This window comes from Pseudomonas sp. NBRC 111131 (genome assembly GCF_001320525.1).
GTDB classification, from domain to species: Bacteria; Pseudomonadota; Gammaproteobacteria; order Pseudomonadales; family Pseudomonadaceae; genus Aquipseudomonas; species Aquipseudomonas ceruminis.
In genome coordinates this window covers 1-108,671 of record NZ_BCBH01000019.1, presented here as the reverse complement: position 1 = coordinate 108,671, position 108,671 = coordinate 1, and the positions used below count along the sequence as shown (strand labels likewise).

General features: G+C 57.2%; 127 protein-coding genes and 3 pseudogenes. 98 read left to right on the top strand and 32 right to left on the bottom strand.

The features are described from left to right. Nucleotides 1-34: 34 nt before the first annotated feature. From APH34_RS18020 to APH34_RS18010, 3 genes are read right to left on the bottom strand one after another with little or no spacing between them, the layout of a single operon-like run. Nucleotides 35-559, bottom strand: coding sequence for an RDD family protein (locus APH34_RS18020; RefSeq protein WP_023662207.1), 525 nt, complete (start codon nt 557-559; stop codon nt 35-37). Nucleotides 560-582: 23 nt separating this feature from the next. Then, the gene (locus tag APH34_RS18015) at nt 583-1,284 is read right to left on the bottom strand and encodes a hypothetical protein (protein WP_023662206.1); all 702 of its coding nucleotides are present in this window, start codon (nt 1,282-1,284) and stop codon (nt 583-585) included. Continuing rightward, a complete protein-coding gene (locus APH34_RS18010; RefSeq protein WP_039614031.1) occupies nt 1,277-2,314 on the bottom strand; it encodes a ParM/StbA family protein in 1,038 nt (345 codons plus the stop codon). Before APH34_RS18010 ends, APH34_RS18015 begins: the two co-directional genes overlap by 8 nt. 223 nt (nt 2,315-2,537) lie before the next feature. On the opposite strand from APH34_RS18010, the gene APH34_RS18005 reads away from it, so the two are divergent. From APH34_RS18005 to APH34_RS17975, 7 genes are all read left to right on the top strand, one after another. Beyond that, entirely contained in the window at nt 2,538-3,065 is a 528-nt protein-coding gene (locus APH34_RS18005; protein ID WP_004577623.1) for a hypothetical protein, read from the top strand. 1,646 nt (nt 3,066-4,711) lie between these two features. Then, the gene (locus APH34_RS18000) at nt 4,712-4,996 is read left to right on the top strand and encodes a hypothetical protein (protein WP_023662205.1); all 285 of its coding nucleotides are present in this window, start codon (nt 4,712-4,714) and stop codon (nt 4,994-4,996) included. A 30-nt stretch (nt 4,997-5,026) separates the two neighbouring features. Beyond that, nucleotides 5,027-6,898, top strand: coding sequence for a UvrD-helicase domain-containing protein (locus APH34_RS17995; protein WP_039614032.1), 1,872 nt, complete (start codon nt 5,027-5,029; stop codon nt 6,896-6,898). 33 nt (nt 6,899-6,931) lie between these two features. Continuing rightward, the gene (locus APH34_RS17990; RefSeq protein ID WP_004577620.1) at nt 6,932-7,333 is read left to right on the top strand and encodes a hypothetical protein; all 402 of its coding nucleotides are present in this window, start codon (nt 6,932-6,934) and stop codon (nt 7,331-7,333) included. Nucleotides 7,334-7,689: 356 nt separating this feature from the next. Beyond that, nucleotides 7,690-8,175 carry a DUF2726 domain-containing protein gene (locus tag APH34_RS17985; protein ID WP_054902304.1) on the top strand — a complete coding sequence of 162 codons (486 nt, stop codon included), beginning with the start codon at nt 7,690-7,692 and terminating at the stop codon, nt 8,173-8,175. A gap of 50 nt (nt 8,176-8,225) precedes the next feature. Continuing rightward, on the top strand, nt 8,226-8,831 hold the full coding sequence (locus APH34_RS17980) for a hypothetical protein (RefSeq protein WP_054902303.1): 606 nt from the start codon (nt 8,226-8,228) through the stop codon (nt 8,829-8,831). 26 nt (nt 8,832-8,857) lie between these two features. Next, the gene (locus APH34_RS17975; protein WP_054902302.1) at nt 8,858-9,220 is read left to right on the top strand and encodes a hypothetical protein; all 363 of its coding nucleotides are present in this window, start codon (nt 8,858-8,860) and stop codon (nt 9,218-9,220) included. A gap of 68 nt (nt 9,221-9,288) precedes the next feature. Here the strand turns inward: APH34_RS17975 and APH34_RS30375 are convergent, their stop codons facing one another. After that, nucleotides 9,289-9,729, bottom strand: a complete 441-nt coding sequence (locus APH34_RS30375) for a DUF5623 domain-containing protein (RefSeq protein ID WP_269803179.1) — start codon at nt 9,727-9,729, stop codon at nt 9,289-9,291. A gap of 1,262 nt (nt 9,730-10,991) precedes the next feature. Here APH34_RS30375 and APH34_RS17965 point away from each other — a divergent pair. From APH34_RS17965 to APH34_RS17910, 11 genes are all read left to right on the top strand, one after another. After that, nucleotides 10,992-11,882 carry a hypothetical protein gene (locus tag APH34_RS17965; RefSeq protein WP_169739407.1) on the top strand — a complete coding sequence of 297 codons (891 nt, stop codon included), beginning with the start codon at nt 10,992-10,994 and terminating at the stop codon, nt 11,880-11,882. Nucleotides 11,883-12,135: 253 nt separating this feature from the next. Beyond that, nucleotides 12,136-12,354: a hypothetical protein gene (locus APH34_RS17960; RefSeq protein WP_016486995.1), complete on the top strand. Its 219-nt coding sequence runs from the start codon at nt 12,136-12,138 to the stop codon at nt 12,352-12,354. Nucleotides 12,355-12,556: 202 nt separating this feature from the next. Further along, nucleotides 12,557-12,874 carry a hypothetical protein gene (locus APH34_RS17955; protein ID WP_004577611.1) on the top strand — a complete coding sequence of 106 codons (318 nt, stop codon included), beginning with the start codon at nt 12,557-12,559 and terminating at the stop codon, nt 12,872-12,874. Nucleotides 12,875-13,127: 253 nt separating this feature from the next. Next, complete coding sequence (locus APH34_RS17950) at nt 13,128-14,690, top strand: DNA cytosine methyltransferase (RefSeq protein ID WP_023662195.1); 1,563 nt, start codon at nt 13,128-13,130, stop codon at nt 14,688-14,690. A 174-nt stretch (nt 14,691-14,864) separates the two neighbouring features. Beyond that, a complete protein-coding gene (locus tag APH34_RS17945) occupies nt 14,865-15,206 on the top strand; it encodes a hypothetical protein (protein ID WP_039614039.1) in 342 nt (113 codons plus the stop codon). A 199-nt stretch (nt 15,207-15,405) separates the two neighbouring features. After that, on the top strand, nt 15,406-15,747 hold the full coding sequence (locus APH34_RS17940; RefSeq protein WP_004577609.1) for a hypothetical protein: 342 nt from the start codon (nt 15,406-15,408) through the stop codon (nt 15,745-15,747). Nucleotides 15,748-15,758: 11 nt separating this feature from the next. Next, on the top strand, nt 15,759-15,944 hold the full coding sequence (locus APH34_RS17935; RefSeq protein WP_039614040.1) for a hypothetical protein: 186 nt from the start codon (nt 15,759-15,761) through the stop codon (nt 15,942-15,944). A 106-nt stretch (nt 15,945-16,050) separates the two neighbouring features. Then, nucleotides 16,051-16,695, top strand: a complete 645-nt coding sequence (locus tag APH34_RS17930) for a hypothetical protein (RefSeq protein WP_039614041.1) — start codon at nt 16,051-16,053, stop codon at nt 16,693-16,695. A 95-nt stretch (nt 16,696-16,790) separates the two neighbouring features. Beyond that, nucleotides 16,791-17,024, top strand: a complete 234-nt coding sequence (locus tag APH34_RS17925; RefSeq protein WP_004577606.1) for a hypothetical protein — start codon at nt 16,791-16,793, stop codon at nt 17,022-17,024. A gap of 322 nt (nt 17,025-17,346) precedes the next feature. Further along, complete coding sequence (locus tag APH34_RS17920; protein WP_223817441.1) at nt 17,347-18,006, top strand: hypothetical protein; 660 nt, start codon at nt 17,347-17,349, stop codon at nt 18,004-18,006. 479 nt (nt 18,007-18,485) lie between these two features. Continuing rightward, on the top strand, nt 18,486-19,334 hold the full coding sequence (locus APH34_RS17910) for a hypothetical protein (protein ID WP_054902301.1): 849 nt from the start codon (nt 18,486-18,488) through the stop codon (nt 19,332-19,334). Nucleotides 19,335-19,510: 176 nt separating this feature from the next. On the opposite strand, the gene APH34_RS17905 is transcribed toward APH34_RS17910, so the two are convergent. From APH34_RS17905 to APH34_RS17895, 3 genes are read right to left on the bottom strand one after another with little or no spacing between them, the layout of a single operon-like run. Further along, the gene (locus APH34_RS17905) at nt 19,511-20,182 is read right to left on the bottom strand and encodes a PP2C family serine/threonine-protein phosphatase (protein ID WP_039614045.1); all 672 of its coding nucleotides are present in this window, start codon (nt 20,180-20,182) and stop codon (nt 19,511-19,513) included. Beyond that, nucleotides 20,179-20,880, bottom strand: a complete 702-nt coding sequence (locus APH34_RS17900) for a hypothetical protein (protein WP_004577602.1) — start codon at nt 20,878-20,880, stop codon at nt 20,179-20,181. Before APH34_RS17900 ends, APH34_RS17905 begins: the two co-directional genes overlap by 4 nt. A gap of 1 nt (nt 20,881) precedes the next feature. Further along, nucleotides 20,882-21,676, bottom strand: coding sequence for a MarR family transcriptional regulator (locus APH34_RS17895; RefSeq protein WP_172688323.1), 795 nt, complete (start codon nt 21,674-21,676; stop codon nt 20,882-20,884). A gap of 1,102 nt (nt 21,677-22,778) precedes the next feature. On the opposite strand from APH34_RS17895, the gene APH34_RS29965 reads away from it, so the two are divergent. The 6 genes from APH34_RS29965 to APH34_RS17865 are packed head-to-tail and all read left to right on the top strand — an operon-like array spanning nt 22,779 to nt 25,501. Continuing rightward, on the top strand, nt 22,779-23,492 hold the full coding sequence (locus tag APH34_RS29965) for a hypothetical protein (RefSeq protein WP_231115681.1): 714 nt from the start codon (nt 22,779-22,781) through the stop codon (nt 23,490-23,492). Between the two features lie 11 nt (nt 23,493-23,503). Then, the gene (locus APH34_RS17885; protein WP_023662185.1) at nt 23,504-23,746 is read left to right on the top strand and encodes a hypothetical protein; all 243 of its coding nucleotides are present in this window, start codon (nt 23,504-23,506) and stop codon (nt 23,744-23,746) included. A 12-nt stretch (nt 23,747-23,758) separates the two neighbouring features. Continuing rightward, nucleotides 23,759-24,274, top strand: coding sequence for a hypothetical protein (locus APH34_RS17880; RefSeq protein ID WP_039614374.1), 516 nt, complete (start codon nt 23,759-23,761; stop codon nt 24,272-24,274). An 18-nt stretch (nt 24,275-24,292) separates the two neighbouring features. Then, entirely contained in the window at nt 24,293-24,745 is a 453-nt protein-coding gene (locus APH34_RS17875) for a hypothetical protein (protein WP_023662183.1), read from the top strand. Nucleotides 24,746-24,751: 6 nt separating this feature from the next. Continuing rightward, the gene (locus tag APH34_RS17870) at nt 24,752-25,009 is read left to right on the top strand and encodes a hypothetical protein (RefSeq protein WP_128637241.1); all 258 of its coding nucleotides are present in this window, start codon (nt 24,752-24,754) and stop codon (nt 25,007-25,009) included. Between the two features lie 9 nt (nt 25,010-25,018). Beyond that, nucleotides 25,019-25,501: a hypothetical protein gene (locus APH34_RS17865; protein WP_223817442.1), complete on the top strand. Its 483-nt coding sequence runs from the start codon at nt 25,019-25,021 to the stop codon at nt 25,499-25,501. 84 nt (nt 25,502-25,585) lie between these two features. On the opposite strand, the gene APH34_RS29565 is transcribed toward APH34_RS17865, so the two are convergent. Both APH34_RS29565 and APH34_RS17855 read right to left on the bottom strand, forming a co-directional pair. Then, entirely contained in the window at nt 25,586-26,362 is a 777-nt protein-coding gene (locus APH34_RS29565) for a hypothetical protein (RefSeq protein ID WP_039614372.1), read from the bottom strand. Continuing rightward, nucleotides 26,350-27,369 (bottom strand): hypothetical protein, encoded by a 1,020-nt coding sequence (locus APH34_RS17855; RefSeq protein WP_054902298.1) that lies wholly within the window; start codon nt 27,367-27,369, stop codon nt 26,350-26,352. The genes APH34_RS29565 and APH34_RS17855 overlap by 13 nt, the downstream gene beginning before the upstream one ends. A gap of 301 nt (nt 27,370-27,670) precedes the next feature. On the opposite strand from APH34_RS17855, the gene APH34_RS17850 reads away from it, so the two are divergent. Continuing rightward, on the top strand, nt 27,671-27,913 hold the full coding sequence (locus tag APH34_RS17850) for a hypothetical protein (protein WP_039614371.1): 243 nt from the start codon (nt 27,671-27,673) through the stop codon (nt 27,911-27,913). A gap of 56 nt (nt 27,914-27,969) precedes the next feature. Here the strand turns inward: APH34_RS17850 and APH34_RS17845 are convergent, their stop codons facing one another. Continuing rightward, nucleotides 27,970-29,229: a hypothetical protein gene (locus APH34_RS17845; RefSeq protein ID WP_054902297.1), complete on the bottom strand. Its 1,260-nt coding sequence runs from the start codon at nt 29,227-29,229 to the stop codon at nt 27,970-27,972. 299 nt (nt 29,230-29,528) lie between these two features. Continuing rightward, nucleotides 29,529-30,881: a hypothetical protein gene (locus APH34_RS17840; protein WP_039614369.1), complete on the bottom strand. Its 1,353-nt coding sequence runs from the start codon at nt 30,879-30,881 to the stop codon at nt 29,529-29,531. Between the two features lie 365 nt (nt 30,882-31,246). On the opposite strand from APH34_RS17840, the gene APH34_RS17835 reads away from it, so the two are divergent. Then, entirely contained in the window at nt 31,247-32,014 is a 768-nt protein-coding gene (locus APH34_RS17835) for a hypothetical protein (protein ID WP_054902296.1), read from the top strand. A gap of 148 nt (nt 32,015-32,162) precedes the next feature. Here the strand turns inward: APH34_RS17835 and APH34_RS17830 are convergent, their stop codons facing one another. Then, nucleotides 32,163-32,513 (bottom strand): hypothetical protein, encoded by a 351-nt coding sequence (locus APH34_RS17830; protein ID WP_177337035.1) that lies wholly within the window; start codon nt 32,511-32,513, stop codon nt 32,163-32,165. A gap of 196 nt (nt 32,514-32,709) precedes the next feature. Here APH34_RS17830 and APH34_RS17825 point away from each other — a divergent pair, with 196 nt between their 5' ends. The 16 genes from APH34_RS17825 to APH34_RS28755 all read left to right on the top strand — a co-directional run bounded on the left by APH34_RS17825 (nt 32,710) and on the right by APH34_RS28755 (nt 43,801). Further along, the gene (locus APH34_RS17825; protein ID WP_177328672.1) at nt 32,710-33,009 is read left to right on the top strand and encodes a hypothetical protein; all 300 of its coding nucleotides are present in this window, start codon (nt 32,710-32,712) and stop codon (nt 33,007-33,009) included. A gap of 1,230 nt (nt 33,010-34,239) precedes the next feature. Beyond that, nucleotides 34,240-34,770, top strand: coding sequence for a hypothetical protein (locus APH34_RS17810; protein WP_039614366.1), 531 nt, complete (start codon nt 34,240-34,242; stop codon nt 34,768-34,770). 227 nt (nt 34,771-34,997) lie between these two features. Further along, entirely contained in the window at nt 34,998-35,252 is a 255-nt protein-coding gene (locus APH34_RS17805; RefSeq protein WP_039614365.1) for a hypothetical protein, read from the top strand. 163 nt (nt 35,253-35,415) lie between these two features. Further along, nucleotides 35,416-36,945, top strand: coding sequence for a replicative DNA helicase (dnaB, locus tag APH34_RS17800; RefSeq protein WP_039614364.1), 1,530 nt, complete (start codon nt 35,416-35,418; stop codon nt 36,943-36,945). Nucleotides 36,946-37,003: 58 nt separating this feature from the next. Further along, nucleotides 37,004-38,401: a replicative DNA helicase gene (gene dnaB, locus APH34_RS17795; protein WP_004575970.1), complete on the top strand. Its 1,398-nt coding sequence runs from the start codon at nt 37,004-37,006 to the stop codon at nt 38,399-38,401. Nucleotides 38,402-38,516: 115 nt separating this feature from the next. Further along, nucleotides 38,517-38,771 carry a hypothetical protein gene (locus APH34_RS17790; protein ID WP_023662165.1) on the top strand — a complete coding sequence of 85 codons (255 nt, stop codon included), beginning with the start codon at nt 38,517-38,519 and terminating at the stop codon, nt 38,769-38,771. 366 nt (nt 38,772-39,137) lie between these two features. Beyond that, a complete protein-coding gene (locus APH34_RS29285) occupies nt 39,138-39,281 on the top strand; it encodes a hypothetical protein (RefSeq protein ID WP_023662164.1) in 144 nt (47 codons plus the stop codon). 286 nt (nt 39,282-39,567) lie between these two features. After that, a complete protein-coding gene (locus APH34_RS29280; RefSeq protein ID WP_152619909.1) occupies nt 39,568-39,765 on the top strand; it encodes a hypothetical protein in 198 nt (65 codons plus the stop codon). Nucleotides 39,766-40,075: 310 nt separating this feature from the next. Continuing rightward, on the top strand, nt 40,076-40,417 hold the full coding sequence (locus tag APH34_RS17775) for a hypothetical protein (RefSeq protein WP_054902295.1): 342 nt from the start codon (nt 40,076-40,078) through the stop codon (nt 40,415-40,417). 22 nt (nt 40,418-40,439) lie between these two features. Beyond that, nucleotides 40,440-40,670, top strand: coding sequence for a hypothetical protein (locus APH34_RS17770; protein ID WP_054902294.1), 231 nt, complete (start codon nt 40,440-40,442; stop codon nt 40,668-40,670). 141 nt (nt 40,671-40,811) lie between these two features. Further along, nucleotides 40,812-41,030 carry a hypothetical protein gene (locus tag APH34_RS17765; RefSeq protein ID WP_023662161.1) on the top strand — a complete coding sequence of 73 codons (219 nt, stop codon included), beginning with the start codon at nt 40,812-40,814 and terminating at the stop codon, nt 41,028-41,030. A gap of 379 nt (nt 41,031-41,409) precedes the next feature. Then, nucleotides 41,410-41,607 carry a hypothetical protein gene (locus APH34_RS29275; protein WP_063977588.1) on the top strand — a complete coding sequence of 66 codons (198 nt, stop codon included), beginning with the start codon at nt 41,410-41,412 and terminating at the stop codon, nt 41,605-41,607. A 19-nt stretch (nt 41,608-41,626) separates the two neighbouring features. Next, nucleotides 41,627-41,818 carry a hypothetical protein gene (locus tag APH34_RS17755; RefSeq protein ID WP_128637239.1) on the top strand — a complete coding sequence of 64 codons (192 nt, stop codon included), beginning with the start codon at nt 41,627-41,629 and terminating at the stop codon, nt 41,816-41,818. Nucleotides 41,819-41,837: 19 nt separating this feature from the next. Continuing rightward, nucleotides 41,838-42,104: a hypothetical protein gene (locus APH34_RS17750; protein WP_023662157.1), complete on the top strand. Its 267-nt coding sequence runs from the start codon at nt 41,838-41,840 to the stop codon at nt 42,102-42,104. Nucleotides 42,105-42,116: 12 nt separating this feature from the next. Next, the gene (locus tag APH34_RS17745; RefSeq protein WP_023662156.1) at nt 42,117-42,368 is read left to right on the top strand and encodes a hypothetical protein; all 252 of its coding nucleotides are present in this window, start codon (nt 42,117-42,119) and stop codon (nt 42,366-42,368) included. 179 nt (nt 42,369-42,547) lie between these two features. Further along, nucleotides 42,548-43,801 carry a site-specific integrase gene (locus tag APH34_RS28755; RefSeq protein ID WP_050593414.1) on the top strand — a complete coding sequence of 418 codons (1,254 nt, stop codon included), beginning with the start codon at nt 42,548-42,550 and terminating at the stop codon, nt 43,799-43,801. A gap of 221 nt (nt 43,802-44,022) precedes the next feature. On the opposite strand, the gene APH34_RS17740 is transcribed toward APH34_RS28755, so the two are convergent. Beyond that, a complete protein-coding gene (locus tag APH34_RS17740) occupies nt 44,023-45,003 on the bottom strand; it encodes an IS5-like element ISPa41 family transposase (RefSeq protein WP_004576175.1) in 981 nt (326 codons plus the stop codon). Nucleotides 45,004-45,079: 76 nt separating this feature from the next. On the opposite strand from APH34_RS17740, the pseudogene APH34_RS17735 reads away from it, so the two are divergent. From APH34_RS17735 to APH34_RS28750, 3 genes and pseudogenes are all read left to right on the top strand, one after another. Beyond that, nucleotides 45,080-46,507: pseudogene (locus tag APH34_RS17735) on the top strand (site-specific integrase); the annotation flags it as partial. Beyond that, nucleotides 46,497-48,590: a hypothetical protein gene (locus APH34_RS17730; protein ID WP_050593416.1), complete on the top strand. Its 2,094-nt coding sequence runs from the start codon at nt 46,497-46,499 to the stop codon at nt 48,588-48,590. The pseudogene APH34_RS17735 and the gene APH34_RS17730, both read left to right, overlap by 11 nt. Next, nucleotides 48,590-49,003 (top strand): hypothetical protein, encoded by a 414-nt coding sequence (locus APH34_RS28750; RefSeq protein WP_082422834.1) that lies wholly within the window; start codon nt 48,590-48,592, stop codon nt 49,001-49,003. Before APH34_RS17730 ends, APH34_RS28750 begins: the two co-directional genes overlap by 1 nt. 203 nt (nt 49,004-49,206) lie before the next feature. On the opposite strand, the gene APH34_RS17720 is transcribed toward APH34_RS28750, so the two are convergent. The 8 genes from APH34_RS17720 to APH34_RS17685 all read right to left on the bottom strand — a co-directional run bounded on the left by APH34_RS17720 (nt 49,207) and on the right by APH34_RS17685 (nt 61,686). Then, complete coding sequence (locus APH34_RS17720; RefSeq protein WP_032861799.1) at nt 49,207-51,330, bottom strand: TonB-dependent siderophore receptor; 2,124 nt, start codon at nt 51,328-51,330, stop codon at nt 49,207-49,209. Nucleotides 51,331-51,659: 329 nt separating this feature from the next. Continuing rightward, nucleotides 51,660-52,844: a type III PLP-dependent enzyme gene (locus APH34_RS17715; RefSeq protein WP_032861800.1), complete on the bottom strand. Its 1,185-nt coding sequence runs from the start codon at nt 52,842-52,844 to the stop codon at nt 51,660-51,662. Next, nucleotides 52,841-54,616, bottom strand: coding sequence for an IucA/IucC family siderophore biosynthesis protein (locus tag APH34_RS17710; protein WP_050593417.1), 1,776 nt, complete (start codon nt 54,614-54,616; stop codon nt 52,841-52,843). Before APH34_RS17710 ends, APH34_RS17715 begins: the two co-directional genes overlap by 4 nt. Next, nucleotides 54,613-55,755, bottom strand: a complete 1,143-nt coding sequence (locus APH34_RS17705; RefSeq protein WP_032861801.1) for an MFS transporter — start codon at nt 55,753-55,755, stop codon at nt 54,613-54,615. The genes APH34_RS17710 and APH34_RS17705 overlap by 4 nt, the downstream gene beginning before the upstream one ends. Beyond that, nucleotides 55,740-57,521 (bottom strand): IucA/IucC family protein, encoded by a 1,782-nt coding sequence (locus APH34_RS17700; RefSeq protein ID WP_032861967.1) that lies wholly within the window; start codon nt 57,519-57,521, stop codon nt 55,740-55,742. Before APH34_RS17700 ends, APH34_RS17705 begins: the two co-directional genes overlap by 16 nt. Beyond that, a complete protein-coding gene (locus APH34_RS17695) occupies nt 57,518-58,717 on the bottom strand; it encodes an acetyl-CoA carboxylase biotin carboxylase subunit family protein (RefSeq protein WP_032861802.1) in 1,200 nt (399 codons plus the stop codon). Before APH34_RS17695 ends, APH34_RS17700 begins: the two co-directional genes overlap by 4 nt. A 74-nt stretch (nt 58,718-58,791) precedes the next feature. Beyond that, the gene (locus APH34_RS17690; RefSeq protein ID WP_032861803.1) at nt 58,792-60,900 is read right to left on the bottom strand and encodes a TonB-dependent siderophore receptor; all 2,109 of its coding nucleotides are present in this window, start codon (nt 60,898-60,900) and stop codon (nt 58,792-58,794) included. A gap of 21 nt (nt 60,901-60,921) precedes the next feature. Further along, a complete protein-coding gene (locus APH34_RS17685; RefSeq protein ID WP_032861804.1) occupies nt 60,922-61,686 on the bottom strand; it encodes an HpcH/HpaI aldolase/citrate lyase family protein in 765 nt (254 codons plus the stop codon). Between the two features lie 369 nt (nt 61,687-62,055). Between APH34_RS17685 and APH34_RS17680 the strand changes: the two genes are divergently transcribed. From APH34_RS17680 to APH34_RS17635, 10 genes are all read left to right on the top strand, one after another. Further along, nucleotides 62,056-62,319, top strand: a complete 264-nt coding sequence (locus tag APH34_RS17680; RefSeq protein ID WP_172688331.1) for a hypothetical protein — start codon at nt 62,056-62,058, stop codon at nt 62,317-62,319. Between the two features lie 309 nt (nt 62,320-62,628). Then, the gene (locus APH34_RS17670; protein WP_039614361.1) at nt 62,629-62,865 is read left to right on the top strand and encodes a hypothetical protein; all 237 of its coding nucleotides are present in this window, start codon (nt 62,629-62,631) and stop codon (nt 62,863-62,865) included. 93 nt (nt 62,866-62,958) lie between these two features. Continuing rightward, nucleotides 62,959-63,468: a hypothetical protein gene (locus APH34_RS17665; protein ID WP_039614360.1), complete on the top strand. Its 510-nt coding sequence runs from the start codon at nt 62,959-62,961 to the stop codon at nt 63,466-63,468. Nucleotides 63,469-63,839: 371 nt separating this feature from the next. Then, entirely contained in the window at nt 63,840-64,157 is a 318-nt protein-coding gene (locus tag APH34_RS17660) for a hypothetical protein (RefSeq protein WP_023662032.1), read from the top strand. Between the two features lie 57 nt (nt 64,158-64,214). After that, nucleotides 64,215-64,436, top strand: a complete 222-nt coding sequence (locus tag APH34_RS17655) for a hypothetical protein (protein WP_023383640.1) — start codon at nt 64,215-64,217, stop codon at nt 64,434-64,436. 156 nt (nt 64,437-64,592) lie between these two features. Further along, on the top strand, nt 64,593-64,928 hold the full coding sequence (locus APH34_RS29270; protein WP_128637215.1) for a hypothetical protein: 336 nt from the start codon (nt 64,593-64,595) through the stop codon (nt 64,926-64,928). Nucleotides 64,929-64,960: 32 nt separating this feature from the next. Continuing rightward, nucleotides 64,961-65,197 carry a phage protein NinX family protein gene (locus tag APH34_RS17650; protein ID WP_054902292.1) on the top strand — a complete coding sequence of 79 codons (237 nt, stop codon included), beginning with the start codon at nt 64,961-64,963 and terminating at the stop codon, nt 65,195-65,197. Between the two features lie 264 nt (nt 65,198-65,461). Continuing rightward, nucleotides 65,462-66,019 (top strand): CpaF/VirB11 family protein, encoded by a 558-nt coding sequence (locus APH34_RS17645; RefSeq protein ID WP_232860025.1) that lies wholly within the window; start codon nt 65,462-65,464, stop codon nt 66,017-66,019. Further along, nucleotides 66,003-66,908: a lytic transglycosylase domain-containing protein gene (locus APH34_RS17640; RefSeq protein WP_054902291.1), complete on the top strand. Its 906-nt coding sequence runs from the start codon at nt 66,003-66,005 to the stop codon at nt 66,906-66,908. Before APH34_RS17645 ends, APH34_RS17640 begins: the two co-directional genes overlap by 17 nt. 29 nt (nt 66,909-66,937) lie before the next feature. Then, nucleotides 66,938-67,267, top strand: a complete 330-nt coding sequence (locus APH34_RS17635) for a TrbM/KikA/MpfK family conjugal transfer protein (RefSeq protein WP_054902290.1) — start codon at nt 66,938-66,940, stop codon at nt 67,265-67,267. A gap of 35 nt (nt 67,268-67,302) precedes the next feature. On the opposite strand, the pseudogene APH34_RS17630 reads toward APH34_RS17635, so the two are convergent. Beyond that, nucleotides 67,303-67,758, bottom strand: a pseudogene (locus tag APH34_RS17630) (Tn3 family transposase); the annotation flags it as partial. A gap of 292 nt (nt 67,759-68,050) precedes the next feature. On the opposite strand from APH34_RS17630, the gene APH34_RS17625 reads away from it, so the two are divergent. Next, nucleotides 68,051-69,136 (top strand): hypothetical protein, encoded by a 1,086-nt coding sequence (locus APH34_RS17625; protein ID WP_020302085.1) that lies wholly within the window; start codon nt 68,051-68,053, stop codon nt 69,134-69,136. A 60-nt stretch (nt 69,137-69,196) separates the two neighbouring features. Here the strand turns inward: APH34_RS17625 and APH34_RS17620 are convergent, their stop codons facing one another. Beyond that, nucleotides 69,197-70,483, bottom strand: coding sequence for an OmpP1/FadL family transporter (locus tag APH34_RS17620; protein WP_054902288.1), 1,287 nt, complete (start codon nt 70,481-70,483; stop codon nt 69,197-69,199). A 74-nt stretch (nt 70,484-70,557) separates the two neighbouring features. Continuing rightward, nucleotides 70,558-71,520: an IS30-like element ISPpu17 family transposase gene (locus APH34_RS17615; protein ID WP_004577240.1), complete on the bottom strand. Its 963-nt coding sequence runs from the start codon at nt 71,518-71,520 to the stop codon at nt 70,558-70,560. A 111-nt stretch (nt 71,521-71,631) separates the two neighbouring features. Here APH34_RS17615 and APH34_RS17610 point away from each other — a divergent pair. The 22 genes and pseudogenes from APH34_RS17610 to APH34_RS17505 form a co-directional block, all read left to right on the top strand. Beyond that, a pseudogene (locus APH34_RS17610) lies at nt 71,632-72,093 on the top strand (IS66 family transposase zinc-finger binding domain-containing protein); the annotation flags it as partial. A 245-nt stretch (nt 72,094-72,338) separates the two neighbouring features. Further along, nucleotides 72,339-73,067 carry a DNA cytosine methyltransferase gene (locus APH34_RS17605; RefSeq protein ID WP_232860100.1) on the top strand — a complete coding sequence of 243 codons (729 nt, stop codon included), beginning with the start codon at nt 72,339-72,341 and terminating at the stop codon, nt 73,065-73,067. Between the two features lie 10 nt (nt 73,068-73,077). Then, complete coding sequence (locus APH34_RS29960) at nt 73,078-73,482, top strand: hypothetical protein (RefSeq protein WP_223271153.1); 405 nt, start codon at nt 73,078-73,080, stop codon at nt 73,480-73,482. Nucleotides 73,483-73,649: 167 nt separating this feature from the next. Then, the gene (locus APH34_RS17595; RefSeq protein ID WP_054902287.1) at nt 73,650-73,991 is read left to right on the top strand and encodes a hypothetical protein; all 342 of its coding nucleotides are present in this window, start codon (nt 73,650-73,652) and stop codon (nt 73,989-73,991) included. Between the two features lie 14 nt (nt 73,992-74,005). Next, nucleotides 74,006-74,620: a recombinase family protein gene (locus tag APH34_RS17590; protein ID WP_054902286.1), complete on the top strand. Its 615-nt coding sequence runs from the start codon at nt 74,006-74,008 to the stop codon at nt 74,618-74,620. After that, entirely contained in the window at nt 74,610-75,746 is a 1,137-nt protein-coding gene (locus tag APH34_RS17585) for a replication initiator protein A (RefSeq protein WP_054902285.1), read from the top strand. The genes APH34_RS17590 and APH34_RS17585 overlap by 11 nt, the downstream gene beginning before the upstream one ends. Nucleotides 75,747-76,288: 542 nt before the next feature. Further along, on the top strand, nt 76,289-76,939 hold the full coding sequence (locus APH34_RS17580) for a DNA-binding protein (protein ID WP_015272395.1): 651 nt from the start codon (nt 76,289-76,291) through the stop codon (nt 76,937-76,939). Nucleotides 76,940-76,966: 27 nt separating this feature from the next. Next, a complete protein-coding gene (locus APH34_RS17575) occupies nt 76,967-77,281 on the top strand; it encodes a hypothetical protein (RefSeq protein WP_177337034.1) in 315 nt (104 codons plus the stop codon). A gap of 323 nt (nt 77,282-77,604) precedes the next feature. Further along, nucleotides 77,605-78,030, top strand: a complete 426-nt coding sequence (locus APH34_RS17570; protein WP_054902284.1) for a DUF192 domain-containing protein — start codon at nt 77,605-77,607, stop codon at nt 78,028-78,030. Between the two features lie 9 nt (nt 78,031-78,039). Continuing rightward, complete coding sequence (vapB, locus tag APH34_RS17565) at nt 78,040-78,276, top strand: type II toxin-antitoxin system VapB family antitoxin (protein WP_054902283.1); 237 nt, start codon at nt 78,040-78,042, stop codon at nt 78,274-78,276. Beyond that, a complete protein-coding gene (locus APH34_RS17560; RefSeq protein ID WP_054902282.1) occupies nt 78,273-78,710 on the top strand; it encodes a type II toxin-antitoxin system VapC family toxin in 438 nt (145 codons plus the stop codon). Before vapB ends, APH34_RS17560 begins: the two co-directional genes overlap by 4 nt. Nucleotides 78,711-78,716: 6 nt before the next feature. Further along, nucleotides 78,717-79,253 carry a hypothetical protein gene (locus APH34_RS29265; protein WP_054902281.1) on the top strand — a complete coding sequence of 179 codons (537 nt, stop codon included), beginning with the start codon at nt 78,717-78,719 and terminating at the stop codon, nt 79,251-79,253. Between the two features lie 15 nt (nt 79,254-79,268). Then, nucleotides 79,269-80,081, top strand: a complete 813-nt coding sequence (locus APH34_RS17550) for a 3'-5' exonuclease (RefSeq protein ID WP_054902280.1) — start codon at nt 79,269-79,271, stop codon at nt 80,079-80,081. Next, nucleotides 80,071-80,379, top strand: a complete 309-nt coding sequence (locus APH34_RS17545; protein WP_054882062.1) for a hypothetical protein — start codon at nt 80,071-80,073, stop codon at nt 80,377-80,379. Before APH34_RS17550 ends, APH34_RS17545 begins: the two co-directional genes overlap by 11 nt. An 11-nt stretch (nt 80,380-80,390) precedes the next feature. Further along, nucleotides 80,391-80,651: a hypothetical protein gene (locus APH34_RS17540; RefSeq protein ID WP_054902279.1), complete on the top strand. Its 261-nt coding sequence runs from the start codon at nt 80,391-80,393 to the stop codon at nt 80,649-80,651. A 680-nt stretch (nt 80,652-81,331) separates the two neighbouring features. Continuing rightward, the gene (locus APH34_RS17535; RefSeq protein WP_015272400.1) at nt 81,332-82,168 is read left to right on the top strand and encodes a DUF932 domain-containing protein; all 837 of its coding nucleotides are present in this window, start codon (nt 81,332-81,334) and stop codon (nt 82,166-82,168) included. A gap of 55 nt (nt 82,169-82,223) precedes the next feature. Then, the gene (locus APH34_RS17530) at nt 82,224-82,652 is read left to right on the top strand and encodes a hypothetical protein (protein WP_054902278.1); all 429 of its coding nucleotides are present in this window, start codon (nt 82,224-82,226) and stop codon (nt 82,650-82,652) included. A gap of 16 nt (nt 82,653-82,668) precedes the next feature. Then, on the top strand, nt 82,669-83,181 hold the full coding sequence (locus APH34_RS17525; RefSeq protein WP_054902277.1) for a hypothetical protein: 513 nt from the start codon (nt 82,669-82,671) through the stop codon (nt 83,179-83,181). A gap of 51 nt (nt 83,182-83,232) precedes the next feature. Next, nucleotides 83,233-83,583: a TrfB-related DNA-binding protein gene (locus tag APH34_RS17520; protein ID WP_046094857.1), complete on the top strand. Its 351-nt coding sequence runs from the start codon at nt 83,233-83,235 to the stop codon at nt 83,581-83,583. A gap of 47 nt (nt 83,584-83,630) precedes the next feature. After that, nucleotides 83,631-83,843, top strand: coding sequence for a hypothetical protein (locus APH34_RS17515; protein WP_172671999.1), 213 nt, complete (start codon nt 83,631-83,633; stop codon nt 83,841-83,843). Between the two features lie 655 nt (nt 83,844-84,498). Beyond that, nucleotides 84,499-84,813, top strand: a complete 315-nt coding sequence (locus tag APH34_RS17510; protein WP_054882042.1) for a hypothetical protein — start codon at nt 84,499-84,501, stop codon at nt 84,811-84,813. Between the two features lie 51 nt (nt 84,814-84,864). After that, nucleotides 84,865-85,416 (top strand): single-stranded DNA-binding protein, encoded by a 552-nt coding sequence (locus tag APH34_RS17505; protein ID WP_012477636.1) that lies wholly within the window; start codon nt 84,865-84,867, stop codon nt 85,414-85,416. A 598-nt stretch (nt 85,417-86,014) separates the two neighbouring features. Here APH34_RS17505 and APH34_RS17500 read toward each other — a convergent pair. After that, nucleotides 86,015-86,653, bottom strand: coding sequence for a TetR/AcrR family transcriptional regulator (locus APH34_RS17500; RefSeq protein ID WP_082422833.1), 639 nt, complete (start codon nt 86,651-86,653; stop codon nt 86,015-86,017). A 67-nt stretch (nt 86,654-86,720) separates the two neighbouring features. Between APH34_RS17500 and APH34_RS17495 the strand changes: the two genes are divergently transcribed. The 11 genes from APH34_RS17495 (at nt 86,721) to APH34_RS17460 (ending at nt 98,900) form a co-directional block, all read left to right on the top strand. Beyond that, nucleotides 86,721-88,370 carry a GMC family oxidoreductase gene (locus APH34_RS17495; protein WP_054902275.1) on the top strand — a complete coding sequence of 550 codons (1,650 nt, stop codon included), beginning with the start codon at nt 86,721-86,723 and terminating at the stop codon, nt 88,368-88,370. Continuing rightward, on the top strand, nt 88,367-90,748 hold the full coding sequence (locus APH34_RS28740; RefSeq protein WP_082422831.1) for an aldehyde dehydrogenase family protein: 2,382 nt from the start codon (nt 88,367-88,369) through the stop codon (nt 90,746-90,748). The genes APH34_RS17495 and APH34_RS28740 overlap by 4 nt, the downstream gene beginning before the upstream one ends. A 231-nt stretch (nt 90,749-90,979) precedes the next feature. Beyond that, on the top strand, nt 90,980-91,537 hold the full coding sequence (locus tag APH34_RS17485; RefSeq protein ID WP_054902274.1) for a recombinase family protein: 558 nt from the start codon (nt 90,980-90,982) through the stop codon (nt 91,535-91,537). Between the two features lie 2 nt (nt 91,538-91,539). Further along, the gene (locus tag APH34_RS17480; protein WP_054902273.1) at nt 91,540-94,506 is read left to right on the top strand and encodes a Tn3 family transposase; all 2,967 of its coding nucleotides are present in this window, start codon (nt 91,540-91,542) and stop codon (nt 94,504-94,506) included. Nucleotides 94,507-95,114: 608 nt separating this feature from the next. Further along, nucleotides 95,115-95,510 carry a hypothetical protein gene (locus APH34_RS29955; protein ID WP_231115677.1) on the top strand — a complete coding sequence of 132 codons (396 nt, stop codon included), beginning with the start codon at nt 95,115-95,117 and terminating at the stop codon, nt 95,508-95,510. Further along, the gene (locus tag APH34_RS29760) at nt 95,507-96,574 is read left to right on the top strand and encodes a hypothetical protein (protein ID WP_023662036.1); all 1,068 of its coding nucleotides are present in this window, start codon (nt 95,507-95,509) and stop codon (nt 96,572-96,574) included. Before APH34_RS29955 ends, APH34_RS29760 begins: the two co-directional genes overlap by 4 nt. Before the next feature lie 38 nt (nt 96,575-96,612). Further along, a complete protein-coding gene (locus APH34_RS29260; RefSeq protein WP_155738441.1) occupies nt 96,613-97,155 on the top strand; it encodes a hypothetical protein in 543 nt (180 codons plus the stop codon). 2 nt (nt 97,156-97,157) lie between these two features. Further along, nucleotides 97,158-97,385 (top strand): hypothetical protein, encoded by a 228-nt coding sequence (locus tag APH34_RS29255; RefSeq protein ID WP_128637219.1) that lies wholly within the window; start codon nt 97,158-97,160, stop codon nt 97,383-97,385. Next, the gene (locus tag APH34_RS28730; RefSeq protein WP_039614351.1) at nt 97,382-97,579 is read left to right on the top strand and encodes a hypothetical protein; all 198 of its coding nucleotides are present in this window, start codon (nt 97,382-97,384) and stop codon (nt 97,577-97,579) included. The genes APH34_RS29255 and APH34_RS28730 overlap by 4 nt, the downstream gene beginning before the upstream one ends. A gap of 8 nt (nt 97,580-97,587) precedes the next feature. Continuing rightward, the gene (locus tag APH34_RS17465) at nt 97,588-97,974 is read left to right on the top strand and encodes a hypothetical protein (protein WP_023662039.1); all 387 of its coding nucleotides are present in this window, start codon (nt 97,588-97,590) and stop codon (nt 97,972-97,974) included. Between the two features lie 407 nt (nt 97,975-98,381). Beyond that, the gene (locus APH34_RS17460) at nt 98,382-98,900 is read left to right on the top strand and encodes a hypothetical protein (RefSeq protein WP_039614350.1); all 519 of its coding nucleotides are present in this window, start codon (nt 98,382-98,384) and stop codon (nt 98,898-98,900) included. Nucleotides 98,901-98,974: 74 nt separating this feature from the next. On the opposite strand, the gene APH34_RS17455 is transcribed toward APH34_RS17460, so the two are convergent. Then, a complete protein-coding gene (locus APH34_RS17455) occupies nt 98,975-99,535 on the bottom strand; it encodes a hypothetical protein (protein WP_031324879.1) in 561 nt (186 codons plus the stop codon). A gap of 278 nt (nt 99,536-99,813) precedes the next feature. Here APH34_RS17455 and APH34_RS17450 point away from each other — a divergent pair, with 278 nt between their 5' ends. From APH34_RS17450 to APH34_RS29950, 3 genes are all read left to right on the top strand, one after another. Then, nucleotides 99,814-100,557, top strand: coding sequence for a hypothetical protein (locus tag APH34_RS17450; RefSeq protein ID WP_023662042.1), 744 nt, complete (start codon nt 99,814-99,816; stop codon nt 100,555-100,557). Nucleotides 100,558-100,878: 321 nt separating this feature from the next. Further along, nucleotides 100,879-101,253: a hypothetical protein gene (locus APH34_RS17445; protein ID WP_023662043.1), complete on the top strand. Its 375-nt coding sequence runs from the start codon at nt 100,879-100,881 to the stop codon at nt 101,251-101,253. 536 nt (nt 101,254-101,789) lie between these two features. Next, nucleotides 101,790-102,386, top strand: a complete 597-nt coding sequence (locus tag APH34_RS29950) for an HNH endonuclease signature motif containing protein (RefSeq protein ID WP_231115678.1) — start codon at nt 101,790-101,792, stop codon at nt 102,384-102,386. A 342-nt stretch (nt 102,387-102,728) separates the two neighbouring features. Here APH34_RS29950 and APH34_RS17435 read toward each other — a convergent pair whose 3' ends face one another. Together APH34_RS17435 and APH34_RS17430 are read right to left on the bottom strand one after the other, a co-directional pair. Continuing rightward, the gene (locus tag APH34_RS17435; RefSeq protein ID WP_039614349.1) at nt 102,729-103,154 is read right to left on the bottom strand and encodes a hypothetical protein; all 426 of its coding nucleotides are present in this window, start codon (nt 103,152-103,154) and stop codon (nt 102,729-102,731) included. A gap of 227 nt (nt 103,155-103,381) precedes the next feature. Continuing rightward, nucleotides 103,382-103,711 (bottom strand): DUF6388 family protein, encoded by a 330-nt coding sequence (locus APH34_RS17430; RefSeq protein WP_023662045.1) that lies wholly within the window; start codon nt 103,709-103,711, stop codon nt 103,382-103,384. A 278-nt stretch (nt 103,712-103,989) separates the two neighbouring features. Here APH34_RS17430 and APH34_RS17425 point away from each other — a divergent pair, with 278 nt between their 5' ends. The 3 genes from APH34_RS17425 (at nt 103,990) to APH34_RS17415 (ending at nt 105,211) form a co-directional block, all read left to right on the top strand. After that, nucleotides 103,990-104,220: a hypothetical protein gene (locus tag APH34_RS17425; RefSeq protein ID WP_023662046.1), complete on the top strand. Its 231-nt coding sequence runs from the start codon at nt 103,990-103,992 to the stop codon at nt 104,218-104,220. 90 nt (nt 104,221-104,310) lie between these two features. After that, a complete protein-coding gene (locus tag APH34_RS17420; protein WP_023662047.1) occupies nt 104,311-104,781 on the top strand; it encodes a hypothetical protein in 471 nt (156 codons plus the stop codon). Between the two features lie 178 nt (nt 104,782-104,959). Continuing rightward, a complete protein-coding gene (locus APH34_RS17415; protein ID WP_023662048.1) occupies nt 104,960-105,211 on the top strand; it encodes a hypothetical protein in 252 nt (83 codons plus the stop codon). A 135-nt stretch (nt 105,212-105,346) separates the two neighbouring features. Here APH34_RS17415 and APH34_RS17410 read toward each other — a convergent pair whose 3' ends face one another. After that, entirely contained in the window at nt 105,347-105,628 is a 282-nt protein-coding gene (locus tag APH34_RS17410; RefSeq protein ID WP_023662049.1) for a hypothetical protein, read from the bottom strand. Nucleotides 105,629-106,002: 374 nt separating this feature from the next. Here APH34_RS17410 and APH34_RS17405 point away from each other — a divergent pair, with 374 nt between their 5' ends. Beyond that, nucleotides 106,003-106,287 (top strand): hypothetical protein, encoded by a 285-nt coding sequence (locus APH34_RS17405; RefSeq protein WP_004577594.1) that lies wholly within the window; start codon nt 106,003-106,005, stop codon nt 106,285-106,287. Nucleotides 106,288-106,481: 194 nt separating this feature from the next. Here the strand turns inward: APH34_RS17405 and APH34_RS17400 are convergent, their stop codons facing one another. The 3 genes from APH34_RS17400 to APH34_RS17390 form a co-directional block, all read right to left on the bottom strand. Continuing rightward, on the bottom strand, nt 106,482-106,664 hold the full coding sequence (locus tag APH34_RS17400) for a hypothetical protein (protein ID WP_004577593.1): 183 nt from the start codon (nt 106,662-106,664) through the stop codon (nt 106,482-106,484). Between the two features lie 38 nt (nt 106,665-106,702). Next, a complete protein-coding gene (locus tag APH34_RS17395) occupies nt 106,703-106,888 on the bottom strand; it encodes a hypothetical protein (RefSeq protein WP_023662050.1) in 186 nt (61 codons plus the stop codon). A 128-nt stretch (nt 106,889-107,016) separates the two neighbouring features. Beyond that, nucleotides 107,017-107,661, bottom strand: coding sequence for a hypothetical protein (locus APH34_RS17390; RefSeq protein WP_039614347.1), 645 nt, complete (start codon nt 107,659-107,661; stop codon nt 107,017-107,019). A 139-nt stretch (nt 107,662-107,800) separates the two neighbouring features. Here APH34_RS17390 and APH34_RS17385 point away from each other — a divergent pair, with 139 nt between their 5' ends. Both APH34_RS17385 and APH34_RS17380 read left to right on the top strand, forming a co-directional pair. Further along, nucleotides 107,801-108,073 carry a hypothetical protein gene (locus tag APH34_RS17385; RefSeq protein ID WP_023662056.1) on the top strand — a complete coding sequence of 91 codons (273 nt, stop codon included), beginning with the start codon at nt 107,801-107,803 and terminating at the stop codon, nt 108,071-108,073. Between the two features lie 262 nt (nt 108,074-108,335). Beyond that, complete coding sequence (locus APH34_RS17380; protein ID WP_023662057.1) at nt 108,336-108,635, top strand: hypothetical protein; 300 nt, start codon at nt 108,336-108,338, stop codon at nt 108,633-108,635. Nucleotides 108,636-108,671 lie beyond the last annotated feature (36 nt).

Here is a 108,671-nt window from a genome sequence, read left to right as displayed (position 1 = left end):
CCGGCCCTTAGGCCGGTCATACAATCTGGGGAGCTCACGTTCCTCGTTTTGCTACGGTTGTGGATGCCAGGAGGTCGAAAATGAACTGGGTTTTCACAGTGAAAACTGGAACAGCGACGTAGACAGCCAGCACCCCGGCCAGTGCGAGCGGGTGACCGATGCTCAGCAAAAGCAAGACGGACATGATCTTCAAGGTGGTGCGCAGTATGCACTGCCAAGTGGACAGATCACCTGTGAGAGAGAGGGTCCTGACGCGGAACAACAGTTTGCCGGCCGTTGTGCCTTTGCAGGTCCTGGTCAGAGTTGCTTCATAGATCAACCACACGAAAGGCAACAGAACAAGGAAGTACGGGGCGAGGCTCAGCGCAGCCCCTTCAGTCCAGCTCAGGCCCGGAGTAGCAGCATCGAATGGGCCCGACATATCGACATGGGCGTTGTGCGCCATGATGGATGCCAGAAGCGCTAGTGATCCTCCTAGCACCAGCGACACCAGAGCAAAGTCAGTCGTGGTTGCCGCTATGCGCTGAGCCACGGTCAGCAGTTTGGAACCAATTTTCATCTTTCAACTGATATCCTGTGGGATTAGAACATATCGCCCATCGCGTCCAATGCTGCCAACTGCACGAGTGTTGGCTCAGTCGGCGTTGCGTCTTGGGCGGCAGGTAGTGAGTGGACCTCATCCGGGGTATCTGCGGTTGGGAGCTGCTGAGCCTGCAGTTCGATGTTCGCTTCCTGAACATCCGTACTATGGATGGGGTTGGATAGGGGAGTGATTGGCTGTGTCTGTACGCGTTCTGCCTGGACCTCATCCGCCCCACTGAGCAATGGATCACCAACCGGAGCGGCTACCGGCTCGGGTTGCCGGGGAGAGTGGACCTCCTCGGCAACGTGTGGCGGGATAGCCGGAGCCGCTGGAGCTTGAGGTTCTGGGTGACCCAAAATCTCAGAGGCCTTGACCGTTCCAGGTCTGGCTGTGACCTCCCGCTGCTTTGGTACCCGCTTTTTGCGAGCTGGCGGTTCTGCGCTTTCACGCCTGGATTGGCGGCCGGTCGGAATCATGCCCCCTGGCCCAGCAAGTGCGGCATTGAGAGCTTGGTCTAAGGTGCCGGCCGCATTGTTGCTCAGAAACCATTGGTAAAAGACACCCCTGATTAGAGGTGTGTCTTTTCCGTATGGCAGTTCGGACATGAACTCCAGCAAACCTGGGCAAACATCTTCTGGGATGTTCAGATTGATTTTTCGCTCAGTTTCATTAGGGTCATATACACGAATTAACTTAGCCATTTACAGCGGACATCCTTTTGGCATTCGCATTTACGATGCTACGGATGATTTGGCCAAGGGCATATCGAGCAAAGCCATCAGCAACAGCCCAGCGAGGGTTTTTCACCAGAATGCTGTGTTTCCATACCTCTTTAGCACGCCCATAGATCGCCTCGGCACTTCCACCAGCAACCAGAATGCCATTAAGCGAGCGAGCATCATCGGAGAACAACGAGTTACCCTTAGAGATAACCTCTTGAACCACATGCTGTTGAGCTTCGGCCACTTGGGCTTCAATGTTAATTTGCTCGCCGAACTGGAAAAGGAATTTAGTGCTGAACGACTCCTCGCACTCGACAAGGCTGGCTTGTATTTCGTGCTTACCGAGGATACGACGCAACTGCTCAGCAGCAGCACTCATTCCAGCACAAGAGTCAGCACCCCGCTCAATGTATTGACCTTCCCGCATCAGAAGGAAATCAGTCGAATAATGGCCGCCCTCAATGACGCCATAGGACTTTGGCCTTCCGTTCGCGCCATTGATCAATTCCTCTACTGGGATCCCTGACTGATCCAAAATGTAGTCGCAGTAAGCACCCATTGGCTGAGGGAGCGCTTTCAACTCGACAGTATCAGGTAGTGCTTTCTTGGTGCGCTCAACCAGACTGTCTTTGCGAGAGCCGAACAACTTGGACGGAGTACCGATGATGACAAATGCTTCATCAATCCCTTGAACGCCCTTGGCACGGAGCCGGGTAAAAGCAGACTGAATAAGAGCCAGATATTCCGGGGTGTCCGTCCAATTGTCGTTCAAGCCAATAGAGGAGGTGAGGTTGCCCTGGAGGCGAGCGGTATCGCCGGTGAAGTATGCCTTCCCGTCGACAATCTCGGTCTCGGCTTTGGCGCGAGCGGCAGTCGTTGGGTCGGTGAGTTCGACGGCAGGAACCGCCAGGGTGGGGTACATGACCTGAGTGCGCTTACCTTCGTGATACGCGACCACCTTAATGGCGCTACGACCCGCATCCAAACCGATTGCTACGCGACCTTTCATGGAATTAAACCTATATAAACCAGAGACTTAGAGGGGTTAATGATGCGCACTGCACAGTGTGCAGTACCTACAGATCAGTACGCAGTAGCTACTGCCCTGTATGCATTGAGTCGAGTCTAAGATACATAACACGTATTGACAATACTGGATAAGCACAAAGAAAATTCGCCAGAACGCGCCCCTCGGCGCGGCTATACACAACCCCCCGGCGAACGCTTAAACAATGGCTATACACAACCCCCCCTCCATCGACGATTTCGAAGAGCTGCGGCGCAAAGGCAAAGAGTCGGTCGACACCGCCGTAGACTACCTGATCCGCATCGATCAGCTCCTGGTGCGCATGGGCGAATTGCTCTACGTCATGCAGCCGTTTCAGACGGGGCGCATAGGGATCGATTTCAACCAGCACCGAGGTCAGTCCAGGCCATTCGTACGGGTGTACCGCAAGCTCAAGGCCGGCAAGGGAAAATGGATGTCCACGAACGTGAGTCATAAAGGGCTGACGAAGAGAGTGAAGCGTGCACGGGAGTTCGAGCCGAACCACAAGCTGGTACTGATCCTGTGCGAGAGGGTTTCCAAGCTCTTTGACCTTAGAGCGGAAATGCACGAACGAGTACGAAATATGAGTCATGGCGTAAAGCTAACGCTCAAAGCACGCGAGGATGATTTGTCTTCTCTTGAGACATTGGTGGGCAGCATGCTGGACCAGATCGAAACCAAGTTTGAAGGAGAGCTCGACGTGGACGAGTAAACCTTAATCTGATTCGCGAAGGCCTTGTCGATTAACGTCGGCAGGGCCTTTTTTGTGGCTGAGCGGAACCGGAAACATTGCGGTGTCAGGCCAAGTAGGAACCGGGCTATGGGCAAAGCGGACTAGAAGCAAACCGGTGTTATGCGCAGTGAGACCCGCGGCTATGGTTAAGCGGGCCAGAAGCCTACCGGTGGTTTGGCCAAGTAGAACCCGGGCTTGCTGGGCGCAGTGTGATCTGGTTGCGGAGAATTGCATTCGCATTCGGTGGTGGGCCGAGTTTTACCTGGGCCGGGCGGTGTTGGATCCGAGCCGCCTCGCGCCCATCCCCTTAATCTAATTTTATTTACTTCATTCATCTTCTCTTATTCTGGTCGCACCATAGATCTCGTTCTGGCGCCGGCACTTGTGTCAGAATCTCTTTTGCGGCTGCCCGTTGTGTCACGCCCCATTGTGCAAGTTTGGTTTGGGTGTCCGCCCGTGCTGCTGGCTGTTGTTTGCCTGCCAGTTCTGTCTGTGCCGCTTGTGACTCTGCGCCGACCGGCTCCTTCTCCCTGCGAGGCGTTGAGCTCATTCTGCCGCTGTAGATTCTCTTTTCTCTCTTCTCTTCTTCAGCTCCATTATTCCACTGCGACTTCTACATCTTCTCATGCGCGTGCGGATTTGCGTGGTACCGCCCAGTTGTTCTCGCACCAGTTCTATTTGGTGAATTGTGCCATCGCTAGTTTGGGTTCTTCTTGTTGCGCTGTCGCATTGGCATTTCATTATTCCGATGTCTGTGCTGCCGGTGCGCGCTTGACGCTTTTGCTTCCTCCGACAGCATAACCATTTGTGCCTCTCTGTCTCAGATGACCGGTCCCTGCCAGGAGACCTTTCGGTTGCGCCTAGCAATACAGCCCACCAGCTGCCGGTGGCGACCCCAAGAAGGATCTGACGGGGGAGGAGAGCGACGGGCTGAGAAGGATGCGACGGGGGCGGCGGCGGCGGCCGTGCAGAAGCTCGGTGCTGATCCTGCAGCTGGCCTCTGATGATCGCTAGCAGTCGGTGGTAGGTGCCGTGGGATCTGTGCGGCGGTTCGCGACCATTGGCTTGCCCGGTGCTGCTGTTTGACCAGGTTGGCAGAGTGCGATGGGTGGCGCCCGGTGGCGGGTGGTGTTGGATCTGAGCAGGCTGTGTGCGATCCGGCTCGCGGCGTGTGACGCTTGGCTGTCGGTGGTGGCGATGCAGGACCTGTCTGCTCATCTGGTGCGGTGTGTGACCCGGTCAGGTCCGTCTCAGCTCGGGTTGCTTGGAGCTGCTTTTCTCTGATCTGTGTCTCGCGGGGGAGGGTGCTTCATTGTCTTCATGTCTCTCTGCTCTCTACATGCAGTACTCTGCCTGCAGGCTTCCTTCCCATCCCTGGTCGGAGTGTGGGTGCCGCCGGGGCCGGCTTTTATGGGCTGGTATGGGTATAAATGGTTATGCACCTGCGCCACGCTTTTCCTACCCCCTGGTCATAAATGGTTGTGCTCGCACCCGGAGCTTTGCCTTGCCAGTATCCATAAATGCTTATGCCTGCATTCGTAACACGTAACTATAATTTGTCTTGCATCCATGCAAATCTATAGGTATCGTTGAGTCATAAATGGTTGTGCTTAGGAGCCGCCGCAATGAGCAAGTACGGTGTGATGAAACAGGTTGGAAAGGGCGTTGGAGCGATTGCTCTGGCTGTAGCGGCTTGTCTGTTTGCTGCATACGCCCGCCACGCTTTTGGTGGCTGGGTGTTCGCGGGCTCATTGCTCCTGGTGGTCGCAGCCAGCATCCCAATGGTCGTGTTCTTCAACCTGTTTGCTGATCCAAACGCGAAGCGCAGCAAGAAGGTCCCGCTCATGGATCAGGAGGAGGGGCATAACCCCTTCAACGACTGCTTCAACAATTTCAACCGAGACGACTGATCTACCACTCGCACCTCAAGGAGGCCGGCAATGGCCGCGAAAGCTTTCACCCCAAACACAGACCAGGCTGTTGCTCTGGGCAGCACCGCCAAGCGATTGCTGATCCGCGCCAAGGCGGGGGCCGGCAAGACCTCGCTGCTCATCGCGCACGCCCTGCGTTTCCCTGACCAGCGCCTGCTGTATGTCACCTTTGGCAAGGCCAACAAGGAGGACGCAGCTGCTCGCTTCCCTTCCAACGTCACCACCAGGACCAGCCATGGGCTTGCTTGGGAGGTCGGTGGCCAGTTCAAGAAGACTGGCAAGCAGGATGATCTCCATCCGTCCCAACTGGCCAAGCAGTACAAGATCCCCATGGCCTTTGCTCGCCACCTGTACGTCACTCTGCACAACTTCATGGTCTCGGCAGATCGGGAGATCCTGGCTGCGCACGTGCCCACAAAGATCGTTGGCGATGACCGTCAGAAGGCTGCGGAATGGGCGAAGCATGTGTGGGCGGATCTGCAGCGCTTGCGTCAGTGGTCTCGTGGGTGCGGCGAAAGCCAAGCCGAGCGAGCAGAGTTTCTGGAATCCACCCCCCTGCGTATGCCGCACGACGGCTACCTGAAACTGTGGAGCTTGGGTGACCCGGACCTGAGCCACCGCTACGACCAGATCCTGCTGGACGAGTACCAGGACACCAATCCGGTCTTTGCAGCGGTGATCCTGCGCCAGAGCTGCCCACTGCGCTTGGCCGGTGATGACTTCCAAGCCATCTTCGGCTTCCGAGGTGCTTACAACACCTTCGAGCCGTCGCAGTTCGATCAAGTCGTAACGCTGAGCGAGAGCCACCGTTATGGCGCCGGCATTGCCGAGCTCGCCACCATGCTGTTGCGTCAGTTCGCCGGCGAGCAGGACCCAGTGCGCAGTTCGCGCCATGAGCTGACTACCCGATTCGCCGTCGACCGCACCAAGCCTTACGCGATCATCGGGCGCACCAATGCGAAGCTGTTCGCCAGTGCGGTCCAGTTGCTGGAAGGCCAGCGTCTTCACTTCGTGGGTGGCGTCAACGAGTACCCGTTCGACAAGCTGGTTGAAGTGCACCACCTGCGCGCCAACACGGGTGTCCGTCTACGCGATCCTTTGCTCAGTGCGTTCCGCTCGCTCCAGGATCTGGAGGCTTATGCCAACGACACCGATGACAAAGAGATCCACGCCCTCATCAGTGTTGCCAAGCAGTACGGCGATCAAATCCCGAGCCTGGTACAGCGCATCAAGGATGCCTGCGTCAGCGACATCAAGGATGCGACCGTCACTCTGTGCACTGCCCACCGTTCGAAAGGGTTGGAGTTCCCGCAGGTCGTACTGCTGAGCGACTTCCTCAACCTGATCACCGATGCCGGCCTGCCGCTGGTGCTGGATACCCCGGAGTTACGCCAAGAACTCCACCTGCTGTACGTGGCACTGACCCGTGCGATGGAATCCATTGAGGTGAATGAGCAGATCCAGGCAGTGCTGCGTTACTGCGAGGCCGCTGGGGTTGTGGGTGAAGCGGTACGACCTGTGGCGAAGCACACCGAACAAGCAGGGGGGCTCGTGCTGGTTGTGAGCCCTGAACAAGAGGCCGATTCCTTCGCTGCTACCACCGGCGCGGGGGCGCACTCCAAAGTGGTCGAGCTTGTCGGCGCCGATGCCGCTCTGTTGTTCGAAGGCGATGTGGTTGAGTCGCGCATCGAGCTGGCCATCCTGCGCCATGCCGCACTGACCGCGGTGGCGATCGCTGGCGTTGTCGGTGTCTCCGTATCCGAGGCGGCCGACACCGTGGCTTCAATGGTTCGCCAGGGCCGCCTGCATGGTGGCTTGTTCATCGGTTGCCCAGATATCACCTGGCGCCTGGTCAGTGACCTTCACCTGGATGTGGCCTGATGGACTACCTACTGATAGGTGCTGGGGGCTGGCATGGCTGACGATTTCATCCGGATCTTCTACCGCCGTGAAGCGGGAGGCGTGTCCAGGAAGTCATCCGTATCCATTGACCCGCTGATGTTCGAGATCTTCGTCAAGATCAAGGGGAGCATCGGCGAGGCCCGGGACGTCCTGAGGGAATGGGCAAAGGCTGCGGATGCCGAGCGTACCGATGCGAACAACCGCATGGGGAACTCTCGCATTGTGCAGCAGCGGATGTCTCAGGAAATTCTGGACATGGTCAATGAGGGCATGGCAGCCCGGGCGGTGAAAGAGGCGGCGGCCGCGGGCGAGGTGAAAGGCCGGGGTTCTCGACGGGGCAAGCGGGCGGTGGGTGTCGAACCCTCGCATCAGCTGCCGGCGGTCACCGGGCACCTCTCGGAGGATCACATCTAGCGGCGTTGCTGGCGCTCATGATCGCGCCAGGCGGGCAGGCTTCGAATAGTTCGTTTGTGGGATTGGTCAAGTCGGCGCGCATGATTGCAGGACGGTGACTTGCTTTGGCTACGGGAGGTTTGGAGAGAGGTGTTGCACGACACGAGCGTGTCGCTAGGAGGGGGTAACTCACCCTAACGGTTCCACGCCCAACGAGCAATACCCTGGGCAGGTTTGTTGACGGAGCGGGGCGGCGGTGCTCCTCCCGAGCTGGAAGCTTAACCACATTTACTTGACCAACATCACAGGCGGATTACTCGCCGTTTTTTAACCATCAAGCGTATTGGTACGCGTAAAGAATTAAACAAGGAGGAAGGATGTCAATTTTCAATGGCCTGGACGGGTTGGGTGTCCCGCTCTTGGTGGCCTGCGCCATCGGGTACGTCGCCCTCAAGATGCTGAAGGGTCGCAAAGGCTACTCAACCAAGCACTACCAGTGCATCCCCCTGCTCACCGAGCGCGAGCAGGACTTCTTCTGGCGCCTCAGGGAGGCAGTTCGCGACGACCTGGTCATCGCGCCCCAGGTGGTGTTCGGTGCCTTCATCAAGGTGAAGGCCGCCGCTCTCACGGACAAGAACCATGCAAGGCATATGGTCGCCCACAACCGCTGCGACTTCCTGCTCTGCGACAAGAAGCTCAAGCCGGTGGCGCTGGTCGAGGTCGACGACTCCACGCACAACAACTCGAAGGCCAAGGCAAAGGACCGGCGCCGCGACGAGTTGATGAAGGCTGTAGGGGTTTCGGTGCACCGGTACCGCGGAATGCCGTCGGCCCGAGAGATCCGCAGGGATCTGAAACTGTAGACCCGAATCCTTCCCCAATCCCTGATTAACGAATCCAGCAGGTGAACATCATGAGTGACCACGATTCTTCCAATGACTACTTCGATCACACGCCGGGTAAGGCAGGCGAGGGATCACTGATCTTCGCGAGCGTCTTCCTGGCAGCGTTGGTGTTGTACGTCGTGTTTGCTGCCATCAGCACCGCCGTCCTGAACTTCAAGGTTCCTGTGAGCCCCGATGATCTGAAACATGCCTCTTGGTTAGTAAATCCCCCAGCCATCTCGTTCATTGCGTCCGGTGTCAGCTTGTTCGCATTCCTGGTAGGGGCATTTCGCGCATTTGCGGGCAGTGCCTTCGGCCTGGTACTGATCATGGCTGGGGTTGTGAGTGGTACCACCATCTTCCCGAGCGTCTCTTTCCGGAGCGCTGTTTTGGCAGGTGAGGCGAAGGTGGGGTGTTACGACTACACCAGCCGGGCCTGTACCGAGATGCTGGGGCTGCCAGGCAGCGCGAGCTCCGGTCAGTCGAGCAAGGTCGATCGCCAGTCCTCGGCGCCGATCGAGGTGCTGGCCTTCGTACGAGCTCCCTTCGATGTGTTCAAAGCGGATCAGCTCAATCAGATGCTCGATGCGCAACGTCTTGAGATGAAGAAGCAACTGGACGCCTACGCCGAGTAAGCACTGAACAGAAGGGAAAACCGGCAATGCAAAAATTTGAGTTGAAATCAGTGACTGCCGTAAACCGCAACGCGGTGTACCGGGCCCTGGGCCTCCTCTCCCTCGCGGTGGGCGTCTTCCTCTCCGGTCCAGTGCTTGTGGGTCGGGAGATGGTGAGTTGGGTGCTCCACATAACGCCAGAGCGCTTCTCACTGCTGATACTGGCTTGCGTGGCGGTGATCTTAATCAGAGGAATAGCAGCCTTGCTGGTGACCTCGCTGGGGCTCTTGGTATCAGGCGCTGCATGTGAGCAGTACTTCGCGCTGGATGCTGCAGCAACGATGGGAGGAATAGGTATTCTCCTCCTCATGGTCGGTATCGGTGTGCTCATCTTCAACCCTGCTCACTGAGCCTCACATGGCTCGCAAAGCCCGCCTTGGCGGGCTTTGTTGTTGGAAGCCGGCTGTGAAGCAGGAGGCTACGGGTTTCTACGGGAAGCGGACCGCTGGACTTTCCGTTCGCACCTACCAATGCGGTCCAGGAGATCTCTCTTGGGTTTGCAGTCTTGGTACCCTTCTACAACGATCTGTCTGACCACCGCGAGCTCTGCCAGGGCATCTGCAGTTCCTTTGATGGCGGTAGGGGCAGGTGAGTAGTAGTCCTGTCGCATCTGCTTGTCGGGAAGGTCTGCATCCTTGTACTCCTCCTCAAACCATTTGTTCAGGGTCAGGCGGATACGGGTTAGTCCAGACTCCAAGCCCAAGCCCGTTGATAACGTGAGTCTCTCCAGGATTGGGCCAATCTGTAAGTGCTTGTCTAGGTCCATGCGCCGAGCAGGTCGCCAATGTGAGCGATAACCTGCCTCACCGGGGCCACATGGCACAGCGCCGGCCCGCTCCACACCTTCAGGGGCTGGCATCATCCTTGGTAGCTTCCGCTTTCCGCTGAGAGTTCTAGCCGGGCTGATGAATGAGCTTTCGTATGGCTGGGTCTCGTGTGTCCATTCCTCAACCTTTAACCTGGTCTCCAAGGCTTTGAGCTTCTTGGCCAAGCGTGAGATCAGAGTTCTCGATACCGAATGTAGGCGTGGTGTGTTGCTGGCGGAATAGACGCCCCTCCAACGTACACCTACCGTATGAAACCCGTGCTCTTCTGCCCAGTCGATTTCATCTTGGAGCAAGTGTGGGTACGGCTCATCCAGAATGACAATGCACTTCGACTCATCGTCGTACCAGTGAGAGCGGTGGTCTGCATACTCGGAGAGATCCAGGCTTGGTCCTGCCATCTCGTTAGCAGAAGGGGCTCGTAGCCCTGTCACAGCCATGAAATTAAGTGCGCGTGCGGCCCGTTGTGCCATCTTCAGGCCCTCGTACCAGTCCGCTGAATCCATTCTAAGTTCGAGATGGTCGTCCGCCTCCAGCCGAAAACTGGACAAGTAGATTGTCCTTTCTATTGACCGTCGGGGCAGGAGTTCCCTCAACGGGGAGGGCAGCCGGAATGAAAGGGTGGTCCGCCCTGATCGCAGGACAGGGCCATCCTGAAAGGGCTCTGGACTTTCGCCGTGCTCTTTCCAGTAGAAAGTGACAAAAGCTTGGTGTAGCTGGGCGGGTCTGCCTAGAACTGACTGGGCATGTCGCAGGTTGTGAAATCCAGCTTTATGCGCCGCTTCATCAAGAGCAGCATGATGCGGGATGCTCTCCTTTTGCTTGATGAGTTTGGCTACGCGCTTGATACCCGCAAGGGTGGTAGGTCGAGTGTTTTCGGTGGCCACGAGTTCTCTCCGGCCCTACTTGTTGCAGCGTCACCCGTCCACCGCTATGCACCAGGGCCAAAGTCATGGTCCGAAGTTTGATTAGCTGGCAGTGCTGCTCGTGCAGCTTCGCGAGGACGGGTAGCGGGCGTCTGCTGGGCGCCGCAGCAGATTCTAAGCTGCGTTTTGAGTCTTTGACTAGACCAAGCACATGAACGGATCAGATGGGCTAGTGAGTCACTTGCAGATCGTCACCGCGATCCGCCCCTCCACACGCGGATCTGACAATCTCTGATGAGCTTGATTTGCATCTGTTAGCATATAGGTACGTGTGAAGAATCATTTTTGCCGTTATGATTCATTTTCAGGCGGCGGCCCTCGGTATCCCGGGGCAGCATGTAGCGATCCTCAGCGGATCCAGGGGAGGGGGCATGGCCAAACAAGATGAGATGACGAATCGATCCATCGCGATCCTGATCAACCTGTCGGCCGGCTTGGACGAAGCCGGGATTGAGTGCGGTGATGAGCGTGTACCGATCACTGCAAACTTACGCCTGGCCGCAGCTGCGGGAGCCGCAGCGTTGTCGCAGCGAGCCAAGCGGTCGACGCCATTCTCGAACCAGACGAATAGTCCACATGTGAAGTTGGTCAAGACCGCTGCTAACTGGCTCGACCAGCTGAAGGTGGTCAAAGGGTTTCATGGCGATGTCTCGGCTGCAGAGTTTCTCGGTGTCAGCCAGACCCAGTTCTCCCGCTGGCGCACCGGCAAGGATCTCTTGGACAACTATCACGCGTGGCAGATCGCTGCAGCGCTGAACGTGAACCCCATGGTGGTGATCGGCAGCGTTGGCTTCCACCACTCACGGGACACCGATCGCACCAGGTGGTTGGCCATGCTGTCGACGGTACTTGATTCAGAACTTCCTGCCGCTCCAGTGCAGCTGGCGCAGGCGCCAGCACGGGAAGCCGAGCCTGTGCAGCAGCCGGCAAAAGCAAGCCGCACTGCCAGTGGGAGCACCGAGTCGACGGCCCAGGGCAGCAAGTGGACCGATGACGAAGACCAGCGGCTCATTGCGGGATACCGGAATGGCGAAGCGATCGACACGCTTGCCACCGCACACAAGCGCACCCCGAAGGCCATCTTGCTGCGGCTCAGCAAGATGCACCGGTTGATACCGGCCGAGCAGCTCGCGAGCTTGTGTGAGCTCTACGGCGTGAACTTGAGCAGCTCTGGGAACGGGCGCAAGACCGAACAGAATAAGAGCTCCCCGCGGCCAAGAAGGGGGAAGGCCAAGGCGCATGCTCCCACTGTCTTCCTTTGAACGATCGGGCGGCTGAAGGATCAGCTGCTGGCGCTAGGAGTACAAATGTACTCTAGTCGTGCACGTGGCAGTTTGGCGGGCCCTTCTGCTACTGACTTGACCAAATGTGCCATACGAACCACCAGAAACTAACGATGGCACATTTCGAATGGCGCCAGCCCAGCGTTTCCGCGGGAGGGATACGGGGCTGGCAACTGACACTAGCGATGGCACATTTCGGCGTCATCGGGACAACGGCTTACTGAGGTGGACTATGAGCAATACCCCACTCGCAGAAGCGCCTACCCGGCGCACACTGCTGCAGCGGCTATTCGGGGCCGGCCTGGGGCAGAACTTGATCTCGGTCTGGGTGACCGAGGTCGGTAACTACGCCTTTGGCCAGGTGGTAACCGAGACGAAGGTGAAGCTCGGGCGGTACACGCTGCTGCAGTGGAAAACGTACAGAACGCCTGAGCTCGACCGGGAGGAATAGGGAACTGCAGAGGCCCAACGGCCAAGGATCGGAGCTTGCGATAGGTGCCGACCCCCTTCTTGTTCAGTGTGCACTGTGGCGCCAGGTTTCGTTATCGGCTGGTGTTGCCCATTTCGAGTTGACCAGTGAATGCGATGGGGCTGTCGACATCGCACCGATACAAGGCTGCTTTTGGCAGATATTTGCCAATGGAGATCATGGCATGCGCACACCCAACGAACAGGCGGCACCCAAACTGATGGCCAGCTCAATAGAGCTGATCAGCGATCGAGATGAGAAGTTCTCTGCTGTCGTAACCATCATGGGCAGTTACGGCAACGAGTCTTTCCGGAAGGCCTTCAAAGCACAGTACCCCGAGGACTGGGCAACGATCGAGCGAAGCTACGACTTGCCCGGTCTCAATTATGGGGAGGTAGGCCGGTGTATCGATGGTAAATGGACCTTGATTGCGATCGAGCCTTCACCAGCGGCTCTGCTGGACGCGCAATACTGCGACTATCTTAGGAACCCGCCCTTTTAGCCTGCGCTTCGTTGCACCGCGCAGAGCTCACGAACGCTACACCCAATCCGGCCATTACTGGCCGGATTTTTTTTGGCCTCCAGGGGAGAGCGTAACCCACGGAGATCGTTTTGGACGAAGATAAAAGTTGCCATATAGTTTAATAAATATTGATAAAGGTTGCCCTATAGTTTAATTTTTTGGTCCGGTCCGTAGGTAAACCAGGGGAGCCAGTCCACCTGGCGGGCGCCACTCAACTCTCGTAGGACATTGCATGCTGATCAAAAAAATCCTCACCCATTTCCACTTCTGCTGCGGCTTGGGGGGTGGCGCCAAGGGCTTCAACCGGGCAAAGCCCATCGTCGGTAACGTGCAAGCTGAATGGGAGTGCTTGGGAGGCGTTGACGTTGACCCGGCCGGCCTCGCCGATTTCAAGCGATTGTCCGGTGTTGAAGGCACGCTGTTGGATCTCTTCACACGTGATCAGTACATCCGCTTCCACGGAAAGGAGCCGCCAGCCGGATGGCGGGAGGCACTCCCAGAGGACATCCGCCGTGCGGCCCAGAACCGCCGGCCCGACACCGTTTTCATCAGCTCCCCATGCAAGGGCGCCAGCGGGTTGTTGTCGGAGAAGATGAGCCTGACCCCGAAGTACCAGGCCTTGAACGAGCTGACTCTGCGCTGTATCTGGCTGATGGCGGAGGCGTGGCGGGATGACCCTGTACCAATGCTGGTATTCGAGAATGTCCCACGCCTGGCCAATCGTGGCCGCCATCTGCTGGACCAGATCGGCGCTCTGCTAAGCCACTATGGATATGCCGTCGCCGAAACCACCCATGACTGTGGGGTCATCGGCGGATTGGCTCAAAGCCGCAAGCGATTCCTGCTGGTGGCTCGCCACGTCGAGAAGGTGCCGTCGTTCCTGTATGAGCCAGAGAAGAAGAGCCTTCGTGCTGTAGGTGACATCCTCGGTCGCATGCCTCTGGCCGGCGATATCGAGCAGGCTGGCCCTATGCACCGGGTGCCGGCTCTGCAATGGAAAACTTGGGTCCGCCTGGCCTTGGTCGAAGCCGGAAAAGACTGGCGCAGCCTGAATGATCTCGCGATCCAGGATGGTTACCTGCGCGACTTGATCATTGTTCCAGGGTACCGATCGGGATACATGGGAGTACATGGCTGGAATGACAGCATGGGCACGGTGGCTGGCCGATCGAACCCAACAAACGGAGCGTTCTCGGTTGCAGATCCGCGAGCCAAAGCTGGCGCCCTGCAGTACCAGCAGTATGGTGTTCGCCGATGGCAGGACACCAGCGGTGCCGTCATTGGAGTTAAAAGCCCAGGACAAGGCACATTCAGCGTCGCCGATCCCCGACCGGCCATGAAACGCACAAAGGGCGACGCTTACCTGACTGGCGGGCATTACGGCGTGGTGCCGTGGCAGGGCTCAGCGGGAGCCGTCTCTGCAAGCGCCAAGCATGACAACGGCCGTTGGAGCGTAGCCGATCCCCGGCTCCCAGAGGCCAACGACAGGCTCACTTGCATTATCGAGTCGCTCGACGGGACCTGGCACCGCCCCTTCACGACTCTGGAACTGGCAGCGCTGCAAAGCCTTGTCGAGCCCGAGGAGCAGTTGGAGTTGGACGGTTTGAGCGATCAGGCCTGGCGCGAGCGGATTGGCAACGCCGTTCCGCCGGCGGCGGCGGAGGCGATCGGGCATGTCATGGGCACGACATTGCTGCTGGCAGCCCAAGGGGAAACCTTCATGCTCAGCAGCATGCCCATCTGGGTACGGCCCGTCGCGGTAGGCCTGAGCGTGTCGCAGCTGGCGACAGAATGAGGCTGATCGACCTAGGCCTACGGCTTGGGCGCCAGATCAGCCGGTGCCCCATGCTGAAGACCCTTTAGAGACCGCCGATACAGAGCTGCCGCTGATCGGCGAAACCGATGCCGGGTGCGCCTGGCATCATCACCACGACGTGACGATCACGTCATCACGATGAGAAGCATACGAATGGATGACAGAAACAACGGCCTCTTGATTGAAAGCCTGGTGCAGCGCTCCTACGACCGCATGTTCGGCCCCGGTAAGGTGGAGGCTCGCCACCACCCGCTCACCAGCTGGGCCCAGGCAACCGTCTCTGGCAGTGAAAGCAACTTCCAGGACACCCACCGCGATCTGCTGCGGACCTTCGAAGCTGTGCAGAGCACGCTCTACAAGGAGGGTGGCAACGACGAGCTGCTTACCGACCTGTCCGCAGTCGAGGACCGCCTGACGGGCGCTACGACCGTCGATGAGCTGGGTACCGCGATCATCGAGTCAAGGCCTGTGCTTGACCGTGTGTTTGGCCGGTAAGGCAGCCGTTTGAGGCCCTGGACTGCGTTCAGGGCTTTTCACTGTGAAATATTGAGCTTTTCTCACGGACTGATGTGAAACCGGCGATTTGAGCAAGGCTTCGCATGGAAGAGAAAAGGTTGCCATATAGTTTAATCTGTATTGCTATTTGTTGCCCTATAGTTTAACTTTTTGGCTCAGTCACTCATCAGGGCACGCCATGAGCCGCTTCAAATTTCTCGGGATCAACGACGACAAATCGCACTGCGAATGTTGCGGCAAGCAAGGCCTCAAGCGTGTGGTTTGGATCGAGGACTGCGAAACCAACGAGATACGTCACTTCGGCACAACCTGCGCCATGGCGCCAGCGAAGGGCTTCACGCTCGACCTGGAGATTAAGGCGGAGATACGCCGGCTAGATCAGGTGCAGAAGTCTCGCGTTGCCCGGGCTTACCAAACGTACCGGCAGAAGGGTGGGCGTTGCGTGGCCAATCCGGACAAGCCCGGTTACTTCATGTACGCGGACCCACAACTTTGGAACGACTGCCTGGCGGCGGCGTAGGAGGACGAATCATGACCAACACTGAGCGCCTGATTGAAGAGTTCAAGCACTGCAAGGCACATGGGGTCACTCTGCGCTTTGCAACTGGCCGCTACACCGGCAACGGCCCTTCGGTTGTCGAGGCGCTGCGCCGCCGCGGTTATACCGTGAACCGGCTACGCAGCTCGTACTACGAAGTGCCACGCGGCCCAGCCTAATCACATCGGCCCGGTTCGCCGGTCCGGTACCCGCGATAAGACAGCTTCACCACTGACCCGCTGGCGCAGTTGCTGCCAGATGTCGAACGCCTGCAGGAGGCACAGCATGAGCATCACTAAGATTACCGAATGCCGCGAGTGCGGAAGCAAGGCCCTGAGCTGGCAGACACACAACCAGAACATCAGTGATGCGCAGCACGGGCGACTGCGCACCAGCGACATTCGCTGCCAGCTGGTTCTGGGCTGTGATAATTGCTCGGAAACCTTGGCTGTTATGAGCGCCGACCACGTAGCGGCATGGCTCACCGAGCAAGGGGCGTCGCAGTCCGCTCAGAGCCAGCCTGGTGATGACACTCAAACGGCGGCCTGTGCTGGCGATGTTGAAGAGGCGCTGCTGTGGCTTGACGACTTTGTGGCGCGGTGCAATGGCGATGACCGCGGGTCCTGCTCCGCCGTCGAGACTCTGCGTACTGCCCTGTCTGGCAACTCTCAGGCCCAGAAGGTCAGTGCCGTCGCCCTGCGTGAGGCGATGGAAAACCTCGCTGTGAAGGCCTCTGTTGCTGACATTCCCCCGGTAATCCTGCCAGCGTCTGTACGCCAGGTGCCATTGGTAATACTGGGCGGCGTTTGTGTGCGGGTGTCCTACGCGGGTCTCAAGTGGTACCACGACCAGCTGATCGATGATCGCTGGGTGCCGCTGGCGGTGGACGAGTTCGATGCGCTTCTGGTCGAGGCGCTCGCGAAGGCATGAGCTGCACTTGCCCGCCTCAGTACGGCCCGCGCCGGCCTTGTCCGGTACATCCACCCAGGGCCTGACCGGCTCACACCACGATCGAGGACATCCTCATGGCTGTCGCCAAGCGCAAGCCTCGCAACAAACCGACTCAGCTGCAGGTCGGTATTCTCCTCGCCGCCGCGGACCTGTCGCGCTACATCTATGACAGAGGTGATGCAGCTGATCTGCTGCGCCGGCAGGGCCTAGCCGACGCAAACTGCTCGGCCCTAGACGAAATGGACAAGGAGCAGCTGCGAATCTTGCGCGATGACTATGGACTTAGCAGCCTACGGGGGCTGGATTGATCATCCACCTTGTTCTGTAGCAGGCCAGGTCCGCATCACGAACGATCAAACTGCGGTGCACATCTAGATCTCCCTGAACCACGCATCCCCAGCCAGCGAGCTGGGTCGATGCCGTGTAAGCGCCGCGGGGTTCGTGTGCGCAGCAGGGGGAATCAAGATCATGCCATTGACCTGGAGCGTTGCCTTTCATTCTGGAATGTCCAGTTCTCAGGACCTGCGAGCTGCGGTTGATGAGGGCGTCCCCGTAGGGGTAGTTGCAACGTTGCTGGATAGCCTGAAAATCTTTGGCACGCTTCCCCGGCACCTGAATGCAGGAGGTTCCGTGTTCATCGACTCCGGAGCCTTTTCAGCCTTCCAGAAGGGCGAGCTCGTGAGCTGGGAGAAAGTGTTTTTCACGTACGAATGCGTGCTGGCGCGGACAGACTTCCCAGGGGCTCTTAGCATCGTGGCGCCGGACATCATCGGTGACCAATCGGCAACCCTCGACTTGTGGGCTGTGCATGCAGAGCGAGTGCGCACGTGGATCATGGCCGGCGCTCGTGTGATTATTCCATTGCAGTGTGGGGAGCTCTCAGCGGGTGTGATGCTGGCGCATGCCAAGCGTATCTTTCAAACAGATCAGTTCTGCGCGGGGATCCCATCCAATCTAGCGGCCATGAGTGCTGAGGATTGTGCAACGCTGCACCATCACGACTTTCACCTGCTGGGGCGAGTGGTGATCAACGCCGAATTAGGCGATAAACTGCGCGCCCTGTTGGCCAACAATCCCGATGCCATTTACACGGCAGATGCCAACTGGCTGCGATCCCGCATCAGGCAAATCAGCCTGGCTGCAAAGGACTTGCGGCAAGCGCCACCGGACAACCCGTTTGAGTCCTCGCGAACACGTGCAGTACGGGCGGTCCTGCGCCAAGATGCATATCACCAGAAGCAGGGCGGGCCTTCGGGCGCCCGTCACTCGGAAATGATTTATGGCACATAACACTGGAACTGCTCAGTGCTCGTACTGTGGGGCTGAGTATCGACTGGTCTCCGATTTCAAGCGCGACATGCAGAGGCTCTGCAAGGCCTGGCTCAGCCGCCACGAGCGTGCGTGTGCATGCAGAACGCCGGATCAGCGCCGGTCCTGGGCACAGAAGTATGTGGGAAAGGATTTCGCTGAGAGCAGCTTGACGGTCGACCTGGAGCATCCCGGGTTCAAAGACATCCAGCCCAGCCATGCAGGTAATGGGGCGCTCCAGCTGCCCTGAGGCCATCCGCCGGCCTGCACCGACAGGTACTCGGCTAGCGCAGGCCGGGCAAATTCGTTCTCCCTTCCATTGAAGGTGCGAGTTGGCAACCGGTCTGGCACAGTGCTGATGGGCGAAAGCTCATTCTGCCACTGGTGAAAGCAGCGCTCGAATCAGTTATCACCGCCATTGTTCCAGTGAATCCATGAGCCATCTCCAAAGGAGCTGTGAAGTGAAGCCCGTCGATCTTATGAGCAAGGCTTGGGTAGACACCTACGAAGAGATTGCTGCTAAAGCCCAGCAAGTCAGGGCCGTGCTGGTGCAGCGCAACATCAGGCTTCGGTCCGGGAGCGCGCTTTGTCAGTTGCTCAGTCAGGCCGACAAGCTGAGCCGGGCATGGGCTGACCAGGTGAAGCCGGATGACCGGGTGGTGTGGGAAGCGGCGTACGTGAATCGTCTCGCTGATGCAGTCACCAATTTGCCAGATGAACCAGGGATTCAAGAGGCGCTCAAGCGCATGGCCGGCGGAGTAATGCAGCCTCACGATCGGAGCAACTCTCACCAAGGGAAAGACGCTCTGTGGGAGCTGGTGCTGCTTTCCGACTTGAAGAACCGTGGGCTTACGGCCAAAGCTGCAGAGCCAGATATCCTGGTTGACTTCGGCATGGGCGATTACCCGATCGCATGCAAGAAGATCTGGTCAACGCTCGGGGTTGAGAAGCGTGTCAGCCATGCTGCTAGGCAGCTGGCACCGTTCAACAATGGCGGAATCATTGCCCTCAATTTGGACGATTTGGTCCCTGTCGGGAAAGTCGTGAGTGGTCCTAACAAAGCTGATGCGAGAGGCGTACTGAGCGCGTTCAATTCAGAGTTTATTGAGAGTCACAGAAACGTGCTGCAGAACGCTGTCATGGACGGCAAATGCGATGGATTTCTCATCTCGACGACTGCCTTTGCCGTGCTATGGGAAGAGGAGACTTCGGCCTATCTAGCGTCAGAAGGCACGCTGTGGCACCTGGGTGATTCGTCGCAGGAAGCCTGCGAGCGATTCCGTGCTTTTCGTAACTCGCAAGGCATTTAACCAGGGGCTTGAAGCAAAGGGCAGGGGAGGCACGCCTGTAGAGCCACGAAAATGGTGACTCTGCAGGCTCAGCAAAAGCTGCCTCAAGGTCATTCTTTGGCGATAGCCCCCATCAGTTTTCAAAGATCAGATGAGAAAGGCCTATCTGATCCACCCAATAGTTGGCTCGGCAGGACTCACATTCTCACGTCAATCCAAGTGACATCATCACTCACGACAGCAATGTCCCCAGCTGGCTCATTGATCGCAGCAGCTTGCTGCGATTCAGTGAGCTCGGCCCAGAACCCATCTGTGGCGAAGACAAAACGAGTTCCCGCCGGTGCCGGCTGGCGTAAAAAATCAGGACTCGGAGCGCGTGTTGCTCTGAGGCTGCGGGTAACCAGATTGCGTGCAGGATCCAACGCCAATTCGCGGTGCGATCTGTCGCGCTTCCAGTTTGCTTGGCAGTGTGGAGGAGTAAACCATTCGATATTGCCGTCGTTTCCAGCCATCCCACAGGCGCAATCACCCTCATAAGCAACGGTGAGTAGGCCCTGGGATGCGACACCGATCAGATAGCTGGTGGTGCCAGTCTGGTTTGTGAATAGCTGACGGTGCATATCCACCAAGATACCGTTGAGCAATTGTTGAACTTGTTCTGGGCTGGAGTCATCTGCGCCCTGAGCTACATTGCTCAGATAGGCTCTAATCACGCCTTGTGCCAAGCCTTGCGCAAGCTGACCGCTGCCTGGTTTCGAGGTGCCATCCATAATGACAAAAAGGCCTCGTGCCCCATGGATCTCGGCGGCTGCAAAGTCGTGGTTCGCTGCTCGGTCATGCCCTTTTACGGACCTAGTTTGATATCTCATGCGAGCGCGCTCAGGTCTTTCATGCGTTGATGAATGAGCTTGGCACGCCCAGGGTTGGCTCGAACAGAGCCTGAGCTCTCAACTGCATAATCGATGCCGTTAAGTTTTGCCAGAGCGCCAATACACTCGGCAACGTATTGCCTGAGCTCTTCGCCGGCTTCACGGACCTCTGCCAATAGCTCTGGGCGTCCGTCTAGGAGGATGATGATATCCTCGACGTCCTTATGGTACGGATCGCCGTTACCCCGACCACTGAAGGCTTCGAGCTTAGTTGCCAAGAAGAATGCTGGCTTGAAGATTCGAATTGCCCGACCGCTAGGTAGCTCAAATGGTACCGCTTGAGCCAGTCCCTCTACATACCAGCGGTTAGCGTAGCCGAGAATAGACGCGTCGCTTGGCATCACATCGACGATGACATCATTGAACCTGAACCGGCAGTTCACATCATCTTCCCCAGTGATCTTGAAGCCTTTCGCTGCAAGACGCACTGTAAGCTTTTCCCAGGCAGAAATGCCTGCTAGCTCGATCACCAGGTCGACATCGTCGGTGAATCGGATGTCGTCCAGCACTGCGCTATCGGTGACCAACATAGCGGTTGTGCATCCACCGACAAAGGCACACTCAGCCAAAAACTCGTCGCCCAAACCATCAGCCACAAACGAGATAAGCTCGTAGTTGTGGTCCGCATTCGATGCCATATTACTTCACCCCCATCCCTGCCTTCAGTATGTTGACAGCCACGCCACACTCCCTTGGGCCGCCAACGCGGATCGCGTCTACAAGCGCGAGGTAATGATAAAGGGTCCTATCTATTTTTACCGCTTCGGGCACCGTCTTGTAGAGGGGCTCGATTGACTGGCCTCGCTCGCTGCCCAGTGGGTCGGGCCAGACAGGTATCAGTCCGCCAGCACTTTTTAGGCTTTTCGAAAGGGCTGGCGCAGCAAAGCCGGTAGGGATGCCACGGACGATTGCACCTGGCTTTACTGGAAAAAAGTACTTCAGAGCGTGCTCGGCAACCTTCAGCAGCTCACGTCGATTCACCTTTGGAAGACCGGTGTCGAAATCGCTGGTAAGAAGGCCGGCATTGCGACAACGCGCCATGGCGTTGGAGACTTCACTTTTACTGAGGCCAAGCGACGCAGAGAGCGCCCGCAAGGAATAGTTTTCGCTCCAGCTCGTTACTGGGGTCGACGGCACCACATCCGACCAGCCCTCCCATCGGTCAGAATCGCCCATCGGTGAATCGAGTTCTTGTGGCCGAAATACCGTGTCTTCGTCATTCGGCAGCAACTGAGACAGCACCTCACCTACCTGGCCGCTAACTGACGCCAACCAACGGGGCTCTGGGTTGAGAATGTTTCTCACATGCTCAGAGGTAGATTCCAATTCCATGCGGCCAAACAGGTTTTCCTCTTGAGCGTGCAGGCTAGTCATTTTGAAAAGCAACAAAATGTCTTGACTCTTCATAACTGGCTTTTCTCCGCGTGTCCACATTCCATGAATCGTGGACAACATTCTCTTGGTACTAATTAAATAGTCAAGAAAATTCTTCGTTGCCAGGCTAGAGGCCGGCATCCGCGGAAGGGTTCAATGCATTCTGGTTGAGAAATTTCCTCCGTCGATCAGAAATGGTCAAAAAATATTGACGTTCCGGAATAAAAGAAATGTCATTCGTCCACATTCCATGAATCGTGGACGTTTGTTTTTTATAAGATTTCGTCTTGTCAACTATACCCTGTCGCTTGGTGCTGCTGTTGGGGTCAGCGACAAAGGGGCCTGGGGCCCATGCGTGAGCCCTGCAGAGGCCGCCTATCGGTGGCGCTAGGTTGAGTGCATGAGCGAAGAATGAGGTGCGCAGGAGCGCATCACCGCCCCCATCCTCCACGCCTCTCCATTGGCGGCCCTTTCCTACTTAGCGGAGGAGGGCGCTTCTGCAGGAGTTCCAGTCAAAAAAGCCCGCGGAAGCGGGCTTGATGGTGACCGCTGGGACCTAGTTTGGAGCCCGGCCGGTCAACTATTTGTGAAGCCAGCTTTTCTGTGAAGCTACAACGCCTGCACTGCCGGCCTGAAATGATCTGTCCCCTCTTTCCTGGTCTGCCCCAGCACTCGACCTGTGGTACCATCTTATTACGCATACGTGTTATGTATCAGTTTGCTTTATGTTGCTAAGGAGGGTGTGTGATCTCTGGTATAGCTCTGGGTTGCGATTACCAAGGTCGGCATTTCGGTGCGTCCTATCCCGACGCGCAGTGTGTTGATGGGTTTCTTTGGGATGAGGACAGTTGCGACGAACCAGGTGGCGCCTTGCGCCATGGCGGTGACATCCCCTGCCCAAAATGTAATTGGGCTGCGCATGCTTCGTACTTCGCCACTGACGAAGCAGGGCTCGCGCCGGCCCTAGGTCAAAACGATCGGCAGGGGGGCACTGCGTCTGATCAGTAGTCACGTTTGTCGCTGGACTGTGAACCACTCCATTCCCTCTGATCCGATGAAGGAAATGACGCTGTGACACTACATCTTGTGTCCTCTTCAGCTGCTTTCAACACAATATCTAGTGGTACTAAGGAAATGAGCGACCATGCCATCTGAGTCCGATATGCTCGAAGTGCACCAGCCAATCAACCCCGACGCGACAAGCGTTGATGTGACCTGTCCGCACTGCCATACCACCGAAGAGTTCCATGCCTCGACCTGGCGACAGCAAGACCCACAGGGGCATTTTTCGTTGGCGCCGATTCGCGCCTACGGCGTGACCTGTGCAGGCTGCCGCACTGATTTCCGTTTCAAGCTGACTGCGGCGGTAAACCCTTGGCCAGCAGGCCGCACGCTCGACGTTGCGTGTCCGGCCTGCCAGCACACGGTCACGACCCAGATTGCTGTGGTCCGGCAGATGGATGGGCCTAGCAGGCCAGACACCTGCGACGCATGCGGTAATGATTTTGAGGTGTACGCCGATGGTCGCGTGATTGTGATCGAATACGAGCGATCCAAAGGCCGGCGCAATTTGCTGCTTGAAGCTATGAAGGCCGGGGGGCAGGTGATTTTTGATCCCCGTGGCGCCGAGACTGCGCCCTTCATCACCGATGTGGAAGTGCTGCTGGGGGGCGTACCCGTAGTGATCCATGCGGATGGCACAGAGCAGTTTTTGGATGATTCGGCGGAACCTGTCTATGCCTATTCGCCACGCCTAGCAGCCGATGAGCTGGAAGCGTTCTGCAAGGCAAATATCGCCAAGTACGAGGCATTCAGTGCTGAGCATGGCAATGACAAGCTCATGACCGAGCGCGTTCCTATGACCCCATTCTGGTAGGGATATCGACCGTGACCACCAAGCTCAGTGAGCCGATGAAAACCGTACTGATGAAGCTGGGGACCGGCTGGGGCTGGGATGACTTCGGCGTGCATGGCCCATTGTCCTACGCTGCGCGGGTGCGTACCTGCGAAGCGCTGCGAAAGCGAGGGCTGGTGTCATTCGCGCACGGTGACTACGACCTGACGGCAGCCGGCGAGGCGCTGGCCAAGCAACTTAATGACCGGGCCAAAGCCGCCCAGGTCGCGCACTAGGGAAAATGAGCCATGAACTATTTGGATCGAGCGACCGACGAAGCGGGGTATCCGGTAATGGGGTTTGAGGCCTTCTACCAGCAAGGCATTTCCTGCTTTGTATGGGGCCTGCCAAAGCCATTGGTGCGTAAGGCTTTCCAGCGCGTCTGTGCCGATCAGAAAGCACAAGGCCGCGTGGTGGCGATGTGGCAGGTGCGTGCGTTCGTATACGGCCTTTCAGGGCGCTTTGAAGGCGGGCAACGTGAACGCAAAGCGCCAGCAGGGTATCAGTGGCCAACGCCGCCTGATGCGTCTTGGGAGCTGATCGTGTGCATCTATCCAGGCGGCTCATTCGACCTCGATCTGTTGCACCCGGTCAGTTGCCGCTTCTGGTCAGAGGACAACGGATTCTTCGACGTACCAACCGAAGCCCGTTCGCTGATGAATCGCGAGTGGTTTGAGTCGATGGGCTTCGATGTGATGACCATGCAACCAGCGATGCTAGTGCAGATTGCCGACTCAAAAACGCCTCACCTGAAACCGGTGTGAGATTCAAGGAAGGTCACGATGAGAACCGTTGAGAAGATGGTACGCATGCCGGTCTGCATCGGCCAGGAACCACTGGTGGGAAACTACTACACCGTCGAGTGCAAGCTTTGCGGTTGGGTCGGTAGTTCGGAAGTGCTGACCGACGACTGCCAATGCACCCAGGATGAGGGCGACCGGCTCTGCTTGGGTGATACCGACGAAATCGGCACAGACCGCTTGCTCGAAATCGTCCAGGCCATGGACCGGCGCCATGGTGAGTCGCAAAAGGCTTACCAACAGCTTATCGAGCACACCAACGAAACCGAGCAGCACCTGGACAAGGCCGCCGAGCTGCTTAAGGAAATAGTCCAGAGTGGCCAAGCCTACCGCGAGTGCACCGACAAGGGGAGCGCGACCGGCCGGCGGGTCGCGGCCGTGCTTGGCTACGTCGCCCAGTTCCAACCAGATCCGCACCCGGTCGAGCCGGATTAAATGCCCGTGACCGAGCCCCAATGGCGCGAGTTTCGCCCCAGTAGTTGGACTCGCAGTGACTTGGCCGGTGTCGCGCAACCGCACGGCGCAGACGACCAGCCCGAGGCGGCTTATTGGCTGGCTTGGGCGCCGTACATAACAGGTGATCGAAGTGACCCAGGCCATCCCGATCAGGTGATGCGCCGGCGCTTCAAAACCAAGGAAGCGGCCATGGCTCACGTCGACAAGACCTGGCCCAAGGGCCGCTGGCAACTGAACTGTTAGCGGAATCGCATGGCCGCTGGCTTAGCACTGCTGACTTTTGACACCCATTCTCAAACTGGAAAAAGTATGTCACCACTTCGAAATCTTGCCGTGTACGGTTGTATCGCTCTGTCGCTGGCAGGGTGCAATGACAAAAAGATCAACGTGACCATCCCAATGGGCGCTGTCATCTACGCAAAACTCTATCACCTCGGTGATCCTGCGCTTGGCACTGTTCTGCCGACCGAGTACCGCGCAGGTGGGGCTGGCAAGGTGGATTATGATTTTTCTCAGGTCCTGGCCGGCGGCGACTGCGCTCTGGGCATCCCCCTCGAATGGAACAACAGCATGAAGAAGCATGTGGCTGCGACCGCCACACTGTCGTGCGACGGAGTTGAGCAGCGAGAGCTGAAAGGCTATGTGGTCGACAAAGATGGGAAGCAAGGCCTGGACGGCGTTGCGTTGGGCGGTGTGGTCTCGTTCGTGGTGACCGAATCCGTTTCCGTGAAGTAATGAGGATCACGGATTGATCGAACTAGGGGAGGGCAATGGCGCCCGACTTGAACGTCGAGCGCGAATTGTGCGGGGCGATTCGCTTTAAGCGGTCACCTGAAGGCCGAAGGACTCTGCAATACGGCCGACAATGGTCGGGAGGTCACCCTGGATCTTGAGTGCTTTGAAGTCGAGATCCTCGGTAGCCAGGCGGTCTAGGAACAGCTGCATGTCCGCGGTGATGCTTTCGGGCAGCTCGATCACTTCGCCGGTCAGCAGACTGGTCAGGGCCAGGACATCGTTCCGGTGCTTTCTGATGTCCTTACTGTCTGCCCCGCCTTCACCGTTTTCTTTGCGCTGAGACAAGTCGAGCCAGGCTTTAGCCTTGAAGGGGATAAGGCGATCGGCGCCGATATAGGTCAGCTCCTCACCCTGCTGGCGGCCGGACAGTAGGAACTGGTAATAGTCCTCGTTCAGCAAAATGGCGCTTAAGCTCGAAACCGATTCGTCTGTTGGGATGGGGGTCAGCGTCGCGTTCTCTTCGTGCTCCAGGCCTTCCGGCGCCCGCGAGAATAGTTCGATCATGACGGGGTAGGAGGGATCTGTAGGTTTTTGGAACCGATAGAAAATGGGTTCTGGACGCTCGCCGCCTCTCTGCTTGATCTCGTAACCGCCACTTTTTATGAACGCCCAGAACCTTGCAACAAAGTCGGCATTCAGTGCTTCGATTACCAAGACAACGTCCAGGTCCTTAGTGACCCTGAAATCCTCGCCCGCGTCCTCCATTGCGAGAGCTGAGGCAACGCCTCCGATCAGGACGTAGCTATCACGAAAATCATGGAAGTGTTTGCCGAAGACATCCAGGCCTATTACGCTAACCAATTGACTTGCTCCTTGAGTTCATCCAACGCAATCTGAATGCGTTCGTCAGGGTTTTCATCCAAGCTCAGATACAGCGATGCCGCATCTGCTATGTTGTGTCTTTCGGTGAGCGACGGATACGTCCAGATCTCCACCCACTCCTCGATCCCGTCCAACGAATCTATGACTTTGAACGCATCAAGCGCCAGCATGTCGTTGAACACTTTCTTGGTCATTCCCCACACGGCCTGTTTAGGCTCCGCCAGCATCGTGTATTTGGCCAGGGCAGTTTCCCCGGCGAGACACACACCGGGCGCCATGGGGAGAGTGTTGCGGGTTATGCCAACTCTCTTTCTGACGGGGGACCGTAGGTATTGCTTGGCCTTTCGGAACACCTCAGCTGGTGTCCCGTTGAAGGCGTAGGTCTTCCAGTGAAGGTCGCTCTTTGCAGGGGTGATCACCTCAAGGGAGGTCAGCTGTTCCACCGCCTTCGAGAGTGTTACCCGGCTGTAATTGAGACCGCCCAGGAGGGCGTTCGTCGTAAAATAGGCTTCGTCGGTTTTGCCGGCATACAGGCATGAGAGCAGCATGGCTTGGGCTGCCGGGAGGAGGGCGGCCACCTCGCTTTGCTCTCGACGCAGGCGGAAGCTTTCGCGCAGGTCCAGCGCCATTTCTGGTATGAACATCTGAAAGCTGGGCTGGATGAAGTTGACCTGATGCGTGATCAGGCTGCGGCGGTCTTGAACCGACAATGATCTGCAGACGTAGACGACCACCTGTTTGGTGGCCTTGTGCACGAGCTCGATGTGCTTCTGCAGCTTCACGATGCCCGGATAAGCAACCTCATCACGCGAGACCAGCAGCATCATATTGAGCGCCGAGCTTTTCCCCATCGGCATGCTCAATTCGTAGGTCTTGTAGCTATCCCGGATGGTGTAGGGGACCCGGAGTGGCACCGGCGTCAGGTGCGCTGTCACACCTAGAACGGACTCGATGTAGGCCTTAGCTTCGTCTTGTAAATTCGGCATATCCTGGCTCCGTGTTAACCACTTTTTTTCACTGTAAACCACAGAGGTTTACAAGTCAAAAAAGTGGTTTACAAGCCAGTGTTTATGGGGGTTAAAAGGATTCCATTCTGCCTATGCTGCAACTGATGCAGCGCGCATCTCAGTATGCGCTGCGCACTGCACAGTGTGAAGCGCATACTGGGCGTTTCAGCCGCCATGGCTTGGCCTGCTGACTTTTCCTACAGCCGTGACGGAGCCGTCTGATCGACACCAATGACTCAGCAGGGGAAGGTCTGGTTTTTACCGAGCAATGGACAGGAAAATGGCTATACCAACCACCAGCGATCTGAAGCTGCCTCTCAGCTTGCACCTGGATCAGAACACCCTTGACGCGATCGAGCGCTTCAGGGACGCACGTGCGGAACACTTGAAGTATGCGCACGATGAGACGGCTACCAGCGCAGAATTGTTTCTGGCGCTACAGCGAGCTGAGTTCGACCTGGCCACGGCGGTTGACAGGCTTTTGGTCGAACACTCCAGCATGTCGAACTGTCGGGGCTTCTAGGGCTTCGTTCTGACCGGCTCGTAGGGTGGCATGGAGGGCGGGGAGGCCTACCCGCCTCAGCCTGGAGAGCAATATTCCACCGAGATCCACAGCTCATTCACCAAGATGTTTGCCTTGGTAATGTCATGGCCAAAGACTCTGTTTTCCTTGATGGCAGGTCGATTGCTGAACTCCCCGAAACGATCGTTGCTGATGATGTAAGCGTTCGGGGAATATGCCAATTCGATGATCATTTCATCGGCGCTGCGGCCTCTGCCGACGCGGTACGTCTCTACTGACGCTGGGAAGGTGCGTTGAATGTCCTCCCACGAAACCTGAAGCTTTCTCGTGATGCCTGGGTCAAAGACCAGAATGATCTCACTGCCAGGCCAGTTTGAAAGCAGTGCCGGAACGAGTGCACTCAAAGCGTTCAGTCCGATGAACTGTTGATTCTTGCCCCGGCCACGATTGCATAGGTTGCTCCCGTCAATGATCAGCCGCTCGATGACCCGACTATCGCGCTGCCGGAGCGACGCCATTCGCTGCTCCCATTTTGCGAGCTCACGCTCAAGGTCCTCAACATCGCTGGTTTTGTGCCTGACGACCTGGGCAATGTCATCTGTTCCGAAATAGTTACTACAAGCCCCCTTAACTTTCGCGGCCTCCTCTGACCGTGGTGGTGCGTTTCGGTGGTCATCTCGGAAAATGATCGCTTGGGCCAGCTTCTCCTTGGCCACAATCAGACGCTCGCGATATTTGAGGCACTGTGCCTGCGGCACACGAATATGCTCTTCAAACCTGGCAATTTTGGCTGCAAGACTTTCAACGGCTGGCTGCAGTCTTGCGATCTGCGAACTGTAGGTGGCGTAGTCGGAATCGGTTTCGAGCCAGTCCAGGGTAGAGTGGAACTGAACATCGTATCGAAGCCTCTGTACCAGATGCTGCTGGGTGGCTATCTCTCCATTTTCGCAAATCAATGCATCCAACCGTGCAGCTTTCTCGGCTAGCTTGGCTTCCTCTGCCTCGGACATTTTTTTGGGGGGAGGAACCCGCCCCGTTACAGCGTCGAATGCTTGCCCGAGCAACGAGCGGTGCGCACGATAGACTGCCTCGTGGACTGTGGCACGATCGATCAGGGTTAATCCACCCAATTCGGAACTCTCCCGTTCGAGCTCCTCTAGTTTCACCTCGGCATTTTTGAGCGCCAACTTGGCCTGAGCTTCATCAAAGCGAGACAAGTGGCCGTAGAGTTCGTACTGCTCCCGCAAGCCCACTTCAGCCGCGGCAAGGGCGGCGACAGCAGCTTCGTACTGCGCACTGTAGGGGTTGTGATCCATTGCGTTTCCAAATGATGGAGTTCTGCGTACAACCGATGCGCACCGTGGCACCTGCCTCTTAACGCAGTTGAGCGGCCACTTTAAGGGGAAGCGGTTGGAGAGTGAAGAGCAATGGGCCGCGACGGTGGGCCTTCGGCGATCTGAGAGACGCAACCGGGGACGCCACGCATAGGCACACCCCGGCATTCCACTGGCGCATTTTCTGCTGGGGCACGTACGCGAGGCGGGTCATTGGGGTGTCGCTTCCACGCCGAGATCCGTGCCCGCCACTCACATGCTAGTTTATGTAGCTATTAGAGTCAGTTCTTAAGGCCATCCATCGAGGCGTGCAGCATTTTTTCAACCATATCTAAAATTAGGGTGCAGATACCTTTTATGTTGAACTCAGGCAGTCTCTCAACCCAATAAGACAGCGCTGCGAATCCCGCGTGACCAATGTCAAGGTCATCCTCTTTACAGAAAAGCGCGCTCTTCAGCATTGGCCCATCAGCCATGCTGCCAACCTGGATTACTATCAAAAAAATTCCTGTAGTAGGTGCATTGCCGGCAAAAAACCGGAATTTATGGCTTGAGTGTTCACCTCCTGTTAGCTCGAAAATATACTTGCAGTGCCCATGGCGAGTTATACATCCGAAGGCGGCTGTGCACTCCTCAACTGTCTTTGGATAAATGACAATTGGTAGTGATTTAACTAAGTGCAGGAGGTCTTTGGTCATGATTTTCGATAGGGGTACCCGCCCCTTCATGAATGACCTAAGTGCCCGACTTGAAATGTGCTCAGGCAAATACTCTACGATGGGGTACGCCAAAGCGTTTAGCGTGGCAATTAAGCCCTCAGTTTCGGGAGACCAATAATGTCTGGTTTCGTCAATAAGTTTATATTGGTCAACGTCATTTGGCTCCTCATCTTCGTCCTGGAGGAACAGCCAATGTATCCAGCGATGATCGTCATTTTCCTCGCTATAGCAGTACGCTTTGCCTATGGCCGGCATGGGTACCTGCCAGCTTTCTTTGGTTACCCAGTCGGTATCAAGACGAAAATATTCGTCTGGGCTTAAAGAGATTGATGGTAATGAGGGTGATATCGCCAAGTGTTTTTCAAGTAGATGATCTCTGCTTTTGTCATGAGGGGAGGATTCTACAAGGATGCCTTGGCGCTCAGAAACCATCTTGCCAATAATGTTCAGTAGGGACTCTACTGACGCTGGCTTTCTCAATAGTTCGAAATCCTCCCAGTAAATTATTGATTGCTCGTGCGCCTGAACCTTGCTAGCGCCGAAAGTGGCGTCAGTATCGGTCACAATTTCCTTGAGTTGGCCATCAGGATCAATTAGCTGAAGGATGCCCTTCAGGGGAACGACACTCAGTAGCTCTTCGTCAATGCATAATTGGTCTGGAATGCCTTTGAGGAAAGGGTTTGATGCCCAAGCTTCGTATAGAAAATTAGCTATCGAGATTTTATCATTGTGTTTGAAGAACCTCTGGTGATAGAGGTCAAGGCCCGGAACATTCAGCGTCAGCGCAATTACTGGAATCAATGCAAGGCCTTCTGCTTCTGAAGGGTTTAGGCCTTCACTTACCCAGAACGCTTCACGCTCTTCGCTCACAAAAAGATATTTATGCTGAACTATGGTGAAATGATGAGTGAGCATGTCAGCCTCTGGATGGCACTGAAATATTTTCGGCTTGAGCAGTAAAGTTTCAGCTCATGAATTTCGGTTTATGTTACACCAATAATTGGATTCTGCAACTTCTCTAAGATCCGGTCACTTAGCTATGCCTATCCACTCACGGGCGCGATTTAATATTTTAAATTTATAGATTCTACTGGCGTATCTATACTTGATGGGTAGAAGTGTTCCCCTGCGGTGGCGCCTCGCACTTCTCCGAGAGGGGTATGTGAGCCGTTTTGGGCTTGATTGCTGGATGGCGGTGGCTCCCCCAGAGCACAAAGCGGCGTAGGAATCCCCTGAATGGTTGTAATACTAGGAAGTGACGGCACTCGAAAGGATGAGCGATGAATCAGTATAAAATTGTTGAGCGAGAAGTAGCGCGAGCCGAGGCTCTGATTGCTGGTTACCTTGGTTTTTACGCAGGCAGCATTGACCTGGCCTACTTCAACGCAGCCTCACTCAAGCGGGTAACCCCAGAGTTCAAGCGTTGTGTGCAGGTCATCCAGGATCTCGCTGCCATGCCGGTGGTGAGTCAATCTGCGAGACGCAACATGGTGACCGCAGTGGACCGATTGGCCGACCTGGTTCGGGCACCTCAAATGAAGCCTTCAACTCGTACCCTCTGGGCTATTGAGGATTGGATTCGTCGCACCCCGCTGGCCGTGGTGCGCCATCTGGCCGCGATTGTAGGGCCTGTGGCAGCGGGTATCTGGGGAACCATCGATAGTAGTGCAGAAGCGGATGTAGGCGTGGCGATTGCTGCGGCCCTGGTGATGCTGTCTTTCGGCTGCAGCCTGAGCCATCTCCGCGACCCAGATCACTCTATTCAGAAGGGGGTGCTGGCGCTCCTTGGAGCCGGTGCCTTGATCCTCGTGACGAAGGGCGTCCTGCTCACATTCTTTGCTTTCGCAGTCATCTCCGCGGGCTTCTTCATTCGAGATGTCGCAGTGTGGTGCCGCAGATCGAAGTCGGGCGCTGGAGCTGGAAATCGTGGTGGTGATGAGCTGTTTGAGGGCAATGACAGCCTCTATACGCCGGAGGAGCTCTACGACATTGGTGGTGGGCCTGGGCCTGCACTTAGTGAGTACGGCCTTGCCAAGGACGATGATTGAGCCCGTCACCTTCGACACAGGGCGGTTGCGCCGTGAAGTTGAGGTCTAGGGCCTAGGCTAGGCCTGGCAGCTACTTGAGGGGCAATGGCTTCAATGACGCTCGGCCTCGACTTACAGGCTGGGACTAGGCCGAGCAGATGATACGGTTTTACTTACCTTCGCCGTTTGCCCGGGCGAACTGCGCAATGTCCAGTGCCGACCCATCGTAGAGGTCGATCGGCGTGTAACACCACTCGACGAACCATTCCTGGACCTGCCGGCGGGTGAGGGGGCCATACGATCGCTGGATTTTGTTGAGGCTGACGAGCCCGCAGATAGGATTGATGATCCAAAAGCCAATGTGCTTGGCGCTGAGGAAATAGGTTGCGGCGTAGAAAATGGCTGACGCGGTGTTCCCGTACAGCTCACGGATCTGAAGCATCGGGTAAAAGAACACAGCTGACGTGACCAGTGCGCAGATAGCCACAAGGAGCCACTGATTCCACAGCTTTAAGGCCATAAAGCCTGTAACCTACCATTGCTGTCGCTTGTCCAAATCGTCCCATTTCATTCTGTTTGGTGTCCTTATGCAGGGGCCTGAGGGCTGTAGAAATGTAAGGCAATGGGCCTTGATGTTCGTTTTCGATACTAAATGACTTATCTGTACGCGTTATATGTTATTTTCTCGCCATGCAAACCATGTCGGGAGATCAATGGTGACTTCAGCAAAACACACCCGCAGACGTGCGGTTTTTTGGGGGGTAGCTTTGCTGGCCCTGGTCGGCGGGCCGTTGGCTTATAAGGGCCTTGGGTTGAACAATCTGAGGACCAGTTTTTCCTCGGCGACGAGCGAGGAAATTCAGGCGGCGGCCCGTGATTCCAAATGCGCGACTCGGCTCCTGGTGGATGCCAATCGGAGTGCGCAAGACATCCGGGTCAGGGATCTGGATTGGGTCAAGGAGCGCTGTGCATTAGTTGAGCGCCAGGCAGCGGCGTTCGAGGGAACGGCACAATGAGTAGCTCCAAAACCGCGGCCTGCCGGCGGACCTCCAAAATTCAGATTCGGCGCAACTATGTGGTGGGCGCCGTCTGCCTTCTCGCGTTTCTCGCTTCGTCGTTCGCATATCAATTGCCAGGCCTTACCGCTAAGGCCGCTTCCTTTGTGGTTGGGTACTGGGCGGCACTGCCGTTTGTACACCTGGCTACAGGGCATGGGTTCGGCTTCAAGAAGAAACGGGCAGCACCTTGCGGCGGCGCTTGCGTAGATGTCCACGAGCGCTGTGATGCTCAACGCGAGGATGAGGAGGCTTCCCAGGAGCAAGCTGACGGTGCTCCGCATACCGGTCCGGCAATCTCGCGTTCACCGTCCGTCCAGTCCCAGTAATCAGTACAGGTCGAATCGAGATGAAACGAAAATTCAAGAATGGTGATTCTGGCTGGAAGACAAACTGGCTCGGAGTTTGTGAGCGACCTCGGTTTTTCACAATCCACACACTCAAAGCGCTCGCAATGATAGTTGTATTCACGATTCTCAGCTTATTGCGCTCAGCAGCGGTTTTAGTGCTGGTTGCCCTGCTAGTCTCCTTGGTTGGCAAATTATTCACTCCTCTTGAGCTATTGGACGCTCAAAGTCGTGCGGTCCTGGGTGGGCCGCGAGACTATTTTGTACTGACAATTATGGGCCTGATTTGGCATGGACTGGTGTGTGATTCATTCGCTGCATTTCGGAAGTGGCGGCAGCAGCGGAGTCGAAATGAAATTAAAATGAGCTGATTTCTGGGGCTGCTCATAAACCGAAATCATATTTAGGAATATGGTAAATTTCCTATGCTTGTCGAAAAATGGAAAGCTCTTGATCCGACAGTTAGGGATCATCTTATCACCGTACCTATAGTGCTACTGTTGTTGGCCTTGGTTATATGGGCTGTCTACCATTACGCTCCGGAGAAAGTTACGCGGCCTGCTGGAGAGGTGAAGTCTCTTGTGCTGCATGACTCTGCTTTCTCGACCATTACGACCCTGGAAACAACTGATGGCTGGTATCAGCTTGAAGGGGTAGTCTCGGGGGGCTAAGGGCGATAACGTGAGTATTCAAGCTCAGGGCGCATACAGGAAAGCGTGCATTGCATCCCAGGATAGCAAGGCGTGTTACGATATTCGCTGAGTAAAATTTAAATAGTAATGCCCAATCAGTGAAATCAAGAGACCGATAGCTCCATTAAGCAAGACCGAGGAATTTAGGTTACATGAACGTCCAGGAGAAATTGCGCCACTACGAAGCCACGCTCATCGCTGCCCCGCGGCGAATTTTGGCCGGTAAACATGACTGGAAAAATGACATCACAAGTGACGCTGGGGTTTACGTGATCTGGGAGGCCGGTATTGCACGATACGTCGGTGAGACATCGGCACTACGCGCCCGAATGGGCGACCTTACCTCGTTTAAAAACCACTCATTTGCGAAGGGCACTTGTGTGCGCTTCAATATTGACGCCAGCGACAAAGAGGGTCTAGTCAAAGCGTATTCGAGTAACTACGAACTGTCCTTCTGCGCAATTCCATTAGGTCGCAAGGAAGTTGAGGAGTACCTGATCTTGCGCTGGCGCTCTAGTCTATGGAATAAGGTGACATCACGGCTGCTCGATGGGCACCAATACAATTGGGTTGTTCCTGCAGCATCCACCTCCGAGAATGAAGCCGGCGGTACAACTGCCATCCAGGCGCTGCAAAGCAATCAGACGAAAGAGCTCGATACTGAGCTGGCGGAAGAGCTTTAGGGCTTACCCCGTGCTCTGTATTCCGGGGTGTCCGGCCGACCTGATGGTTTCGCAGGAATAATAGAAAATCAGTAAATTATGAGTTGTTTTCTGGCTTTAGGCATTGAATTGACATTCGATACGGCTTTCATGATTATAGGTACGTGTTACGATTTTTCGGTTGTATCACGCCGCTAAGGATGTGAGTTCAGCCGCAGTAGCCCCGAGTCCCTCTCTGGAGATTTTCAATGTTGAACCCAACAACGAATGCCGAACCCGTAGACCAGACCTTCGATGGTGCTGGTCTGAAGGCCGCGTTGCAGGAGTTCGGCGACAAGATCCAGGCCGCTACTGGCCGTTCACTGCTGCCGCTTGAGCTCAAAGCATTCCGCGCCCAGGTCGCTACTTGCATCGCTCATCGGCAGCCACGGGTGGTTCAGTTGGGCCTTTGCGACTTTCAGACCCGCAGTGGGCGGGCTGAGTTGATTGAGGTCAAGTTCTAACCAGAATGGCCACCCAGCGCAAGGTAGTTGCGTTCATGGCACCCAAACAACGAACATCGTGCCCGAAACCCAGCTGTCAGCTCGCACCAGAGCCTCTATGAGGTACTGCTCGCAGCTGTCGGCCCGGTCCACCCCCAGCATTTCCATTAGTAAGGCCTGAGGCTTGAAAGACCATTTCCATCTAGCGGCTGAATACGAACAGACCCCGAGCCGGGAGCTGCCGCATTCTGTTGAAGCCGAGCAGGCCATTCTAGGGGGATTGCTGAATGACCCGCGTGCTTGGGTTCGAGTCTCTGACCTGGTCGTCGAATCTGACTTCTTCCGCTCTGACCACAGGCTCATTTTCAAGGCTATTGCCAGGCTGCTTGAAGAGGGCCGGGCGCTTGATGTCGTCACGGTACAGGAGGCCTTGGAACGTGCAGGTGAGCTCTCGAATGCAGGTGGCTTGGCCTATCTAAAAGAGCTTTCCGATAACACCCCGTCCGTCGCCAACATCGCCTCCTTTGCCCGCGTAGTCAGCGAGCGTTCGCAGTTCCGGAAGATCATCGGTGTGTGCGAGGAGATCGAGCAGAGCGCCAACTCCCCAGCCGGTCGCTCCGTGGAAGATCTGGTGCATGATGCCGAAGCGAAAATGCTGTCTGTGGCCGGTCAACGGCCGAAGGAGGGCGGTCCGGTTGGCATCGAAACCCTGCTCAGAAAGGCCGTCGAGAAGATCGAAACCGCCCATGAGTCAGGGCTTGAGTCCTTGGGCCTATCGACAGGTTTCGTCGACCTCGATAGCAAACTGAGCCTGTTGCGTCCTGCTGACCTGGTCATCGTGGCCGGCCGGCCATCCATGGGCAAAACCACTTTTGCCATGAACATTGTGGAAGAGGCCGTTCTGCGGTCGGATAAAGTGGTCGTGGTCTACTCCATGGAGATGCCAGGCGATGCACTGCTAACGCGCATGCTCTCCTCGATGGGTAGCATTGACCAGTCGCGAGTCCGATCCGGGAAGCTGTTGAACGAGGACTGGACCAAGCTGACCAAGGCTGCCAACGCGCTCAACAAAAACGATCGCTTCTTCATTGACGACACGCCGGCGCTGAGCCCATCGGAGATGCGTAGCCGCACGCGGAGACTTCGACGTGTGCACGGCGAGATAGGACTGATCATGGTGGACTACCTGCAGCTGATGCAGATCCCCGGATACGGCGGTCTCAATCGGACCAACGAGATTTCGGCCATCTCCAGGTCACTCAAGGCTTTGGCCAAGGAATTTGATTGCCCCGTGATTGCACTCTCGCAGCTCAATCGCTCGGTGGAACAGCGCAAGGACAAGCGACCTGTGAATTCCGACCTGCGCGAGTCCGGCGCTATCGAGCAAGACGCAGACGTGATCATGTTTGTGTATCGAGATGAGGTGTACAACCCCGACTCCCGTTTTGCTGGTACCGCAGAGATCATCATCGGCAAGCAGCGAGAAGGCCCGACCGGTTTCGTCCGGCTTGGTTTCGAGGGTCGATACACACGCTTCGTTAATTTGGAGCCGGGTACGCACGACTTCACTGAACAAGAGATGGGGGTAGAGAGGATTGACCCTAACCCACGCCTTGGCCGCATGCCCGTCCAGAAGCTCGCAGAAGGGGCGGCGAACAAAGTCGAGAGCAAGGGTAGGGGGCGGCGCCGAAAAGGCGCGAGAAAGCCGCCATAAAGCCCGCTGACGCCTCTCCACTCGCAAGCGCCCTCAACTTACTGAACAAGATGCCCACATGAACGAAGACTACGCTTCAGAGCAGCTCGACCTACAGACTTCCTCGCTGAAGGTGCCACCGCACTCTATCGAGGCAGAGCAATCCGTGCTCGGTGGTCTCATGCTCGATAACAATGCCTGGGAGCGCGTGCTCGATCAGGTCTCCGACGGCGATTTCTACCGGCACGATCACCGGCTTATTTTCCGCGCCATTCACAAGCTGGCGGACCTGAACGAGCCATTCGATATCGTCACGCTGCATGAGCGCCTGGACAAGGAAGGGCTGAGCAGCCAGGTTGGCGGGCTGGCCTATCTGGCAGAGCTGGCCAAGAACACCCCTTCGGTGGCCAACATCAAAGCCTATGCTGCGATCATCAGGGAGCGGGCGACCCTGCGCCAGCTGATCAGCATCAGCACGGACATCGCAGACAGTGCCTTCAACCCTGAAGGCAGGAACGCTTCGGAGATCCTCGACGAGGCCGAACGGCAGATTTTCCAGATTGCTGAAGCCCGGCCAAAAACCGGCGGGCCGGTTGGTGTCAAAGACCTCCTGACGATGGCCATCGATCGCATCGACACGCTATTCAACTCTGACAGCGACATCACCGGCGTGTCGACCGGCTTCACCGATCTGGACGAGAAGACCAGCGGCCTGCAGGCGGCCGACCTCATCATCGTGGCCGGCCGGCCGTCGATGGGTAAGACTACCTTCGCCATGAACCTGGTGGAAAACGCTGTGCTGCGGTCCGAGAAAGCGGTGCTCGTGTTCTCCCTCGAAATGCCAGGTGAATCGCTGATCATGCGTATGCTGTCATCGCTCGGCCGCATCGACCAAACCAAGGTGCGTTCCGGCCAGCTGGATGACGATGACTGGCCGCGATTGACCTCGGCGGTGAATCTGCTCAACAACCGCAAACTGTTCATCGACGACACCGCCGGTATCAGTCCCTCGGAGATGCGTGCACGGACCCGGCGCCTGGCCCGCGAGCACGGTGAGATTGGCATGATCATGGTCGACTACCTGCAGTTGATGCAGATCCCGGGCTCCGCCGGCGACAACCGGACCAATGAGATTTCCGAGATCTCCCGTTCCCTCAAGGCCCTGGCCAAGGAATTCAACTGCCCAGTGATCGCCTTGTCGCAGCTGAACCGCTCCCTGGAGCAGCGGCCGAACAAGCGCCCAGTGAACTCCGACTTGCGTGAGTCCGGTGCGATCGAGCAGGACGCCGACGTGATCATGTTCGTGTACCGGGATGAGGTGTATCACCCCGAGACCGAGCACAAGGGTGTGGCGGAAATCATCATCGGCAAGCAGCGTAACGGCCCCATCGGCTTCGTGCGCCTGGCGTTCATTGGCAAGTACACCCGCTTCGAGAATCTCGCGCCGGGCATGTACAACTTCGACGATGATGAGTAGTGAGTGGCGATAGCCTGCGCCGGTAGGATTGGGATGTCGTTATGCAGAGCAGATTTCATGCTCGGTGTTGAGCATCTCCAGGATACGAAGCCTACATCCTCCTGGAGATGCCAACATGAATCAGCTGCCCGTATCCGAACTCACCTGGCCACAACAGGTCGCCCTAAACGACTACACCCTGTTCGCCCAACGCCTGCCCATTGAGGGCGCCGACAAGGCCGAGCATTGGCTTGAGCGCAAGCGCAAAGATTTCCTCGCTTGCATCATGCACATCAACGAACAGGCCAGTTACACCGCCTTCCTTGCCCGCCTAATCAAGGAAACTCCATCGCCCGCCGCCCGGGCTGCTAAACTGGCCTCTCGCCAGTGAGGCCGCGGTTGCTGGTCCTGGTCTTGATCAAAGGAAAACCCCGGCTGACTGATGTTCAGGGGCTTTTCCGGTTAGCCATCACCGCACGCAGCTCTGACGAGTGCGCATGTTGCGTGGTCAGCTTTCAGTAAATGCTCCACACACCCCGGCCAAGGCTGGGGTTTTTCCGTTTGGCGGCCCACACTAACTGCTTCCTTCTAACCAAACAGTCCGGTCACCAGCCCGCCTCATGCCAGCTGCGCTTGCAGTAAAGCCATTTGTACTTTGCAGTATTATGCGTACGCGTTATGATTTTGCAGGTCAGCCCTGGGCGGCGCATTACCGGCCGGGCGATCCGAGATCGAAGCCAATGAACAGGAAATTGTGATGTTCAAGAAGAAACCAACGAAAGAGCTTAGTGCAGAGGACGAACGCTTTTATCGTTCTGCAAGCCACGTCATGGCGATGGTTTGGATGGTAGGTGCATTGACTGCGGTCTTCACTGGGATGGCCGAGTCTGCAAATGTCTAGAAATCCCAAGAATTTACGAGTGATAACGGGCGGTAAGCCGTCGGGGCAGTCCCTCGACACAGCTGAACGCCGCAAGCAGTTAGGCCGGATACGGACTTGCTCGCGTTTTTTCTTTGAGCCTCCTTTTCTCGGGCCGCGCATGGCTCTTGCGGTAGCTGCTGCTATGGCGGTCGGAGCCCTCTCCGTGGCGGCCGTAGGCACGGGCTGGACTTCGATGCTGGCGTCGTGCGCAACATTTGCGGCAGTGCTTCGCTTCGGAAAAGCAGCAAAGACATGGGGAGCTAGGATGGATGCCTTCCTGGCTGAGTATGACCCGCTGGACAAAGAAGCATACAGACGGTTGCAGGCTATTACTGAGAAGGAAGGGTTATCGCCGTGCTTGCTGGATGAGTGGTTAAGCAGCGAATACGCTGCCATTGATTCTGCTGATGGAGTTCAACCCGCATCGGCACGCAGGGGTCGCTTTCTGCGAAAAAAGATTTAGGAACATTGCTGTACCGATCGATCTGTAGGACTGCCTGAATGAAAGCGAGACCATGACCACAAGCCTAAAGCCTCGCCGCCCTCGGAAACCGACCTAGTTGCAGCAGGGCATTCTGTACGCAGCTGCTGACCTGGCCCGGCCCGGTTCATTGTCCAGGTTGAGGATGTTGCCGCACTGTTGCGCCGTCAGGGCCTGGCCGATGCCGACTGCTCCGACTTGGAAGAAATGGACAAAGAGCAATTGCGCGTGCTGCGCGATGATTTTGGCCTGCCCCTGCGCGGCCTCGACTGACCTACCGGAAAACGCGACCATGGCAGGCTACAAGGTCAGAAAGCTGTGCAAGATGCTTCAAGCGGCGTTCCCTGAACGTCATGGCCTTGCACTCACTTGGTCGCCAGAGAACGTCTACCCGGTGAAAGGCGCTTGGCGCTCCCGCCGTGCGATGTTCGATGTTCGTGCTTGGGAGGCGCATGCCACCTACGTGAATGAATGCGGTCAGGTGGTTCACGGTATGTCGGTTGGCAGCTACGCGACGATTACCGACCTGATCAAGTTCCAAAAGCTGTACGTTCTGCCTCGTGATGATGAGGTGGACGGCTACAACGGTGATGCACCGCCGCCACTGCGCGAGTACACCGAGTTTGAAGAATGAGCCAGACCAAGGAAACCACCGCATGTCACTGAAATTGAGCGCCAAAGAGTTTGTGAAGTCCCGGTTCCCCGAAGCCAGTATTGTGAAGCAGGCCGAGGCGCTGTTTGTGCTTCGCGGGGTGCCTGGCCTGTGCGTGTCTGGGATTACTGAGCAGTACGTCTGGGAGGGTGCGGCTCAGGAGCTGAGCGACCCCGTTCTTGAGCGTGTCAGGGTCGAAGCAGCAGAGCTGTCTTTAACTGCTCCCAGTAAATAGGAAATCCCGGCAGCCCACAGGGGCTGCATTGGAGAGTCGCCCGGAGTACCGATCACCCGCGATAGCCAGGCTGTCAGAAGGTAATCAAACGTCAGACCGGGCGGCTCTACCAATGTAGCAACGAGCCAAAGGAATCGCGCCATGCGTAGCAAGGATCAAGAGTTTACAGTCGGTAAAGGCCAGCAGATGTGGGGCGGCAAGTCCCATTACCCGGATCTTGTTCGTTTGGTTATTCCGAAGGACCAAGCTCTGGCTCTGGCTCAGAAGATTCTGCGTGAGCTGGAGCACGCGAAGCCAGACCAAACCCACTTGGGCGAAATCGCACTGTTCGGCCAGCTTGAAGACTTTGACGACGAGTAACGGGAAAACGCCATGCAAAAAGCTGACTGGCAAATCGTACAAATCTGGCCGGATTTCGTCGTTGAGGTGAACTGCAACGGCGGTGGCCATCGCCGGGTGTACCACGATGGTCGCATTGAGCTGATCGACTAAGGAAAACTCCATGAAATCGGGTATCCAAACATTCCAGTGCCTCCTAATCTATCTGTTTTTCTTGGGCGTAATGACCGCATGCCTTGTGACGGCTGTTCCAGCCCTGATCTACCAAGGGGTAGGGTTGTGGTACGTGCTCTTTACTTCTATCACCTGGATCATCCTATGTCTGCTCTCAATCAACTGTTACAAAGCAGTCTCAGCGTGTGCCAAGAAACGATTCGACTAACTGTTAACGGAATTCGCCATGAAGTATTGGATTGCTCAATGCGAGTCCTGTGGGACCGTTAAGCGTGCTCAAAAATCAAAGCCGACCAGCTGCACGGAAGAGATCCGCACGGGCGAGCGTTCGATTCGTCGTTGCGGGAATGAACTCACCAACCATCAGGACATCACCGCAAAGGTCGAGGCTGCGAAAGCAGCTCAGGCCCATGCAGCCGGGTAACAAGGAAAACGACGCTCAGATGATCGACGATCCAAACGTTACGAAAATAGTCAACCGGGCGATTCTTGAGCATATGGCACAGGTGTTTGGGCCAGACTCGACAGCCGCAGCTGTGCTTGCGGAAGCTGCAGAGCTTGAACGCGATGGACACGAGGTCGTGTTTTATCGTCGCGGTCGTGAGCTGTGGGTTGACCCCAAGACTAACCACTGATTTGTTCGAGGAAAAGAGCATGCAGATCAAAGTTAGAGAGGGGGACGTATTCCCCCTGAATCGGCCTCAACAGGTCTGGTGGGGGGATAGCCCCGACGTGATGCAAGTCGCCCGTTTCGCGGGTCAGGAAATGATGGCCATCACCGACGATGCCGGCGCTTTCGAGTTGGATTATTTGGGCCACATTGGTAGCGGGTTTGCCAGCATCGAGGACGCCAAAGCGGCAGCGCCTGAGTTCGCTCGGGCCGTGCTGGAGCGGCTACGCAATCTCATTCAGGACGTGTAGGAAAACGTGACCATGGCACAACTGATCGAGGCGCTGCGCTCGACCGCCGCGAAGTGGCGAGCAGGCAACCAGGAACACCGTGAAGGCGTCGTGCTGGTGTGGGACGGCGACGTGTACGGCTGGAAGGATCAACTGCGCGACCCGGCCAGCGAGCGCCCAGGTGCGTACGCCGTGGACAAGGCCGGGGTGGTCTTCAAGGCCGAGGGCGGCGACGACTACAACGGTGCAAAAGCGTGGGTCGCGGTTGACCCTGATGCGCAATAGGAAACCGCCGCCGATCATCAGCCCGCCGAGTGCGGGCTTTGGCAGTAGCGCCGACTTCTATTAAAACGTAAATATTTAGGAGGGAAATATAATAAAAACAGAGGATTAGCGTACTTTTTTGCGAAAAGTAGGATTGTAGTCTAGGGTTTATTATAGTTTACCTTAGGAGTGTGTAAACAATGAACCCTTACAGAATCAAACTCGTGCGGTTCGACGGTGGTGAGCGCTTTCCAGTGCTTTGCCTTCAGCAAGACGGCATGCCCGTGCACAGCGCTAACCTTTGGGTACTGACAGAGTTACGAACGGCGAATTTGTCGACGAGCACACTCCAACAGGCGCTTCGGTCGTTGATGGTGCTGTTCATTGTTTTTGATGAACTAAAGATAGATTTGTCCGCCCGTTTGCGCGACGGCCAGTTTTTAACGGTTGGAGACATAGAAGCTATCGTTGGGGCGTGTAAATTACCAATTACAGCGGGCGACAGAAAAAAAATTGGAAATGGAAAGTTTGTATCGCCATGGTCTACCAGTGGCTTTAGTACGCCAAAAATTCATCCTGGTACTATTGCTATACGGCTTTTATACATTGCCCGTTACCTTGACTGGATTGCGACCGACCACTTACTAAAAACAGGCGCAGGAAACCCACATTTTTCAGGGGTGGAAAAACTCCGTGAACTGGTTTCTACAGCCATAAAGGCTCGCATTCCTTCAGTGCAGCGCTTATCCAATGTTACGCCTCGTGAGGGCCTAACTGAACAAATGGTATCGCTACTGCAACAGGTGGTTGCTCCAGAGTTTGAGCATAATCCGTGGTCTCATGAATTTGTTCGGCAGCGAAACTACTTAATGATTCGCTGGCTATTGTCCTTGGGAGTCAGGAGAGGTGAGTTGCTTGGTGTCAAAATCTCGGATATTAACTTTCAGACCAATGAAGTTTTAATTGCCAGGAGGGCAGACGATCCGGCGGATCCACGGTTGAGACAGCCGAATGCCAAAACAAGCGGTCGATTATTAGCGCTCGACGCAGAGTTGGTAGCGCTCACGCGAGCGTATGTAATGTCCATTCGTCGAAATGTTACAGGCTCGCGTAAGCATGAATATCTTTGGGTAGCCGGTGGCTCAGGAAAACCACTGAGTCTTGCGGCGCTAAATAAAGTATTTATCACTTTACGGCAACACTGTCCGGAACTACCAGAAAACATCTGCCCTCATCTCCTTCGCCATACCTGGAACGATATTTTTTCGGAAGCGATTGATAGAAGTGATGTGTCGCCGACCATGGAGCAAAAACTGCGGTCACGATTGATGGGGTGGTCCGAAACATCCGGAATGGCGATTGTGTATAACCAGCGTCATATCAAGAAAAAAGCCACCGCTGTGTCCTTGCAAATGCAAAAACAATTGCGTGTGGAGGCTCCTTCCGATGATTAAAAAACCAGGGGAAAACTACGTAATCGATGGAATTGATTTCTGTCCTTCACTTCCGTCGGTAATTCGTAGCAAAAGCGGTATCGCGTTTGATCCTAAGGATGCTCCGATCAACTTGTCGTGCAGCCGCGGCAAGTTGCAATTTTCCAGGCACCTACAGCGTCATTGGACGAAAAGTGACCGAAAAATCATGTACGGAGAGCTTTTTCGACCGGTTCTCCGTGTTAAACGCGAACCTCACCCATACCCATGAGCTGTTTTCGAACCCTCCACAGGTTTGCCAGGGCGAACAGCGTGGTCAACTGAGCCGTGTTTTTCATCAGCCCACGAAAACGTACTTTCACGTAACCAAACTGCCGCTTGATCACGCGAAACGGATGCTCGACCTTGGCCCGTGTCTGAGCCTTGCAGAACTCGATCTTGCGCTTGGCTTTGTACAGTACGCTGCGCTGGTTCAGCTTGGAATAGGTGCTGCGACGCGCTGCAATCTGCCAGATCACCCCCCGATTTTCATGCTCTTCGCGCCTTTCGACACCGGTGTAACCGGCATCTGCATACACGGCGTTTTCTTCGCCATGCAGCAGTTCAGCCACCTGCGTGACATCGGCCACATTGGCAGCGGTGCCATGGACGTGATGCACCAGGCCGGACTCGACATCGGCACCGATGTGCGCCTTCATCCCGAAGAAATACTGACCGCCTTTCTTGGTCTGGTGCATCTCGGGATCACGCTTGCCTTCTTTATTTTTGGTCGAGCTGGGGGCATGAATAATGGTGGCATCGACGATGGTGCCTTGGCGCAGCGACAGGCCTTTTTCCTGCAGATAACCATTGATGACCGCAAGGATTGCCGGTGCGAGCTGATGCTTCTCCAGCAAGTGCCGGAAGTTCATGATCGTGGTGTCTTCGGGGATTGGCGCGCTCAGCGTCAGGAGTGCGAACTGGCGCATGGGCGTGATTTCGTAGAGCGCTTCTTCCATGGCCGGGTCGCTCAGGGAGAACCAGTTCTGCAACAGATGGATGCGCAGCATGGTTTCCAGAGGATAGGGTTTTCTACCGCCGCCGGCCTTGGGGTAGAACGGTTCGATCAGCTCCAGCAGGCCTGCCCAGGGCACCACCTGATCCATTTCGGCGAGGAAGCGCTCTCGGCGGGTCTGCTTGCGCTTGCCGGCGTACTCAAAGTCGGAAAAGCTCATCTGGCTCATGGGCGGCTCGGATCAGGTGTTGCGGGGATTCTCGCATAACTGAAGGCTTGTTCGGAGATTCCCTAACCGGCCTGCTTGGTCGTACCGGGACGGTGTGTATTCGGTTTACATGGATTTTTCTGGGCTACATTTTTCTGCTGTGCTCATGGCTTCATTCCATCTTACGTTGATTTGGTTCGTTGAAAATAGGGCGCCTAGTACTGTGATGGGTCGCTTTGCGGCTTTAAAAGCATTTGCCTTGCGATTGCAAGAGGGGCGCGTTGAACCGTTGGAAACTATCTGCGGAAATGACGTATTGATACATTGCGATGCCAATGACTTTCAAACACGCGATCTCTTTGCGTTTTTACGCCGATGGCATGCCATGAGCTTGCCGGGTATTCAGGATGATGTGGTGTACGTCCTGGACAGGAAAAAGCTCCGGAAGCGAGAAACCGGAATCGCTGTATTGACGTGGGATCCCGAGTTGGGTCCATTTACTCCAATTGAGCAAGTGGGTATTCAAGATGCCCTGAATGAAGCTTACGGCGCAGGGCGTTTGAGTGAGGACATATACCTGCTGGCATGGTTGTTTATTGCGTTGGGTTCCCGCCCTGTTCAGTTGGCAGCCTTAAAGGTTTGTGATGTTGTGCGCTCGGTGGCTGCGGATGGAACAGAGTCTTTTCTTTTGCTTGTTCCGCGTGCGAAGCAACAAAACGCATTGCTCCGCCAGGAACTCAAGCCGCGAGCGCTGGTGAATCAAATTGGTCGACCGTTGTTTGATTATGCCCGACGCGTCAGTGAGCGCTTTATTGGAGCGTTTCCAGACCCCCAGCAGGCGCCCCTGTTTCCTTTACCCCGGCAGTCACAGTATTTGGCGGACGGGCCAGGATGGGCCAGATACCACCGTACCAGCGAGAATTTACGGAAATTGTTGGTGACCGCGTTGGACAAGCTATCCGTCCGCTCTGAGCGCACGGGGGAAATAGTTAACATCTGTGCCTTGCGCTTTCGGCGTACGTTAGGGACGAATCTTGCGCGTGAAGGGCACGGGGTTTTGGTCATTGCGGACTTGCTTGATCATTCGCGAACTGACTCTGCGGCTGTCTATGTAGCTGCGACACCAGAGCTTGCGATGCGGATTGAAAAGGCGACTGCGCTGTACATGGCGCCTCTGGCTCAAGCTTTTAAAGGTCAACTGATAGCTCATGAGGACAATGCCGTTCGTGGAGCAGACCGCTCCAGCCGAATTATCGATTTGCGTATCGATCAAAGCGCACGGCCAATGGGGTCATGTGGCAGCTTCAGTTTCTGCGGATTATTTGCCCCCGTGGCCTGTTACACCTGTCAGTGTTTTCAACCTTGGTTGGACGGGCCGCATGAGGCGGTCCTGGATTTCTTGCTAGCGGATGCTAAACGCTATCCGGACGGTCGTATCGCGGCGATCAACGATCGAACGCTGCTCGCAGTGGCAGAAGTGGTCCAATTATGTCGCAGCAGAAAGGAGCAGGCTCATGGACGATAGGGTAATCCTGTTTAAGCCCCGAGCAGAGCAGGCGGCTGAGGACAATCTCAGGGACTTCGTTACCCTCGCCAGAGAGTCTCTGACGGCTTTTGGCAGTGAGTTGGTCTTTGAGGCGGACAGTTGGGATGTCACCAATTTTGTTCGATTGAAACGACGTAATTCTTGTTCAAGCATGCGATTTCATGGATTCCCCAGTGGACGAGGGCAAAAGGATTCCTGTTGCTTGCCTCAGCCTTACAAAGACTTTGCCAAAGCCTACTGCCGTTATGATTATTCGTTGTGCGCGTATACAACCGTCAGTTCACGATTGGCCGCGCTCCGCTCCCTCGCTGTAGCTCTGGAAGAAACGGAGAGTTGTGTCACACCTATTAAGGCAAGTCTGGGGCATTTTAATCGTGCGTGCGCGATACTAAACGAACGCTACCAAGCCTCTGCCGCATTTTTTGCCGGGGCAGAACTCAAACGCATTTCGCAGTTCCTGGTGGAGCATCAACTCTGTACGCTGCCTCTTCAATGGCAAAATCCACTTCGGGCACCAGCGAACTTTGTGCGCAGTGTTGGCCCAGAGTTTGATGCGTCGCGCCGGGCCCGTCTGCCCTCGTCAGCTTCGTTAGAAGCGATTGCCGAAATTTTCAGAACCGCCGAGAAGCCAGGCGATATTTTTACCTCCAGTGTCTGTGCGTTGCTTGCGTCGGCGCCGAGCCGCATTAATGAGGTGATGTCCATTTCAAACCAGTGTGAAGTCGAGGAGTTCGATCCAAAAGCAAATCAACAACTGTATGGATTGCGCTGGCGGCCTTCAAAGGGTGGTAAGGCACAAGTCAAATGGGTGGTGCAATCCATGGCCAGTGTTGCCCGCGAGGCGGTGAGTAAGCTCAGGACCATTTCCACGCCAGCGCGGGAAGTGGCACGGTGGTATGAGCAGCACCCTGATGCGATGTATTTGCCAACGGAGCTGGAGGCGTTACGGGGGCGGTCGTTAATTAGTTCAGAACAGGTGGGCGCGATTGTTTTTCTCGCCCCACCCCCCAATGGCAATCAAACCGCGCAAGGGGCGGGGTGGTGCAGAAAGCAGGGGATTTTTGAACATATTCCATATGACCCACAGCAGAGACATGCTCCGAGGTTTTTGTTCGCGGACGTTGAGCGAGTAATCCTTTCGATGCTGCCAGCTAACTTCCCGCTGGCAGATCAGAAGAACAACCTGAAGTACAGTGAAGCGCTTTGCTTGACACGGCTGAATGAGCTAACCGAGTTGTGGGGAACGTACCGTGGGGTAATCGTCTTGCCAGACACCGCTTATACTCAGAAGCAACTAGGTAGTACTCGAACTTTTCTCAATATTTTCGAACGGTTCGGTTATCGTGAGTTAGATGGCAGTCCAATGAGTATCACGACGCATCAATTTCGCCATTTTTTAAATACCGTGGCACAGATGGGCGGATTATCGCAACTCGACATCGCCAAATGGAGCGGTCGCGCCAAACTCGGACAAAACAAGTGCTATGACCATCAGTCCGATAGGGATGTGTTGGCGCTCGCGAGGTCCGCTTTGGGTGACCCGGAAAAGTCGGCAGGTCATGTGGCAGGTATCCCTCCAAGTAGTTTGATCTCGCGGGATCAGTTTGCGACGCTGAAGATCATGACCGCCCATACAACGGATTTGGGGTATTGCCTGCACGATTTTTCCATGTTGCCTTGCCAACTCCATCGAGATTGCCCCAATTGTGATGAGCATGTATGCATCAAAGGTGATGTGGTCCGAGAGCAGGCTATACGCCAGTATCGTCAGGAAACCCAGGCCCTCCTCGCAAAAGCGTTAGAAGCGCTGGGCGAGGAGGAGTTTGGTGCCAACCGTTGGGTCGAGCACCAGACACTGACCCTTAAACGACTGGATGAACTGTGTGCCATTTTTGAGGACTCTTCCGTTGCCGCAAATGCAATTATCCAGCCGCGTGGGATCGTCCCAGCGTCAAGGCTGGAACAGTTGCTGACCCACCATAAAATATTGAACAAGCGTAATTTGCCGGGACCAGACACTGAAGATCCAGATGTGCCATGCATAGAGGCTGAGGACCTGTAATGTCTCGTTCGAGAAATCTAACCCCAGATGCTATAGAGCAGATCGTGTCGATCCTGGATGGTTGGTCTGGAAAACTGACGTGGGACCTGCTGATCTTAAGCGTCGCTCGCCGTTTACGAGGAACCTACACGCGCCAGACTCTGCATAAACATGAGCGGATTCGGCGTGCGTTCATACTGCGTAAGCAAACACTCTCAACCACAGTAGGAGTGAAGAAGGCCAGCAGTCCTGAATTACAAGTTGCAAACGAGCGAATTGCTCGTTTGGAAGCGGAGAATCAACGTCTGCGGATGGAGAATGATCGATTGCTCGAGCAGTTTGTACGCTGGGCTTATAACGCTTACATTCGGGGCTTGGATGAACAGTTTCTTTCCCGCCCTCTGCCCATCATCAATCGACAGCAGACACCCTAGGGTCTGTTGCCGTTTCATCTCAAGCCATTGATCTATAAGAGCAAACTCGTATCGTTAAAGCTCTCACACGACAGATTCTCACTCAAACCCGCGCATTGAAGATTAGTTGGGCTTTTGAAAGCTGCCACTGCACGGCTGGGAGTACAGGCCCAGCCGTGAGGAAACGCTCGACAATGCCGGGCGTTTGTTCTTCAGGTCCGTACTCAGAAGCGGTAGTTGGTGCTCAGCTCCAGCGTCCGTGGTGCGCCGGGTGTGATCAGATCCACCGAGCCATGCGCCGAAGCGTAATAGTCCTTGTCGAAGACATTGCGCAGACGCAGGGCCATGTCCCATTTCGGCTGGTTGTAGAGCAACGCTGCGTCCACGGTGGTGTAGGCCGGCATGACCACTTGGTTATCCAAGGCGGTGTAACGGTCATCGACATAGTTCGCCCCCATGCCTACACGCCACTCCTGTGTCAAAGAACGTACCAACCACAAATTGGCACTGTGGCGCGGGGTCAAGGTCGGAGTCTGGCCTTCGTTGGCGATACCGTTGGTACGGCTGTTGGACTTGGTGATCTCGGCATCCAGATAGGCGTAACCGGCATATACCTGCCATTTTTCGCTCAACTGCCCACTGGCGGTCAGTTCGAGACCATCAGTACGCTGCTCTCCCGCAAGCACCAGTTTGGTCGGGTTCGCCGGATCGGTGGTTTTCATGTTGGTGCGTTCCAGCCGGAACAGCGCCGCCGTCAACGCCAGGCGATTGTCGAGCAGGTCCCATTTGCCGCCGATCTCGAAGTTGGTGGTTTCCTCCGGCTCAAGGTCCTGGTTCGTCGTGCTCAGAGCGAACATTTCGGCAGAGGGCTGGTAGGAACGGCTCACCGAGACGTAATAGGACTGCACATGATCAGGCTGGTAGACCAGACCGACTCGCGGACTCCAGGTAGTGTCGGTGCGGGAGAGTTCCTTGTTCGTCAGGTCATCGGCGTATTCCTGGTCAAACACGTCATAACGCACTCCCAGCAGAGCTTTCCACTGCGGCGCCAGTTCGATCAGGTCCTGCACGTAGAACCCGGCAGTGTCCTGAGTATTGGTGCCCTTGGCGGTTTGCCGGTTGGCCTGGAACGGCACGTCGACCAAAGCATCGCGGTACACCGGCACCCTTGCCACGTTGGGTTGGCTGAACACGGACTGGTCCTTCACCTGGCGCCCCAGCTCCACACCATAGAGCAGGTTATGGTTCATCCCGGCGAGCACGGCGCGCTGCTTGAGTTCGGTCTGGTTGAACCAACCGTCTTCCTTGCGCTGCACGTTGCCGCGGTTGAGTTTTACCAGCAATTCGCCGTTGGCGGCGGTAACGAAACGCGTTGGACTGGAGTCCGCGAGCGTATTGTTGCGATCCAGGTCGTAGTGGTAGTAGCGGCTGGTGTTGCTCAGGGTGAAGTCGTCATTGATGCTGTAATCGACGCCGGCCGTGAACGAGAACACTTCGCTGCGGGTGTAATCGTCATCTGGATCAGCGGAACCGAAACGCTTATCGCGGTCCACATCGACTGGACGGTCGCCTCGTGCTGGGATACCGAAGTCGATCAGGCGCTTGTCATACAGATAGGTAGCGCCCAGGTTCAGTTCCAGATCGTCGGAGAGCTTGAAGTAGGCCGAAGGCGCGATGGCCTTGCGGTCGATGTAGCCGTCATCCCGGAAGGTGTCGCTGTTCTCCAGCGCCCCTGTCACACGAAAGGCTTTATCGCCCTGTTGCTGATCGGCCCAACCGGCATCGAACTGAGTGCGCTTTTTGCCCTCGCTGTCGACACTGACACCGACCTCCTGCTTGGGCGTGAAGTTGGGCTTCTTGCTGATGCTGTTGATCAGACCGCCCGAAGAGCCTCGGCCATAGAGCACTGCGGCCGGCCCCTTGATCACTTCCACCCGCTCGACGTTGGACAGATCACGGAAGTACAGCGCATCGTCACGAATGCCGTCGACGTACATGTCGCCAATGGCGCTGAAACCACGGATGGTGACTTGATCGCGCTGGCCATCGCCATTGGACAGGCCGATACCGGGGACATTCTTCAGCACGTCTTCCATCGACTGAGCCCCCTGATCCTTGATAACGCTCTGGGGAATTACGTTGACGGTTTGCGGGATATCTCGTAGAGGGGCATCGATCTTCAGCGCGCTCCTGCTCTCGGTCGACATGTAGCTCTGCTCGCTGTACTCACTGTTCACAGCGGTTGCCGGTAGGGTTAGAGCAGACTCCGTTTCTGCCTGTAAATCAGGTACAACCAGAACGCCCAGCAACGACAGAGAGACTGGGTAAATGCGCGATCGAGCCACCATGAACACCTTTTGTATGAATTATCGCGCAGATGATAACGGTTATCTTTTGTAAGTAAATACATATCATTCTGATTCAAGCCATTGGCACGACTCGGAACGACCGTCTCAACTTAATAGGTGGCCGACAGGAGCGCTCCCTCCAACTTGCTTGGTTGAAGGACTGCAATCATCCCATCTGGACGAGCCCTCTGAAAGACAGGACACCGTTTCCCCCCCCCCTTAACATAAGGGATAGGCAAACTGTAGTGGTCCGAAGAGTTTGAAGGACACATCGGACAAGCAGCCACAGATACGGGAAGGGCAGCACAGAGGCTGACAATAGCGTGGAATCAGCCCTCGATAAAAACCTTCAACGGCGGTTCGTGCATCAGGAAGTTCTGGTGCGAGATGTTCCAGGCATAGGCGCCCGCGAGAGTGAATACTAGCAGGTCACCAATCGTTAGCTGCGCCACTGGTTGTTGTCTGGCAAGGACGTCTTTTGGTGTACACAACTGGCCCACCAGCGTCACGGACTGATCACTGATTTGTGCCGGCTGCGAGCCTCGTAGTACCGTGAACGGATGATTGTGGCCTTGAGCCGCAGGCGTGCGAAAGTGATGGGTACCGCCACGTCCGATGGCAAAAAACTCGCCGTGACTGCTTTTGATGTCCAGCACCTGCATGACGTAGTAACCACAGGCAGCGCTGATGAAGCGGCCGATCTCGAAACGTATGCGGGTCGCGCCCATGTCGTATTCATTGATCAACCCCTGCAGGCCCTGACAAAACCGTGGCCAGTCGAATGACCTGGCCGCGTCCTGATAGTTGATGCCCATCCCTCCGCCGACATTCAGTAGCGGCAGTTGCAGGTCGTGGTCGGCGCACAGCTGGCGGAAGGTCAGGAAGTAGCTGCGAATCAATTCAAGGTGCGCGTCGACATCCAGCTGGTGCGACAACAGATGAAAATGCAGTCCCTTGAGCTCTAGGGACGGCTCTTCGCGCAGCAATTGCAGGGCGCTTGCAAGGCCTTCTTCATCCAGACCGAACGGCGTGGGTTTGCCACCCATGACCAATCGGCTCTGCGGTGTCTGGGCCAGCTTCAGATTCAGCCGCAGCATCACCGGAGCCCGCACACCGCGTTCGCGGGCGATGCGCGCCAGACTGCGCAGTTCGGTCACGCTCTCCACGTGAAACGCCGAAATCCGGTACTGCAGGGCGATATCCAGTTCGCGATCGAGTTTGCCAGGGCCACCAAAGATCAGCGGCTGGTCGGGGCACTGTTCATGCAGCCACGTCAGCTCGCCGCCGGAGGCCGCCTCGAATCCGTCTACCCACGGCGCCAGGGTTTTCAGCACCAGGGCTTCCGGGTTGGCCTTGGCGGCGTAGAACAATTCGCAGTTTTCGGGCAGTACCTGACGCATTGCCTTTACGTGCCGTTCAAGGGCAGGCAGGTCGTAGACGTAGGCGCACAATGGCGCGTCGTGTTCAGTCTTGAGCTGCTCGATGCGTTGGGTGACGGAGGCAGGAAGGCTCATGCGTGTTTCCTCTTTTCAGTCATCGTCAGCGGGCTGGGCAGTAACGTGTAATCGGCCTCGCGGTCGGCGCGCATCATCAGGCGCGTCATGAAATTTTCCTTGCTTGGGAAGGGCGCGCCGGCGCACAACTCACGCAGTTCTGTCGGATGGCCCAGACGCGTGGATTGCGCGTGCAGCAGGTCGCCGATTCGGTCCCACAATTGTTGTTCCAGCATGCCGCTGCCGTTGGCCAGATGGAAGATCGCTTCGCCGAGATTGTTCACCAGTGCGCAGTAGCCCACTCGTTGCCAGGCCTTTTGCGCGCTGTAGTACACCGAGCTGCGGGTGCGTTCATCCAGCGCACTCAGGCGTTCAGCGGGCCAGATTTCAGGGACCAGCTTGGTACCTTCCAGATCGCGAATCCAGACCTGACTGGGCAGGCCGTTTTCAGCGAAGCCGATGACCGTGTTCTGCAAATGCGGCTCCAGCGCCACGCCCTGACGGAATAGGCAATACAGCACACCGCCGAGCATCTGACCGGCATAGGCATCGAGCCAGTTCAACGTGGCTTGCTCAATGGTCAAGCCGGTGTTGTCGGCGTAGCGCTGTACCTGTGGGCGGCAGACACTGCGACCTTGTTGATCCCAGGTAAACAGCGCCATTGCCACTTGCGGCTGATAACGCTCGCGTTCGGCGACGGAAAGGTTTTCCCGGTAAACGATACCGAAACATTCGGTGACTTCGCGGGCCTCCTCCAGCGTACCCAGGGCGCTGAGGTCCAGGCTGGTGGCGCAGGGTTCGGGCATCAACATGAAGCCCGGTTGTTGCGTCGCCAACTCGCTCATGATGGGGCCGAGCAGGTGAGTGAGGGCGACGGCGCTGTCGAGTTCATACCAAGCGTTCTTGCGCACGCAGTTGGTCAGGCGCACGTGCATCGAGAACTTCATGAAGTAGGCCATCTGCGGATGGTAGAGCGTGCGCACAGACGACGTCGGGTACATGGCCTGACCCAGGGGGCCGAGGTAGGTGATCAAACCCTGTTGTTGCGCCCGTTGCACCAGCGGGTCAGCAAGCACGCGGGCGACTTCCCAAGGGTGGCACGGATAGGCGCCCTCACGCCCCGACAGTTGGCGTAGCGTGCTGCGCGGATCCTCGCCCTGATGACGAATCAGCGTCGGATCAACCTTGAACCAGTGCAACTGAAAGCGCGCCCCAACTTCCGGCGAGCAGGTCAGCAAATCGTCATGGGAGATGCCCTCGCGACTTTTCGGTGTCGGATGCAGGGCATGGCCCCACAGCTGATGTTGCTCGGACGCCAGCAGGCTGTCGGCTGCTTGGTTGGCCGGGCGTGAATGCCGCAGAAAGGTACGGGTGATCTGCAGGCTGTTACCGATCTGTTGCAGCATCTCGCCGACGCGGTCGGCTCCACTCAGCGGGGTACAGAGCAGGCGCGCCAGTTCGTGGGCGTCCAACGGTCGCCAGCTCTGGTTATTGCCTTTGAAGTAGGGGGCGCTGATGTAGTGGCAGCGGCCCAGAAGACTGGCGCGGTCGATGCGTACGATCAACCGGCCACTGGGCAGGCGAATGCTGATGCAACGACTGTTGGCTTGGCGCAGGCTCATCGGCAAATCCTGTGCTTGATCGTTCAGGTTCACTTCGTTGCGGGGCAATGCGTATTCGCGCAAATAGCAATTGAGCAGGCACTCGATGGCATGTCGTTGGGCTTCGCCATCGAGGGCATGGTCATGCTGGGATACGGTGTTCAGCGATGCGGTATTCAGAGCGAAAGTCATGCCGGAATCTCCCGGGAAGTCATCAATAGAGGGCGGGCGAGCACCATGGCCGCTATGGCCGCCAGGCACGCAACGAGAAAGGGGGACGCGATGCCGCAGGTCTGACTGACCAGAGCGGCAGTGACCCCGGCAGCAGTGCCGGCCCATTTGCCACTGGAGTCGAACCAGCCAAACAGGCGGCCGGCGCTGCCTTGGCGGCTGCGCTGGCTCAGACAGCGGTGCAGCCCGACAAAACTCAGCAACATGCCGGCCCCGCTGAGTAGACGCAGAGCGAACAGCGGCTCGGCCTGCACGCTCCAGAATTGCAACGCGTTACTGATTGCCAGCAGCGCCAGCCCCGGCAACAGCAGGTTGCCCTGATGCTTCTGAGCCCAGGGTAGGGCCAGCAGGTAAACCAGATGCGGCAGGCTGTAGAGCACGCCGATCAAGGCATCGTTGCCAATTTTCAGTTGTTCGCCGAAGGGCACGAAATAGGGAAAGGTGACGACCATCGCGAAGCTGAACAGAAACTGCACCGCCATCAGCCGCGGCATGTCTTCAGGCAGTTCGCCCAAGGCCACGGCTTTCTTGCTGCTCAAGGCATGTTTGGGGGCGTCCTTGGGCAGCGGCAGGACGAGCACAAACGCCAGCAGCGGTAACCAGGCCAGATAGCGATACAGGCTTAATCCCAAACCCTGTGAGGTCAGCAGCCCCAACAGGATTGGGCCACTGATCATCGCCAGACGTGCTGAATACTGCGTCCAGTTCAGGGCGCGGGACAGATCGCCTTCCTTGAACTGAGTCGACAGGTAGGCGTTGGACGCCGCCATCGCGCCGCCGAAGGTGCCCTGGATGATCAATGCCAGGACGAACACCGGCAGATTGGGGCTGAAGCCTGCCAGCAGGAAGCCCGCGAACAGTCCGGCATGCGCACGCAGCAACGACAAGCGACAACCGTTGCGATCGGCCCAGCGTCCCCAGATCGGCGCCGCCAGTGCGGTGCAGAGTGTCGGCAGTACGAACAGCACCCCGATGGCCCAGCCTGGTGTGTCAGGTGCGAGGTCGGCGAGGATGCGCGGCAAGTACAACGGAATACCCAGCGCCGTGAAAGCCGACAGGTAATGCCCCAGCAGAACGCTGGTGATCAGACTCCGTTGCATGGAGCATCCTCCAGCAGGAAGTTCGCCGCGCTGTAGCCATAGAACTTGTTGATGTCGCTGGCACCGGAATGCGCCTTGCTGAACAGGCTGCCGGCGCTGAGCAGGTATTTCACCGGCAGTTTCGGGCTGTCGAGCAGCCATTGACGCGCGTCGTCACAGTCGATGCCTTCTGCTTCGAGATGTTGCAGACAGGTCATGAGACGCTGACGCAGCGTGCCGTACAGACCGGATCGAGAGGCCAGGCCTGCGGTCGCTATCGCTTCCAGGATCGCAACAATATTCAGCTGCAAGGTGATGGTGCAGAACATCTCGGCCAACGGTTGGCTGCTGTCGACGCGAATGCGCTCGTCCTGCAAGACTGCCGGCAGATCAGCGAGATCCGGGCACGCATGGGTGAAGCGCTGAGGCCACAGGCGAGCGGCGTCGTTGTCCTTCATCAGCAGGCGCAATGGCTGACCTTGTTCGAACATCAAGACGGCGTTCTGCTGGTTGGCCTCCAGCGCGATGCCGTAATGCAGCCACAACCGCAGATGGACCTGCAGCAGCAGATCGAGATAATCGTCCAGCCAGTGTTGCAACGAACCTGCGTAGAAGCGCTCGGCCAACTGTTCGAGGAAAAGGCGTCCATCGGCAAGCGGACTGGCCAACGCGGCGACAGGTACGAGTGTGGTGTTCTCAAGACCCGTCGGGTAACGGCGCACGATATAGGCTAGGTGACGACTTTCGTCGGCATGACCACCGTGTTTTTCGTCAACGTGCAGATAACGTGACGCCAGTGCCGGATCGCGCTCGGTCAAGGCCTGCAGGGTGGTCTGGAACCAGTGACCGTCGTATAGGGTGCTGGGCTTGATCAGGCGCAAATTGCGCGCACCGAGCGTGCTGACTAACAACGGTAGTTTGATGTGCCACTGAGGTTGATTGATGCAGACCACCGTGCGCACGGACAGCGTAGGTTCGACCTGCATGGCCGAACGTGGAGCCTTGAGCGTTCCTTCAGGCAGGCCGTATTGCTCCAGTTCGCCCCATGTCAGCGGGTGTACTGGCAGTAATGAATGGCTGTTTTGCAAGGTCGGTGACAAGCCGACGTCCTCGAAGTCCGGCCAGTGCAGCGGCTGTGGGCTGGTCAGGGTCAGGGCGTTGTTGGGAATCGCCAGCCAGTTGAGTTCGAAGCGCGGCGCAAACTCCGGCGCGTAGCCTTTGAGCGCGGCGGCATCGAAGCCGCTTTTGGCCCGCGCCGTTGGATAAAACGGGTGATCCAGGTAGCTCGCCAGTTGATCGATCTTCAGCAGCCTCTGCGACCAGTCTTTCAGGGCAGTCACGTCGCTCAGCGCAGGGCCATGCTGGCGATACGCCTGATTGCACAGGGTCCGGTGTTCGGTCGCGCAATCCGCTTCTTTCAGGTACGCCGCGAACAGCGTCAGACTTTCTTCGTCCAGACCGTGGCTCAGGTGGCCCAGCCAGAGCCCGTAGCCGTGTTGAACCTCGCCGTGGCTTTGCGGCGACACTTTGATCCAGGCGTCGCCTGTACCGATCCAGTCCTGCAACGGATACGCCTTGACCACCGGCAGCCATAGTTCGTCGGCGCCCAGATGGGCGATTCGCAGCCAGCTTGCGTCGGGCTGATGCTGCAAGTGTTGACTCAGTTCTTCCGGCAGCCGACAAATCTGTCCTGTGCTGACGATCCCTCGGATGTCCTCGCGCAGGCAGCAATCGATGATGCGTCGAGTAATGAACGCCTGATCCGCGGCGTCCGGATACAGGCTCATGCCATCACCCATTTCAGGTCGTTCAGAGTCGAATTCAGTTGCGCTTCGAGGCTCACCTCATCCGGCGCGATCAGTCTCAGTACGCCGACGTAGTCCTTGTTGGAATGGCTGATGGTCACGGTGTCGCCGGTGTTGTGAAGTGCGCGGTAATCGCACCAATGGCCCTCACGTTCGACGTTGAAGCTGGCGCTGGCCTGATCCAGACGCCCCGAGCGGTCGACCACAAGGTAATGAACGGTTGCTTCGGCTTGCGCCGGTTGCGCGTCGATCAGGCTGTCTCCCAAATACAAAGCGACGATGCGGTCGAACCAACCCTGTGGCAGCAGCCGATCAAGCAGGAACTCGCGACCATCGCCGATGCTGCGATAGTTGATCTCAACCAGTACCGGGCCTTGGGCGGTCAGAATGAACTCGCTGTGGCAAACCCCGAAATTGACCCCGAACGCGGCCACTTGAGCCAGCGCGCCGGCGCGCTGCGCGCGGCTGAGTTGTCCATTCCAGCGTGCGGCGAGTTCTACGAAATGCGGCGGTGCTGAAAGGGTGACGTCGAAGCCACCGATGGCTTGCAGGTTGCGCCCGTCGCCCAGTGTCTCGAGGGTGAATAAAGGACCTTCCATGTACGCCTCCAGCAACAACGCCCGGTCCGGTTGCTGCTGCCAGAACTGTTTGCAGTAAACGGCCAGATCGGCGGCGTTGTGACACAGTCTGACGTCCAGGCTGGCGACGCCTTCACGAGGCTTGGCGACCACCGGCCATGGCGCATCGGTCGGCAGTTTGGAATTCGATGTAATCACCTGGAACCATGGGCCGGGCAAGCCGAGACGTTGCATGCGCTCGCGCATGGCCGCCTTGTTCTTTGCCGCATAGCACAGTCGCCAGTCCTTGCCGGGGCATTCGAATATCTCGGCCACCATTGCTGTCGCGGTCTGCAGGTGATCGCTGTTGGAGAACACTGCGGCGGGGCGCAAACCCTGGCTGTTGAGTGTCTCGACGACCGCTAGCGGATTGAACACATCACATTCGATAACGTGCAGCTCATCCGGCGAAATGTGCGAGGTGGCGAGCAGGCGCCGGTGTTCCTGAGCGTGGTCGGTGATCACCACGATCGGCAACCCGCGTTTGTGCGCGGCAGGCAGGAAACCCTCAAGAATGGCAGGGTGGGCGACGTGGGCAAGAATGACGAATGGGCGTTGCATGGCAGTTTCCTGGGGGCAGCAGTTGCCCGTCCCGGAGGATCGGGCACTGGTTTACAAGTGCGCAAGTGCGCGGTTTAGAAGCGGTAGTTGACGCCTAGGGTGAGCGAGCGCTCTGGCGCGGGTTGACGACCCCACGGGCTGGTGTCGATACCGCGGAAGTAGTATTCGCGGTTGAACAGGTTGCTGATGCCCGCGGACGCGGTCAGGACGCTTTTGTCTGCCAGCTCGAACTCACGCTCAATGGCGGTGTTCCAGACCCAGTAAGCTGGCAGTTTGCCCACACTGGCTGTGGCATCTTCATCGCTGGAGTTGGCGGCATCGGTGTAAGCGCTGCTGACATACAGGCCGTCAAGGTTGTAGGTCCAGTGCTCGGCAAAACGGTAACGACCGTCAACCGTGAACTGATTGCGCGAGGAGTACGGCACTTCGTTGCCCTTGAATGTGCCGTTGCGTTGCTTGGCATCGAGGTACGCATAGCTGGCGTGCAGGTCCAGATCAGGTAGAGCTTGCGGCGTCCAGAAAATCTCGCTCTCGAAACCTTGGTGACGTGTGCTGCCAAGGTTATTGAAGCGGTCAGTCGTGGCGTTGTAGCTGATTTGGTCGTCGAAATCGATGCGGTACAAGTTGAAGTCGACGCGCATGCCGTCCCATGGCGTATAGCGCACGCCGGTGTCGTAGTTCCACGCCAGTTCGGCGCCGACATCGCCTTCCTTGACGATCTGCGTGACTTGCGGTGGACGCAGGGACTTCTGGGCGTTGGCGTAGACAAACCAGGCGTCGGTCGCCTGGTAACCCACCGTCAGGCCCGGCAGCCATTCTTCGGATTTGTTCTCGCGCGAGAACCCGGTGATGCCGTCTGCGTAATCCATGCGGGCGTTTTCGTAGCGCACGCCGGGGGTGATGGTCAGGCGATGATCGAGCAGACTGATGGCGTTGCTGAGGTAGAACGCGCGGGCGTCGTCATCGAACTTCCAGTCCCGGAACGGCGTCGTCACGCCGGTAGCGACGCGCTGGCGGTTGACCTTGTAGTCGATGTCTTCGCTGACATAACGGGCGCCCAGCAACCAGGTCTGGCCAACCGTGTCGCCATCGATGGTGGCACTGATGCGCGGCTCCGTGCCCCAGACTTTAAAGTCGCGTGGGCCGTCCTGTTTGGTCACCGCCGTACCGTCCGGAGTGAACGGCAGGCCGACTACGAAGTTGCGGTAGCTGTCGTGGGCGAAGTTGGTCCAGCTGTATTCTACTGAGTCGAACGGCCCCATGGCGCCCAGGCGCTGGGTGTAGGTGCCCCACACGCGATTGGTGTCGCCCTCGAAGCGGTCCAGCGGACGCGTCGATTGCCGTGGATCATCCTTGTAATCCTGCACGCTGAGTGCTCCGGCCAGGTCCATATCGGCCTTGTAGTGCTGGATACCGAAGCTCAGATCGCGATCGTCGTCGATGTTCCACTGGCCGCGCAGACGGTAGTTCTGCACATCGGTCTCGGAGTGCTCGCGCCCGTATTCGCCACCCAGGGTATTGAGGTCCAGTTGCAGGCCGAAGTTGTCGGTCAGGTAGCCGCCGGTGCCCACATAGTTGTCCCACAACTGGCGCCCGCCAGCATTGAACGTCAACTTCTCCTGCAGAGTGGTTTCCCACTCGCGCGGAATCGGCTTGCTGATGAAGTTGATCACCCCGCCAACGTTGTTCGGACCGTATTGCACCGCTGCGCCCCCACGCACGACATCAATACGGTCTACAGTGGCCATGGTCACTGGAAACAGCGACAGACCCGTCTGGCCGTACGGCGCCAGTGCTAGTGGAATGCCATCCGACAACGCTTGAATCCGGCCGCTACGACTCTCGTACAGCCCGCGTACCGATATCTGTGGCAAGGCGCCGGTGCCGGTTTCGTCAAAGATCTTGATGCCCGGTACCCGTTGCAGCGCGTCGTCCACACCGCGGACGCTGGCTTTTTTCAGTTCGCTGGAGTCGACAACGCTGCGACTGCCGGCATAGGTACGCACCTCCTGATCGCTGGCCGTCCCGAGAACGTCACCCTGAATCATCATGGGTGCCAGTTCCATGTTACTGGCAGGTCTGGTGGACAAATCGACGGGTTGATCGGCGGCCACGGCACCGTGACAGATGCCCAAAGTGATAAGACTGAGTGAAAAATGTAGGGAGTTTGTTGTTGTTTTCATGTGGACTACGTTGGCTTATTTTTACTGTTGGAGAGAATGCAGGCGGGCTTTCAATGCGTTATGCAGCAAGCCTCGGTCTTCACCGGCCAGAAAACTTCGGATCCCGCGAGCGCGCCACAGCGTGTTCTGTTCGGCCGTGCGGGGATTTGCGCAGAAAGGTATTGCGGCGCTGAGGCAGGCATCGGCCATGTTTTGCAGCGTTTGCCAGACTTGAGGATTGAGCGGGTCGGGGCCCAGATCGAGATCGAGCGACAGATCCAGAGCGCCTTCCATGATCATGCCGACCCCCGGCAGTTGCAGAATCTCGCCGAGAGCGTCGACCCCGGCGCGGCTTTCGATCATGGGAATAATAGGGGTCTGACGATTGGCCAGATCGATGTATTCGGGTAATGGCAGGCGACCGAAACCGGTAATGCGTCCGCCGGTTATTCCGCGTTTCCCCAAGGGGGGAAAGAACGCCGCTTCGATGGCGCGCTGAACTTGCGCAGCACTTTCGGTGCGTGAAAGGACAATGGCTTCGATGCCGGCATCCAGTGCCCGACCGATCAGTTTTTCGTCCACTTGAGGTATGCGCAGCCAAGGCGAAATGCCAGCGGCCTCACACGCGCGGACACAATGCATGATGTCTTCTTCGGAGCGCAGTAAGTGCTCAAGATCGAGAATCACGAAGTCGTAGCCCGCAAACGCGAGCATTTCGCAGAGCATCGGTGAAGGTAGAGAATTGAGCAAGCCGTAGACGTTGTTCCCTGCTTGTAACCGGGAAAACACCGGAGAGGTTCGTATCACTGACGCATATCCTTCAGGGTGGATGCGCGCTAATAATAATCATTCACAATCATAAGTAAACATTTTTAGTCGCCGATTCGTGATATTCGTGATGGTCCTCATAAAAATCCCGTTCTTGGTGTAATGCTGTTCACTGATTCACCCCGGATTCCCGCCACGATTCACCCGATGGCATATGAGGGGGCTGGGGCGATTTCTGAGTTTTGTAAACACCTCGTCGAATCTCGGGTATTAATTTCCACTTTTTAGAAACCTTGACTCTCCAAGGGCCTTATTTTCGCGGTCTAACAAGATTTGTTTACATAATTTGGTCGGCATAAATGCAGTACCAGGAGGCGCGTTTTGCGGCTCAATTCATGGAGATAGGGAATGGGTATTTTGGGTGGCAAGGTAGCGTCCGTACACGTTTGGACTGAAGGGGACCGTTCAGTCGGCCTCGATGGCGAGGGCGCAGAAATCCATGCGGCGGGTGATTTCTTGATCGACCTCGATGCCCTGGCTCCTGAGGATCGCCAAGCAACACTTGAGGCGTTCCGGCAGAAGATCATCGAAGCCTTCTCGCTGGCTTGGGATAAACCAGCCAAGGCAATTTTTGACATTGAGTTGGCCGACGATACGCAGGCCGCCAGTTAAGGGAAAACGTCGCCCAGGTACGCCCAAGCCCAGCCATCGATCTGGGCAGCGGCAGTAGAGGGGCACGGTAAGCGTGCCAAGGATCGAGTAGGAGAAGATAAATGACCAGCCCAGCACAGAAAGTCCCAGTTCTCGGTGCCAACTACTTGCCCAGGAACCCCGCTTCGGATGACCTCAAAGAGCGCCCCGAGGGTGAACCAGTAAGCTTTTTCGATCCGAAGGGTGACTCTTGCGGGTTTGAGAGGCTTCAGGCTCTAACCGATGCTATGGCCATGAAGCTCAACCATTCGAAGTAGCAGGGAAAACGCCATGTTGAGTCTCGTTACAGATCAGCGCCCAGGAGAGCCGGAATTGCTTGCCACGGTGAAGCACCAGGCTTTCGAAATCCGCTCGCTCGCCGGCAACGTGCTGGCAACGGTGACAGCGCCGGTATCCGGTTGGACGCATGAGCAGCTGCTGGAAGTTGCCACGCAGCATGAAGCGATTACCCGTGACGGCGCCGATGGCTACCTTGGCGCCCACTGGGTTGGTAGCACCGAAATCTGACCAAGGAAAATCCCGCTGCACAGCACGGCCCTTGATTGGGCCTTTTGCAGTACCAGGGTGCGAGTTTCGCGCCCGCGAAATCAAGGAATGCCGATGGACCGCGAAAAACCAGACTATCAAGAAGTCTTCCCCCAGGTGCTGCAATCCGCATCGTGGGAGAAGCGTGCCACGACCATGTTTGCCGGTGCCCAGGATCAACTGCCGGTGTTCGGTCAGTATGTGCGGACTGGGCCAGGCCCGGTGCCGCTGGTGAACCAGATCGGCTACGTGGTCCAGATCCGCCGTCGTCAGGGCATTTTCGGGTCCGATATCTACCTGCTGCGTCACTGCAACGGCGAGCTGGTCCAGCATTCCAACAACATGTACCTGCCACTGACCCCGGAAGAAATTGAAGCAGTGCTGCCTTGCTTTGGCAGTGTGAAACCGAGCGCTGAAGGCGAAAACCCGGTCTACGGCATTGGCGACCCAACCACACGCACAGCCGGGTTCCTGATCGAGCCACCCGAGGGCTTCGAGCTGCGCGGCGGCGAGGGGGCACGTATGCGCATGACCACCATCGGCGCCGATGGCGGCAAGACCGTCACTGACACCGTTTTCTTGTAGGAAATCACGGTACCGCCCAAGCCCAGCCCCTGCTGGGCAGCGGCAGTAGAGGGGCACGGCAAGCGTGCCCAGGATCGAGCAGGGAATGAAATGAGTCTAGGCGGGGCAATATTTTTTACGGCAGTTCTCGCGGTATTACTCGGATGGTGTGCTTCTGCATGTCGGGAAACTGAGGGGGCCTGGAAATTATGGCTGTTGTTCTTTGTGGTGACTGTTGGGCTGACGTGGTTCATCTACTTTTGCTCTGTCATGGCTGATCAACAGTAACTGTTCGAGGAAATCGCCGCGACACCCCCAGCCCCGCCAGTCGGGGCTAAGCCAGTGAAAGGGTGCCGAAGCTTTGGCATCCACCACCACATGAGGTAGTACCGATGATAGCGATTCTTCAGTTGTTGATTTTTTTGCTCCTGCTCCCGTACATCCTATTTGGCGTAGTGCTCGCCAAGATAGCGGAAGCGGTCTGCACGGTCTTCCAGCCTGTGCTTCTGCTACTTGCGGTGTGGATTGCTTCGCTCGGTGTCTTTCTCGTTCCGAGCATGATGCCAAACGACCGGCCTTGGCTGTCGCTGGTTGATTCCATCGCACAAAGCCATGTGTTGGGCGTACCAACACCGTTTGGCATTCTCGGGGTGGCAGTGTGTGTTTTGATTGTGTCCGTTATCGCAAGACAACGGCGCCCTGCGAACTGATCACAGTAATCTAGGAATTCAGGATGGCCATTAACGATAACGCTGGCGGAGGCTGCGATGAACGTTGACTACTTCGCTTGGGTGTTCAGACGTTCTCTGGTAGTGACTTTGCTGTACGTCATTGCCTGCCTGGTCGGCTGGCTGCTGTTCGGGGTCGGAAACGGCTGGAGCGCGATTGTTGTTTCGAGCCTGACCTGGGTGATGTTTTTCTGGTTGTACGCCAAAGACCCTCGCACTGAGCGGACGCACTACAACGAAACCCGAGAACGAGACGAATAGGAAATATCGAGTACAACCAACGCCTCGGCCAGTGGCGGGGCTCGGTTAGTAGAAGCGCCAGATCGGCCAGCGCAGAAAATCCAGACATGCGTTGGACTGATACCGTAACAGAGGCGCGCTTTTGGCGCGTCCATAGAGCATGAGGAAGCATTGTTTATGGGACAGGCAAAAAACCGTGGTTCTCGGGAGCAACGAATAGCAGAGGCTCAAGACAGTCGAAAGATGACTAGCAGACTGCATGCGATCATCAATGAAACGCGCATGGAAAGCGTGATTTTGCCTAAATTTCCCTGCGCAGAATGTGGTACCTGGATTACGCCAGACCCCTCGAAAAATGAAGAGCTTGTTGTTCCTGTGCGTCATGGCGTCCAGTTCGGTGAGTGCCAGCATTGTAATGCTCGGCATTTGGTTGTTTCAGCCTCAAATAAACAGGATTGCATAGCTCTTGAACCAATTCTTGCAAGCATGAAGCGCTCAATGAGTTGGGTTTGATCCAAGCACTGAACGTCTAGGAAAACGAGGCCATGACCACTACTGTGGAAGCAAAAGCTGCCGAATTGGCTGGGGCAGCCTTGGATTGGGCTGTGGCTAAGGCCAATGGTGAGAAACTGGTTGAGGTTGAAGGCAAGCACTCCGTAATCACCGGTTTCCGCCTGAATCCTATCCGTGTTCCAGGGGGTTACACGCCGTCCACCGATTGGAATCAGGGCGGCTCGCTCATCTTGGGGCGAATAGAGAAAACGGAAATTTTCGTACGCTAAGCGCTCTGTCTGTCAGGTTGAGGTCGTAGAGGTGGACGCTGGAACGTCAGGAAATTCAGAAAGCCATCCTACTCTGACGCGGCCTGAATGGTCGGCCTTACGCCCGGTTGGGGTGTACTTCAACTGGACGCAGTCCATGCCCGTTGCGGCTTACAGCCATCACGCGGGGCTTAGCGTACAAAAAACTCCGTATTCTGCGGGCTCCCCGACCAGATCAACGAGGCACGCACGCCAGATCAGTACAGCGATGATCACCTGGTCGAGTTGTACCGCGCCAAGCGCTGGTCGGAATTTTTCATTGGGTGCGTCAAGGCCCACAAAAACATCATGATTTCGGCAGGGACAAACGCGGGCAAAAGCACCTTCCTCAACATGCTGTTGCAGCATGTAGACCCTAATGAGCGGATCGTCACAATCGAAGATACCCGCGAGATCCGTCTCAAAAGCGAGAACGTGGTTCATTTGATCTATTCCCGAGGTGGCCAAGGCAAAGCGCGAGTCACGCCGTTTGATCACCTTGAATCGATTCTCCGTCTTACGCCTGACCGCGCAATCATGGGCGAGCTTCGCGGTGCTGAGGCTTACCCCTATCTTGAATTGCTGAACACCGGTCATAGCGGTTCATTCAGCACTATCCACGCGGATAGCCCCGACCTGATGTTTGACCGGCTTGCGTCGATGGCATCGCGTGGCGGTTCCGACATGAGCAAAAACCAACTTGTGGAATTCGCCCGTCAGCTGATCGACGTAATGATCCAGTGGGAATATGGCTTTGATGGCCGTCGTTACATCACGGAGGTGCAATATGCAAAAGCTGCCTAAATTCGCGCTGGCCATCCTCGCATCGGCCTGCCTTGTCGGCCACGTTGCCGCCGAAGAATCACAGCCCAAGCGCTTTTCCGAACTGGCAGCTAAGTGCGCGCCGAACGTTCATGCGTCAACTCTCAAAGCGCTGATAGGCAATGAATCTTCGTTCAACCCCTATGCCATTGGCGTAGTTGGTACTCGTCTAGAGCGTCAACCCCAGTCCCTGAGCGAAGCCGTTGCGACGGCTGAGCAACTGGAGCGGGATGGTCATCGTTACGCGATGGGCTTGGGGCAATTGTTGGTTACGAACATGCGAGCCCGGGGCCTGAGCTATCAAGATGTTTTCGAGCCATGCCGCAACCTGCAGGCGATCAGCAATTTGCTGATCGAGTATTACAGTCAGGCCCTCAAGACCAGCAGCACGAAGCAAGAAGCGTTGTTGAAAGCAACGTCGATGTATTACAGCGGCAACGAACTGCGCGGTTTCAAACCAGACCATCCTGGGGAAATGTCCTACGTCGAAAAGGTTGTCGACCGTGCAAGTAATCCAACGGCAGAAGATCCGATTGTGCCCGCGTTCGACATTCAGGAAGCCGCGCAAGCCATTCCTGTAGTCGCTAGCACCAAATCCCCATCGAAAGCTCGTAAGCGCGCTCAGGGAGCCGCTGAGCAACCTGCAGGCCCGTGGTTGACCTTCACGGATGCAAATGGTCAGGCGGTAGCACAGGCCCAGCCTCAAGCACAGCAAAAGCCGCAGATTCAGGTCCAGTTGGATACCGGCGATGCGCCCGAGGAAAAACGGCAGTTCACAGCCTTCGACGCGCGGACTGCCAATGCAGAGCCAGCGGCAATGCCCGTACAGCAACAACAATCTGCCCCTTCATTCGTACAGATAATCAACTGATTTCTCGCATGCGAGAAAAGGAGATCCCAATGCGCAAACACTTTTTAGCTTTTATGGCGACCTTGGCATTCGCAGGTGCTGCCCAAGCAGGCGCGCAGCCCCCTACAGACTTCTCGGATGGGGACAACAGTAATGAGGACGCATGTGGCGCAACCCTTTGTCTGCTTGGCATGTCCCGCGATGGTGATTGCAACAAATATCTCAAGCGCTATTTCAGCATCGTGAGATTCAAGCACGGGCACTTCAGCCCTTCACGCACTGCCGCTGCTCGAGGGAATTTCGTGGCGCAATGCGTTGGTGATCAGGCTGGGGCCAAAAAAGCAAACGATCAGTGGGGAGGCTCACGCAATGGATTCTAAGTTGGGGTTGTACGCCGGAATCCCAGAAATTTCCGTCAGCCCAGCTCCAGTCCCGCCACGAGCGCATCCAGGTCGATGAACTTGCCGTCAGTCTGGAAGGTGTAATGCCCGTTCAGCAGGATGTGCCGCCAGGCCGCTGGCGACATCTGCGTGATCAACGCCAGCGCCTTGGCATTGCCAGCTGCCTCGTACTTCGTCAGCAGCAGGGACAGGATCGCCGAGTTGTAGAAGATGATCGCGTTGCCGATCAGCCTGGCGCACTGGTTGCTGATCTCGATTTCGATGTCGGTGCGGCCGGTCAATTCCTTCTTCCCACCGACTTGGGCGATGGTCGAGCGTAGCTGGTGATAGGACTCAATGCGGTTCTGCGAGCGGTGAACATTACGCTCCAGTTGCGGGTCGCGCAGGTAGCGCAGTGTGTAGATACTGCGGATGAGCTTGTCGAACTCGAAGATTGCGCGCCGCGTCGGGTTCGGCGCCGTATAGGTGGGCACCATTTTCAGCCATTCTAGGTGGGCATGCGCATTGGCACTGAAACCGTAATGGCGCGGGCTGTTGTAATGTTAGGTGCGGCGAGTAGGTACTGTGCTCATCTGTTTGCCAATTCCCGCACGACACGGCTCTGAAGCCGATTGGATGCCGAGCAACTTCAAGCTCTCGTGCTGGGGTGGGTAGCCTTGGAAAAGAATCGGTGCTGGTAGCTCAATCACGATGTTTTAGGCCATGGCCTTGGGGCCAATCTGTTAGTCGCCGCTGAGAGTCTGCTCTGGCACAATCAGCGGCATGATTTCTTCGACCAACCTCGACCAGGTGCCCCCAGAACAGTTTCGCGCCATGGCCGAACGGGGCATGCAGTTGCTGTTCCTAGTCGATGCCACCGGCAAGAAGAACCACCGTCTGAAACGAGTGTTGAATCGCGACGCTTTTCCGAAAGAATTGACTAATAAGAAACGATTTATGAGCGAACGAGCCCAACGCAAGTCAAATAGCCACAAACTGAATGAGATCCCCGAAGCTGTGATCCTGCAACTCGGCAAGCGCTCGGATCGCGATCTTTCGGTTGAATGTGGTATTTCGGCTTACTTCTTGAAGCAGAAGCGGCTTGCCTTGGGTATCGACCAGTTCAAACGTGGTGTATACCCGGAAGAAATGGTTCAGCTGCTGGGGAAGGTTACTGACCGGGAGGTCGGTGAGCAGTTTGGGTACCATATCGCAACCGTCTGTGCACTTCGAAAAAAAATGGGCATAGCCTCCACGGTTAAGCCTGCAACCACACCAACTCAAACGCCCAACGCAAAAAAACGCGAGATAGTAAAATTGCCGCAGGAGCTGGTCAGTCAGCTGGGGGTGCGATCTGATCAGGACCTATCCACTGAGTTCGGTTTCACCCTGCACTACCTGAAGAAAGAGCGCAAAGCCCGGGGCATTTCGAGTGTAAATGTGCCTAAGTACCCCGAAGAAATGTTGTCCTTGCTTGGGAAGGTAGCCGATCGTGATTTGGTGGCCAGGTTTGGCTACTCATCAACCACACTTTCAATACTTCGAAAGAAGTTGGGGATCAAGCGGCACCATAAGGTCTGGACGGCCGAACGCATTGCGTTACTGGGCAAAATTAAAGACTCAGAGGTCGCGGCCTTGCTCGGCGGCGCATTTACAAAAGGATCGGTCGGTCAATGTCGTCGCTCCCTGGGAATACCTATTTGCCGAGGACCAAGAAATGGCGCCCCAACTGCCCTTTTCCTCTCGCTCAGTCGGGGCTTAACCAGCGGGAAGATGGAAGCATTGCCAAGCGCACAACCAGGTGAGACCGGACAATTGACTCAATTTCCGCTAGTCCCTGGTTCAGAAGCCAATTCGTTTCAAGCCTAAGCCAAAGGATTAAAAAAAGCCCCAGCACATGGCTGGGGCTTTTGTTAGACCAACTAACGCTTAGAAGCGATAGGTCAGGCCGAGGCCGAGGCCGTGTGCGCTGTTTTCATACTTGGCGTTGTAGGTGGTGTTTACACCTGGGGCAAGAGGCTTCGAGCTGCTGACTTTAACGTCTTCCTCCATCAGGTAGGAGTATGCCATGTCGACAGTGATGTCTTCGGTTGGGCTCCAGCCAGCACCAAGGCTGAACACGGTGCGGTCGCCGGTCGGGATCCGTGGCGAACGATCTTCGTTGTTGGTAGGCGACTGGTCGACCGAGAGGCCGGTACGCAGAGTCCATTCTTTGTTGACCTTGTAGCTAGCACCGATGGCGTGGGCCCAAGTGTCGTGCCAGTTCTGTGGCTCACTGATAGTGCCAATTGCGCCAGAGCTGCCGCCCAACTGCGCAGGTACGCCACTATTGTTGACTGTGATGTCCTCCAGGCGGCTCCAGCGGGTCCAGGTGCTGCCGACGTAAAGGGTCACGTCGTCGGTCAGCTCGTGGGTAACCGAGAAATCCACGGACTCAGGGGTCTTGATTTTCAGTGAGGCATCAAACTTGGTGCCACTGAAAACGCTGAACGGAGCACCAGTGATCCTTGTTTTGCCGTCGAGCTTGTAATCAACCATCGAGTGGTAGGTTAGACCTAGACGCGTGCTGTCAGTGGCCTGGATCATGACGCCGATGTTGTAGCCAACGGCAGTGTCGTCCCCGCTGATTTTCACTTCGCCGTCGTTCGTACCAGCAAAGTTGCTGCGGACATCAGACTTCAATGTGCCGTCAATACGGTTGATGGTCGGACCGAAACCGATCGAAATCTTGTCATTGAAGGCGTAGCTGACGGTCGGCTGCAGAGTCACAACCGAAACTTTGCTGTAGCTACCGAAGTAACGGCCGGCAAATCCGTTTTCATAATCGGTGGCCAGGCCGAACGGTGCGTAAATACCAAATCCGACCGCCCATTGATCATCAATTGGCTTGACGTAATAGCCCATCGGTACGCCAACGGTGGGAACCATGTCGCCATCGAAGCTGCCGCCTGGGGAATTGCTGCCGTCTCTGCTGATATCTGACTTGGCGAGAATGGCAGCCGCGCCTACGGTCACTTGTTCCCGCTTAAGGCGTGCCATACCGGCTGGGTTACCAAATACAGTGCTGGCGTCATCGGCAGAAGAAGAGCGGCCGGCAAAACCAGTGCCCATCACGCTGATGCTTTGTTCGTTAAGAGCGAATCCAGCGGCGAAGAGTTGAGTGGATGCCACGGCCACAGCGAAACCGATGGTGTTCTTGAGAAGCACTTTTTTCATTATTATTAATCCTTGGTGGTCAGCGCCGACGAAATTACCAATAAAATGCTCGCAACGCCATAGCCTGCCTGAATTCAACACATAAGTGCAACGCTCACCCCTGTATGCACTTCGTACGGCGTCTTCCAGCCCAAGCGCTTGCGCGGGCGTAGATTGATCCTCGCTACTGTCCGATTGACGGCTTCGACGGTCAGCTTGCTGAAGTCGCTGCCCTTGGGGAAATACTGGCGGAGCAGACCGTTGGTGTTTTCATTGGTGCCACGTTGCCAGGATGAATAGGGGTCTGCAAAAAAGACCTGGCACTGGCTCCGTAGCGCGATGCGTTCATGCCCGGCAAACTCCCTTCCGTTATCCAGCGTCAGCGTGTGAGCGGCATGGCCCTGAAGCATCAGATTGATCGCCCGCGTTACCTGCCGGCGCGTTCTGCGCTTGACCGGATAGGCGCTCAGATAGCCGCTTTTGCGATCAACCAGGGTCACCAGGTTACCGCCCAGTCCATGTACCGTATCGCCCTCCCAGTCCCCCAGGCGCTCGCGGCTTTCGACCTCGGCTGGGCGTTCACTGATTGACACGCGATTACGCAGCTGCCCGCGCCGATCGTGGCTTCCATAGCGTTTCCGGTAGCGCTTTCGGCGATGTCGCAGATAGGTATAAAGCTCACCACCGGCGCGCTGTTCGGCGGCAATGAACCGATAAATCCACTCATGGCTGACCGCCCGGCTTGGCTGCTCCTGCTTCAACCGCTGGGCGATCTGCTCCGGACTCATGCCATGCTTGAGCCACACCGGGAGATGATGGCTGAGCCATGTCGCCGGCTTGCAAAACTTGCGCGCACCCGCTCGACGAGCATCACTTTCATGGGCCGCAGAAACAGCCTTGTAGATATTCTGGGTGCTGTTGCGGCGAACCTCGCGACTGATCGTCGAGGGATGCACGCCGACCCGCTTTGCAATGCTCGCCTGGCTCTCTGCGGCGCTCAAGCCAGCCTCAATCTGGTAACGTTGTCCCTGAGTCAGCTGCCGGTAATGCGTAGTCATCTGCGCTTGAATCCTTCGGTGTGAGAGCCTGGATTCTACCGGTGGCTGGCTCTCTGCCTCTCGTTTCAAGCGTTGCGCTTATTCTATGAATTCAGGAGGTATAATCCTGGCATGAATTTGATGCCCGAAGACCTCCCTGATGACCCTATTCTGCTCAAGCAAATGTTGCTTGAGGCACTCAGCCGTCAGCAGGTAACGGCTGAGGCTTACCAGACTCATATCGTCGATCTAAAAGAGCAGATCAAGTTGCTGCGCGACCGTTTATTCGGGCGTAAATCCGAGCAGACCGTTGAACCCAACACCCCACAACTCGCGTTATTCAACGAGCCCGAAAGCGAGCCGATGCCTTCAATCGGCGACGCTGACGAAGAAGTGGTTGCTCCGACCCCACGTTGTGACAAACGCAAGCCATTGTCAGCTGATCTGCCGCGCATCGAAGTCATCCACGAACTGCCCGAACATGAACTGACCTGTGCCTGTGGTTGCCGCAAACATGCTATCGGCGAAGAAACCAGCGAGCAGCTGGATATCGTGCCGATGCAGATCCGGGTCATCAAACACATCCGCAAAGTGGGGTTTGGGGAGCAATGGAACCGAAAACCAACGTAAGCACGAATTAGAGTTCGCTTTACTCGTATGTGACTGTTGATTGGAGAACTCTGATTGTCGAAACGAGTTTATCGAACCGCTTTTCGGATGTTTACGGTCCTTCCTGATGTTCGTTAAAGCGGTTTCATAAAACGGTGGTTTTATCGTACTCCCCAGACAGAGCGCTGGTTTGCGGGCAGGTACTGGGCTTAAGTGCGTTTACTGTTCCATTGCTCCCCGAACCCCACATACAGGACAACCCCGTTACCGGCGACGTAAACGAGTTCGGCGCCGGCTTCTTCGGTGACTGGTTTGGCGACTTCGACGGCCTGGATATCTACGCCATTCTCGCCGCGTGCCCGTGCACAGAATTCGCCACCAGTGGCGCCCGACACTTCGCAGCCAAAGACGCAGACGGGCGCACGGTTGCCGCCGTGCAGCTCGTTCACCAGACATTGCGCACCATTGAATATTTCCGGCCTGCCGTATGGGCCATCGAGAACCCGGTAGGCCGGATCGAGAAGCTGGGCGGTCTTCCGCCGTGGCGCCTGGCCTTCGATCCGCACCACCTGGGCGACCCGTACACGAAGAAAACCCTGCTTTGGGGCCGCTTCAATGCAAACCTGCCCATTGCCCCGGTCGAGGCCTCGGACGGCTCGAAGATGCACCGCAAATTCGGCGGCAACCGCCTCGCTACCAAGAACGCCCGCAGCGCAACCCCGGAAGGGTTTTCCTACGGCTTCTTCATGGCCAACAACGCCCAGGACAACCCGGCGCTGGCCATGGCCTACAAGTACGACCGACTCGACGCCGGCCTGCTACGCGCCGCGCTCGATGCTAATGTGAGCGCCCGCGAGATCGACGAGCTGGTGGCGGATGCTTACTACATGGACATGGACGATAGCGCTGCCGAGTCAGCGCTACGCCAAGCGATCTCTACACAGAACCCACCTACATAGGACTGCCGTTATGCCGAAACCGATGCGCCCAAATATGACCCTGCGCGAGCAGGAGGACGCAGCCAAGATCCAGTGTTACGACTGGAACGCCCAGCACAAGGAAGGCGTGACCGTGAACTATGAAGAGTTGCTTGGTTCGGGCGAGACGATCCAGACCAAAACCTGCGGTCGAGCATTCGTCATGTGCTGCCAAGCGGTCATCATGGTGGAGGATGTTTCGGGAGCTGTCTCCCTGGATCACTGCACCGTCATCGCAGAGCATCGCGCCCTGCAAAACAACGTGCTGCCTACTGATACCCGCAAGGTTGATTCCGCACGGGCCGTCATCGACCAGTCATCGTCTGATACCCGATTTTTGCTCGCCGAGGACGTTTCGATTTTGGACACCAACCTGCCAGATAAGGACAAGTCCTAAAGGGTTGCATCTAGTGTGCAGAAAACGGTCGTTTACTGCACACTTCAAAAAAAGCGCCCAAGGGCGTTTTTTTTGGGGCATATCTGTAAACTTTCCCGTAAACTTTTCTATGTGAACATTAGGTGTTCGGAATCAGAACCCCACTCAAACAACACGGAGTAGTTGATATGGCAGAAAAGCTATCACGCGATACCAGCCGAATTTGGCGTTCAGTCGGCCTAGCTCTGGTGGAGCTGGGGGGCGGCGTTATTGGGGTAATCCTTGCTGGTAAATATGGCCTAAGCGACCAATACAGCCTGGCCGTTTTAGCCGTGGGCATTGTTGTCTTACTGCTGTCGGTCCTCAGCTCTCACGACTTTGGCCTAGCAGGCATCATCATGGGATCAGCCGTGATCGGCGCGGCATGTGCTTCTGTGCTGGGATCTCCAGCCGTCTCTCCCCTCCTGCTTTCTGTCTCCATGGCGCTTGTCGTGGCAGGTTCAACCCTCCGTTTTTTCAATAACTATTGAGCTGGGAGGCGCTGATGCGTAACAGCAAAGACAGTTCGACCCTGGACATACTGAGCGGCGGCCTGCGCATTGGGTACGCCCGAACCAGCAAACAGGATCAGAACCTGGACCTACAGCGAGACGCGCTTGTCGCCGCTGGTTGCACGCGGATCTATGAGGAACAGATCAGCGGCGCCAGGGCCAACCGCCCCGAGCTGGAGCAGATGCTAAAAGCACTCCGCCCAGGGGACACCGTTGTCGTATGGCAGCTTTCGCGCTTCGGTCGCAGTCTCTCCCACTTGCTCCAACTCATGGCCCAACTGGAAGCCATGCAGGTTCGCTTTGAATCGCTCACCGAACACATCGACACCAGCACGGCAGGCGGGCGGATGCAGTTGAACGTCTTCGCCACACTGGCGGAATACGAACGCGAGCTCAACCGCGAGCGGACCATGGCCGGCCTGGATGCCGCCCGCGCCCGTGGCCGCAAAGGAGGCCGCAAACCGACGCTTGGGGCGAAGGAGATCCGCGATATCAAGATCCTGCTGGCCGATCCCTTGACGACCGTCAGCGACGTGGCCGCCAGGTTCAAGGTCAGCAGAACCACCATCTACAAGTATCTGAGCAAGGAGGCCCAGCATGCCGTCTAATGAGTTGTTTGATATCGATCCCGACGTGGCCACCTCGCCACTGCCGAAACGTCGCCCAGCGGCCAAAAGCCCCTTGGTCGGGCAGGACGCAATCAACATCGACAAGTGGCGCAAGCGCATCGAGGCCGAAGCACGACCAGGCGAAACCTACCAGCAGGCGGCGGAGCGACTGAAACGCGAAGAGGCCAAGAAACCGAAGGACACGGCACCAGGGCGCGAAGCGGTGAAGGCCTCAGCGGGACGCAAGCAAGTTGTGGTGCTCGAAACGCAGCTCGATTTCTGGATCGCGACCGGCCTGCCGGCGATCCCCAAGGACGAGCGGCCTACGATGGAGCACCCTATCTACGCCGTGGAAGACGGAGATACCAGGCAGATCACCTACGAGCACAACGGGAACAAGATCGAGATCATTCCCAGCGTTGCCGGTCGGGCGACCCAGCATGACAAAGATATCGTGCTGTTTTGCGTGTCGAAGCTGGTGGCGGCGATCAACGCCGGCATAGCCGTATCACCGACTATCGAGACAACCGCCCATGAGCTGTTGAGCTTCACGCGCAGCAGTACCAGCGAGCGCGGCTATGAGCTGCTTAGCAAGGCGTTCGACAGGCTCACCGGTACTCGCATGCGGGCCACCTTTGAATCGACGAAAGACCGTGACGGCAGCCGGCGCTGGGTGGGCCTGCTCGATGACGTGGAGATCATCACCAGGGGCGCCAAGAACCGCATGTGCGCCATTCGGATCAAGGTATCCGACACCACATTTAACGCCGCGAAAGCCATGGATGTGTTGACCATTCCGGGCGACTATTTCGGGCTGCGCAGCGCCATCGCCAAACGCATCTATGAGCTTTGCCGAAAGCATTGCGGCGACCAGGGCCAATGGAAGATCGGCTTGGCTCTGCTGCAAAAGAAGGTCGGAAGCGCCCAGGCCGAAAAGAAGTTTCGCGCCAAGGTCAAGGAGCTGGCCGAGGCCGGCAGCTTGCTCGACTACTACATGACCTACCTGCCCGACGAAGACGCGGTGCTGTTCTTCAACAAGTCCGACGCCGGCAAAGCGGCCTTGCTCAAAGCCACCCGGAGCGGTATCAAGAAGCCACGCAAAGCCAAGGCCGCTCCCGCTGCATGAGTCATGGCAATTCGTCACTCCAGGGACCGGCGGGGGTCAATCCACTGATGTGTAAGGGTTTTTCTCTATTGATTCATACGTGCTTGAGCTGTACCGCAGCCCCTTCGGGGGCTTTTTCTGCGCATTCGTCACTCCAGGGACCGCGCCCAATTTCGCGCCCTAGCCGGTTCGTCACTCCAGGGACCGCCGATTTCGTCACTTCGGGGACCAGAACCACCCGGCAGCCCAGGTAAATCAAGGCCTCGCGAAACGCTAACAACGCGCGCGCGTATTAACCCTTTAACTTAAACCTTTAACGGCCTTGTTTTGGCTTGGCTTGTGGATAACTCACGAGTAGCGTTCCACGCCGGCACGGCGCATACCGAACCGGCGCACCTGGCCAGCCCGACCCCCTTCCCCATCTGCTGCTGCGCTCTGGTGCGGTGGCTTGTCCGCCGCGCTGGAGCGGAGCCAACAAGGCCAACTGGCCGCGTTAGGCTGTATTGTATTTTGTAGTATGTTGTATGATACTACACGCTACAACATACAAAGGAGCACGCCCCATGGCACTCACCAAGGAAATGATCTGGAAGGCCGCCGACGAGCTGGACGCTGACGGCACTAAGCCCACCCTGGCCAACGTGCGCAAGCGCCTGGGTGGCGTCGGCAGCTTTACGACCATTCAGGAGGCCATGAGCGAGTGGAAGAACCGCAAGCAGCAAGAGGCCCAGCCACTCATCGACCCGCCACCGCCTGCCCTGGCCCAGTTGCTGGAGAACTTCGGCGCCGATATCTGGAACCTGGCCCGTGTTGCTGCTGACCAGGCCCTGGACGGAAAGCGCCGAGTGATCGAAGAGAATGCCGCGCAGATCCGCGAGCAGGCCGAGGAAGCGATTGCCCTAGCTGATAGCATGGATGCAGAACTGCACGACCTGCGCGCCAAGATCGCCGGCTTGGAGGAAACCGCAGCGCTGTACCGCGAGCTACAGGCCAACTATCACGCCCTGGAAGAACGTGCCGAGCTGGAGTTGAAGCACCAGAAGGACCACAGCGCGCAGGAGATCCACCGGGCTGTTACCAGGGCCAACGAAAAGGACTCCGAAGCTATCGAGGCACGCAAGAGCGAACGCCAAGCCCTGGACCGCGCAGCACGCGCCGAAGGTCAGGTAGAGGCTCTGGAAAAACAGCTTGGCCTGGCTAAGAAGGGCAAGTAACTCACAAGCGCAAGGGAGATCAATCACATGGATAGCACTGTGCAAACTACGCAACGCAAAGCCCTGTATGCCTGGGCCTGGGCAATTTGGATTGGCTTTTCCGCATGGCCGGCTTATCACAGTCCCATGCAAGAGACGGGTTTCGATTGGCTGCTGTTCGCCCTTTTCGTAGTCGCCCCTAAAGGTTTCCAGGGCGCTCCGTACGCCTCGCCGGAGCGTCAGAACCGATTCAGCGAGGGTTACACCGCTGCCAAGGAAAAGCGCCTGGCCCTGTACTGGTTTTTAACCCTGCTCTTGTTCGCCATCAACCTGAGCCGATCCATCATCGACTTAACCAGTTGATCGGCAGCACTACCCCAAGCCCGCAATGCGGGCTTTTTTTTGCCTGCCGGCAGCGGCCAGCCGCTCGCACCGGACAGACTCGGGCAAGCCTCGCTAGTCAGCCACGCGCACCAGGCTCTGCGACGATTTGGGGATATTTGGGGAGGAGTATTACAAGGGGCAGAAATGGCGAAGCCCGCTGCACGGCAATGCAAACGGGCCTCTAGTGCTCTGCGAAGGAGCGCATGCGAACAGTATATCGACGCACCCCGGCATGCTCAATTGCTCCTTTGACATATGTTCGACATATGTTAGGATTCTCTCAGAGATTGAGGGAGGCTCCGATGCTCAACCGTTGCGTACCTGCGTTGCTCTTGGGGGCCACGCTCACCGCCCAGGTTCAGGCCGCCGACTGTAGGTTGTCGTTCCAAAACGGCGCGATCCTTGACCTACCCATGGCAACCACCGAAGCCACCCAGGCGCGGGGCCTCGCCGGTCGAGCAGATCCAGGGCGCGGCATGCTGTTTCTCTGGACTACGCCGGCAGTGCGGTTTGTGTGGATGAAGAACACCCCTGCCCCATTAGAGGCGGCTTGGATCGGAGCAGACGGGGTTATCCAGAGCGTGCAGGAGCTGGAGCCACACACAACCGCCAAGCATTCATCATTGCGGCCTGCCCTCGGCATTATCGAGGTGCCCCGCGGCCAGCTTGCAAACCTGGGCATCGAGCGCGGCAGCACCATCACCGCCTCAACGTGTTTCAACTTGTAGGAGGTTCCCATGCGTACCGTTTCCATTTTCATGAACTGCCGAAACCAGGCGATCCGCATCCCTCGGGATATGGAGTACCAGGGCGTTTCCGAGCTGGAGATTATCCGCGACGGCGAAACGCTGATCCTGCGCCCTGTGCGCCCCTCCTGGGCATCGTTGCGCGACGTGGCGGCCGCAGATCCTGACTTTCTGACCCAGCGACAGGATGTGATCGAGGAAGGCCGTTTCCTGGGTGATTTCACATGAGCAAAAAGACGTACATGCTCGATACGAACATCTGTTCATTCATCATGCGCGAACGCCCCGACGCGGTACTGGCCAAGCTGGAACAGGCCGTCACCAATCAGCACCGGATTGTCGTTTCGGCCATCACTTACTCCGAAATGCGCTTCGGGGCCGCCAACCCCAAGGCATCGCCCAAGGTGGCTGCGATGGTCAACGCCTTCGTGGAGCGCCTGGACGCTATCCTGTCCTGGGACGCCGCCGCCGTAGATCAAACTACGCAGATCCGCACCACCCTCGCCCGCCTGGGCACGCCCATCGGCAACAACGATGCAGCGATAGCCGGCCATGCCCTGGCCGCTGGGTGTGTGCTGGTCACGAACAACACCCGCGAATTTGCTCGCGTGCCTGGCCTAGTCCTCGAGGACTGGACCCAACCCGCCACTACCAAGAGTTGATACGCCATGACCGAACTGGAACAAGCCATCCTTGATTGCGCCCAACTGCACCTCACTCAGTTGAAAGGTGCGCTTACCCTGCCCCATGGCCCCGAACGTAGCGACGGTTTTACCTCGGCATGGTGGCAGCTCACCGGCCTGGCCCAGCTTGCCGAGTTCCACAGCGGACTTAGCCAGACAGCCCGCGATCAGTTGCGCGCTATCGACCGTGAGGCCGCCCAGGCCGTGAGCAGCAACCGCGAGTCGTCCGGTACCGCGCAGTTTGCCGACAGCATCGCCGCCACGCTGGCCGACCCCACCACCTCACACTGGCTCAAGCAGAGCCTCAACGAAGCCTTGGCACGGGATAGCGTGGACGCCGCCAATGACGCCCATGTGCTTTTCGAGCTGCTGGCCCATCGCAGCGAGGAAGACTTGCGCGCCGCCGCGCATGCCGCCTCCGGCATACCGGCACCGACCCTGGCTGTCCGCTTTGCAGATGGCCGCGCTGGCACGCTGGACGTGTCCCAGGCCCGTCACACAATCATCAATGGCGACAACTGACAGGAGGTCACAGGCATGGCCAGGGCGCGTATTCACCTCACCCCAGCGGAAGCGGAGGCCAACGGCTGGCTTTGCTGCCGTGATCTCAAGGCACGCCACCGACTAATGCCGGGGTATAGCACCCGGCCTGCCGGCAGTGTCTGGCAAGGCCGAGGTGCCTACGATGTCTACGACCCCGCCGATTGCGTGCCCTGGAAGTGGGAGCCAAGCGCGGCGCAGCTTCGGCGCAAAGCCGTGGCCGCCCGCGCCCAAGCACTGATCGGGGGGGATTGCCTGCTGCTGGACACTGAAACAACGGGTGTGGGTGATGATGACGAGGTGTGCGAAATCACGATCCTCGACGCGAGCGGCACCCCACTACTCAATACGCTGGTGCGCCCGACTCAGCCAATTCCAGCGGAGGCCACAGGGATTCACCGCATTACCAATGCCATGGTGGCCACCGCGCCGGCCTGGCCGGAGATCGCAGAGCAATACGCCTCTATCGTCTCGGGGCGGACGGTTGTTGCCTACAACGCCTCCTTTGACGTGCGCCTGCTATCGCAAACCCACCAGCGCCACGGGCTTGTCGCTCCAACGCTGGCCACGTCCTGCGCCATGCTGCTGTACGCCGAATGGCATGGGGAATGGGTTGAAGGCCGCTATGGGTGTTGGCAATGGCGCTGGATCAAGCTGATCGAGGCCGCCCGTGCATGCGGCGTGCTGGAGGATGGCGCCCACCGTTCCCTGGCCGATGCACGCATGACCCTGGGCGTGCTGCGTTACCTGCACAAGCGCACCAATGGGCGCAAACCTTCTACCAAACGGAGTACCGAACATGTCCAGTGATTACGATTTCAAGGTTGTGAGCAAGGAAGACGCGGTGCGTTATCTGCTGGTGTGGGAGTCGAAAGGCTATAACCGCCTGCTCGATGTTGTGCGGATGTTCGATATGGAGGATGGCAGCGTTACCGTTGGTTTCATGGACTACGGCAACCCGGATACCGTGGTGATCGTGCCCGAGCACATGAACCGCACGTACACCAAGCAACAGCACGCCCTGGCAGCGGTCGGCGCGATGTTTGATGCGGTCGACGAGTGGAACAAGGTCATGGCCGAAGTGCGCCAGGTCGTCGGCGAGAACTGAGGGTGGCCGGCATGCGAAACGAACCGGAATTGCTGCCTGGCCTGATCCTGCCGCCGAGCTATCAGGTCGTGTTGCGCAGGCGCCTGGCCGAGGTGGCCACCGCCACCAGCGCGGCGAATTGCTTGATTGCCCAGGCCCGCGTCGAGGGCATGGTAGAGGCCCTGGAGTTGTTGAAAGCGCTGGAACAACAGCAGGTTGAGCGCCTGTATTTGTTGATCGAGCAGGCCACCACAGCGCGCTTGCTGGAACTGGAGCAGGGTGCCGGCGAGTGATCGACCTGGCGTCATTCGAGGCATAGCGCGAGGCCTTCGGCCCGGGCTTTCGTGCTACGCATCGAGCCACAGCTGCGCCGCGTCTCGCCCCTTCGGGCTTCAATCCCTCTCGCCTGCGCACCTGGCCCGCCAGGCGCTGCGCGCTCCGCTTGCCCTCCGGCCTGCCGGCCTGCGCGGCGGCCTGCTGGCCACCTTGCCGCCCTTGCGCGTCCTGGGTGTGCTCATCACCCTCCGGCTGGCCGCTATCAGCCCTATTCGCCTACCCTCCGCTGGGCCTATGCCGTCAAGGGGCTTTCGCGGCATATGCTCACTCCCTGCGGTCGCTCCGCTATTCCACGGTCCCCATGACGGCGGCCCAGCTCCGGGTAGTCGGGGCTTACCGCGACCAACCGAAGGCTGACGAGCAGATCCACCGGGGGAGGTTCACGCTCCAGGGCAAAAGCGGGGCTGCACCCGCTTCGCGGGCGCGCTTTATGTTTACCTCCCGCTCCCACCTCGGCATCTAAGCAGCTCCGAAAAGCGCGCCGCGTCAAGTCAATTATTCGTCAAAGATTGTTTGACCAACAGTTGACGACAGCGCCACGATTTGAGATACTAACCACGTCGAAGCAATACCGCCTCGACACCCCGGACACCAGCGGCGGCAACCGCTCCGGGGAATCTGCGAAGGAGATACAAAAATGCGTCTTTCCAGCAACTTCCGTAACCCGTGCATGATCCGCAGCGATGCCCCTCTGACCAATGACGAGATTGCCCGCGTGGCGCCCTCGATCTTTGCCGAGGAAGCGCACGACAGCCGTTCGGAACGTTACCTGTACATTCCAACCGTCAAGGTGCTCGATGCGCTGCGCACCGAAGGTTTTCAGCCGTTCATGGCGTGCCAGACCCGCGTCCGTAACACCGACAAACGCGAGCACACCAAGCACATGATTCGCCTGCGCCATGCCAGCAACATCATGAGCAAGGAAGCGAACGAAATCATTCTGCTGAACAGCCACGACGGCAGCAGCAGCTACCAGATGATGGCCGGCAAGTTCCGTTTCGTGTGCGCTAACGGGCTGGTCCTGGGCGATATGGCGATGGATCAGAAAGTGCGCCACAGCGGCCGCATCGACGTAGTAAACGACGTTATCGAAGGTGCCTATGAGGTGCTGGGCCAGTTCGAGCAGATCGACGCCAACCTTGACGACATGCAGCACTACCACTTGCGCCAGGAAGAGCAAGAAGCGTTCGCCATGGCGGCCCTGGCCTACCGCTACGACCCATCCGAAGGCCCTGCCCCGGTCACGCCGTCGCAACTGCTGATGCCGCGCCGTGCCGAAGACCGCGCAAGCGATCTCTGGACCACGTTCAACCGCGTGCAGGAAAACACCATCAAGGGCGGCTTGCGTGGCCGCAACAAGCAAGGACGCCGGACCACTACCCGCGCCGTTAACGGCATTGACCAAGACGTGAAACTCAATCGCGCCTTGTGGGTACTGGCCCAGGCCCTGCGCAGCGGCCAAGCCGCCGCGTAACTGGCGAGCCGGGCGCTAGTCGCCCGGCTTTCCCCCGCCCTTGGAGGATCGAACCATGTGCAAAGTCTTCTATGTCCCTGGCCATACCGCGATCATCGACTATGCCCGCCAGATCGGGCCGAACATGTGGATGGCCCAGCATTCCGGCCTGATGCTGCCCGAGCTGCGCGTGCGTTACCCCGGCGCCATCCTGGGCGACGAAGAGGCGTTTTTGATCGATCAAGAACGCGCCTACGGCACGCCACCGGCACGCACGACCGCCGCCCGTTTCGAGTTCAACCTTTCGCAGCGGCCCGTAATCGACTACCACGCCGACGAGCTGGGCGCGTCGTTCAAGCTGGCCGACCTGGACCACGGCAACATGACGACGATTTTTGCCCAGTGGGGCGGGCGCTATTGGACCTTGACCGGCCTGGCCACCCTGCCCCACCTGCTCATCATGCGCCGCGTTGCTACCCACTCCCTGGCCGTGGCCAAGGCCTAAGATCGAGGAACCGACCATGACCTACGAACGCACGTTGGAAGCCTACCGATCGTTACTCAGGGCTAACCCTGGCCACGGCCTGCTCATCCCTGGGGATTGCGTGGCGTTTCTGCTCGACTCTGACCAGCTTTACGCCTGCCAGGTGCAGGACGGTCGGCCACTCTTGGCGTGGATGTTCCCCATCACCGCCGAAGCCTGGGACGAAGACGACGAAGCGTGGTTGAGCGATCCGGGCGGCCTGGAGACTGCCGACGCGATCAACGACCCGCAGTTTGTGCCCCTGCTGGTATGGGACCGCCAGACACTGGAAAGCGAAACCGTGGCGGCAGTCGCCGCCAAGGTTGGTACCAGTGACCAGGGCGTTGCCATTACTATCGAGCGCAACAACGAGGGGACGTTTTACGTCATCTGGAAAGCCACCGCCCAGGGCGTCAAACGGCACCGGCTCCATGCCGGCACCACAGACGCCCGCCGCCTGGAAGCGCATGCGCGGGGCTTCATCGAGCAAATGAACCAGGCTCACGCTTGACCCGTAGCCCTGCCGGTAGCAGGGCATTCAGCCAACAGTAAGGAACCGCGAATGCAGCCCACCCAGCCGAAATACACCGCCGAACAATGGACCGCTTCCCTGCCTGCGCTCCGGGGCATGTCCACCAAAACCCTGGACATTGCCAGGGCGGTGCTGGTGGAGGGCAAGGAACCTATCGAGGTGGCCAACAACATCGGCCAGTCGCGGCAGCTTGTACACGCTGCAATCAAGCGCGTAACCGCCGTGCTGGAACGCCAAACAGTCGGCCTTGTGCCCGTCATGGTCTGGCTCACCCCCGAGGAAGCCGAGCTGGTCAAGCAGATGGCCGCCAAGCATGAGCAGCCAAAGGAGGCCCAACCAGGGACCACAAAGAAGACACCTAACCGACAGAAAAAGGCCTAGATGGCGCCTTTCTGTCACGGACAGTTTGACTGCTGAGGGATTTGCAGATGCTTACACCAACAGAGGAAAAGGGCGTGCTCGATTACCTGGCTTGCCTTGAATGGGTCGCCAGCGCCGAGGTTGATGAGATCCGCCAGCGCCTGGAAACAGCGACCGGCCAAGTTCGCGAGGATCTGGTGACTGCCATCAAGCAACAAATGGGCGGGGGGCGTCCCGAATTGGCCTGGTACTTCCACCACCTGGCCAGCGAGAAGATCTAGTGCGAGGCCTGCGGCCCGGGCTTTCGTGCTACGCATCGAGCCACGGCTGCGCCGCGTCTCGCCCCTTCGGGCTTCAATCCCTCTCGCCTGCGCACCTGGCCCGCCAGGTGCTGCGCGCTCCGCTTGCCCTCCGGCCTGTCGGCCTGCGCGGCGGCCTGCTGGCCACCTTGCCGCCCCTGCGCGTCCTGGGTGTGCTCATCACCCTCCGGCTGGCCGCTATCAGCCCTAATCGCCTACCCTCCGCTGGGCCTATGCCGTCAAGGGGCTTTCGCGGCATATGCTCACTCCCTTCGGTCGCTCCGCTATTCCACGGTCCCCATGACGGCGGCCCAGCTCCGGGTAGTCGGGGCTTACCGCGACCAACCGAAGGCTGACGAGCAGATCCACCGGGGGAGACTCACGCTCCAGGGCAAAAGCGGGGCTGCACCCGCTTCGCGGGCGCGCTTTATGTTTACCTCCCGCTCCCACCTCGGCATCTAAGCAGCTCCGAAAAGCGCGCCGCGTCAAGTCAATTATTCGTCAAAGATTGTTTGACCAACAGTTGACGACAGCGCCCCGATTTGAGATACTAACCACGTCGAAGCAATACCGCCTCGACACCCCGGATACCAGCGGCGGCAACCGCTCCGGGGAATCTGCGAAGGAGATACAAAAAATGAATACCAGCACCTTTCTAGAGGACGGCGATTTCCTGACGAAAGAAGACTTCCTTTCGTTCGCTAAGGGGATGCGCAAACCGGAGGCGGCAACCATGGATTCTCAGGCAGTGATCCAACACCCGTTTAACGTCTGCGCGGTCATTGTTCTGGCCGATCTCATCGACCTGATCCGTTACGAGCTGGAGGTGATCGAGGACGACGAGCTGGGTTCGCGGAAAGGGGTGGACCTGTTCAATGAGATGCTGGTCAACATGCACAGCGAAACCGAAAAGCAATTGCTGATCGAAGCAATCAACGACGCATTCATTTAACCCAGCGTGCCCGGTCTAGACCGGGCACTTTCGCGAGAAAGGAGACTCATCATGGCCCGTGGCGTAAACAAAGTGATCCTCGTTGGCACTTGCGGACAAGACCCTGAAGTCCGCTATCTGCCCAACGGCAACGCCGTTACCAACCTGAGCTTGGCCACTAGCGAACAGTGGACAGACAAGCAGAGCGGCCAGAAGGTCGAGCGCACCGAGTGGCACCGCGTTTCGCTGTTCGGCAAGGTCGCGGAAATTGCCGGCGAGTACCTGCGCAAAGGCTCCCAGTGCTACATCGAGGGCAAGTTGCAGACCCGCGAATGGGAGAAGGACGGCATCAAGCGTTACACCACCGAGATCATCGTGGACATGCAAGGCACCATGCAGCTGCTGGGCGGGCGTCCGCAGAACCAACAGCAAGGCGGTGATCCGTACAATCAAGGCCAGCAGCAGGCACCCCGCCAGCAGGCACAGCGACCACAGCAGGCCCAACGGCGACCAGCGCAGCAACAGCCGCCGCAACCCTCCCCGCAGCCCGCCGCCGACTTCGACAGCTTCGACGACGATATTCCGTTCATGGATCCGTACCGCTTCACTTGGATGATGCAGTGACGCGACTGCCTTCCCCGCCCTGGACACGTCCGGGGCTTTTTTTTGCCCTGTGATCGGTGGAATTCCAGTAAACTTTAGGTCAAATATTGTTTGACGAATAGTTGACGTAAGGGCCGCTTTTTGAGATACTAACCACGTCGAAGCAATACCGCCTCGACACCCCCGGACACCAGCGGCGGCAACCGCTCCGGGGCAATCTGCGAAAGGAGATTCAACCCATGACTATCGAAACCCACATCCTGTATTTGGGGTCGCCTCAGAGAACGGAAAATAAAGCACGCTAAGCTAGTTGCAACGGTCGTCGTAGTGGCCTGAACTGCCCGCGCCGATCTGGGTGCTGCTGCGCCTCCATAGGAGGCTTCTTCGCACGCCGCAGCGGTGATGGTCGGGAGTGCTGGTGGCTCGAGGTTCTGGGCAAAGGTGCTAAGACCTGACCGATGCCAGCCGCCAGCGAGTTGGTCGATGAACTGATGCGGTACCGGCGATTACAGCAAAGTCTCTGCGGCAATCGCTCCAGTCCGCGTTTCGTAGCGGTGCACGCTGCTGGTTGCCGTCGACTGGCGAGGGGCATCATGCGTACCTGGCCGGTACACCATGATCATGATTGGTCGGGCTCGAATGTTCCTGGCAACACAAAGCAAGCTTTCCATTGCGTCACTATTTCGCGGTGCGCAGTCATGTCGGTGACGCCGTGTTGCCCGAAGTCACCGCGAGCTACAGCGTCTGCAAGACCATCAATGACGTACATCCGGACGTGAAGTTCTTCCAAGGAACAGGTTTCCAAGCCTGCCATTGCGGCATATCCCGTGGCCGCTTCGACCGCAAGCCGACGGACCGTCACCTTTGCCTCTCGAACCGTAGGCTCAGTGCTCTGAAGTACGGTCGCGTGGGACCGCAGCACGACCAGGTGGCGACGGCTTTCAATGAGTGCCTGCGCGAACCGTGTTGCTACGTCGTCAAGAGCGGTCCCCGCTTGCAGATAAGACAAGCAGGCATCTCCGAGCTGCTGCGCCTCAGCCACTGCCAGCCGCTCAAAGGCTGCGGCAAAGACTTCGGTCTTGTTCCTGAAGTGCTTGTAGAAGGTGGCGGGTGCCAAGCCCCCGCGTCTGGCGATCTTGTTGGTATCGGTCTCAAAGTAGCCGACCTCCACCAGCTCCTCACAGGCTGCATCAAGCAGTCGTTCCCGTGTGGCACGGTTGGCAGCGACATTGACAGGGTGGTTCCGAAGACGAGGCATAGATGCATTGTACCTCAATTGGTGATAAACTTATCGCCAATAAAAGTCTTTGGCAAGGAGTGCATTCGTGACGACGCCTGGTGAGTTTGATTTCGTTGTGATCGGCTCAGGCTTTGGCGGCAGCGTTTCTGCGCTTCGCTTGGCCGAGAAGGGTTACCGCGTTGCAGTGCTGGAGCAGGGGCGGCGCTGGACTCCTGAAGATCTGCCTCGAACCAATTGGAATCTCGCCCGATGGGTTTGGCGTCCCGCCTTGGGCCTGCGCGGGTTCTTCAACATGCGCTTCTTTCGGCATGTGGTCGTGCTTCATGGCTGCGCGGTGGGTGGTGGGTCAATCACCTACGGCAACACATTGCTAGTTCCCCCTGAGCATGTTTGGCAGCAAGGCAGTTGGGCGGGACTGGGCGAATGGCAAAAGGAGATGCCCGCCCACTATGAATGCGCCAAGCGCATGTTGGGTGTGACCGTCAACCGACGTTTGGGGCCCGTCGACCATCGACTGCAGGAAATGGCCAAGGTGGTCGGTGCCGAATCGACGTTCTATCCCACTGACGTGGGGGTCTTCTTTGGCCCAGAAGGCGCCACGCCAGGGACAAGTCATGACGATCCCTACTTTGGCGGAGAGGGCCCATCACGTAAATCGTGCATCGGGTGCGGCGGATGCATGGTGGGATGCCCACACGACGCCAAGAACACGCTGGACAAAAACTACCTATTTCTGGCCGAGCGACGCGGCGCAAAGGTCTTCCCAGAAACCAAGGTCGTCGATGTTCGACCAGCCGGGAATAAAGACGGCACCGATGGCTACATCATCGAAACCGTTTCCACGGCCGTCGGTGGCAAAAAGCAGCGCAAACAGATGCGCGCTCGAGGTATCGTCTTTGCGGCCTCGTCACTGGGTACGCAAGAATTGCTGTTCCAGCTGAGAGAGTGCGGTTCGTTGCCTGCCATTTCGCTGGCTTTGGGACAACGGGTGAGAACGAATGCAGAGTCGCTCATCGCAGTGCGATTCCCGGGCTCGAAGCTTGACCTCTCGGAGGGCATTGGCATCGGATCAGGCCTCCACATCGACGCGCACACGCATATCGAAGCAGTACGCTACCCCAAAGGGTCTGATTCCATGGGCTTGATGACCACGGTCATGACATTGGGGCGTCCGGGATGGACACGGGTATTCACTTGGATTGGCACCCTCGCCAAGCAATTGCTCACCCATCCAGTGACCACGTTACGGGCGATGTCGCCCTTCGGCTTCGCTCGCGAGACCATGATCTTTCTTTGCATGCAAACGCTGGACGGGCATTTGACGATGCGGTGGGAGCGACCATGGTTCTGGCCGTTCAAGAAGACGCTCATGACGCACGGGCAGCCCATACCGACGTTCATCCCTGCCGCCAATGACTTTGCCGTGAAGGCTGCCCGCGCCACTGGCGGCATCGCGCAAACAACCCTCTCCGAAATCCTGCTCAACGTTCCCATGACTGCGCACTGCATGGGCGGTGCAGCCATGGGACGAAACGCCGCTGAAGGCGTGTGCGACGGTCAAAACCGCGTGTTTGGCTACCGCAACATGTATGTCTGCGATGGATCGATGCTGGGAGCCAATCTAGGCGTAAACCCGAGTCTGACCATTACCGCGCTCACCGAGCGTGCAATGTCAAAAATCCCTGACGCGCAGCATCAGGACTGGAACGCCATTGGAATGGAGAACGCCACATGAACAATCTGCACGACCTCTTTCAACGGCAACGGCACGCCTCGCGTGAAAACGTGCTTGACTACGCCCAACGCATGGCAGCGTTGGGCGGGCTTCTTAACGCAATCCTTGCCAATGAGCGGGCACTTGTCGACGCGCTGCACCAGGACTTCGGCCGTCGCCCAACGCAGGAAACCCGTCTTCTGGAAATCATGCCGGTCGTCGACGAAATTCGCTATATCCGCCGCCATTTCCACAAGTGGATGAAGCCCCGGCGTGCCAGCGTGAACTGGCAATTTTTGCCCAGCAAAGCCAGGGTGGTGTATCAGCCTTTGGGGGTGGTCGGTGTCATAGGCGCATGGAACTACCCGGTGATGCTGACGCTCTCGCCATTGGCCAACGCGTTGGCTGCGGGCAACCGGGTGATCGTCAAACCTAGCGAACTGGCCCCTGCCACCGCAGACGTCATCCACAGAATGATCCAGCAGTGTTTTGCGAACGATCATGTCGCCGTCGTGACCGGGGGATCTGACCTCGCAGCGGCGTTTGCTGCATTGCCCTTTGACCACATCCTCTTCACGGGGTCAACACGGGTGGGCACTTTGGTGGCGCAAGCGGCGGCGGCCAACCTGACGCCTGTCACCTTGGAATTGGGAGGCAAGTCTCCGGCGTTGGTGCACGAATCGTTTTCCACGGCAGTGGCTGCCGACCGAATCTGCTCCGCGAAGTTCTGGAATGCGGGCCAAACCTGTGTGGCGCCAGATTACGTCCTGGTGCATGAACATCAGCTTGAAGCATTTCAAGCGGAGGCTGCCAAGGTGGCGTTCCGCCGTCATGCCAACCCCGTTTCGAGTGCCGATTACGCATGGATGGTGAATCAAGCAGGGTACGACAGGATGCAGGCGCTTCTGCAGGATGCTCTTGACAAGGGGGCGACTGTCGTACCTCTCGTTCAGAACGAAGAGACACGTCCTGCGGGAAATCGCGCTTTCGCACCAGTCATTGTGGTTGGGGTTACGGACACCATGCGAGTGATGCAGGAGGAAATATTTGGTCCGATCTTGCCAGTGCTTACCTACCGAACGATGGAGGATGCCATCAAGTGGGTCAACGACAGGCCCAGGCCATTGGCGCTGTATTATTTTGATCATGATCGGCGCCGCATCGCCAGCGTAATTGATCGAACGGTGTCTGGCGGTGTCACTGTCAATGACTGCATTTATCACCTGGCGCAGCATGACCTACCGTTTGGCGGAATCGGGCCAAGCGGACAGGGTGCGTACCACGGTTTTGATGGCTTCGTCACCTTTTCCAAGAAAAAGGGAGTTCTTCTGCAGAGCGATCTGACGGCAAACATTTTTGGAAAACTGACCAAGCCGCCCTATACCAAGTGGACGGATCGCATGGCGACACTCCTCATAGGCAAGTCCGTGAAACATCCATCGCCAGTGTCCAGGCGAGTCATCAAGATCACAGCCGCCTTGCTGGTCGTCGGAGCTATTGGCATCGCTTCCGTCTGGGCACCAGACCGTCCCGTTGAAGAACTCATTCCTACCTTGGGACCTGCGCCATCACAGTTCATGGATGTGGATGGAATGAAAGCACACGTCAGAGACGAAGGGCCAAGCGACGATTCCGAGCCCATCGTGCTTTTACACGGCACTTCCTCCAGCCTCCATACCTGGGATGGTTGGGTGTCTCAATTGAAGTCGCAGCGCCGCGTGATCCGAGTAGACCTACCGGGCTTCGGTCTCACGGGGCCGAACCCCAATGGCAAGTACGACATTGAGACTTACTCTCATTTTGTGGCATCACTGATGAGTCAGTTGCATGTGCAGCATGCGGTGCTGGTGGGTAATTCGCTGGGGGGTTATGTGGCGTGGAAGACAGCCGTGGACTACCCGAGCAGAATCACGAAATTGATTCTGATTGATGCCGCTGGCTACAAATACGAGTCGCAATCGGTTCCCCTCGGCTTCAGGCTGGCTCGCATCCCACTCCTCAGTCCAGTCATCTCCCATATATTGCCAAAGAGCATCGTCGCCAACAGCGTACGCAATGTGTACGGTGACCCGTCAAAAGTGACGCCTGCGTTGATTGAACGCTACTACGAGACCACGTTACGCGCGGGCAATCGAGAGGCTGTTGTTGCCCGTTTCAACCAGATGAAGGGCGGCGAATTCGAGCGAGAGATCAAGGAGGTAAAACAACCGACTTTGATCATCTGGGGCGGAAAGGACAGGCTGATACCACTTGAGTATGCCGAACGTTTCCATCATGACATTCCTGGCAGCACGGTCATGTTCTTCAACGGGCTCGGTCATGTCCCTCAGGAAGAGGCCCCGCTGGAAACCGTCAAGGTTGCCCAAGAGTTCCTCACTATGAAGCCAGCCGCGAAATGACTAACTGGCACTCAAAAGTAGCCCTCACCAGGACTTCGAGCAACTGACACTCATGGCAGTCAGCAATGAGCAAATTTTACAATCCACATAGTGTCAGCTTGACCTATACCCTATCCTGATGTCAGGCACTCTGCACGCGTAGCGTCAGAATAGGCTTTAGTTTGTAATTTATTGACACATGCCGCCAAACGTCATAGATTCTTTCTTGACACATTCAGCCTCGGAGGCGTCTTGAAAGGTCAACGTATCGGCTATGTCCGGGTCAGCAGCTTCGACCAGAACCCGGAACGGCAACTTGAACAAGTCCAAGTGGACAAGGTGTTCACCGACAAGGCATCGGGCAAGGACACCCAGCGGCCAGAACTCGATGCCTTGCTGTCGTTTGTGCGCGATGGTGACACGGTTGTTGTGCATAGCATGGATCGGCTGGCCCGCAACCTGGATGACCTGCGCCGCCTGGTGCAAAAACTGACCAAGCGCGGGGTGCGCATTGAGTTCGTCAAGGAAAGTCTGACTTTCACCGGCGAAGACTCACCGATGGCGAATCTCTTGCTATCGGTCATGGGCGCGTTTGCCGAGTTCGAGCGTGCCTTGATTCGAGAGCGGCAGCGTGAAGGCATTGCGCTGGCCAAGCAACGTGGTGCGTACCGTGGACGGAAAAAGTCCCTGAGCGAACCGCAAATTGTCGAGCTGAAGCGTCGCATTGCTGACGGCGAACAGAAAGCGACGGTCGCTCGCGCCTATGGGATCAGTCGGGAGACTTTGTATCAATATTTGAGAACTGGATAGCTATGCCTCGTCGCTCCATCTTGTCCGCTGCCGAGCGGGAAAACCTGCTGGCGTTGCCGGACACCAAGGACGACCTGATCCGGCATTACACATTCAGCGATACCGACTTATCCATCATCCGGCAGCGACGCGGCCCGGCCAACCGGTTGGGCTTTGCCGTGCAGCTTTGCTACTTGCGTTTTCCTGGCGTCATTCTTGGCGTCGATGAGTTGCCGTTCCCGCCTTTGCTGAAACTGGTCGCCGACCAGCTCAAGGTCAGCGTCGAAAGCTGGGGCGAGTACGGGCGGCGGGAGCAGACCCGGCGCGAGCACCTGATCGAACTGCAAACAGTGTTCGGCTTCCAGCCGTTCACGACGAGCCACTATCGGCAGGCCGTCCAGTTACTGACCAAGCTGGCGATGCAGACTGACAAGGGCATCGTGCTGGGCAGCGCCTTGATCGAACACCTGCGGCGGCGGTCGGTCATTCTTCCTGCCATCAACGCCATCGAGCGGGCGGGTGCCGAGGCGATCACCCGAGCCAACCGGCGTATCTACGACGCTTTGGCCGAACCGCTTGCGGACGCGCATCGCCGCCGCCTCGACGATCTGCTCAAGCGTCGGGACAACGGCAAAACGACCTGGCTGGCCTGGCTGCGCCAGTCACCGGCCAAGCCAAATTCGCGGCACATGCTGGAACACATCGAACGCCTCAAGGCATGGCAGGCGCTTGATCTGCCGACCAGCATCGAACGACTGGTACACCAGAATCGCCTGCTCAAGATCGCCCGCGAAGGCGGCCAGATGACGCCTGCCGATCTCGCCAAGTTCGAGCCACAACGCCGCTATGCCACTCTGGTGGCGCTCGCCATTGAGGGCATGGCCACCGTCACCGACGAAATCATCGACCTGCACGACCGCATCCTGGGCAAGCTGTTCAACGCTGCCAAGAACAAGCATCAGCAACAGTTCCAGGCATCCGGCAAGGCGATCAACGCCAAGGTGCGGCTGTTCGGGCGCATCGGTCAAGCACTGATCGAGGCCAAGCAAGCCGGACGCGATCCGTTCGCCGCCATCGAGGCGGTCATGTCCTGGGATGCCTTCGCCGAGAGCGTCACAGAGGCGCAGAAGCTCGCGCAGCCGGAAGACTTCGATTTTCTGCACCGCATCGGTGAGAGTTATGCCACGCTGCGCCGCTACGCGCCGGAATTCCTCGACGTGCTCAAGCTGCGGGCCGCGCCCGCTGCCAAGGACGTGCTCGACGCCATCGAAGTGCTGCGCAGCATGAACAGCGACAACGCCCGCAAGGTGCCCGCCGATGCGCCGACCGAGTTCATCAAGCCGCGCTGGCAGAAGCTGGTGATGACCGACACCGGCATCGCCCGGCGTTACTACGAGCTGTGCGTACTGTCGGAGATGAAGAACGCGCTGCGCTCCGGCGACATTTGGGTGCAAAGCTCCCGCCAGTTCAAGGATTTCGAGGACTACCTGGTGCCGCCCGCAAAATTCGCCAGCCTCAAGCAAGCCAGCGAATTGCCGCTGGCCGTGACCACCGACTGCGACCAGTACCTGCATGACAGACTGACGCTGCTGGAAACGCAGCTCGCCACCGTCAACCGCATGGCGCTGGCCAACGAACTGCCGGACGCCATCATCACTGAGTCGGGCCTGAAGATCACGCCGCTCGATGCGGCGGTGCCCGATACCGCGCAGGCGCTGATCGACCAAACGGCGATGATCCTGCCCCACGTCAAGATCACCGAACTGCTGCTGGAAGTGGACGAATGGACGGGCTTCACCCGGCACTTCGCGCACCTGAAGTCTGGCGACCTGGCCAAGGACAAGAACCTTCTGTTGACCACGATCCTGGCAGACGCGATCAACTTGGGCCTAACTAAGATGGCGGAATCGTGCCCCGGCACCACCTACGCCAAACTCGCTTGGCTGCAGGCCTGGCACATCCGCGACGAAACCTATTCGACGGCGCTGGCCGAGCTGGTCAACGCGCAATTCCGCCATCCCTTCGCCGAGCATTGGGGCGATGGCACCACGTCATCGTCGGACGGCCAGAACTTTCGCACCGGCAGCAAGGCCGAGAGCACCGGCCACATCAACCCGAAATACGGCAGCAGCCCAGGGCGGACGTTCTATACCCACATCTCCGACCAATATGCGCCGTTCCACACGAAGGTAGTAAACGTCGGCGTGCGCGACTCGACCTATGTGCTCGACGGTCTGCTGTACCACGAATCCGACCTGCGCATCGAGGAGCACTATACCGACACGGCTGGCTTCACCGATCACGTCTTCGCGCTGATGCACCTGCTGGGCTTCCGCTTCGCGCCGCGCATCCGCGATCTGGGCGACACCAAGCTCTACATCACGAAGAGTGATGCCGCCTATGAAGCCCTGAAACCCATGATCGGCGGCACGCTCAACATCAAGCACATCCGCGCTCATTGGGACGAAATCCTGCGGCTGGCGACCTCGATCAAGCAGGGCACGGTGACGGCCTCCCTGATGCTGCGCAAGCTCGGCAGCTACCCGCGCCAGAACGGCCTGGCCGTCGCCTTGCGCGAGTTGGGCCGCATCGAGCGCACGCTGTTCATCCTGGACTGGCTGCAAAGCGTCGAGCTGCGCCGACGCGTGCATGCTGGGCTGAACAAGGGCGAGGCACGCAATGCGCTGGCCCGCGCCGTGTTCTTCAACCGTCTGGGCGAAATCCGTGACCGCAGTTTCGAGCAGCAGCGTTACCGGGCCAGCGGCCTCAACTTGGTGACGGCGGCCATCGTGCTCTGGAACACGGTCTACCTGGAACGGGCCGCGAATGCCTTGCGTGGCCACGGCCATGCTGTCGATGCCGCTCTGTTGCAGTACCTGTCGCCGCTGGGTTGGGAACACATCAACCTGACCGGCGATTACCTGTGGCGCAACAGTGCCAAGATCGGCGCGGGCAAATTCAGGCCGCTACGACCGCTGCAACCGGCTTAGCGTGCTTTATTTTCCGTTTTCTGAGACGACCCCATCTTTGAGTACCGCGTGAATTTGATCGAGGTAAGCGAGGACTGCTGGGAGGCTTGGGTTTCTGGCCAAGAAGATCAACGCTACCAGGGTGGCGATAGCCCTCTGGTTGCCATCTGCCGCGCAGTCGTGGCTTCGCAACTGGGCGATACCGTTATGCTTCCAGAAGCACTTTTAGACGCAGAGCTGTGTTGCCCTGAGTGTCAGCATGAGTTTTATGCAGACTTGGCGTACTGACCGAAGCAAGGGGAAGTACCTTTGTTGCCAGTTCAATCGCCCGCATGTAACGTATGCATACGTGTTATGAATCCATTGAGCATGAGGATGATATGGGTATGGACTGCAGTGCTGAAGCAGCATCAGCCACGAGCCTGACTGTAGAGCGTTCTGTGGTAACAAAGCTAGTCATCACGGGAGCCGTGAACCTTGACCCGATCACAGTTTTCTTGGAAGACCTTGGCGTTAGGGCCTCGCCACAAGATCACAACCCAGACTACATTTCCGGTCAGGGGAATCTGACTATCGCTTGTGCGGGAGAGAGCTGGACAGCCTACTGGGGAGGAATGGGTCAGAGGACAGTGACCCAATTCGTCGCCAAATGCGCTGACGAGTACGTCCTGAATTGCCTGAGCCGCGGCCTGAGCAGCACACGCTTCAGCGCAAAGGCTCTCAGACAGCTTTCAGTGAAGTGCATCATCGATCGCCGGCGGGAGCGCAGTGGTACCGATTGGGAGCTGGGGTATCTCAGCGCAGAGGAAGCCCGTTCGCTGTATAGGCGCCTTGATGAGCTCCGCGATGTTGATTCATTGCGGGAGTGCTGGAACCATTCCGAACTCTTGTCCCTTCTGTTCGGTGATGAGTGGCATTACCCCGTTGACCGCGCAACAGAAGACAATCCGGACTACCTGTACCTGCTCCGGATCGTCCAAGCCGTCCAGCAAGCGCTCACACAACCGGTCGAGGTAGCAGCATGAGTCGTCACGGACAACTGGCTAGCCTGCCGCCCTTCGCTAATCTGGTCATTCGGAAGCTGCAGCGCTTCGACGAGTGCGCCAGCGACGGCCAGGGAGCCGACATCGGTAACCACTGGTTTGATGTGCTCACTAAGCTGGGGTTGCTCAAGCGAGTTCAGCGAAGCCCTGGCCTGTGGGAGTTAACAGACCAAGGGGAGCAGCTGCTGGAGCCGCAATCACAGGCCCTGGGCAGCGAGGATCCAATCCGTGTTGAAGCGGTTGCGGTAACACAAGCGGATGAGGAGGAGGGCCTTCGACTGGAGTGGTTACTGGAAGGGGGCATCGCGGCTCTGGAGCATGCTGGCCAGGTCTTGCTGATTGCCCATGACACGATTACGGACGAGGAGGGTGGAGGTGAGGTCTATCTGAAGGCTCCATCTGTTTCGTCCGCTGAACAACGCGACATGGCCCGGGTGTACGACGTAATCGGCGTGCACCATGGGCAGTCTCTGAGTGTGCTTCTGACAAACTTGGAAAACATCAAGCGCTTCTCGGACTACCTGGGGGCCGTGGAGCGCGAGTTTTTCATGGTTCCAGGTGAACCGTCAGAAGAGGCCGAAGATACAGACGCTGCTGTCGACGACGAGTGCTTGCTGAGCAAGTTCCCGGCGACCAGCGTTGGGCATTACGTTGATCAGTTTCGTGAAGCGCTGGTCACGATCGGGGCCTTGCAGAGGAGCAAGCTCAGTTCGGATGACATTGACGCGCTCAAAGCTGAGTGCGGCTCGTTAAGGGCCCAACTGGCTGAGTTGCCTGCGTATATGGCTGCGCTCGAAAAATACCAGGCTGACGACGGCGAATTCGTCCGCCTGGCTGATGTGCATGCGGCACTGTCCGCCTGCGCTGGTCGGACCGAGGCAACTGGGTATCGCCTGCTGGCGCCAGGCGAGACGATGCAAGCAGATGACCAGTTCTTGGGGGATGACGCTACAACATGGCGCCAGCTGGCCGACTGCCCCGTTTTTATTGGCATGCATTATAAACGCGGGTTGCTACCCGTGCGCCGGGTAGTCCCTCCGGTGTAAGTCGTCGCCTACCTTCACCCGGCTCCGCCGGTTTTTTTTTGTCGATTCTGATCCGCGCCAATGGCCTGGTACTGCTCACCATCCTCCTGCAGCAGGGCGGCGGATCTTCATGCTGGGTGTGGCTCATCCCTCAAGCGTTAGGACAACATCGAGGTAATGCCATGCCCAGTTTTATCGCCATCAAAGCTAACTGTACCGTTCCTGAGGAAACGCATGTCCAAGCCGTGCTGAAGGAGCACGGTCGTACAGGCTTGCTATACCCGCGGATTATCGAAGATGTGCCCCGCTCTGTTCGGCAGTACTTTGAACCTATCCCGTTGGGTTCTGATGCTGTGAGTGTGTTTTCAAACGAAGTAGAGCCGCTATCGGCCCGGAGAGGCGCTGCAGCGTCACTCGGCAAGGCTCTTGAGGGACTTCAAGAATCAGCAGTACGAGGCCCCGTAAGAACGGCTCGCATCAAATGTGAGTTGGCAGCGCAATTTGGCAAGTCACACGGGGAGTTGAGCGACCGTTACTGCGAAGTAAGCGAGCTGCTCCATAAGGGTGGTGTGAATGTTTACTCCGGCAATAAATGGATCTGACAATGAAAAACTGGATGCGCCCACTCTGCATCATGGTATCGCAAGAGCTGCGTGATCTGCCTGTAGGGCTTCCACTGAATGCTACTGCAGACGGCTGGGAAGCACTGGGCCGTGCGATTACTGAAGAGAGCCTCCGTCTGGAGATTAGTGGACTTGTCTACTACCCGCGTTCTGCGACGGCTGCTTTCACGGCGATTAGCTGCGGGAAATCGGACGGAAATACACCATGACCAACTACGACACAGTTAAAACTCACATCGACATGATTCGTGCTGGCGATACAGTTCAACATAACGGCGAATTACGCACCGTTTGCAAATCGGATCTCAAATACGGTGGTTTTATGGGTACTTCACTGTTCGGTGACAGCTATCGATTGGGTACTGTGCCCGTTCAGCTGGTCCGATTCCGTCACGCTGTCTAACGAGAAAAATGAGCGCTCTGCGCTTGATTGGAACCAAGACTAAATTGAGGGGTGAATTTCATATGCAATACAAAGTGTCCTACTTGCTTGGTGACAAAATGCGTGATGCCATTATGGCGCAGAAAGAACTGGATGAATGCCGAACTCGTTGTGAGGTTGTCGAGGCTGTCGCGGTCAGCGATCAGGAGGCAGCTCCCGCGGACTCTAATTCTCAGGACCAAGCGAACGATGATTGGACTGAGTTCACCCACGGCGGCAAGCGTTGGGCGTTCGACTCGGATCAGTTGGCCTTGTGGGAAGAAGAGGAGCAGGATTTTCATTTCCATGCGTACCATGGGCTTGTTGATCCCACCATTGAGTCGGTCACCGGCTTCATTAAACGTCAAGGTTATTGACACTAGCCCCTGTGCACGCCAGCAGCGCTCGGCGTGTCGGGATTCGACATCAAAGCGATACCTACCCGGCTTCGGCCGGGTTTTTTGTGCCCAGTATTTTGGCTACCCAGTTAACGCTCTTGTTGGAGTCGACCCCGTGGTACCAGCCCTATCAAGAGCCGTGTAAACGTGCTTCACTCCCACTCTCGCTGGTCTGCTCACCGAGCACTGGGGTATCGTCGTGATCGGCGAGCCGCAGAGCCTGAGAGTGATGACATCCAAGAGCGCTACCAGGATGCCCGCCTGTACGAACTCCACCCAACCATGATCAGCAACGGAGGCTTGGTTGCGTTCAGCGTTAAGGTGCGTGCTATGTCCGAATTGCGAAAGCTACCCTGGGTGGCTAAGCCGATCTCTAAGGAAAAAATGTGGAACTGACGACCGCTGCGGTAGCAGTCACTGAAACCTCCTACTCAGTCATATGCGAAATGCTCAGGCCCGGGTTTGACAGCCTGACTGGTACCAAAATCGAACTGACGCATGAGCCGAGTGACGGGGAATCTCTGATTGAGGCTCGTTGCAAACAGGATGTGGAGAGTGAACGGAAAACGCTCGTTCTCAGGCTCCATTTCTTACACGGCGCCAGACAGATGCTTATTCCGAATATCTTCATGCCAGAGACGATGAGACATCAGCGTCTTGGCAAGAGGTTAATCGGGGCGTTGTACCAAGTTGCAGTCGCACACGATTACACGCTGTTTGTCGTCGATATGGTTCCATCCTTTTATGATCGGTTGACATTGCGAGGCGCTGTGCCGATCGATCCTGAAACGGTCCAGATCACTGCGACCACGGATCTAATAGGCGATGTCGGAAGCCCAAAGCTCAGTGCCGGTGAAGATGACCAGCACTTCGATATCTTTGCGCTTATGAGAGGTTCGTCTTGAACCTTTTTCTGCTGCATTGGGCACTGCTCTCCAGCGACTCGAACTGAACGGCGGTCAGTTGGCGCAGAGGGTAGTCAGCCCTGACGGTATGGACTGGGCCCTGCGTCATTGCTGGCTTTTATTGCCGGCCACTCTGGGGTGCTCATCACTTCCTGGGTCAGTCGCATGTGCTCCGGTTCCGGTACCAGGTGCTGCCATCTCTGCTGTTCGGCGGACAGGTCATAGCGGCGAAGATCGCGCAGCAGGTGGACACCAGCAGCAGCGAGGCGGGCTTCTGCTTTAGTCCAGAAGCCCTTAGAACTTTTGACCTCATGCACGGTGGCCAATGGCATGCTGTGGACTCGGCTGAGGCACCACAGCGCCGCCATACCGAGGCCTTGGTTGCGGTGACTGCCAAGGACCTGATAGTTGCTGATGTACAGTCGGTCGTTCAGCGGGCTAATACCATAAGCGACGTGGCCGATGCGGAGGCCACGATGCTCGATAGCCGCAGTGATGTTGAGCCCAGGAAACACAAAATGGTCGCGTGCGGACTCGCTGTGCAGGTGCACCAACTGCAAGCCGATCGCCCGCGCATCGAGTCGTGCCGCCTGGCGGCGTTGAAGGAACTCGCGAAATCTCGCAATCAAAGGCATGGTCAGCTCCAAGGGGGCGATACATGTGGGGCAGGGCAGTGCCCATCCTGGACCACGGGTAGATATTGGTGTGCCATTTGACCGCCCTCTGTCAGCGTTCGCATGAAGTGCCAGGGCAGGCATAAATGTCCGCAATCTGCAGTGAGGAATCAACGCCAACTTGTGAGAGATAAGCTGGGCGCCATGGCTCTAAGGTAAAAGTAGAGCGTTGCATGTCGTTGAAAATAGTTGCCCTATAGTTTAATCTTTTCAGCATCCAAACCCCTTAGGAGCCGATCATGGATGTTGCGAATTCGCGTGCTGCTTACATCGAGCAACGCCGGCAGAATGAAGACGAGCGCAAAGCCCGTGCTGCTGAAAAGCTCAAGAATCATCGTTATACGTGTTTGGTGAACCAGGACGACGCAGAGATCTGGCGATGCAAAGCCGAGGGCACTACGGCTTATGCCTTCGACATCATGATGACTCGCTTCGGTATCGCGGTAGTCGGCGATATTGGTCACCTAACGTTCGGTGTCGGTTTGAGCTATGGCATGAAATTCCTGGCCGGCGATGACGTCACCTACTACCTGCACACCAAGCTGAACGAGTCCCACAAGAAGAAGGTGTTCAGCCAGGACCTGTTCCGGCAGGTGTTAGTGTCGTGCATCTGCCGTGAGCTGCACAATGACTGTTCTGAGGCGATTTGGGATACCCTGCCGGCATGGGCGCAGGACTCGGACTTGGTTCGAGGCGCGCACTGGGCTGAATTCCGCGCTCTGACCGCCACGCATCGCCGAGACATGTCGAATGGAGATGATCGCTGGATGCACTGGGACGATCTCTTCGACCAAGCCGAGGATATTGGCTTCACCGAAGAAGCCCATAGCTTCATGAAGGACAACTCCGCGGTGCTGTGCCTGGGAGACGAGTGGTACGAGCATCGCATAACTGAGACGTGCGACAGCCTCTATGCGCAACTGTACATGATCAACCATGCGGCCAAGGCAATCATGTCCCAGACGGATCAGCCTGCGGCTTGAGGGCACCAAGCATGACAACTGTTACCAAAGCACAGCTTGACCTGATCTATCGCAGTACGCACAGCGACTACAAGGGTGTGTCTGCAGATGGTGTTCGTATGATTCTGGTTTGTCGTGGCGCGACTTGTCTTGTCCCTCTGGAGGACCTAACCCCAGAGGAAGTTGCGCAACGCCTTCCGAAACACAAAAAGTAATTAAAGCTTGCTGAAACCAGATCTCTTGTGATCCTGATTCCAGCAGGGCCGAGCATTCCTTTGTAAAAACGCCCGCACAAACGTGTGAGAATGATCCATAGAAAACAGCCAAGGGCGGAAATCGAACATGGTAACCCACTACGAAATTGGCCCGGACCAAGTTGCCTGTGGTCGAAACAATCACAATCTGGTTTCGATCACGAAGCCCAATGGGGTCACCTGCAAAACCTGCCGGTCGACCGAAGCGCATCGTGCAGCACTAGCTGCAGCGCCGGCAGAAATGGCAGAGCCAAAAGCGGCTGTTGGGCTGCAGATCATCAAAAGTATTCGCGCTGCAGTGCGCCACGACGCTGGGCTGCGTCAAAGCAGATTGTCGTGGAAAGAAGCATGGCGGCTGCGACTCACAATGTTGGGGCCGGGTAACCGGCTGCCTCGGGGCTTCGAACAGCAGCCGTTCACCAAGCTGTTCAGACCGCTGCAGGATGAGTTGCCCCAGTACTAGCTTGGCTCGTAGTAAATCACCACCCTGTGCACGCCCCAAGCCCCGGTCTCCCGGGGCTTGTCCATTAAAAGGACCGAGCAGGCCGGTGAGCTATGAGCCAGACTGGACTGCGTCCATGCACTTGAGCAGCCATGATCAGTTGTGAGCTCGAAGGGAGAGTTCCGGTGTCCAAGTCATCACCCCGACAGTTTCGAGGCACTGACAGTCTCGCCGCGGAACAGCGCTCACGCGATGCAGTCAGTCCATTCCTGGAGGCCTGCGGCTTCAGTGTAATTGCAGACCAGCGAATCCCCACTGGCTCAGCATCCCAGCAGCTTGTCACGTTCCTCAACAATGATGGTGAGGAGGTCAAAGCCCGGGTTCGCCTATGCTGGCGCCGAGATGGTCGCAACTCGAATGAGCAGAGATATTCAGCTGCTCAGCTGACGGCCCACCTTCGGCCTGGTGGCTGGGATGCCACATTGGAGCATGTGGTGGGGAGAGACCTAGCCCTTGGCGTCAGTCACAACCTCCTGTTTCAGCGTGAAGGTGAGGTCGTGGTCTATGCCGCCCTGATCCCTACAGATGCGTTGCACCAGATCTGGAATCGGCAGCGGGAGGTGAGCGATGAGCTCTTGCGCATGGGGCTGAAAGGTCGCATCAGGAAGAACCATGCCCAAAACGGAACAAGCCCAACGCTGTGGCTTCAAGATGATCGGTTGCCAGATACCCACCAGGTAGCCGATGTATTGTGGGAATGGCCAGGGGTTGTTGATCTCGCGAAGCTGGCTGTGGCGGGTCAGATACCGCCAGCCCTTGACGACACATTAGACGATTGCCCAGTGCCGGATTATTCGGCTCTAGGGCGTGACCTCGGGGAGAGGGTGAGCACTATCCGGTCACACGTGAAGCGAGATCCTAAGGTGCGACTTGCGGTGCTGGAGCGGGCTCAGTACCGATGTGAAAGATGCGCCGAGAGTCGGACATTCCCCGGCTTCCTGGACGTGCACCACGTGCTGGGTGCGGACGTGTCGGATCGCTTCTACAACTGCGTGGCGCTATGCCCGAACTGCCATCGAGAAGCTCACTATGGTGAGAACCGAGATGAACTGAACGCGCAGCTTTTGGCGTACGCCCTTCAGTTCCGAGCGTGAGCTCACTCTGCCGATGGTCGTGACGCCATTCTAGGACCTCCAATATCAAGCAGGTCCAATCATGAGAGCAGCACCAGAAGCAATTTTTCGGCAGGTGGATGAGGAGCAAGTCGTGTTCTGGGTCTCAGTCGACGGGCGTTCCTATCGAGCGTGGGGCATGTTCAGGGGGCGGCATATCGACGCCCGGGAACGTTCCCGGTCTGCGTCGGTAGAGGGGTGGCTTCGAAAGGCTAATTTCGCTGCAGATAGGTGAGGGCTGGGCAGAGGGGCGCCGGGTGGACGTTATCCGGCGGCCTCATCCCTGACTACGCACTCAGGGGGCGCGACGTGGGGCTGCGCAGCTTAATCGAAGGTGGGTAGCCCGGCATGTTCGATGAACCTTTCCAACACCGCTCGTTCGTCATTCGATGTGCAGGTTCCGCCGTGTGAAGCCTTGCCACGCAGATCGACTTCCCAGCCGGCGTACCAGGCGTCCTCTGGCCCCACATACACCGCCGAACGTCCGTCAGGGAACTGGTCTGCAGTTAGGTCAACGATCAGCGAATTCACCACGAACCACATGTGAGGCTTGCCGTCTCGCATAGCGCTAACGGTTTCCGCTTCCAGGCCCCCAGGTATGCTGTTGAGGTAGTCGCCGAGCAGTTCGGACGTCACCGCGCAGCAGGCATGTGGAAAACCTGCCATGTGCCGCGGGAGAATGCCCAAGGCTTTCTGTTCCTCGATCGATGCGCGAAAGTCATGCGCGATCTTGTGTACGTCAATCACCATGTTGTGAACCATCGTCATGATAGGAGAGAGGTCGCCGCTTCTGAGGCGCCCACAAAAAAGCCCCGGAAAAATCCGAGGCTCTTCACTTTCCTAGCCGTAACGCCATGAAAGGAGCAGCTGAGGTGAAACCACGAAGCGGCTGTTACGAACCGCAACCTGGAATCCCCCGCGCATCGAGCGCCAACTTACCTCACCAGAGAATCCGGTTCAACGAAATATCGTTTGGACTACTCAGTAATTCGGTTGAGGTCCTTGTACTCTTCCCAGGATGACCCAAGCGCTTCAGCCATTTGGCGATGGCGCTCGATCCGCCATTCTTGAGCTTGCTGAGGAGATTGGGCGACCAGATGAATGACAAATTCATCCAGCTCAACGCCCCGCTTCTTAGCCGCCTCGGCGAATACCTGCAACCGTTGCTGGCTACGATATTCCTCTACCGTCATCCCACTGCCCTTGATCACCTCTGCGCTGACCGCCTCAATCTCTCTCATAGCCTGCGGGTTCTCAGCAAAGAACTTGTCGCGAGCTGCGGTGTACCGGTCTTCGAAGGTCAGCATGCCACTCTCCCTGTTTTGTGAGTTATACGCTGCGAGCCATCGGATGGCGCAGGTGCGTAATTGGAGCGCAAGTTTACCGTGAAATGGAGTCATAGGTGACGGCCACCCGGTGTCACCGGGGGCAAAAACAGAACGGGTACCTGGCCCCATTCCGCCAACATGGAATGCCCGCTATTGGCTGTGGGAAATCCGTTGTCGCCAGTTACACTTCATACTGAACCACAACCTAACCAGGTCGAAGATAGGCGTACGGTACGCGCCAACAACGGGAGAACGAGATGAGCGGAGACGAGCAATACAGCCAGCTTGATCAGGATCTGGATGCTTTCGGCGATAAATGGTCAGTCGAGAACTCGATCATTTGGTGCCAAGAGTGTCAGTCCAGTCAGGCTGTAGATCAAGCAGCTGATGCATTCGTCCATAGGGCGGGATGTTCGAACGAGACGGAAAATGCTCAGCATCCTTGGCATGAGCTCAAAGCCCTGCTGCGAGATCTGCCCCATCTTTGAAAACAAGACAGGTAGGCAACTTCGACCTCTGTGCCGGCCAGATGCTGGGGTCGAAGGCATCTAATGTGATTTTGGTGTGTGAAGGATTTCATGAAAGCAATTGTCCTCGCAGCTATGGCTGCACTAGCGGTTAATGCCTCGGCGGCAGAGTCAATCGTCATTAGTACTGAGCTTACTCGCAATGGCGATATTGTAGATGCTTATAGCGTGACAACTCAAAGTGGTGTCCGAAAGGCTTACAGAAATATTGAGTACAAGAAGTACAGGAAGCTAATCAATCCGAATAAGGCGCGACTTGCTAATCTGGAGCTCGGCTCCACCGCTTATTTCACGCCTTATGTTGCTAGTGATGGAACTGTCCGCTTAACAATGGACGTTAACTACGTGCACTTGGCGGATATGGGGACCGACAAAGCTGGTGGTCTTGTTGTTGACTATCCTCGGACTGATGGTTACAGGCTTTCTATAACTGATGTGATTCCTAGCGGTGGAAAGCGCGAATATAAAGACAACGATAATGGTGACGAATACGTATACACCGTTTCAGTTGATAAACAATGAGTTTGTGCACTACCCGCACCCATGCTAAGTAAGCTTCATCGTCTGGCTGCTGACTTCCCTGCTACGGGAAGCTCACTGACGAGAATGGGAGGCCGCCGTGTGGGGTGGCGCTGAGCCAGGGATTGGCTGGAGCTCCAAGTCATCGCATACTGTTTTTATATCCAGTACAGGAGGCAGCATGTTGTGGGATGATGAACCTTTGCCGGAGGTTCCTGCCGATATTCTAGCCCGGGTTGGTCAAGGCACCGACTCGGGTGATATCGGCGACCGCGAGCGTTCTGCGTTGCAGTGGGTAATCGCTATCAACCAGCGGCTTTACCGCCGAGCCTGGGAGCTTGAGCGAAAGGTAGAGGAGCTGGAGGCGCATGGGCAGGCCATGAGGGAGCAAATTGTGGGGGCTGGTACAACTTACGCGACGGCTGGGATATGAGCCTTCGACCAAGCAGCCGCGTTTAGTAGCCTATCCCTGTTGTGAGCGTGGTCGCTCAACGCGCCATGCCTGGCGCACTCAAAAAAATACCCTGGCCTGAGGCCAGGGTATGGTGGAGCGTTTTCCTCAAAATGCTCAGCTCAGCATGTCACTCTGGATGATGTAGATCTCAGGAAGATCATCCGCGTTTGGGGCGTCGTTCTGCAACACTTCACAGTCTCGAAGCTCCCGTTTGAAGGTCTCCTGAGCTATGGCCTCATCATCTGCCAGCACCAGATAGGCAGTGTCGTCGTCATCACCACAAACTCGACCTGTTATGAGCCAGGCATTCCGGCCAGTTCCGATGAAGTGTTTTCGCTCAACCGCAACATGGGTTGTGCTGGTCAGATGTGGCGCTAGTGCTTGCTCAGTTGTCATGATGGATTCCTCATGGGTATGCATGGTCCTGAGTAATGCGTCACAGTAATTGCTACGCCTTGCAGCCTGATCAAGTCATCATCAGCACTCGTACCGGAGGCGGTTTTAGGTATTGGCGCTAGCCGGCTATGGTCCGAATCTGGCCCGGGCTACTGGGTATCACTGAAAATGAACTTGAAGTGGTTTCGAGGGCCGTGGCTGAAGTTCCGCTCGCTCGAAGTTGAAGTGATGGGGGGCGGCTTTTGAGCCAGGCTGCATCGGGGCACCGTACGGGCTTGAGTTCGCGCACGCTCTGGGGGTTTCCTTGATAGGCACAAGTGCCTAGAATGCAGCTATTAGGCACATGTGCCTATTCTCAACCGTTTGGAGGTAAGATGGACGACGAAGGGCGTGAAGCCAACCGGCAAGCGTTTCTGGCGCTGCTGAAAAAGTATGACGTCAAACAACGCGAGAGCGCGATGCTCATCAACGCCGTCACCAAGCGGCCTTGCTCCGATCGCGCTGTTCGATCCTGGCTCAACGATCCGACCAAGAAATCTTCCCGGCCTTGCCCAACCTGGGCGGTGAATGCGCTTCGAGACGGGATCGTGTACATGCAACAGTTGATGGAGCGTCGAAAGCAGGCTGCAAAGCTCGACACTGAAGAGGCACAGGCCTAGATAGGCACGTGTGCCTATTTTCATGCCAGTAGGCACACGTGCCTACCTTTGCTTGGCGGCCGTATAACGCCGCACAGTAAGCTTCCCTAAGCCCGAAGATATGGGCGACCCGGCTCAGTCTGTAGGAAGCATAACGAAAAAAGCCCCCAGCAAGCCGGGGGCGGTGGTGCATGCTCAAACCTCATAGCTGAGGCTCAGTCATACGGGGTTTTCGCCGTGGGAGGCAGGCCACGCTCTGAGCGGAATTCCTTGGCCATTTCAGCACGACGCATGTCGGAGAGGATGTCGAACTCGCGCTCGTATTCTGGATTGACGCTGCCTGTAACTGCGTAGGCAGCTTCGACCTTCTGTGCTTGTGCTTCGATTGCGTTGGTCATGGTGTTCTTCCCATAGGTTAGATAGATGAGGTGAGGGATCAGTCTGCTTCAGGCAATCGTTCATTCAGTTCCTTGAGCGTCTGGTCATACTGCTCAACCAGGTCGCTGTATTCCTTCGACTCCCAGGGTTCAAGGCCGCCGGCGGATAGGACTTGCAAGCAATAGTCTTTCTGTCCTTGGACGGACCGGATCTGGTCCGCGATCAGGTGTTGATAGTGGTTCATGGTGACTCCACGGAGCTTGGTTGGCGGTGTACCTGGTGATGGCGCACATGAACTACGAAGCTGGGTAATAAAAACCCCGGGCGAGCCCGGGGTGTGGTGGTGCGTTTGCCTAAGTGAGCCTGAGAGTGTTATGCGCCATCAGCGGCTTGGTCTCGATGGCGAAGCAGGCGTACCGCATAGGTGTCGCTGATTACGTCGTCAACTTCGGCCGCGAATCGGCTGGCGCCCGATTCAACAACTTCGGGCGACCAGTCAGGAGTGAATCGCGCAGTTGTTGTGCTCAGTACGTTATTGCCCTCGCTGTAGTACTGAGCGATCAGGCGTCTGGCACCTTCATCTCCGGCTTCGAGAAAGGCGATCGCCTCCTTGATGCCAACCGCAGTTCGGTACTCTTTTTTGGCCACTGCTGATGTGCAGTTAAAGCTCAGCCCATCAACGATCAGCCAGCCCATAGCACCCAACCGATCAGCGATGAGTGTTTTCAGTGCGTCGTTTTCGACACCTGTAGCCTCAGTCGGGGCCTGCTCACTTGGTAGGTGTTTTGCGTCGATCCGCTTCGCCAGGTCCTCGGTCACGACGAAATGCGTGTCGCCAAGGGTACGCACAATTCCTCGCCCCCGAATTGGTGATGCCAGGCGATCGAGGAGGGGCCTGGTGTCGCGGATTTCTACGCCCTCTCCAGTTTCTGCGATGCGTACGACGCATGCCATTTCGACGACGGTTCGTGCTAGCTCTGGGGTCAAGCAGGTCGATACTTTCACGAGTGTTGCCATGGGTTTTCTCCTGAGGAATTAAACATCGTCCTCAGGGATGAATTACATGGTGGAACAAGGTCGCTGGCACCCATTACACGCGTGCGTGAACCATCCCCATGGGCAAGTTCAACCAGATTTCCCTTCTGAGGAGTGCCCCATGAGCAGCACCAAAACAGTCCCTGTCGCCGATTACCGTCGCGCTTTCGATCGTCTTTTTCGTAAGGTGAATGACTACCATGCCTGCTGCAGCGCCGATGAGGTAACCAATTGGAAAGAGGTTGCCCAGCGAGTGCTGGCCGAGGTGTCGAACATCTCGTGCTCACGTGCAAAGCCCGATGATCTTGAAAACATGGCCAAAGCGATTGGGAAGATTCAGGGCTACCTGGCGGCCGCGGACGCGCGTATTAAGGCTTACAGCCGCGAGGCGTGATTCTTTCCAGCGGCCATCGCATGGCCTGGCACCGGGTCTGGCACCTAACGCTACACCACCCCGTACTGCTCAAGCAGTCCGGGGTTTTTTACGCCTACGCTCACGCTCAATTAGGCTGCCAGAACTGATTGAGGGCCTTATTGCAGCGGCGGTTCATTGTGCTGGCGCCGAGCCCGGGGCCGCTTGCCGCTTAGAACCGCTTATCAGGTGTTGTTGGCCATCTCCCAGGACACGGTCAACCTGATACTTGAGGAGCAATCCAATGCAAACCATGCCCGAGACTATCGCTTTGCTACGCAACAGAGCGCCAATTTCTGTAGGTGCCAGCCAGTTCAACGGAAAGCCAGTTTTCAAAGCCTACTCGAAGAGCGAGGACCGCTACTATGAGCTGAGGGGAGACGCTTCAACTGGCGATCACTACGCCGCATTGGTTGCTGAGTATGGCGACGTGATCAGCAAGCTCGCCGAAGATCATGATGTCGAGCAATGCACCCGCTGCTTCGCCGATCTTGAGGTTTTCCAGGTAGGTCTTTGCGACGATTGCCAGGCCTTAGCCCTTTGAACCGACAACGCTAGACCCACCCGGCCATAGGCCGGG

Excerpts from the sequence above, each read along its gene's own strand:
- APH34_RS18020 (WP_023662207.1), bottom strand. The coding sequence starts at position 559 with ATGAAAATTGGTTCCAAACTGCTGACCGTGGCTCAGCGCATAGCGGCA.
- APH34_RS18015 (WP_023662206.1), bottom strand. The coding sequence starts at position 1,284 with ATGGCTAAGTTAATTCGTGTATATGACCCTAATGAAACTGAGCGAAAA.
- APH34_RS18010 (WP_039614031.1), bottom strand. The coding sequence starts at position 2,314 with ATGAAAGGTCGCGTAGCAATCGGTTTGGATGCGGGTCGTAGCGCCATT.
- APH34_RS18005 (WP_004577623.1), top strand. The coding sequence starts at position 2,538 with ATGGCTATACACAACCCCCCCTCCATCGACGATTTCGAAGAGCTGCGG.
- APH34_RS18000 (WP_023662205.1), top strand. The coding sequence starts at position 4,712 with ATGAGCAAGTACGGTGTGATGAAACAGGTTGGAAAGGGCGTTGGAGCG.
- APH34_RS17995 (WP_039614032.1), top strand. The coding sequence starts at position 5,027 with ATGGCCGCGAAAGCTTTCACCCCAAACACAGACCAGGCTGTTGCTCTG.
- APH34_RS17990 (WP_004577620.1), top strand. The coding sequence starts at position 6,932 with ATGGCTGACGATTTCATCCGGATCTTCTACCGCCGTGAAGCGGGAGGC.
- APH34_RS17985 (WP_054902304.1), top strand. The coding sequence starts at position 7,690 with ATGTCAATTTTCAATGGCCTGGACGGGTTGGGTGTCCCGCTCTTGGTG.
- APH34_RS17980 (WP_054902303.1), top strand. The coding sequence starts at position 8,226 with ATGAGTGACCACGATTCTTCCAATGACTACTTCGATCACACGCCGGGT.
- APH34_RS17975 (WP_054902302.1), top strand. The coding sequence starts at position 8,858 with ATGCAAAAATTTGAGTTGAAATCAGTGACTGCCGTAAACCGCAACGCG.
- APH34_RS30375 (WP_269803179.1), bottom strand. The coding sequence starts at position 9,729 with ATGCCAGCCCCTGAAGGTGTGGAGCGGGCCGGCGCTGTGCCATGTGGC.
- APH34_RS17965 (WP_169739407.1), top strand. The coding sequence starts at position 10,992 with ATGGCCAAACAAGATGAGATGACGAATCGATCCATCGCGATCCTGATC.
- APH34_RS17960 (WP_016486995.1), top strand. The coding sequence starts at position 12,136 with ATGAGCAATACCCCACTCGCAGAAGCGCCTACCCGGCGCACACTGCTG.
- APH34_RS17955 (WP_004577611.1), top strand. The coding sequence starts at position 12,557 with ATGCGCACACCCAACGAACAGGCGGCACCCAAACTGATGGCCAGCTCA.
- APH34_RS17950 (WP_023662195.1), top strand. The coding sequence starts at position 13,128 with ATGCTGATCAAAAAAATCCTCACCCATTTCCACTTCTGCTGCGGCTTG.
- APH34_RS17945 (WP_039614039.1), top strand. The coding sequence starts at position 14,865 with ATGGATGACAGAAACAACGGCCTCTTGATTGAAAGCCTGGTGCAGCGC.
- APH34_RS17940 (WP_004577609.1), top strand. The coding sequence starts at position 15,406 with ATGAGCCGCTTCAAATTTCTCGGGATCAACGACGACAAATCGCACTGC.
- APH34_RS17935 (WP_039614040.1), top strand. The coding sequence starts at position 15,759 with ATGACCAACACTGAGCGCCTGATTGAAGAGTTCAAGCACTGCAAGGCA.
- APH34_RS17930 (WP_039614041.1), top strand. The coding sequence starts at position 16,051 with ATGAGCATCACTAAGATTACCGAATGCCGCGAGTGCGGAAGCAAGGCC.
- APH34_RS17925 (WP_004577606.1), top strand. The coding sequence starts at position 16,791 with ATGGCTGTCGCCAAGCGCAAGCCTCGCAACAAACCGACTCAGCTGCAG.
- APH34_RS17905 (WP_039614045.1), bottom strand. The coding sequence starts at position 20,182 with ATGAGATATCAAACTAGGTCCGTAAAAGGGCATGACCGAGCAGCGAAC.
- APH34_RS17900 (WP_004577602.1), bottom strand. The coding sequence starts at position 20,880 with ATGGCATCGAATGCGGACCACAACTACGAGCTTATCTCGTTTGTGGCT.
- APH34_RS17895 (WP_172688323.1), bottom strand. The coding sequence starts at position 21,676 with ATGTGGACACGCGGAGAAAAGCCAGTTATGAAGAGTCAAGACATTTTG.
- APH34_RS29965 (WP_231115681.1), top strand. The coding sequence starts at position 22,779 with ATGCTCGAAGTGCACCAGCCAATCAACCCCGACGCGACAAGCGTTGAT.
- APH34_RS17880 (WP_039614374.1), top strand. The coding sequence starts at position 23,759 with ATGAACTATTTGGATCGAGCGACCGACGAAGCGGGGTATCCGGTAATG.
- APH34_RS17875 (WP_023662183.1), top strand. The coding sequence starts at position 24,293 with ATGAGAACCGTTGAGAAGATGGTACGCATGCCGGTCTGCATCGGCCAG.
- APH34_RS17865 (WP_223817442.1), top strand. The coding sequence starts at position 25,019 with ATGGCCGCTGGCTTAGCACTGCTGACTTTTGACACCCATTCTCAAACT.
- APH34_RS17855 (WP_054902298.1), bottom strand. The coding sequence starts at position 27,369 with ATGCCGAATTTACAAGACGAAGCTAAGGCCTACATCGAGTCCGTTCTA.
- APH34_RS17850 (WP_039614371.1), top strand. The coding sequence starts at position 27,671 with ATGGCTATACCAACCACCAGCGATCTGAAGCTGCCTCTCAGCTTGCAC.
- APH34_RS17845 (WP_054902297.1), bottom strand. The coding sequence starts at position 29,229 with ATGGATCACAACCCCTACAGTGCGCAGTACGAAGCTGCTGTCGCCGCC.
- APH34_RS17840 (WP_039614369.1), bottom strand. The coding sequence starts at position 30,881 with ATGCTCACTCATCATTTCACCATAGTTCAGCATAAATATCTTTTTGTG.
- APH34_RS17835 (WP_054902296.1), top strand. The coding sequence starts at position 31,247 with ATGAATCAGTATAAAATTGTTGAGCGAGAAGTAGCGCGAGCCGAGGCT.
- APH34_RS17830 (WP_177337035.1), bottom strand. The coding sequence starts at position 32,513 with ATGGCCTTAAAGCTGTGGAATCAGTGGCTCCTTGTGGCTATCTGCGCA.
- APH34_RS17810 (WP_039614366.1), top strand. The coding sequence starts at position 34,240 with ATGAACGTCCAGGAGAAATTGCGCCACTACGAAGCCACGCTCATCGCT.
- APH34_RS17805 (WP_039614365.1), top strand. The coding sequence starts at position 34,998 with ATGTTGAACCCAACAACGAATGCCGAACCCGTAGACCAGACCTTCGAT.
- dnaB (WP_004575970.1), top strand. The coding sequence starts at position 37,004 with ATGAACGAAGACTACGCTTCAGAGCAGCTCGACCTACAGACTTCCTCG.
- APH34_RS17790 (WP_023662165.1), top strand. The coding sequence starts at position 38,517 with ATGAATCAGCTGCCCGTATCCGAACTCACCTGGCCACAACAGGTCGCC.
- APH34_RS29285 (WP_023662164.1), top strand. The coding sequence starts at position 39,138 with ATGTTCAAGAAGAAACCAACGAAAGAGCTTAGTGCAGAGGACGAACGC.
- APH34_RS29280 (WP_152619909.1), top strand. The coding sequence starts at position 39,568 with ATGGATGCCTTCCTGGCTGAGTATGACCCGCTGGACAAAGAAGCATAC.
- APH34_RS17775 (WP_054902295.1), top strand. The coding sequence starts at position 40,076 with ATGGCAGGCTACAAGGTCAGAAAGCTGTGCAAGATGCTTCAAGCGGCG.
- APH34_RS17770 (WP_054902294.1), top strand. The coding sequence starts at position 40,440 with ATGTCACTGAAATTGAGCGCCAAAGAGTTTGTGAAGTCCCGGTTCCCC.
- APH34_RS17765 (WP_023662161.1), top strand. The coding sequence starts at position 40,812 with ATGCGTAGCAAGGATCAAGAGTTTACAGTCGGTAAAGGCCAGCAGATG.
- APH34_RS29275 (WP_063977588.1), top strand. The coding sequence starts at position 41,410 with ATGAAGTATTGGATTGCTCAATGCGAGTCCTGTGGGACCGTTAAGCGT.
- APH34_RS17755 (WP_128637239.1), top strand. The coding sequence starts at position 41,627 with ATGATCGACGATCCAAACGTTACGAAAATAGTCAACCGGGCGATTCTT.
- APH34_RS17750 (WP_023662157.1), top strand. The coding sequence starts at position 41,838 with ATGCAGATCAAAGTTAGAGAGGGGGACGTATTCCCCCTGAATCGGCCT.
- APH34_RS17745 (WP_023662156.1), top strand. The coding sequence starts at position 42,117 with ATGGCACAACTGATCGAGGCGCTGCGCTCGACCGCCGCGAAGTGGCGA.
- APH34_RS28755 (WP_050593414.1), top strand. The coding sequence starts at position 42,548 with ATGAACCCTTACAGAATCAAACTCGTGCGGTTCGACGGTGGTGAGCGC.
- APH34_RS17740 (WP_004576175.1), bottom strand. The coding sequence starts at position 45,003 with ATGAGCCAGATGAGCTTTTCCGACTTTGAGTACGCCGGCAAGCGCAAG.
- APH34_RS17730 (WP_050593416.1), top strand. The coding sequence starts at position 46,497 with ATGGACGATAGGGTAATCCTGTTTAAGCCCCGAGCAGAGCAGGCGGCT.
- APH34_RS28750 (WP_082422834.1), top strand. The coding sequence starts at position 48,590 with ATGTCTCGTTCGAGAAATCTAACCCCAGATGCTATAGAGCAGATCGTG.
- APH34_RS17720 (WP_032861799.1), bottom strand. The coding sequence starts at position 51,330 with ATGGTGGCTCGATCGCGCATTTACCCAGTCTCTCTGTCGTTGCTGGGC.
- APH34_RS17715 (WP_032861800.1), bottom strand. The coding sequence starts at position 52,844 with ATGAGCCTTCCTGCCTCCGTCACCCAACGCATCGAGCAGCTCAAGACT.
- APH34_RS17710 (WP_050593417.1), bottom strand. The coding sequence starts at position 54,616 with ATGACTTTCGCTCTGAATACCGCATCGCTGAACACCGTATCCCAGCAT.
- APH34_RS17705 (WP_032861801.1), bottom strand. The coding sequence starts at position 55,755 with ATGCAACGGAGTCTGATCACCAGCGTTCTGCTGGGGCATTACCTGTCG.
- APH34_RS17700 (WP_032861967.1), bottom strand. The coding sequence starts at position 57,521 with ATGAGCCTGTATCCGGACGCCGCGGATCAGGCGTTCATTACTCGACGC.
- APH34_RS17695 (WP_032861802.1), bottom strand. The coding sequence starts at position 58,717 with ATGCAACGCCCATTCGTCATTCTTGCCCACGTCGCCCACCCTGCCATT.
- APH34_RS17690 (WP_032861803.1), bottom strand. The coding sequence starts at position 60,900 with ATGAAAACAACAACAAACTCCCTACATTTTTCACTCAGTCTTATCACT.
- APH34_RS17680 (WP_172688331.1), top strand. The coding sequence starts at position 62,056 with ATGGGTATTTTGGGTGGCAAGGTAGCGTCCGTACACGTTTGGACTGAA.
- APH34_RS17670 (WP_039614361.1), top strand. The coding sequence starts at position 62,629 with ATGTTGAGTCTCGTTACAGATCAGCGCCCAGGAGAGCCGGAATTGCTT.
- APH34_RS17665 (WP_039614360.1), top strand. The coding sequence starts at position 62,959 with ATGGACCGCGAAAAACCAGACTATCAAGAAGTCTTCCCCCAGGTGCTG.
- APH34_RS17660 (WP_023662032.1), top strand. The coding sequence starts at position 63,840 with ATGATAGCGATTCTTCAGTTGTTGATTTTTTTGCTCCTGCTCCCGTAC.
- APH34_RS17655 (WP_023383640.1), top strand. The coding sequence starts at position 64,215 with ATGAACGTTGACTACTTCGCTTGGGTGTTCAGACGTTCTCTGGTAGTG.
- APH34_RS29270 (WP_128637215.1), top strand. The coding sequence starts at position 64,593 with ATGGGACAGGCAAAAAACCGTGGTTCTCGGGAGCAACGAATAGCAGAG.
- APH34_RS17650 (WP_054902292.1), top strand. The coding sequence starts at position 64,961 with ATGACCACTACTGTGGAAGCAAAAGCTGCCGAATTGGCTGGGGCAGCC.
- APH34_RS17640 (WP_054902291.1), top strand. The coding sequence starts at position 66,003 with ATGCAAAAGCTGCCTAAATTCGCGCTGGCCATCCTCGCATCGGCCTGC.
- APH34_RS17635 (WP_054902290.1), top strand. The coding sequence starts at position 66,938 with ATGCGCAAACACTTTTTAGCTTTTATGGCGACCTTGGCATTCGCAGGT.
- APH34_RS17625 (WP_020302085.1), top strand. The coding sequence starts at position 68,051 with ATGATTTCTTCGACCAACCTCGACCAGGTGCCCCCAGAACAGTTTCGC.
- APH34_RS17620 (WP_054902288.1), bottom strand. The coding sequence starts at position 70,483 with ATGAAAAAAGTGCTTCTCAAGAACACCATCGGTTTCGCTGTGGCCGTG.
- APH34_RS17615 (WP_004577240.1), bottom strand. The coding sequence starts at position 71,520 with ATGACTACGCATTACCGGCAGCTGACTCAGGGACAACGTTACCAGATT.
- APH34_RS29960 (WP_223271153.1), top strand. The coding sequence starts at position 73,078 with ATGCCGAAACCGATGCGCCCAAATATGACCCTGCGCGAGCAGGAGGAC.
- APH34_RS17595 (WP_054902287.1), top strand. The coding sequence starts at position 73,650 with ATGGCAGAAAAGCTATCACGCGATACCAGCCGAATTTGGCGTTCAGTC.
- APH34_RS17590 (WP_054902286.1), top strand. The coding sequence starts at position 74,006 with ATGCGTAACAGCAAAGACAGTTCGACCCTGGACATACTGAGCGGCGGC.
- APH34_RS17585 (WP_054902285.1), top strand. The coding sequence starts at position 74,610 with ATGCCGTCTAATGAGTTGTTTGATATCGATCCCGACGTGGCCACCTCG.
- APH34_RS17580 (WP_015272395.1), top strand. The coding sequence starts at position 76,289 with ATGGCACTCACCAAGGAAATGATCTGGAAGGCCGCCGACGAGCTGGAC.
- APH34_RS17575 (WP_177337034.1), top strand. The coding sequence starts at position 76,967 with ATGGATAGCACTGTGCAAACTACGCAACGCAAAGCCCTGTATGCCTGG.
- APH34_RS17570 (WP_054902284.1), top strand. The coding sequence starts at position 77,605 with ATGCTCAACCGTTGCGTACCTGCGTTGCTCTTGGGGGCCACGCTCACC.
- vapB (WP_054902283.1), top strand. The coding sequence starts at position 78,040 with ATGCGTACCGTTTCCATTTTCATGAACTGCCGAAACCAGGCGATCCGC.
- APH34_RS17560 (WP_054902282.1), top strand. The coding sequence starts at position 78,273 with ATGAGCAAAAAGACGTACATGCTCGATACGAACATCTGTTCATTCATC.
- APH34_RS29265 (WP_054902281.1), top strand. The coding sequence starts at position 78,717 with ATGACCGAACTGGAACAAGCCATCCTTGATTGCGCCCAACTGCACCTC.
- APH34_RS17550 (WP_054902280.1), top strand. The coding sequence starts at position 79,269 with ATGGCCAGGGCGCGTATTCACCTCACCCCAGCGGAAGCGGAGGCCAAC.
- APH34_RS17545 (WP_054882062.1), top strand. The coding sequence starts at position 80,071 with ATGTCCAGTGATTACGATTTCAAGGTTGTGAGCAAGGAAGACGCGGTG.
- APH34_RS17540 (WP_054902279.1), top strand. The coding sequence starts at position 80,391 with ATGCGAAACGAACCGGAATTGCTGCCTGGCCTGATCCTGCCGCCGAGC.
- APH34_RS17535 (WP_015272400.1), top strand. The coding sequence starts at position 81,332 with ATGCGTCTTTCCAGCAACTTCCGTAACCCGTGCATGATCCGCAGCGAT.
- APH34_RS17530 (WP_054902278.1), top strand. The coding sequence starts at position 82,224 with ATGTGCAAAGTCTTCTATGTCCCTGGCCATACCGCGATCATCGACTAT.
- APH34_RS17525 (WP_054902277.1), top strand. The coding sequence starts at position 82,669 with ATGACCTACGAACGCACGTTGGAAGCCTACCGATCGTTACTCAGGGCT.
- APH34_RS17520 (WP_046094857.1), top strand. The coding sequence starts at position 83,233 with ATGCAGCCCACCCAGCCGAAATACACCGCCGAACAATGGACCGCTTCC.
- APH34_RS17515 (WP_172671999.1), top strand. The coding sequence starts at position 83,631 with ATGCTTACACCAACAGAGGAAAAGGGCGTGCTCGATTACCTGGCTTGC.
- APH34_RS17510 (WP_054882042.1), top strand. The coding sequence starts at position 84,499 with ATGAATACCAGCACCTTTCTAGAGGACGGCGATTTCCTGACGAAAGAA.
- APH34_RS17505 (WP_012477636.1), top strand. The coding sequence starts at position 84,865 with ATGGCCCGTGGCGTAAACAAAGTGATCCTCGTTGGCACTTGCGGACAA.
- APH34_RS17500 (WP_082422833.1), bottom strand. The coding sequence starts at position 86,653 with ATGCCTCGTCTTCGGAACCACCCTGTCAATGTCGCTGCCAACCGTGCC.
- APH34_RS28740 (WP_082422831.1), top strand. The coding sequence starts at position 88,367 with ATGAACAATCTGCACGACCTCTTTCAACGGCAACGGCACGCCTCGCGT.
- APH34_RS17480 (WP_054902273.1), top strand. The coding sequence starts at position 91,540 with ATGCCTCGTCGCTCCATCTTGTCCGCTGCCGAGCGGGAAAACCTGCTG.
- APH34_RS29760 (WP_023662036.1), top strand. The coding sequence starts at position 95,507 with ATGAGTCGTCACGGACAACTGGCTAGCCTGCCGCCCTTCGCTAATCTG.
- APH34_RS29255 (WP_128637219.1), top strand. The coding sequence starts at position 97,158 with ATGAAAAACTGGATGCGCCCACTCTGCATCATGGTATCGCAAGAGCTG.
- APH34_RS28730 (WP_039614351.1), top strand. The coding sequence starts at position 97,382 with ATGACCAACTACGACACAGTTAAAACTCACATCGACATGATTCGTGCT.
- APH34_RS17465 (WP_023662039.1), top strand. The coding sequence starts at position 97,588 with ATGAGCGCTCTGCGCTTGATTGGAACCAAGACTAAATTGAGGGGTGAA.
- APH34_RS17455 (WP_031324879.1), bottom strand. The coding sequence starts at position 99,535 with ATGCCTTTGATTGCGAGATTTCGCGAGTTCCTTCAACGCCGCCAGGCG.
- APH34_RS17450 (WP_023662042.1), top strand. The coding sequence starts at position 99,814 with ATGGATGTTGCGAATTCGCGTGCTGCTTACATCGAGCAACGCCGGCAG.
- APH34_RS17445 (WP_023662043.1), top strand. The coding sequence starts at position 100,879 with ATGGTAACCCACTACGAAATTGGCCCGGACCAAGTTGCCTGTGGTCGA.
- APH34_RS17435 (WP_039614349.1), bottom strand. The coding sequence starts at position 103,154 with ATGGTGATTGACGTACACAAGATCGCGCATGACTTTCGCGCATCGATC.
- APH34_RS17430 (WP_023662045.1), bottom strand. The coding sequence starts at position 103,711 with ATGCTGACCTTCGAAGACCGGTACACCGCAGCTCGCGACAAGTTCTTT.
- APH34_RS17425 (WP_023662046.1), top strand. The coding sequence starts at position 103,990 with ATGAGCGGAGACGAGCAATACAGCCAGCTTGATCAGGATCTGGATGCT.
- APH34_RS17420 (WP_023662047.1), top strand. The coding sequence starts at position 104,311 with ATGAAAGCAATTGTCCTCGCAGCTATGGCTGCACTAGCGGTTAATGCC.
- APH34_RS17415 (WP_023662048.1), top strand. The coding sequence starts at position 104,960 with ATGTTGTGGGATGATGAACCTTTGCCGGAGGTTCCTGCCGATATTCTA.
- APH34_RS17410 (WP_023662049.1), bottom strand. The coding sequence starts at position 105,628 with ATGACAACTGAGCAAGCACTAGCGCCACATCTGACCAGCACAACCCAT.
- APH34_RS17405 (WP_004577594.1), top strand. The coding sequence starts at position 106,003 with ATGGACGACGAAGGGCGTGAAGCCAACCGGCAAGCGTTTCTGGCGCTG.
- APH34_RS17400 (WP_004577593.1), bottom strand. The coding sequence starts at position 106,664 with ATGACCAACGCAATCGAAGCACAAGCACAGAAGGTCGAAGCTGCCTAC.
- APH34_RS17395 (WP_023662050.1), bottom strand. The coding sequence starts at position 106,888 with ATGAACCACTATCAACACCTGATCGCGGACCAGATCCGGTCCGTCCAA.
- APH34_RS17390 (WP_039614347.1), bottom strand. The coding sequence starts at position 107,661 with ATGGCAACACTCGTGAAAGTATCGACCTGCTTGACCCCAGAGCTAGCA.
- APH34_RS17385 (WP_023662056.1), top strand. The coding sequence starts at position 107,801 with ATGAGCAGCACCAAAACAGTCCCTGTCGCCGATTACCGTCGCGCTTTC.
- APH34_RS17380 (WP_023662057.1), top strand. The coding sequence starts at position 108,336 with ATGCAAACCATGCCCGAGACTATCGCTTTGCTACGCAACAGAGCGCCA.